A 114697-nucleotide genomic window follows, 5' to 3' on the forward strand; every position below is an offset into this window, starting at 1 on the left:
CAATCTGAAAAAGCCCTGCACTTTCTGAGTGTGGGGCTTTTTTGTTGGCCAGCACCCGCCACCCAGCGTGCAAGCGCTTGCCAGACAATAGTGCCTTTGCGACACACACCCGCATGCACCCGCAATTGCCCTGGCTGGAACCCAATGACCCACTCCCTGCACCGACACTGGCATGGGGAGCAGCCGATCCTGCCCCGGGACTGCTGGCCGCAGGCGGTGCGCTGGATGTGAACAGCCTCTGTGCCGCGTATGCGCAGGGCACCTTTCCCTGGTACGGCCCCGGGCAGCCTATCCTGTGGTGGGCACCCGATCCGCGCATGGTGCTGCCGGTATCAGAGTTTCGACTGCGTCGATCACTGAACAAGAGGCTGCAGGCGTTTCGCAGGCAGGCATGTTGCGAAATCCGCATCGATAGTGCATTCAAGGACGTCATCACCGCCTGCGCCACCAAGGAACGCGAGGGCCAAGCTGGAACCTGGATCGTGCCAGAGATGGTCAATGCCTACACCGATCTACACCTAGCGGGCTATGCCCACAGCGTGGAAACCTGGGTGGACGGTCAACTCGCTGGAGGCCTGTATTGCGTGGCACTGGGCCAAGCTGTGTTCGGGGAATCCATGTTTGCACATATGACCGATGCCTCCAAGATCGCCTTGGCCGCACTGGTATGCCTGTGCCGCCGCAATGGCATCACTCTGATTGACTGCCAGCAGAATACGCAGCACCTCACCTCGCTGGGCGGGCGGGAGATACCTCGGGCCGATTTCCTTGAGAATGTGAACAAAGCGCGACAACAGCCCGCCGTCCCCTGGAGATTTGAGCCCGTATACTGGAACGAGCTGCTGCCACCCAAGACCGATCCGGCATGACGCAACTCAACGACCTTCCGCTGCAGACCCTGCAGTTTTATGCGACAGCCCCCTACCCTTGCAGTTATCTGCCGGACCGGCAGGCGCGATCACAAGTCGCCACGCCCAGCCACCTGATCCAGAGCGATCTTTATTCCGACCTCGTAGCCAAGGGGTTTCGCCGCAGCGGCATGTTCACCTACCGCCCCTATTGCGACGGATGCCAGGCCTGCACCCCGCTGCGGGTCCTTGTCAACGAATTCAAGCCCGATCGCAGCCAAAAACGCGCAGCAATACGCCACGGCCAACTGCAAGCCCGGGTGCTGCGGCTGTGTTTTGTGCCCGAACACTACCAGCTTTATTTGCGCTACCAGAACGGCCGGCATGCGGGCGGCGGCATGGACCATGACAGCATCGACCAGTACACACAATTTCTGCTGCAAAGCCGGGTGAACTCAAGACTGGTGGAGTTTCGCGAGACCGATGCATCAGGCGAACCTGGCGCGCTCAAGATGGTCTCCATTCTCGATGTGCTCGATGACGGCCTGTCTGCCGTGTATACGTTTTACGAACCCGAGCCCCATTGCAGCTACGGCACCTACAACGTCATGTGGCAAATTGCGCAAGCCCATGCCCTGGGCCTACCCCACGTATACCTGGGTTACTGGATTGAAACCAGCCCCAAGATGAACTACAAGGCCCGCTTTCTGCCCCATGAAATCCGCACAGATGGGCTATGGCACCGGGTAACAGACACTGCGCAAACGAGCACCTGAACACACGCTCACATTTCACAAGATAAAATGCAGCGGCCCTTGCACCATAGCCGCTCATGAAAAAAACCGATCCCAGCATCCCTCTCAAACCCAGCGTTCAGGTGCTTGAGCGCATGTTCACACTGATCGATGTTCTGGCTTCTCGTGAAGACGCAATTTCCCTCAAGGAAATCAGCGAGAAAACCGGGCTGCACCCTTCCACTACCCACCGCATCCTCAACGACCTGACCATCGGCCGGTTTGTGGACCGCCCCGAATCAGGCAGCTATAGGCTTGGCATGCGACTGCTGGAGCTAGGCAACCTGGTGAAGGCCCGCCTGAGCGTTCGTGACGCTGCGCTGACCCCCATGCGCAGCCTGCACAAGCTGATCCAGCAGCCCGTGAACCTGAGCATGCGCCAGGGCGATGAAATTGTGTATGTGGAGCGCGCCTACAGTGAGCGGTCGGGCATGCAGGTGGTGCGTGCCATTGGCGGCAGGGCGCCACTGCACCTGACCTCTACAGGAAAGCTCTTCCTCGCACTGGATGACCCCCAGCGCGTTCGCGCCTACGCCACCCGCACAGGTCTTGCAGGCCACACCCGCAACAGCATCACGCAGTTGCCAGTGCTGGAGCGGGAACTGGCCAAGGCCCGGCAATACGGTATTGCCCGCGACAACGAAGAGTTGGAGCTGGGTGTGCGCTGCATGGCCGCCGGCGTATATGACGACCAGGGCAAGCTGGTAGCGGGCCTGTCCATTTCTGCCCCTGCCGACCGGCTGGATGAAGGCTGGCTGCCCAAACTACAAGCAACGGCGAACGAGATTTCGCTGGCTCTGGGCCACACGCCAAGTACCGATGCCAGTCACAACCCAATCACCAGCCAACGTACCGAGTTGCGCTGACGCCCTACATCCACACCCCATTTGCAAACGGCGCCATGGGCGAGGTCGCAGTGGCATATTGAGGTGACGAGGCACAGACGATGCTAGGTGGCAGTGGCATATGTGCGGCAGGCCACTGGCACGGTCTTGCCAGCTTATTGCGCATACCCCTTCAAGGTATGAGATGCCCACTGACCCGATTTAACCAAGACCGTTTACGAGGGCGGACTCGCGCCACAAAACAATAGCGCCTGACAGGACCAGCCTGTCAGGCGCATGTGCGAGAGGTTCTGCGTATCAGCCGTTGTTGCTGCGTGCCGCCTGCAACGGTGCGGCCAGCGAAGGATTGGACTCTACCCAGCGGCGCACCCGTTCGGCATCGCCCAGTCGACTGAATTTGCCTGCAGAGTCCAGGAACACCATGATCAACTTGCGCCCCGCCACCTGGGCTTGCATCACCAAGCAACGGCCCGCCTCTGAGATATAGCCGGTCTTTTGCAGACCGATGTCCCAGGTAGGATTCTTCACCAGACCATTGGTGTTGTTGTACTGAAGCGTCTTGTGACCCACCGCCACTTCGTAGCCGGGCGAAGTGGATAGCTCGCGCAACAAGGGATCTCCGTGCGCCACTCCAACCAGGGTCGCAAGATCGCGGGCACTTGACTGGTTACGGCTAGACAAGCCGGTGGGCTCCACATAGTGGGTATCGTTCATCCCCAGCGACTTGGCCTTGGCGTTCATCTGATTTACGAAGAGCTCCAAGCCACCTGGGTAGGTACGACCCAGCGCATGGGCAGCCCGGTTCTCGCTGGACATCAGCGCCAGATGCAGCATCTCGCCACGCGTCAGCGTGGTACCCACTGTCAGGCGCGACCGGCTACCCTTTTCGGTATCCACATCGTCCTGCGTGATCGTGACTGGCTCGTCCATGGGCAACTTGGCCTGAGAGATCAGCATGCCCGTCATGAGCTTGGTCAGCGACGCGATGGGAAGCACAGCCTGGTCGTTCTTGCGCAGCAATACCTCATGGGTGTCCTGATCCACCACCAGCGCTACGCTGGACTTGAGGTCCAGCGGATCATTGACCTCATGCAAGCCCGCCATCTGACCAAAAGATGGCTTGGCTGGCACAAACGCCACCTTGGTCGGCGCCTTGGCGGTCCGGGCCGCTACACGCGTCGGCTTGATGCTCGCGGCAACCTTACGCGGTGCCACAGCGCGCTTGGCATTGGCTGCGCTGACCTGCTGTTTTTTGGCCCCTTGCTTTTTGACATCTGCCGCATGCACAGAGGGCGAAATGAGGGCGGCGCTCATGAGCGCGAAACCCATCCACTGGAAAAATCGATTCACTGCAGCGTTGCGGCGATGGTGCATCAAAGTGCTCCAAACGGTAAGAATTATTGGGCAGTGTACAGAATCAAAAAAAGTCGCGCAAGATCAATACCTTGCGCGACTTTCCAAGAAAGTGAGTGAATTATAAATTGATCACTCAGCCTTGTGCGGCCACCCGATCGGCTTTACTTTGTAACTTGTTCAAAGCGCTGAGGTAGGCCTTCGCCGATGCCACGACGATGTCTGGATCTGCGCCCACCCCATTCACGACACGCCCGCTGTTCTGCAATCGCACGGTGACCTCACCCTGGCTCTCGGTAGAGCCACTGATGGCATTGACGGAATACAGCACCATTTCGGCGCCACTCTTCACATGCGATTCGATGGCCTTGAGCGAGGCATCGACAGGGCCGTTCCCTTCCGCCTCGCCGCGCACCTCGTGCCCATCCACGGTGAACACGATGCGCGCACGGGGCTGCTCACCAGTCTCGCTTTGCTGGAACAGCGATACGAAGCCGTATTGCTCCTTTTCAGCCGTCACGCTCTCGTCGCTGACCAGTGCCAGGATATCTTCGTCAAAAATCTCGCTCTTGCGGTCAGCAAGCTCCTTGAAGCGCGTGAAAGCGGTGTTGACCTCGGTTTCGCTGTCCAGGCTGACACCCAGTTCCTGCAAGCGCTGCTTGAAGGCGTTGCGACCACTGAGCTTGCCCAGCACGATCTTGTTGGCGCTCCAGCCCACATCTTCTGCACGCATGATTTCGTAGGTGTCGCGCGCCTTGAGCACGCCATCCTGGTGGATACCACTGGCATGCGCAAAAGCGTTGGCCCCCACCACGGCCTTGTTGGGTTGCACCACAAAACCGGTGGTCTGGCTGACCATGCGGCTGGCTGCCACGATGTGCTGCGTATCAATCCCCAGCTCAAGGCCAAAATAGTCGCGACGGGTCTTGACTGCCATCACCACTTCTTCGAGAGAGCAGTTACCGGCGCGCTCACCCAGACCGTTGATGGTGCATTCGACCTGCCGCGCACCACCAATCTTCACACCGGCGAGCGAGTTGGCCACCGCCATGCCCAGGTCGTTGTGGCAATGCACCGACCAGATCGCCTTGTCGCTGTTGGGGATGCGCTCGCGCAGCGTCTTGATGAAGTTGCCATACAGCTCCGGAACGGCATAGCCCACGGTATCGGGTACGTTGATGGTGGTGGCGCCTTCCGCGATCACAGCCTCCAGCACACGGCACAAAAAGTCAGGGTCACTTCGGTAGCCGTCTTCGGGACTGAACTCAATGTCACCTACCAGGTTGCGTGCGAAACGGACCGACTGCTTGGCCTGCTCCAACACCTGGTCAGGTGTCATCCGCAGCTTTTTCTCCATATGCAGCGCCGACGTGGCTATGAAGGTGTGGATACGGGCACTCGCCGCGCCCTTGAGGGCCTCCGCAGCACGTGAAATATCACGGTCATTGGCACGCGACAGGGAACAGATGGTGGACTCTTTGATGGCATTGGCGATGGCCTGAACCGCCTCGAAATCTCCATTGGAGCTGGCCGCGAAACCGGCTTCGATCACATCCACCTTGAGGCGCTCCAGCTGGCGGGCAATGCGCAGCTTCTCGTCCTTGGTCATCGATGCGCCGGGGGACTGCTCGCCATCGCGCAAGGTGGTGTCGAAAATGATCAGTTTGTCAGCCATGTTGTTCTCCTGGTATCAGTGGGTGGGGGCCCGCAACGTAAAAATCTGGCGCCCAAAACAAAAGGCCCGTTGCGGGTGCAAACGGGCCTTTGTGGAAAAGTGTGCGCGTGCGCCTACTGTCTCCGCCCGTGGGGAGGTAGCAGTAGTGCCAGAGCAAACAAGTTCATGCATGGCAATGTAGCACAACTGGCCGGATAACACGGCCATCACTTGTGCAGGCCGCGTTCATCGGGTTCGTCCGTGGAGGTGCTGATGACGCTGCTGTGCTGCCCTTTGGCCTTGCGCCAGGCGTACACGCCGTAACCGCTCAGGCCGTAGAAAACGAACACACCAAACAGCACGATAGGCGGGTGAATGTTGATGACGGCGATGCCCAGCGCAATGAGCACAATGGCAGCAAAAGGCACGCTCTTTTTCATCTGCACATCCTTGAAGCTGTAGAACGGTACGTTGGTCACCATGGTGAGCCCCGCATACAGCGTGAAGGCAAACATGATCCATGTCACCTGGCTCCAGCTCAGCCAGTGGTCTTCACCAGGATGCACGCCCAGCTCAGTCATCAGCCAGATGAACCCAGCCACCAAGGCCGCAGCGGCTGGCGAAGGCAGCCCCTGGAAATAGCGCTTGTCCACAACGCCCGTGTTCACATTGAAACGCGCCAGGCGAAGCGCCGCACATGCACAGTACACAAACGCAGCAATCCAGCCCCAGCGGCCCAGGCCCTGAAGTGACCACTCATAGGCAATCAGGGCAGGCGCAGCACCAAAGGACACCATGTCGGACAACGAATCCATCTGCTCGCCAAACGCACTTTGGGTGTTGGTCATGCGGGCCACTCGCCCGTCGAGGCTGTCGAGCACCATGGCACAGAAGACGCCCACCGCCGCTTGATCAAAACGGCCATTCATGGCCATGACGATGGAATAGAAGCCACCAAACAGGGCTGCCAGAGTGAACAGGTTGGGCAGGATGTAGATGCCTTTGCGCCTTTTGCGCACCATCACACCGGGGTTGTCGGTGGATTCATTGCCGTCATGCATCAAACAAACCTCCAGCGCTCGCAAATGTTGCACAAGCTGCTATTAAATTTATAGTATTGAACCATTTCCCGCAGGAGCGCCGACCGCTACGAGCACAAATGGCGAAGGCCGCAGTGTAGCGCCTGCACACCGGGCCGCCCGCCAATGAAAAAGGCCACCGAAGTGGCCTTTTGACGCTTCAGAAACGAAACATCAGTTGCGGGTCTGGTCGACCAGCTTGTTCTTGGCGATCCAGGGCATCATGGCGCGCAGCTGGCTGCCCACCTTTTCGATGCTGTGGTCGGCCGTGTTGCGGCGGCGGGCCGTCATGCTTGGGTAGTTCAGCCGGCCTTCCTGGATGAACATCTTGGCGTAGTCGCCGTTCTGGATGCGCTTCAAGGCATTGCGCATGGCGGCGCGCGACTGCTCGTTGATCACTTCTGGACCGGTCACGTACTCACCGTACTCGGCGTTGTTCGAGATCGAGTAGTTCATGTTGGCAATGCCGCCTTCGTAGATCAAGTCCACGATGAGCTTGAGCTCGTGCAGGCACTCGAAATAAGCCATTTCAGGGGCGTAACCGGCTTCGACCAGGGTTTCGTAACCCATCTTGATCAGCTCGACCGCACCACCGCACAGCACGGCCTGTTCGCCGAACAGGTCGGTCTCAGTTTCTTCCTTGAAGTTGGTCTCGATGATGCCGGCCTTGCCGCCGCCGTTGGCAGCTGCATAGCTCAGGGCCAGGTCACGGGCCTTACCGGACTTGTCCTGATGCACAGCCACCAGGTGGGGCACGCCGCCGCCCTGGGTGTAGGTGTTGCGCACAGTGTGGCCTGGGGCCTTGGGGGCCACCATCCACACGTCCAGGTCAGCACGGGGCACGACCTGGTTGTAGTGCACGTTGAAGCCGTGGGCAAAGGCCAGCGAGGCGCCTTGCTTGATGTTGGGTTCGACGTTGTTCTTGTACACAGCTGCGATGTCTTCATCGGGCAACAGGATCATGACCACATCAGCGGATTTGACGGCGTCATTGACTTCCAGAACCGTCAGGCCAGCCTTGCCGACCTTGTCCCACGATGCACCACCCTTGCGCAGGCCGACCACAACCTTCACGCCACTGTCGTTCAGGTTTTGTGCGTGGGCGTGGCCTTGGCTGCCGTAGCCGATGATGGCCACGGTCTTGCCCTTGATCAGGCTCAGGTCGGTGTCTTTGTCGTAGAAAACTTTCATGGGTCGCTCCGGTTGAAATGCGTTGTTGGGGTGAAAAATAGAAACAGAGGATTGTCTTACACGCGCAGGATGCGCTCGCCGCGGCCAATGCCGCTGGCACCGGTACGCACCGTTTCCAGAATGGCCGTGCGGTCGATAGCTTGCAGGAAGGCGTCGTTCTTCGACTGGTCGCCCGTCAGCTCGATGGTGTAGCTCTTCTCGGTCACGTCGATGATGCGGCCACGGAAGATATCCGCCATGCGCTTCATCTCCTCGCGCTCCTTGCCCACCGCGCGCACCTTTACCATCATGAGCTCGCGCTCGGTGTAGGCACCTTCAGTGAGGTCCACCACCTTGACCACTTCGATGAGGCGGTTCAGGTGCTTGGTGATCTGCTCGATCACGTCGTCGGAGCCCGTGGTCTGAATGGTCATGCGCGACAGCGATGCATCCTCGGTGGGTGCCACGGTGAGCGACTCGATGTTGTAGCCACGGGCCGAGAACAGGCCCACGACACGGGAAAGAGCTCCAGGCTCGTTTTCCAGCAAGACAGCAATGATGTGTTTCATGATGAAGAGATTCCTCTTTTCGCTGCCCTCCCCCATGCACGGTAATGCATGGGCTTGGCAGGCAATAGATTCGTCGGAAATTGATTGCTATCTTTTCGATAGCATATAGCGCATGAAAACCATGCGCTCGAGGCCGATTTGGCTTATAGGTCTTCCGACCCCAGCAACATTTCGGTGATGCCCTTGCCGGCCTGCACCATCGGGAACACGTTCTCGGTGGGGTCGGTGCGGAAGTCCATGAACACGGTGCGGTCCTTGAGCTTGCGGGCTTCGCGCAGAGCGGGCTCCACATCCTTGGGGTTCTCGATCAGCATACCCACATGACCGTACGCTTCTGCCAGCTTTACGAAGTTGGGCAGCGCATCCATGTAGCTGTGGCTGTAGCGGCCAGAGTACTCTATCTCCTGCCATTGCCGCACCATGCCCAGGTAGCGGTTGTTCAACGAGCAGATCTTGATCGGCGTGTTGTACTGCAGGCAGGTGGACAACTCCTGGATGTTCATCTGCACCGAACCTTCGCCGGTGATACAGAACACCTCGGACTGCGGCTTGGCGAGCTTGATACCCATGGCATAAGGAATGCCCACACCCATAGTCCCCAGGCCACCGGAATTGATCCAACGGCGTGGCTCGTCAAAGCGGTAGTACTGCGCAGCCCACATCTGGTGCTGACCCACGTCGGATGTGATGTATGTGTCCGCATCCTTGGTCATGTTCCACAGCGTCTCGACCACGTACTGGGGCTTGATGACGTCTGGGCTACCCATGCTGTACTTGAGGCAATCACGCTTGCGCCAGCCTTCGATGGTGTCCCACCATGCGGCCAGGGCACCTGCATCAGGGCGCGTGCTGCTCTCGCGGATCATGGAAATCAGCTCGGTGAGCACGTCCTTCACGTCGCCGACGATGGGGATGTCGACCTTCACACGCTTGGAGATGCTCGACGGGTCGATATCAACGTGGATGATCTTGCGGTCGTTCTGGGCAAAGTGCTTGGGGTTGCCGATCACGCGGTCGTCAAAACGCGCGCCCACGGCCAGCAGCACGTCGCAGTTCTGCATCGCGTTGTTGGCTTCGATGGTGCCGTGCATGCCCAGCATGCCCAGGAACTTGCGGTCCGACGCCGGATAGGCGCCCAGGCCCATCAGCGTGTTGGTGACCGGGTAGCCCAGCATGTCGACCAGCGTGCGCAGCTCGTTGGTGGCGTTGCCCAGCAGCACACCGCCACCGGTGTAAATATAGGGGCGTTTGGCCGCAAGCAGCAGCTGCAGCGCCTTGCGGATCTGACCACCATGGCCTTTGCGCACGGGATTGTACGAGCGCATTTCCACGCTCTGGGGGTAGCCGGTGTAAGGCACCTTCTTGAAAGAGACGTCCTTGGGCACATCCACCACCACGGGGCCCGGGCGGCCGGTGCGGGCAATGTGGAAGGCCTTCTTCATCGTCATGGCCAGATCGCGCGGGTCCTTCACGAGGAAGTTGTGCTTGACGATAGGGCGGGTGATGCCGACCGTGTCGCATTCCTGAAAGGCATCCAACCCGATGGCGGGCGTTGGCACCTGGCCGGAGATGATCACCATCGGAATGCTGTCCATGTACGCCGTAGCGATACCGGTGACCGCATTGGTGAGGCCAGGGCCCGAAGTGACCAGTGCCACACCGACTTCACCGGTAGCGCGGGCATAGCCGTCAGCAGCGTGCACGGCGGCCTGCTCGTGACGCACGAGCACGTGCTGGATGGTGTCTTGCTTGTAGAGCGCGTCGTAGATGTACAGAACCGCGCCACCGGGATAGCCCCAGATGTACTGAACATTCTCAGCCTGGAGCGCCTTGATGAGGATCTCAGAACCCATGAGGTCCTGCGAGCCGGAAGCGGGGGAAGTGTTGCCCTGCGAAGCAGCGGCTGCTGAAGAGATTTCAGCCTTGGAGATTTCCATGATCGATCAACCTTTGTGAATTTCTCTGACGAAAAACCTTGGGTGCTCCTCGCACGCGCTCTTGTGAAGCCAGCTTGGAACTTGAGGCCAAGGACATGGGCGGGATGATTGCCGCGCCGGACCGTGACCCGTTTGCCTTTTGAATTGCAAACTCGATTATCGCACTGCAACACACACAAAACGCTCCGCTGCCAAAAAAAACTCCAGCGGGTGCGATAATCAGCGGTTTTACGGCGCCGTTGCGTTGCGAAACTGCAGGCTTTTGCGCCGATCTCCTCCCGGGCTGACCCGTCTTGGCAACCGAACAAGAACTCTCCGATTTCCTCAAAAGCGTAGAAAAGCGCGCATTCAAGCGCTCGGTCTACCACGTTCGCAATGAGGAAGCGGCGCTCGACATCGTGCAAGACAGCATGCTCAAGCTGGCTGAGCATTACGGCGATAAACCGGCGGGCGAGTTGCCCATGCTGTTTCAGCGGATTCTTTCCAACTGCACCCTGGACTGGTTCCGGCGCCAAAAAACCCGCAATGCACTATTTTCGAGCATGAGCGACTTTGAAGGCCCGGGCGAAGATGGCACGGATTTTGATCTGCTCGAAGCGTACTCGGGGACGGAAGACGGCGACAAAGCCGAAAGCGCGGAAGACCTGACCCGCCGGGCCCAGATATTCCAGGGGATTGAAGAAGAAATTGCCGAACTGCCGCCACGTCAACGGGAAGCGTTCCTGATGCGTTATTGGGAGGAAATGGACGTCGCAGAGACGGCTGCCGCCATGGGCTGCTCCGAAGGCAGTGTCAAAACGCACTGCTTTCGTGCCATACAAACCCTCAGCAAGGCACTGAAGGCCAAAGGAATCGAGCCATGAAGAACACTGTACAGACCCCATCGACCCAAGCTGAAGCTGCTGCAGAGCGCTTTGCGCTGCGCGTCACGGCGCGCCTGTCCAGCGGGACTGACGCCCTGCCCTACGACATCTCCGAACGGCTGCGCGCCTCGCGGATGCAGGCATTGGCCAAACGCAAAGTCACCGTACCGGTGCGTCGCACTGCACCCGCTGCAGCAATTGTGGTCAACGCAGGCAGCACCGCCACGCTGGGTCGCGGCGGCGAAGGCGGCAGCTGGTGGAATGCCCTGGTGTCCGCAGTACCGCTGCTGGCGCTGGTCGTGGGCCTGGTGGTCATCAACATCGCTCAGGATGAACGCAGTGCCAACGATGTGGCCGAGGTGGATGCCGCCTTGTTGACAGATGACCTGCCACCCGCCGCCTACTCGGACCCAGGCTTCGTACAATTCCTCAAGACCTCCGCGCAGTCAAACTGACCTGCCTGACTCTGGACTGCATGCACCCAAGCCCCTCCGAAGCACCCTCCACGCTGCCAGCCTTTGCGCTGGCATTGGCGCTTCTGGGCGCGCTCACCGCTGGCGGTTGGCAGGCCTGGGTGCAGATGCGCATGGCTCCCAGCACAGTGCTGCAGGCAGGCGCTGAGGCCGCAGTGGCCCGCCCCAACAATGCCCGCACGGACCTGTCTGGTGTGAACATGCCACCCGCCACCGAGTCGGGACCGGAGTGGGGCACGCTCACCACCCAGCAAAAACTGGCCCTGTATCCGCTGTCGGAACGCTGGGCGCTGATCAGCGAGTCCCAAAAACGTCGTTGGCTGGACCTTGCCATTAACTACCCCAGCCTCTCGGAAGAGGAACAACGCAAGTTCCATGACCGCATCACCGACTGGGCCAGCTTGAGCGCCCAGCAGCGCAACCAGGCGCGGTTGAATTACGCCGTGACCAAACGCCTGGCAGGGGACGACAAGCGGGCGCAGTGGGAAGCCTACCAAGCCCTGTCTGACGAAGAACGCAAGGCGCTGGCCTCCAAGGCTGCCCCCAACCCCCACGGAGCCGCCACAGCCCTGCGCCCTGTCTCGCCCAAGAAGCTGGTTCAGGTACCCGCAGCAACACAAGCCAGCCCTGACCGGCCCAACGCACCCAAGATCCCCCCGGTGGTAGACCACTCGCCCCGCGTTGCGGCTCCGGTGCCTCAGCCGGCCCCCCCTGCAGCGCCAGTATCGGCAGCGCCTGCTGCATCGGTTGGCGCTGTGGAAACTGCGCCCGTGGCGATCCCCAGTGCGGTGCCTGCAGCGCTCCCTCCTCTGAGCGGCAGCGGCACGGAAGGCTCTGGCTCTCCAACGCCACCCCCGGTAACACCCGACACCTCCGGCCTGTATCCTCAGTAGGTTTGCAACCTGCCCCGGCCCGACGGGCCTGACCTGGAATGTCCGTTTCTCCCCCTCCCACCACGCCGCAGCCTGCGGCAAACGCCCCGAGCGACCTCCTTGCGGGTGCTCCCACTCCCAACCTGTGGCGACGCATGGCTTGCTGGCTGTACGAAGGCATGCTGATGTTCGGCGTGGTCTTCATTGCCGGCTACCTGTTCGGCACGCTGAGCCAGACACGCAATGCGATGGACAACCGCCATGCGCTGCAGGCCTTTCTGTTCGTGGTATTCGGCATTTATTTCACCTGGTTCTGGGCCAAAGGACAGACCCTGGCACAGAAAACCTGGCACATCCGCGTGGTGGGCACAGCCGGGCAACCCATCGACCAGCCGCGCGCCTTGCTACGCTATGTCTTGAGCTGGCTGTGGTTTTTACCCCCGCTGGCAGCGATCGCACCGTTTTCCCTGTCGGGCGGAGAGTCGGTCGTGATCGTGCTGGGCTGGGTGGCCATCTGGGCCCTCCTCAGCCGGTTTCACCCCACGCGGCAGTTCTGGCACGACGCGCTGGCCGGCACCCGGCTGGTGCACTACGAAATTCCCAAAAAATAAGCGCATGCAACCCTCCTCCACCCCTTCGGCCGCTCCGGCCAACCCCCAAAAGGCACGCTCGGGCCTCAATCGCATCTGGCATGCGGCCGGCTATTCCATCGAAGGCCTGCGGGCCGGCTGGAACGAGAAGGCCTTCCGGCAGGAGGCCATCGCTGCCATGGTGTTGCTGCCGCTGTCACTGTGGCTGGGCCGCAGTTGGGTCGAGGTCGCGCTGCTCGCGGGCTCCGTAGTCATCGTGATGATTGTGGAGCTGCTGAACACCGGCATTGAAACCGCCATCGACCGCATCGGACCCGAATGGCATGACCTGTCCAAACGCGCCAAGGACATGGGCAGCGCAGCGGTTCTGCTGGCCTTGCTGCTGTGCATTGGCATCTGGGCTGCTGCTCTATTTCAGAGGTTTTTCCATGGCTGAACCCACTTTTTCTGTGTGCGTATATTGCGGATCGCGCCCCGGCGACAACCCCGCCTATGCCCAGGCGGCGCAGGCAGTGGGCCAATGGATCGGCGCCCACAACGGGCAACTGGTGTACGGCGGTGGCCGCAGTGGCCTGATGGGCACGGTGGCCGAGGCCACTCGCCTGGCAGGCGGGCGTGTGGTGGGCGTGATTCCACAAGCGCTGGTGGACAAGGAGCTGGCCAACCGCCAATGTGACGAGCTGCACATCGTGCAGACCATGCACGAACGCAAGGCCATGATGGCCGAGCGCAGCGATGCCTTCCTCGCCCTCCCCGGCGGCATTGGCACGTTTGAAGAGCTGTTTGAGGTGTGGACCTGGCGCCAGCTGGGCTACCACGACAAGCCCCTGGGCTTACTGAATGTGGCGGGCTACTACGATGGCCTGCTGGGCTTCTTGCAGACCAGCGTGGCCAGTGGCTTCATGGGTGAGTGGCAGATGGGCCTGCTGCAAGCATCCACCGATGCAGAGGCCCTGCTGCGCACGCTGGTGCAAGACGCGGGGCCCGACCAAGCGCCCGTCCCGCTGCGCTCGGTGATCTGACTCCCCCCGCACTCCGAAACTGGAGCGGCCCACAAGCCGGGACCGCCGCGCAAGGGCCACCAGGCTGGGTATGCGGCGCTTCTCTTGCTTACGCTGGCGTTGTCTGCCTTTTCTCGAATGGCGCAGCCGTTCGAGAAAAGGGCAAGGTAAGAAACGACTCAGAGGGTTGTCACCTCACACCGCTGCGTCGTCCAGATCGCCTGTGCGAATGCGCACCGTGCGCTCCACGGCGGTCACAAAAATCTTGCCGTCACCGATCTTGCCGGTGCGCGCCACGTTCACGATCGCGTCCACACAGCGGTCCACATCCTCGGATTTGACGACGACCTCGACCTTCACCTTGGGCAAAAAGTCCACCACGTATTCCGCGCCGCGGTACAGCTCGGTGTGGCCCTTCTGGCGGCCAAAACCCTTCACTTCAGTCACCGTGAGGCCGGTCACGCCGCATTCGGCCAGGGCTTCGCGGACTTCTTCGAGCTTGAATGGCTTGATGACGGCGGTGATCATTTTCATGGCGGGTCTCCTGGAGGATGTAAAAAAAATGGGGACTGAAGGCACGGCGCCGAGGCGTCACGCCCGGAATTTGCTGGTGATAGGGTAACGCCAGTCCTTGCCGAAGCTTCGGCGCGTAACACGAATCCCTACCGGCGCCTGGCGGCGTTTGTACTCGTTGAGCTTGATGAGGCGCGTCACACGCTCCACGTCGGCGCGAGCAAAGCCGCTGGCGATGATGGACTCGATGGACTCATCGTTCTCCATGTAGCGGGCCACGATGGCGTCCAGCACCTCATACGGCGGCAGGCTGTCCTGGTCTTTCTGGTCGGGCCGCAGCTCGGCGCTGGGCGGGCGGGTGATGATGCGCTCGGGAATGGGGCTGGCGCAGGTGCCATACGGGTCGTTGGCGTTGCGCCAGCGGGCCAGGTCGAACACCCGGGTCTTGGCCACATCCTTGATCACGGCAAAGCCCCCGGCCATGTCGCCGTACAGCGTGCAGTAGCCGGTGGACATCTCGCTCTTGTTGCCCGTGGTGAGCACGATGGCGCCGAACTTGTTGGACAACGCCATCAGCAGCGTGCCCCGGATGCGCGCCTGCAGGTTTTCCTCGGTGGTGTCTTCGGGCAGTCCGGCGAATTCGGTGGCCAGCGCGGCCTTGAAAGCCTCGAACTGCGGCTTGATCGAAATCTCGTCATAGCGCACGCCCATGCGCGTGGCCATGTCGCGCGCGTCGATCCAGCTGATGTCGGCGGTATAAGGCGACGGCATCATCACCGTGCGGACCTTGTCGGCGCCCAGCGCATCCACGGCAATCGCCAGCACCAGCGCCGAGTCGATGCCGCCCGACAACCCCAGCAGCGCGCCCGGGAAGCCGTTCTTGCCCACATAGTCGCGCACACCCAGCACCAGGGCATCCCACAGGTCGGCCTCCAGCGTGCGCTCGGGGGCAACCTCAGCTGTAATTTTGATAGCACCCTGGGCAGGTTCGACTAGCGCATAGGCCATTTTTTCCACAAAAGCAGGGGCCCGCGCCGCCACCGAGCCGTCGGCTGCCAGTGCAAACGACCGGCCTTCGAACACCACCTCGTCCTGCCCGCCCACCAGGTGCGCGTAGACCAGCGGCAGGCCCGTCTCGACCACACGGGCGCGCATGGTGGCTTCGCGTTCTGTGCCCTTGCCCAGGTGAAAAGGCGACGCGTTGATGACTGCCAGCAACTGCGCACCGGCGGCGGCCGTGTCGCGCGCCGGAGTGGCAAACCAGGCGTCTTCGCAGACCAGCACGCCCACCTTCACGCCCTCCACCTCGAACACGCAGGGCTTGCTGCCCGGCACAAAGTAGCGCCGCTCGTCAAACACCTGGTAGTTGGGCAGCTCGCGCTTGGCGTAGGTCTGCTCGATCTTGCCGTCGCGCACCACGCTGGCGGCATTGAAGCAGACGCTGAAGGCCTGGGCGCCAGGGGCCAACGCCTGCGGGTGGCCCAGCACGATGGCCAGGCCTTTCAACCCCGCAGTCTCGCGGGCCACGGTTTTCACGGCATCATCGCAGGCCGCAATGAAGGCGGGGCGCAGGAACAGGTCTTCGGCCGCGTAGCCGCAGATGGCCAGCTCCGGCGTCAGCAACAGGCGAGCGCCCTGGGCATAGGCCTCGCGGGCTGCCGCAATGATCTTTTGGGCGTTGCCGGGCATGTCGCCCACAACAAAGTTGAGCTGCGCAGTGCAAATGGAGAGCGTCATGGAACTGGAATCGGCCCCTGCGGCCAGGTTGAATACCGCCGTTGCAGGCCCGCAATCAAAGGTGCATCACAGGGGCCTGCATGGCTGAAGCTGCCATTATCGCCCGCGTACTCCCCTCCGTGCTGGACGTGGACACTGACGCCTGGAACCGCCTGCTGGCACAGCAAAGCCACCCCACGCCCTTCATGCGGCATGAATACCTGGCCGCGCTGGAAAGCAGCGGCAGCGCCACGCCGCGCACCGGCTGGACGCCCCGCTTCATGACGCTGTGGGACGGCGACACCCTGGTGGCCGCCTGCCCCCTGTACCTCAAGAGCCATTCGTACGGCGAATATGTGTTTGACTGGGCCTGGGCGAGCGCCTACGAGCAGCACGGCGTGCCCTACTACCCCAAGGCGGTGATCGCCGTGCCTTTCACCCCCGTGCCGGGCAGCCGCCTGCTGGCACGCGATGCCGCCACGCGCGCCCTGCTGGTGCAGGCGGTGTGCCAGTGGTGCGAGCAAGAGAACGTGTCGTCCGTGCACGTGCTGTTTGCCAGCGATGACGATGTGCTGACCAGCGCGCAGCAAGACCTGATGCTGCGGCACACCGTGCAGTTTCACTGGAAGAATGAGCCGCCCATGCCCCCTGCCGCGCAGGGAGCAGCCGCCACCAACGGTGCCCCCCCGCGCTACCAGGACTTTGACCAGTTCCTCGCCAGCCTGTCGCAAGACAAACGCAAGAAGATCCGCCAGGAGCGCCGCCGCGTGGCCGATGCCGGAGTCACCTTCCGCTGGTCACGCGGGGCAGACATCAGCGCGGCAGACTGGGATTTTTTCTACCGCTGCTACGAGCGCACCTACCTGGAGCATGGCAACCCGCCCTACCTCACGCGCGACTTCTTTGCCCGCATGGCGGCGCACATGCCCGAGGCCTGGCTGCTGTTTTTGGGGGAGCGGGAGGGACGGCCTATTGCTACCAGTTTGATAGCTGTTGGCGCATATGCATCGAGCGCACCAGCCCAAAAAGAAACTGAATCAGGCCCCGAATCAGGCTCCGAGCTGGTGGCCTATGGCCGCTACTGGGGCGCGCTGGAGCGCGTGGACTGCCTGCACTTCGAGGCGTGCTACTACCAGCCGCTGCAGTGGTGCATTGCGCATGGGGCCGTGCGGTTTGAAGGAGGCGCCCAGGGCGAACACAAGATGGCCCGCGCCCTGCTGCCCGTGCAGGCCACCAGCACGCACTGGCTCGCGCACCCGGCTTTTGCGGAGGCGGTACAGCGCTTTCTGGACCGCGAGGGCGCGGGGGTGGAGGACTACCTGGAGTCCTTGCACCAGCGCCTTCCGTTCAAACAAGCGTCCTAGGTCTGCGCCTCACCCGTATTGCCTGCACAGCGCATTGGGCGGTGCGTTTCAGCAGCTCAGAACGATTCCCAATCGTCGTCCCCTGCAGCGCTCGTGACCTTGGTGCGGGACGCACTAGCCAATGCAGCGGGCTGCGCTGGCCGGGGCGCAGCAGCCTGGGACGAACCGGCCAGTCGCACCTTCAGCTCCTTGGCCAGCTGGATCACCGCTGTCGAGACCTTTTGCGAAGCCCTGGAGAAGGCGGTGTCGTTGGCCAGCTGCTTTTCTGCATGGTCGTAGGCCCCCTGATTGATCAACCGCGCGACCTTGCCCGCCTCTTCATGGAACTGGCGGTGTGAATCCACCAGACTCACAAAAGACGGCTTGCCACCGTATTTAGAGGCCCCGGCGCCGTGCAGCCATTTGCCCAGTTCGCAGCAATCGTCGCGACTCACGGTGTCAGCGTCCAGGTGTTCCTTTTGGGTGACGGCGGTGCGCAGCTTGGCGCGCCAGTTGGCGTGCGCCTGGATGGCGGTGTCCAGGTTGATGCCCAGCCCAGCGCCCGTGTTGGCACCAGGCGCGGCTCCAATGGCTCGCTGTGCCGGCATGTGTGCATAGGCTGGTGCAGCCCCCACACGCCCCACCGGAGCGAAGGACGCACGCTGCGCGCTGCCGGTTGCCGCCTGGCTTGCCACCGCGCCCTGGGCGCCGAGCTTGAAAAACGCCACCGTGCTCACCAGGTCCTGCGCCTGGTTGTTGAGGCTGCTGGCGGCTGCGGCCATTTCTTCTACGAGGGCCGCGTTCTGCTGGGTGACCTGATCCATCTGCGTCACAGCTTCGCCCACCTGGGCCACGCCCTGGCTTTGTTCGGAGCTGGCGGCGCTGATCTCGCCCATCAGGTCCGTCACACGTTTGATGGCGCCCACCACCTCGGTCATCGTTGCACCCGCCTGATCGACCAGCGTGGTGCCTGCGGTCACGCGTTCCACACTGTCGTTGATCAGGGTCTTGATCTGCTTGGCCGCGTCGGCCGAGCGGCCCGCGAGGCTGCGCACCTCGGAGGCCACCACCGCAAAGCCCCGGCCCTGCTCACCCGCACGCGCCGCTTCGACAGCCGCGTTGAGCGCAAGGATGTTGGTCTGAAAGGCAATACCGTCGATCACACCAATGATGTCGGCGATCTTGCTGCTGCTGTCGTGAATGCCCTTCATGGTGTCCACTACCTGGCTCACCACCTCGCCACCATGCACGGCCACCGACGAGGCGCTCTGCGCAAGCTGGTTGGCCTGGCGCGCGTTGTCGGCGTTCTGGCGCACGGTCGAATTGAGCTGCTCCATCGACGCTGCGGTTTGCTGCAGGGCGCTGGCCTGCTGCTCGGTGCGCGCGCTCAGGTCGTTATTGCCCTGGGCGATCTCAGACGACGCTGTGGCCACGTTCTCGGAGCCCGAACGCACGTGCCCCACGATGCGCGAAAGGTTCTGCTGCATTTCGTCCAGCGAGCGCAGCAGCTGGGCCATCTCATTGCGGGCATCGCCCACGTCGGGAATGTGAACCGACAGGTTGCCGTGGCTGATTTCATCCGCCGCCTGCACGGCACGCTGCACCGGCCCCACGATGGAGCGCGTGGTCCACAGCGCCAACAAGGCACCCAGCACCACCGACACCAACGCGCCCAGCGCCAGCACCCACTGGCTGGTGCCTGCGGCCTGGATGATGCCGCTTTCAAAATCGTCAAGCTGCTTGTGCGTGAGGTCCGTCACGTCGGCCAGCGACTGCAGGTAGGCGGTGGCCAGGGGCTTGAGGTCGCTGTCCACCAGCGCAAACACGTCTTCCCCGGCCTTCTTGCGCTCGAGCAACTTGGCACGCGCGTCCACATAGGCCTTGCGGGTGACTGCCACGCGCTCCATCAGCGCCTTTTCGGTAGGGTCGTCCACCAGTGCCTCCAGCTTCTTTTGCGCCTCACTGGCACGCTGCGACGTGGTGGCCATGTCGGCCGTCAGCGACTGGATATAGCCCGCATCGGTGGCCTTGAGCGACGCCGACGCACGCACCCAGTTCAGGTCGATGGCCGCCTTCCATTCCTGCGCCAGAGCATTGCGCTCCATCTCGACAGTGGCAATGCGATTGCTGGCCTCCTTGAGTACCGCCAGCCGCCAGACGCCGGTGGCGGCAATGGCCGCAGTGATCAACAGGATGAGGCCAAAGGCCAGACTCAGGCGCGCTCCGATTTTGAGGTTGTTCATAGACTCTTTCGTTGGTTTTATAGATTTTTGCCAGCCGTTGACCACTGTTGTCTTGCGTGGCATCGATTCCCGTGCACTGCCAGGTACCGCTGTCAGGTCTGGAATTTCCGAAATTGTATCATTATTTTGATAAATATGATAATTATCATTTCATTCCAAAAACCGGATGTGGAAAACGCGCTTCGCGCCTGCTCAAGTCTTTTTTTTGTACATGCAGGTTGCGCAGACGAAAAAAATCGCGCCATGGCCTCTGCGTGCTGCAGGTCGACGATGGACCTGAAGTACCAAAAATGACAAAGCCGCTCTAAAGCGGCTCTGCACACTGTCAAGCAGTCTAGGCCCCCAAAAGGCGCAAAGCGCTTACAAACGGCGCCCCTTCTTGAGACAGGTCAAAAACTCTCCCAGTCGTCCTCTGCGCCTGCGGCAACCGGCTGGGCCACCTTGGGTGTAGCGCCCGCTGCCTTGGGGGTGGCGGTACCGGTGGCAGGGGCCTTTTTGGCTGCATGGGCGGGGGTGGATGCGGATCGCAGCGCAAAGGTGGCCTTGCCCGCCTCACCGTGGCTGGTCGTCTTGTGCATGCGGGCGGGGGGCACAGGGAGCGGCACGGCGGCCGTGGCGCCGCTGGACGGCGTGACCCGCGCCTGGTCGGCCGAGAGCTTGAACACCGCTACTGCGCTCACCAACGCCTGGGCCTGGTGGCTCAGGCTGCTGGCGGCGGCAGCCATCTCCTCGACCAGCGCTGCGTTCTGCTGGGTGACCTGGTCCATCTGCGTGACCGCCTCGCCTACCTGCGACACACCCGTGCTCTGCTCGCTGCTGGCGGCGCTGATCTCGCCCATGATGTCGGTCACGCGGCGGATGGCGCCCACCACCTCGGTCATGGTGGTGCCCGCCTTGTCCACCAGCTGGGTGCCCTGCTCGACCCGTTCCACACTGGCGGTGATGAGCGACTTGATCTCCTTGGCTGCCTCGGCACTGCGCTGTGCCAGGTTGCGCACCTCGCCCGCCACCACCGCAAAGCCCCGGCCCTGTTCGCCGGCACGGGCGGCCTCCACGGCCGCGTTCAGCGCCAGGATGTTGGTCTGGAAGGCAATGCCGTCGATCACGCTGATGATGTCGGCGATCTTCTTGCTGCTGTCGTTGATGCCCTTCATGGTGGTCACCACTTCGGCCACTACGTCGCCCCCCTGCCCCGCCACCGTGGATGCGCTCATCGCCAGCTGGTTGGCCTGGCGCGCGTTGTCGGCGTTTTGCTTGACGGTGGAACTCAGCTCCTCCATCGACGCAGCGGTTTCCTGCAGCGCACTGGCCTGCTGCTCGGTACGGATGGACAGGTCGTTGTTGCCCGACGCAATCTCGGCACTGGCCGACGCCACACCCTGCGCGTTGCTGCGCACGCCCGACACCACATGCGCCAGGTTGTCGCGCATGGCGGCGAGGCCACCGAGCAATTGGGCTATTTCGTCCTTGCCCCGCGCGTGGATCGCCACGGTCAGGTCGCCCTGCGCTACCGCGTCGGTGATCTGCACCGCATCGCCCAGCGCGCGCGAAATCTGCCGGATCATGGCACCGCCCATCAGCGCCGCCAGCACGATCCCCGCCACCACGGCCGTGACCGCCAGTGCACGAATGGTCTGGTAGCTGGCGGCCGCACTGTCGTACTCGGCCTTGGCACGGTCCAGCTGCACCTGCATCAGCTGGCCCAGCACCTCCTGCAATGGGTCGATGGCGGGGTACATCTCCTTGGCCGCAAACGCAGTCAGGGCTGCCACATCGCCCGACTTGAAGTGCCCCGCCAGTACATCGGTGGCCGCATCTGCCTTGGCCTGCAGCGGCTTGAAGCGCTCGACCAACTGCGTTTCCTCCGGCACCAGCTGGGTGGCCAGATAGGCCTTCCAGTTGGCCTCGATGGCCTTGCGCGCATCGGCCACCGACTGCAGGCCCTGTGCGGGTGTCAGCGTACCGTCACGCACCTTGTGGGCCGTGTCCACCACGTTGACCGCATACATGTCCGCCACCACCTTGATCTGCTTGAGCGGCACCACCCGGTCGTCGTATACCGACTTGAGCCCGGCATTGGAATTGCCCATGCCATACAGCCCCGCCACGCCCACCAGCAACACCAGCAGACACAAGGCCGCAAGCAAACCCGCCAGGCGGGTGGAAATCTTGAACTGGTTCATGACAACACTCCTGAGGGAAACAAGCAAACAGGCTGCGCCCGACTGGCAGCGCACCAGCGGTTGGAAAGGGGCATACGGAGAGCGCGCAGCAGACTCAGGTGCGGCCTGGGCGGCGCCACGGTTGGCGTCGAAGACCACACGGCAGGCGCACAGCAGCTCGCGCTGGTGATGATGGGGCGGCCACCCATGCACGTGCGCGACGCGTTGAAACCTCTGTCCATTGCAGAACTCCTGTGGAGAACGGCGCCAAAAAAGGAATGTCCACCCACCGACGGGCCGCGCGCCGTGGCGGGCCCGCTCAGCATAGCGCTTTCCGTTACGTTTGCGTACAAATCGCCAGCCGACATTGGCGCGCCGCTGCCCACAACGGCAACTCGCCATCACGCACCTGCAGCAAGCATCGCGCCAGCGGGTGGCAGACCCACCCCACGCATGCCTTCAGCCATCACCAACAAAGCGCCCGCCCACAAAAAAGCACGCAGAAGGTAGCCCCCTCTGCGTGCTTTCTTGCTTTGTTTTTGATAGCTGTCAGCGCATTTTCTACCTGCGCTTGCAGCCGTTTTGAGCTGATTTCTTCACTCAGGGGCCTGCGCAGCCCTTCTCAGAAGCTTTCCCAGTCGTCGTCGCTTCCCGCAGCCTTGGGTGCCGGGGCCGGGCTGGGCGCGGCAGGTTTGGCGGCGGGTGAGGCGGCCGGGCTGCTGGTCTTGGGCGCTGCCAGGCTGGCGGCGGGTTTGCTGCCACTCTTGGCGCTGCTGCCCAGGCTGCTGCGTGCCGGGGTTTTGTAGCTGGGCGCTGCAATGGGGGTGCGGGCGGGGGCTGCCGTGTGGCGGTTCTGGCTGTAGCTGCTGTTCGTGCTGCTGGCGTCGAGCTTGAACACGGCCACGGCGTTGACCAGTTCGCCGGCCTGGGCGTTCAGCGCGCTGGCAGCTGCGGCCATTTCCTCCACCAGGGCAGCGTTTTGCTGGGTGGCCTGGTCCATCTGGGTGACGGCTTCTCCCACCTGGCCTACGCCTGCGCTTTGTTCGCTGCTGGCGGCGCTGATCTCTCCCATGATGTCGGTCACTCGCCGGATGGCGCTGACGACTTCGGTCATGGTCGCTCCGGCTTTGTCAACCAGTGCGGTGCCTTGTTCCACGCGTTCCACGCTGGCGGTGATGAGGGCTTTGATTTCCTTGGCGGCTTCTGCGCTGCGTCCTGCCAGACTGCGCACTTCGCCAGCCACCACGGCAAAGCCCCGGCCTTGTTCGCCGGCGCGGGCGGCTTCCACCGCCGCGTTGAGCGCCAGGATGTTGGTCTGGAAGGCGATGCCGTCGATGACGCTGATGATGTCTGCAATCTTGTTGCTGCTGGCGTTGATGCCTTTCATGGTCTCGACCACTTCGGCCACTACGTCTCCGCCTTGTACGGCCACGGTGCTGGCGCTGACGGCCAGCTGGTTGGCGGCACGGGCGTTGTCGGCGTTCTGGCGCACGGTGGAGCCCAGTTCTTCCATCGAGGCTGCCGTTTCTTCCAGCGCCGACGCTTGCTGTTCTGTGCGTGCGCTCAGGTCGTTGTTGCCTGAGGCTATCTGCGCACTCGCCGACGCTACGCCTTCGGCGTTCTGGCGCACCGAGCTGACGGTGTTGACCAGGCTTTGCTGCATGCGCTGCAGGGCGCTGAGCAGGAGGCCTGTTTCGTCCTTGGACTGCACGACGATCTGCCCGCTCAGGTCGCCGCTCGCCACACGGTCAGCCGCTTCCACGGCCCGTGCCAGAGGGCGGGTGATCGAGCGGATGATGGCGATTGCCAGAAAGATGGCGATGGCGATGGCCAGTGCACCCGCGATGAGCACATCGCGCTGCAGGGAATTCGCTTCAGCTTCTGCTCGACGGCCCGCATCTATGGTCACTTGCGCTTGGAATTCCACCTGTTCTTGGATGACGGCCTGATAGGCACGCTGCACAGGACGCAGCTGTTCCTCCAGAAGCTTCAACGCCTCGTCTTTCTGGCCTTGATTGACCAGCGCCAGGTATTGGTCACCCACTTTCAGAAATTCAGCGCGCTGCTTCTCCATGCGCATCAGGATCTCTTTGCCTTTGTCGGAGGTGATCAGGCGTTCCAGGTCTTTGTAGATATCAGACACCTTGGACCTGGCTTCAACCACCCGATCGAGTGAAGCCTTCACTATAGATTCGTTGGAGAAGATCACCAGATTTCGATACTGGATGGCCTGCAAGTTGACGCCATCTGCCAGAGCCCCCAGCCCTTTGGTAACAGGTATGCGGATGTCTATCACGTCCTTAAGCTCAGCGCGCTGGCTGGCGGAACGGACCAGGCTGACCGCCCCAAGCGCGACCAGCAAGAGCACCATGACAGCAAATGCCACAGCCAGCCGGGTTGAAATCTTCAGCTGATTCATCCTTCTTCTCCTCTGTGTTGATGTTGTGTGGGTGGATGGCAGGTTACCCGCGCGCCGCCTTTGTCACCAGCCCTATTTCGTCACTGCTCAGCAACGCCACGATGTCCATCACGATCAGCATGCGCTCGCCCAGGCTGGCAATGCCAGTGACAAAGGCCGGGTCCACATGGCCCTGCCGCTCGAACTGGGGCGTGGGCTTGATGAGGTCGGGCGTGAGCGAGACCACATCGGCCACCGCATCCACCACCGTGCCAATCACGGTGGAGCCGATGTCCAGAATGATGACCACGGTGAAGTCGGTGTAGCTGGCCTCGGGGCACTGCAGCTTCACGCGCAGGTCCAGGATGGGGACGATGCGACCGCGCAGGTCGATCACGCCCTTGATGAAGTCGGGCGATTGCGCCAGGCGCGTGGGCCGCTCGTACGAGCGGATCTCCTGCACGCGCAGGATGTCGATGCCGTACTCCTCCGCCCCCAGGCGAAAGGTCAGGAACTCACGCACGGCTGCGTTAGGGCTTGCAGCCAACGCGCGGGGCTCAGGGTGGTTGGCGGCAGGCGCAGTGGCATCGGCAATGGCAGTCATGGCGCGGGCTTTCAGGCAGTGGAACGGGAGGGGTGCGAACAGCGCCAGGACGCAACGAACGCAAAAGCTATTCAAAGCATAGCAGCGCACGGTTGCAAAATATGACATTCGCGGGCAATCCCCCCCGCAATCTGAAGGGGACTCCCCCGGTCCCGGCGGGGGCAATTGGAGAGCTTGCTCCATTTCGCGCCCCGCCTTGGTGCGCAAAAACTGCTACCGTCGCACCACCCGCGTGCCTTGCCCGGCAGGCGCCCGTTTTGGAACGACGACTTGATGCCTCTCTTCTCCGACCGCAAATCCGCCGCACCCCACCACATGCCACCGCCCAGCCTCCCCTTGCTGGCGCTGGAGCTGCGGGCCCCCTGGGAATTTGGCGCCGTGCTGCCCGCCTGGCCCGTGTTGCAGCGCGCTCCACTGGGGGATGGGCACACGGTCATCGTGTTTCCAGGCCTCACGGCAGGTGACGCCACCACCCTGCCCCTACGCCGCTACCTGGAATCGCGCAACTACAACACGCTCGGCTGGGGCCAGGGCCTGAACCTGGGTCCGCGCGAGGGCGTGCTGGAGAACGCCAAGGCCCAGCTACAGCAAGCGGTGCATGCCAGCGGCAACAAGGTGAGCCTGGTGGGCTGGAGCCTGGGCGGCATCTACGCCCGCGAGCTGGCCAAGGAAATGCCAGACCTGGTGCGCTGCGTGGTGACCCTGGGCACGCCGTTTGCCGGGCCACACACCTCCACCAACGCCTGGCGTATCTACCAGTTCGCCAGTGGCCGCAGCATCGAGCGCGAAACCGAAAACTACAACCTGCCCGAGGCGCCCCCGATGCCCACCACCAGCATCTACTCCCGCACCGACGGCGTGGTGGCATGGCGCGGCAGCATCCAGGCACCCGCCGACCACAACCCGCACACCGAAAACATCGAGGTGGTGGCCAGCCACTTTGGCATCGGCCTGAACCCCAGTGCCTGGTGGGCCGTGGCCGACCGCCTGGGCCAGCCACATGGGCCTGGCGTGGTGTGGCAACCCTTCCAGCGCCCCAAGCTGCCGGGGCTGCATCTGGTGTACCCCAACCCGCACCGCTAACCGGCGCGCTGACCTGCCAGAGCAGCGGCGCATCCGTCCACGCCTTCACAAAGCGCCCACCCACAAAAAAGCACGCAGAAGGTAGCCCCCTCTGCGTGCTTTCTTGCTTTGTTTTTGATAGCTGTCAGCGCATTTTCTACCTGCGCTTGCAGCCGTTTTGAGCTGATTTCTTCACTCAGGGGCCTGCGCAGCCCTTCTCAGAAGCTTTCCCAGTCGTCGTCGCTTCCCGCAGCCTTGGGTGCCGGGGCCGGGCTGGGCGCGGCAGGTTTGGCGGCGGGTGAGGCGGCCGGGCTGCTGGTCTTGGGCGCTGCCAGGCTGGCGGCGGGTTTGCTGCCACTCTTGGCGCTGCTGCCCAGGCTGCTGCGTGCCGGGGTTTTGTAGCTGGGCGCTGCAATGGGGGTGCGGGCGGGGGCTGCCGTGTGGCGGTTCTGGCTGTAGCTGCTGTTCGTGCTGCTGGCGTCGAGCTTGAACACGGCCACGGCGTTGACCAGTTCGCCGGCCTGGGCGTTCAGCGCGCTGGCAGCTGCGGCCATTTCCTCCACCAGGGCAGCGTTTTGCTGGGTGGCCTGGTCCATCTGGGTGACGGCTTCTCCCACCTGGCCTACGCCTGCGCTTTGTTCGCTGCTGGCGGCGCTGATCTCTCCCATGATGTCGGTCACTCGCCGGATGGCGCTGACGACTTCGGTCATGGTCGCTCCGGCTTTGTCAACCAGTGCGGTGCCTTGTTCCACGCGTTCCACGCTGGCGGTGATGAGGGCTTTGATTTCCTTGGCGGCTTCTGCGCTGCGTCCTGCCAGACTGCGCACTTCGCCAGCCACCACGGCAAAGCCCCGGCCTTGTTCGCCGGCGCGGGCGGCTTCCACCGCCGCGTTGAGCGCCAGGATGTTGGTCTGGAAGGCGATGCCGTCGATGACGCTGATGATGTCTGCAATCTTGTTGCTGCTGGCGTTGATGCCTTTCATGGTCTCGACCACTTCGGCCACTACGTCTCCGCCTTGTACGGCCACGGTGCTGGCGCTGACGGCCAGCTGGTTGGCGGCACGGGCGTTGTCGGCGTTCTGGCGCACGGTGGAGCCCAGTTCTTCCATCGAGGCTGCCGTTTCTTCCAGCGCCGACGCTTGCTGTTCTGTGCGTGCGCTCAGGTCGTTGTTGCCTGAGGCTATCTGTGCACTCGCCGACGCTACGCCTTCGGCGTTGCTGCGCACGCCCGACACCACACGCGCCAGATTGGCCCGCATGTCGCCCAGCGCATTCAGCAGCTGGCCCATTTCATCCTTGCCACCGGGGGGCACTTCGGTCGCGAGGTCGCCATCGGCAATCGCGCGGGCGGCCAACACGGCGTGGTGAGCGGGGCGTGTAACAGCGCGGGTAATGGCCACGCCCAGCACGGCCGCCAACGCCACGCACAGCGCGAGGGTGCCCAGCACCCAGATGCGTGCCGCATTGAACACTGTCATCGCTTCCTCATTGGCCTGCAATGCAGCGTCCGCATTGATCTTTTGCAGCTCGCCCAGAGTCTCGGCGGTGGCCACAAAGGCCGACTCCGATTCGCCCGCATACAGCATGCTCAACGCGTCAGCCGTGAGCTCCATGGTCTCGGCAGTGCTGAAGTCCACACCCTTGGCAATGTCCGCCAGCTTGTCCTGCAACGCCACATAGGCCGCCTTGCGCGTCTTGTAGGACTGGAAAACCTCGCGCTCCTTGGGCATGTCGATAAGCGGCTCGTAGATCGCCTCCACACGGGTCAGGTCCTTGTGGCGCGCTGCGACCTGCTCGGCAAAGGCCTTGACCTCGGCCGCGCTGCGCGCCGTGACCATGCCCGCCTCCGCACGGCGCATGCGGTTGAGCAGCACGCGCAGCTCGCCCGTTTGCGTGACGCTGGGCAGCAGGTTGGTGGCGATCTCCTCGGCGTTGGAGTGGATGCGGGACATCTGCACCAGCGCAATGGCGCCGAGCAAGGCGGTCAGCAGCACCACCGCCAGGAAACCCGCCGCCAGCTTCACGCCGATGCGCAGATCAGAAATTTTCATGAATCACCTCAAAGTACCTCGTGACACCGGGACCACCCCGAGTGTGTAACCAAATGCAGTCTATCAGCGGGCCTGACCGCACATTGCGCGGCTTTTCCCTACCCCACCGGGGCACAGCCCACAAAAAAGCACGCCATCCCAAGCGGATGGCGTGCTTTCATTTTGATAGCAGCTGGTGCAAACAACACCAGCGCTTCCGGCCTATCAGGCCTGCGACTTCTTGTAGCTATCGATGCCGTCGGTGATTTCCTTCTTGGCGGCGTCGATGCCTTCCCAGCCCAGCACCTTGACCCACTTGCCCTTTTCCAGGTCCTTGTAGTGCTCGAAGAAGTGGGCGATCGCGTTGCGGCGCATGGCGTTCACATCGTCGATGGTCTTCCAGTGGTCGTACATGGGCAGGATCTTGGAGGTGGGCACAGCAATCACCTTGCCATCCACACCCGCCTCGTCTTCCATCATCAGGATGCCCAGGGGGCGACAGGGCACGACCACGCCGGGGAACAGCGGGTAAGGCGTGATCACCAGCACATCGACCGGGTCGCCGTCGCCCGACAGCGTCTGCGGCACGTACCCGTAGTTAGTGGGGTAGTGCATGGCGGTGGTCATGAAACGGTCCACAAAAATGGCGCCCGATTCCTTGTCCACTTCGTACTTGATCGGATCGGCGTTCATCGGGATCTCGATGACGACATTGAAGCTGTCAGGGACGTTCTTGCCAGGGGGGACGTTGTTGAGGGACATGTCTTTGGATAGTGGTTTGTTGACGATAACCCGCGAGGCGTTCGGCGCTGATGCAGCGCAATGAAGCGTCGGGATTAACCCTGATTTTAGGCGCACGCCCCTTTCTGCCCGCTTGCAAACCGGCGTTTGCCTGTAAATTGGGCCTGTTGGCCAATCGGCTCCTGCGCGAAACGCATGGGTAGCACGAGGAAGCAACGCAGCGGGGAAGCCACCGATGCGTTGGTCCCCCTCCGTGCAACACACCAAGGAGAATTGAATGGCTGCAAGTTCAGCACTGACATCCCCTCTCATCCTCGCCCTCGTTTGCGGGCTCATCGCGGTGGCCTACGGCGTATGGGCCCGGGGCTGGATCCTTTCCAAAGACCCGGGCAACGCCCGCATGCAGGAGATTGCCGCAGCCATCCAGGCCGGCGCCGCCGCCTACCTCGCCCGCCAGTACAAGACCATTGCCATCGTGGGCGTGGTGCTGGCGGTGCTCATTGGCGTGTTTCTGGACGGCACCACGGCGATTGGTTTTGTGGTGGGCGCCGTGCTCTCTGGCGCCTGCGGCTTCATCGGCATGAATGTGTCGGTGCGCGCCAATGTGCGCACCGCCCAGGCAGCCACCCACGGCATTGGCCCGGCGCTGGATGTGGCGTTTCGTGGCGGTGCCATCACCGGCATGCTGGTGGTGGGCTTGGGTCTGCTCGGTGTCACGGGCTTTTACTGGTTCCTGGCGGGCAACGGTAACCACACGCCCACCACCCATCTGGCCACGCTGCTCAACCCGCTGATCGGCTTTGCATTTGGCTCGTCGCTGATCTCGATCTTTGCGCGCCTCGGTGGCGGCATCTTCACCAAGGGCGCCGATGTGGGTGCCGACCTGGTGGGCAAGGTGGAGGCCGGTATCCCTGAGGACGACCCGCGCAACCCGGCCGTGATTGCCGACAACGTGGGCGACAACGTGGGCGACTGCGCAGGCATGGCGGCCGACCTGTTCGAGACCTATGCGGTGACGCTGATCGCCACCATGGTGCTGGGCGCCCTGATGGTGGCCACGGCCCAGGTCAATGCGGTGGTGTACCCGCTGGCGCTGGGAGCGGTGTCCATCGTCGCATCCATCATTGGCTGCTTCTTCGTCAAGGCAACGCCCGGCATGAAGAACGTGATGCCCGCACTGTACAAGGGTCTGGCGATCGCGGGCGTGCTGTCGCTCATCGCCTTCTATTTCGTCACGCTGTGGATCATGCCGGACAACGCTGTCACGGCCACGGGCACCCAGCTGCGGCTGTTTGGCGCCTGCGCCACCGGCCTCGTGCTGACGGCCGCGCTGGTCTGGATCACCGAGTTCTACACCGGCACGCAGTACTCGCCCGTGCAGCACATTGCCCAGGCGTCCACCACCGGCCACGGCACCAACATCATTGCGGGCCTGGGCGTGTCGATGCGTTCCACGGCATGGCCCGTGGTGTTTGTGTGCACGGCCATCATCGTGTCCTACGGTCTGGCTGGCCTGTACGGCATTGCGGTGGCAGCCACGTCGATGCTGAGCATGGCGGGCATTGTGGTGGCGCTGGATGCGTATGGCCCCATCACCGACAACGCGGGCGGCATTGCTGAAATGGCCGAGCTGCCCAGCAGCGTGCGCGACATCACCGACCCGCTGGACGCCGTGGGCAACACCACCAAGGCCGTGACCAAGGGCTACGCCATCGGCTCGGCAGGCCTGGCTGCACTGGTGCTGTTTGCCGATTACACCCACAAGCTGGAGAGCTACGGCAAGGCCATCAGCTTCGACCTGTCGGACCCGCTGGTCATCGTCGGCCTGTTCATCGGTGGGCTGATCCCCTACCTGTTCGGCGCCATGGCCATGGAGGCCGTGGGCCGCGCGGCCGGCGCGGTGGTGGTGGAGGTGCGCCGCCAGTTCCGCGACATCCCAGGCATCATGGAAGGCACGGCCAAGCCCGAATACGGCAAGGCCGTGGACATGCTGACCACCGCCGCCATCAAGGAGATGGTGATCCCCAGCCTGCTGCCCGTGGTGGTGCCCATCGTGGTGGGCCTGGCCCTGGGGCCCAAGGCGCTGGGCGGTTTGCTGATGGGCACCATCGTCACCGGCCTCTTCGTGGCCATCAGCATGTGCACCGGCGGCGGTGCCTGGGACAACGCCAAGAAGTACATCGAAGACGGCCACCACGGCGGCAAGGGCAGCGAGGCGCACAAGGCCGCGGTAACCGGCGACACCGTGGGCGACCCCTACAAGGACACGGCCGGCCCGGCCATCAACCCGCTGATCAAGATCATCAACATCGTGGCGCTGCTCATCGTGCCCCTGGTGGTCAAGTTCCACGGCGGGTGAACCCGCCCCACCATCGTCAAAAAGGGGCCTCTGGCCCCTTTTTGACGCGTAACATCGCATCCAATACAGCTGCCACTGGTACCGCGCTCCACTGAAGATGTCCTTGACACACACCACCCTGCCCGCCGCGAACCCGACCGACAGCTCCGCTGCGCCCCAGCAGCGCATCGTCCAGATCGCGCTGGCCCAGGCCCGGCCTGTGGTGGAGCGCGTCATCGAGGCCACGCGCGTGTCCCTGCAGGCGCGCCTGGACAGTGCCCGCACCCCCGGCGAGCACCATGCGATGCAGGAGGCACGGCAGCAACTGGTGCGGCTGGCATCGGTGATGGCAGAGCGCTATACCGACGCACTGCGCAAGGCGCTGGACCAGGACACCGCACAGGGCGAAGACAAGCCCACACGGTCCCTGTTCACCGTGCACTTTGACGACCTTGAGCTGATGGACGAGGCGCAGATCAACGACAGCGTGGAGCGCGCCCGTGCACGGCAGGTACTGATCTCTGCGGTGGAGGGGCCGCTGGCTGACTTGGACGCGCTGGTGTGCGCGGCCCAGGGGCTGTCCCGGGTGCAGCCTGAGCACAACCCGCTGCGCCCCGACGTCTTCTTGCAGGCTCTGCAATCCGTGGTGTCGCAGATGCAGGTCACGCCCCAGGTGCGCCACGACTGGGTGGGGTTGATGGCCCAGGCATTGGGCACCGAACTACGCAGCCTGTACCTGGCGCAAATCGACCAGCTCAAGCAAAGTGGTGTGAAGCCTGTGGGCTATGCCATGCGGCAGGCCACGGGTGAAGTGGTCTATGTGGCGCCGGCCGACGCCGGGGCGTCCCCCGGTTTTGCAGCCGACAACGACTTGTGCGTGTCCTCCACCAGCACGGGCGATCCGTTGCTAACGCTGGACCGCCTGCGCCGCCTGCTGCTGGGCGAGTTCAACGAGGCACATGCACCTGCGGGCATGCACGCCGTATCCGACGCCCCCCAGGAATCGTTCGCCGACCGGTTCGCACGCGAGTTTGAGCACCCGGCGGAGCGCCTGCCGCAGATAGACCCACCGGCCACGGATTTCGCGATAACGGTGCCTGCAGCCTTCGAGGCGCTGCAGGAGATGAACCAGGTCGGCCAGATGATGGAGCGCCTGGGCACACCGCGTGCGCCAGCAGGCAGCGGCACAGACGGCACCCCTGCAGCCGCGCAGCGGCAGCAGGTGCAGGGCCTGGGCCAGACCTTGAGCATGGAGGTGGTGGCGCTGATGGTGGACAACATCGCGCGCGACACCCGGCTGCTGTGGCCGGTGCAGCAGTTCATCCGCGCGCTGGAGCCTGCGCTGATGCAGCTGGCACTGGCCGATCCCCGCTTTTTCAGCCACAAGGAGCATGCCGCGCGCCGCCTGCTACAGGACATCACCGACCGCAGCCAGGCCTTCAACAGCCCCGAAGCCCCCGGCTTCCAGAGCTTCATGCGGTCACTCATGCACATTGCCGGGCCGCTGGCCACCGCCACCATCGACAGCGCCGATGACTTTGAGCAAGTCCTGCAGCAGCTGCACGCCAAATGGGACGAGAAGGACCAGGCTCTCAAGCAGGAGCGTTTGCGTGCCATAGAGGCCCTGCAGCATGCAGAGCAGCGCCACCTGCTGGCTGCGCAGATATCGCGCGAGATTTGGCTGCTGCCCGACATCGGCAAGGTGCCAGACGCCATATCGCGCTTTTTGCTGGGCGCTTGGGCCCAGGTCATGGCCGAGGCGCGCCTGTCGGACAAGTCGGGGACGACCGACCCTGGCCGCTACCAGGAACTGGTGGACGCCCTGATCTGGAGCGTGCAGCCCGAGCTGACGCGCGCCAACACGGGCCAGCTGGCCCGCCTGCTGCCCAAGCTGCTGGCCAAACTGCGCGAAGGCCTGGCGTCCATCGACTATCCCGCCGACCGCACGGAGGCTGTTTTTGAGCTGTTGATGCAACTGCACCAGCAGGCCTTCAAACCGGGGCCCAGGGTGGCTGCGCCAGCCCCTGCAGCCGCAGCGACTTTTGCGCCCCGCGCTGCGGAGCCGCAACAACCAGCCCCCCTTGAAGAGGACGACCCCTGGGTTGCGCCCTCCGAAGCGAGGGAGTCCGGCTATATCGATATCTCGCAATCGCCCGAGAGCGAAGACACAGGCACGGCCCCCGAGGCTGCCCCCAGCAGCGCTGCGCCCCTGCCGCCGCCCGCCTCCACCATCACGGTGGGCACCTGGGTCAATCTGCAGGTGGCGGGCCAGTGGGAGCGCACACAGCTGTCCTGGATCGGCTCGCACGGCAACCTGTTCCTGTTTACCAGCGCCGCTGGTCGTACTCAGTCAATGACCCTGCGGCTGCTGGACCGGCTGCTGCAGCAAGGTGCCTTGCAGGTGCTGGCCGAGCACACCGTAGTGGACAACGCCCTGGATGCAGTGGCTCAGGTAGCGATGCACAACAGCGTGGAAAGCAGGCGCTGACGGCACACAGCCTGCACAACAGGAGTAGTCAAACACCGCTGACGGTGATAACCTGTTTCCATCACTCCAAGGCTTTGCAGGATTCAGGGGAATTTGTCAGGGCCTTAGCCCGCTTTGGCGGGCTTTTTTACGGGTGTCGCGCGAGCCACAGTGGCTCAACCAGAACTTGCGGCAGGCAGTGTGAGCGACGCGCGCAAACCGCCAAGGCCCGCAGGCTCCAGATCCAGCCGCCCCCCATACAACGCCGCCAGGTCCTGCACGATGGCCAGGCCCAGGCCCGTGCCGGGCACTGTTTCGTCTAGGCGCACGCCGCGTTCCAGCGCTTGCGCACGTTGCGCGGCATCAATACCGGGGCCGTCGTCCTCTACAGTGACCACCAGCTGGCGCTGCGTGGCATCCACTTCGGGGGACAGCTCCTGCGCCTGCAGCCGTACCGCAGACCGGGCCCATTTGCAGGCGTTGTCCAGCAGGTTGCCCAGCATTTCCTGCAGGTCCTGCGCCTCACCCGCAAAAAACAGCGGTACCTGCGGCGGCGCGATGCTGATGTCCAGCACCCGGTCCGCATGCACCTTGTTCATCACGCGCACCAGGCCTTCCAGCGCCGGCTGCAGCGCAGTGCGCTGCCCAGGCAAGTGCGCAGAAGCGGCCACCCGCGACCGCGCCAGGTGCCAGTCGATGTGCCTGCGCGCCACCAAAACCTGCTCGCGCACCAGCGCCGCCAGCTCCTGGCCATCGGTGGGCGGCCGCGCGCGGGCCGCGTTCTCCAGCACCGCAAGGGGTGTCTTGAGCGCATGCGCCAGGTTGCCCGCCTGGGTGCGTGCGCGCTCCACCACTTCGCCGTGGCGGCGCAGCACGGCGTTGAAGTCGTCGACCAGCGGCTGCACTTCAGCAGGGAAGCTGCCTTGCAATTGCGAAGCCCGCGCTTCTTGCACATCTTGCACCGCACGCTGCAGCGCCTCCAGGGGCTTGAGCCCCACCGCCACCTGCGCCCAGGCAGCGGCGGCCAGCAGCACCAACAGCACCGCGAGCGACAGCGCCAGCCCCCCCGTGAACCGCGCAGTGGCCGCCTGCGTGGCCTGCAGGTCGGCGGCCACAATCAGGCGCCAGCGCGCCGCATTCACGCCCTCGGCCCGCACCGTGCGCTCCAGCACCAGCAAAGGCGCACCCTGCGGGCCCACCACCTCGTGCACATGCACGGCGCCATCGGCCAACGCATCCACCTGTAGCGCCAGGCTGGTGTCCCACAACGAGCGCGAGCGCAGCACACCGGCCCGCCCCCGCCCGTCAGGCGCCATGGCGTCCACCTGCCAATACAGGCCCGAGTAAGGCTTGAGCCAGCGCGGGTCAGACAACGCCTCGGCAGCGATCACCGGCTGCCCCTGGGCATCGAACTCCAGCCGCGCGGTGATCTGGTCCAGCTGCAGCTGCAGCGCTGCTTGAAACTGCTGCTGCACATGCTCGCGAAACAACCCGCTCAACACCAGCCCGGCCAGCACCATGGCCACAGCCACCCCTGCCAGCGTCAAGGCCAGCAGCCGCAGTCGCAAGGACCGGGACCAGTGCAAGGGCGCGGCAGGCGGCAGGCCTTGCCGGTTCATGGCGGCACCAGGCGGTAGCCCATGCCACGCACGGTTTCGATGCGGGCTGAAGCCGACGAGGAGGGTGCGAGGGACGACAGCTTCTTGCGCAGACGCCCCACAAACACCTCAATGGTGTTGGAGTCGCGGTCAAAGTCCTGCGCATAGATGTGTTCGGTCAGCTCGGCGCGAGACACCAGCACGCCGGGCCGGTGCATGAGGTAGTCAAGCACCTTGTACTCATGCGCCGTGAGCGCCACCGGCTGGCCCGCACAGGTGACGCGGCCACTGCGGGTGTCCAGCGACCAGTCGCCACACTGCAGCACGGCCGACGCTTGCCCGCTGGCGCGGCGGATCAATGCGCGAAGTCGCGCCAGCAGTTCTTCGAGGTGAAAAGGCTTGGTCAGGTAATCGTCGGCACCGGCATCGATGCCAGCGACCTTTTCGTGCCAGTTGTCGCGCGCGGTGAGGATCAGCACCGGCATGTTGCGCCCCTCGGCCCGCCAGCGCTTGAGCACCGTGAGCCCGTCCACCACCGGCAGGCCCAGGTCCAGCACCACGGCATCCACCGCCTCTGTCTCGCCCAGAAACTGCGCGTCGCGCCCGTTGTCGGCCTCGTCCACGGTGTAACCCGCGCCCTGCAGCGCGGTGCGCAACTGGGCGCGCAACAGCGTGTCGTCTTCTACCAGCAGGATGCGCATGGGGGGCTTGATCGGAAGGGTGTCAGCGATTGTCTTGGCGTCGTTGCAGATCTTCGCGCGATTCGCGTGGCTGTACGCGCAGCACCTCGGCCGTTCGCGCATCGAGCTTGACCTTGGTCAACTGCCCTGCAGGCGTCAGCAGCTTGATCTCGTAAATCCAGCGATCGCGCTCCGGCTCCAGCTCCACTTCGAGCACCTGGCCCGGTACCTCGCGCATCAGACGCTCCAGCACCGTGGGCAGTGGCAACACCTGGCCCCCCTGCACCGCCTGCCGCGCGCGGTCGTGGTCGTCCTTGCCGCTGGCCCCGGCGGGTGGCACGGCCAGCGCTGCAGCGCACAGCACACAGGCAGCCAGGCGCCAGCGCTGGGTATGGAGGCCCGCAGCAACAGGGAGGAAGGAGAAAAACATGAGCGCATTGTCCCGCGCGATATCTGAACAGCCGATGAACAACCCTTTCACGCGCCGTTCAGGTGGGGATTTCAACAATGACTGCACAAGCGATGAAACCCACAAGGACCACAGCATGACTTCCCTTCGCACCCTGACTCTGGCGGCGCTCTGTGCACTTGCAGCCACCAGCATCAGCCACGCTGCTGACACCACCGCCGCCCAACAGCTCGCCCACTGGAGCGCTCAGGCCGGGAGCCCAGGCAACGCCGACAAAGGCAAGGTGTTCTTCACCACGCGCCATGGCGGCGAATGGTCTTGCGCATCCTGCCACGGCACGCCGCCCACCGCGCAGGGCAAACATGCCAGCACCGGCAAGTCGATCGCGCCCCTGGCTCCGGCCTTCAACCCCAAGGCCTTCACCGACACCGCCAAGGTGGACAAGTGGTTCCGCCGCAACTGTAACGACGTGCTGAGCCGCGAATGCACGGCCGTCGAGAAGGCGGATGTGCTGGCTTACCTCAACGCGCTCAAGCCCTGAGACCCACACCATGAAAAAACCTGCCCCCCTCCGCCCAGCAGCCCTGGCCGCCGCTGTGTGCGTGCTGACCCTGCTGTCGCTCTCCAGCGCCCATGCAGACGGCGGGCGCGCCATGCCCCGCAACGTGCCCAGCGCCTACACCCAGGAGTGCGCCGCTTGCCACACCGCCTACCCGCCCGGCCTGCTGCCCGCAGCATCGTGGAACCGCGTAATGACGGGCCTGGACAAGCACTACGGCACCGACGCTTCGCTGGACGCGGCCACCGTGCGCCAGCTCAACCAGTGGCTGCAGGCCCACGCAGGCACCTACAAGCGCGTGAACGAGGAGCCCCCTGAGGACCGCATTACCCGCTCGGCCTGGTTTGAACGCAAGCACCGAAAGATCGAACCCGCCACCTGGAAGCTCGCCAGCGTGAAAAGCGCTGCCAACTGCGCGGCCTGCCACACAGGCGCAGACCAGGGACAGTTTGACGAACACAACCTGCGCATGCCGGCGGGGCTCGATGCCCGATCGCGCCGTGCGTGGAACGACTGACCGCTACAGACAGAAACCTTTGGCGTCCCCATAAGGAGAAAACGATGAACAACACCCCTTCCATAAACCCTGTCAGCACCACGGCGCAGCCAGCCCCTGCCAGTGCCCCCAGCCGCCGGGTGACCGATGCGCCCACGCGCATGTTTCACTGGCTGTTTGCACTGTGCTTTGTGGGCGCCTACGCCACGGCTGATAGCGAGCACTGGCGGCTGCTGCATGTCACGCTGGGCTACACCATGGCGGGGCTGCTGGGCTTTCGCTTGCTGTACGGCATCTTCGGGCCGCGCACCTCGGGCCTGGGCCTGCTGTGGCGCAAGCTGGCGGGGACACCCGCATGGCTGCGTGCCCTGCCCCAGGCCTCGTCGGTCATGCAGATCAACTGGCGCCAGGGCCAGAACCTACTGATGGCGCTGGCCATCGTTTTGCTGCTGGCGCTGGTGGTGCCTCTCACGCTCAGCGGCTATGCCACGTACAACGACTGGGGCGCTGCGCTGGGTGGCAACTGGATGGGCGAAGCGATGGAAGAAGTGCATGAGTTCTTCGGCAACGCCCTGCTGTTTGTGGTGTTGGCCCACATTGCGCTGATTGCAGGCCTGAGCGTGCTACGCCGCAAGAACCAGGCACTGCCGATGCTCACCGGCCGCGTAGAGGGCAAAGGGCCTGACCTGGTCCCGAAGAATCGCACCTGGCTCGCCGCCCTGCTGCTGATCGCAGCCCTGGCATTTGGTGCCTGGCAGTGGCAACAGTCGCCCAGCGGCTGGGTTTCCAGCAGCACATCGACCGAACGCCAACGGCACCACGATGACGATTGAGACATAGCCACCGAAAAGAAAGGAAACACCCCATGAAAATCTACATGTGTGCCGTTTGCGGCTGGATCTACGACGAGGCTGCTGGCCTGCCCGACCACGGGATCGCACCCGGCACCCTCTGGGCCAATGTGCCCGCCGACTGGCGCTGCCCCGAATGCAATGTCGGCAAGGCAGACTTTGTGATGTGCGAAGTGTGATGAAGGCAGATGGAGTGCGGCGCACTGCGCTCCGTCAGGGATGCAGACACCAGCGCGCGGTATAACCGTTACACCGTTGCGACCCTAATTGCAACGCAAGCCTCACGTCCCACATGCCCACTACCGACTCCCCCACCGGCCTCGACCCGGCCCTAGCCGCCCAGCGCCTGCGCGAAGAAGGCCCCAACGAACTGGGTATCAGCCAGCGCCGCACGCTGCGCGACATGGCCTGGGACGTGGTGACCGAGCCCATGTTCCTGCTGTTGCTGGGCGCAGGCGCCATCTACCTCGCCATGGGTGACGCGCACGAGGCGCTGATCCTGCTCGGCTTTGTGGTCATCATCATGGCGATCACGGTGCTGCAGGAGCGCCGCACCGACAACGCGCTGAATGCCCTTCGCGACCTCTCCAGCCCCCGCGCCCTGGCATTGCGCGGCGGCACCCTGGTGCGCATTGCAGGCCGCGATGTGGTGCGCGAAGACCTGCTGATGATTGCCGAAGGCGACCGCATCCCGGCCGACGGCACGCTGCTGCAGGCGCACGAGCTGGCCGCCAACGAGTCGATGCTGACCGGCGAATCCGAGCCCGTGGCCAAACAACCTGCCGACAAGGTGTTTGCGGGCACGCTGGTGGCCAGCGGCCAGGGTCTGCTGCAGGTGACTGCCGTGGGGCGCCACACCGAGCTGGGCCGCATAGGCCAGTCGCTCGACACCATTGCACTGCAGGCGTCGCCGCTGCGCGAAGAGATGGCACGGCTCACGCACAAGCTGGTGCTCATTGGCCTGTCGCTGTGTGTGCTGCTGGTGGCGCTGTTCTGGGCGCTGCGCGGCGACTGGTTGCAGGCTGTGCTGGCGGGCATTACGCTGGCCATGGGCATCTTGCCGCAAGAACTGCCCGTGATCATGATCATCTTCCTGGCACTGGCCGCGCGGCGGCTGGCGGCGCAGCAGGTGCTCACGCGGCGGCTCAACGCCATCGAGACGCTGGGCCAGACCACTGTGCTGTGCGTGGACAAGACCGGCACCCTCACCCAAAACCGCATGGCGGTTGCGGCGCTCTGCATTGCAGGCCAGGAGCTCGATGTGCAGAACCTGCCAGCCGCAGCGGATGGCAGCGCGCTACCCGATGCCTTCCACGAACTGCTCGAATACGCCGTGCTGGCCAGCGAGATCGAACCGCACGACCCCATGGAGCAGGCCTTCCACCGCATGGCGGCGGACCACCTGGTGGACACCGAGCACCTGCACCCCGCATGGTCGCTGGCGCGCGAATACGAGCTGTCGCCCCAGCTACTGGCCATGAGCCACCTGTGGCGCGACGGCACCTCGGCGCACGACACCGTGGCCACCAAGGGTGCGCCCGAAGCCGTGGCCGACCTGTGCCACCTGCCCGACGCAGAACGCGCCGCTGTCAGCGCCCAGGCCGCGCGCCTGGCCGACCGCGGCCTGCGGGTGCTGGGCGTGGCCAAGGCACGGCACCACACACAAGACACCTGGCCCGACGCCCAGCACGACTTTGACTTTGAATGGCTGGGCCTGGTGGCCCTGGCCGACCCACTGCGCCCCGAGGTGCCCCAGGCCGTTGCACAGTGCCGCCAGGCGGGCATTCGCGTGGTGATGATCACAGGCGACCACCCGCGCACCGCGCGCGCCATTGCAGCCCAGACGGGCATCGCCAACGACCGCGTGATCACCGGCGACGAGCTGGCCCACATGCCACCGCAGGTGCTGGCCGACCAGGTCCGGCAGGTCAGCGTGTTTGCGCGCATCAAGCCACACCAGAAGCTGGCGCTGGTGGAAGCCCTCAAGGCCCAGGGCGAGGTGGTGGCCATGACCGGTGACGGCGTGAACGACGCCCCCGCCCTCAAGGCCGCTCACATCGGTATCGCCATGGGACAGCGCGGCACCGACGTGGCGCGCGAGGCTGCAGCCCTGGTGTTGCTGCACGACGATTTCGCAGCCATCGTGTTGGCGATTCACCGGGGGCGGCAGACCTTTGCCAACCTGCGCCAGGCCATGGTCTACACGCTGGCGGTGCACGTGCCCATCATTGGGCTGGCGCTGCTGCCGGTGCTGTTCGGGCTGCCGCTGGTGCTGGCGCCGCTGCACATCGCGTTTCTGGAGCTGGTCATCGACCCGGCCTGCTCCATCGTGTTCGAGGCCGAAGAAGGTGCTGCCGACCTCATGCAGCAGCCGCCGCGCGCGGCCGACGAACCCCTGCTGTCCGCCCGCCACATCCTGCTGAGCGTTCTGCAGGGCAGCGTGGTGACCGCTGCCGTGGTGGGCCTGTATGCCTGGCTGCTGAGCCAGCCCGCACATGCCGCCACCGCCAGCACGGCCGCGTTTGTGGTGCTGGTGGCAGCCAACGCCGCGCTCATCCTGCCCAGCCGCAGCAGCCAGACGGTGTGGCGCAGCCTGTGGAAGGGACTCACCCCGGTCAGCCTGTGGGTGGCGGGCGGCACGCTGGCCGCGCTGACGGCCATCACCACCGTGCCGTGGCTGGCCAACGCCTTCAGGTTTGTGCCGCTATCGCCCCTGCACTGGTTCATGGCCGTGCTGGCCGGGCTGCTGCTCACGGTAGTGTTTACGGCCAACAAGCGGTGGCTGCAGCCAGCCACACTGGCGCGCCATACTTCTCTCGCCTAATCCCCCCCGCCCTACACCATGCCCATCGTTCTCGAATCCATCGACCACGTCGTGCTCACCGTCGCCAGCATCGACAAAACCATTGCGTTTTATGAGCGTGTGCTGGGCATGACCGCGCGGGAGTTCAAGCCCCAGCGGTACGCGCTGCACTTCGGCATGCAAAAGATCAACCTGCACGAAGTGGGCACGGTGGTGGACCCCAATGTGCGCCACGCGACGGCGGGCTCCGGCGACCTGTGCTTTCTCACCCAGATGCCACTCGACGACGTCATCGCCCACCTGCAGGCCGAAGGCGTCCCCATCGTGCAAGGCCCGGTGGGCGCAACGGGCGCCCGCCACCGGCTGCGCTCGGTCTACATCTACGACCCGGACGACAACCTGATCGAGATTGCCAACGAGGTGTGAGGCGCTGGCTGCACCTATCGCGGTACGGTCTCCCACACAACGATCAGAACTCGGCCGAGATCGCCGCCCGCAACAAAGTTGCCGCGGGCTCCACCAGCTCTTGCAGCTGCCCGGCCCGGTCCTGCTCGATGGAGTGCAGCACCATCTCGTTGATCCCCCCCACCACGGCCATGGCCATCATCGGCTGCAGGGGCGTCTTACGTTTGCGCTCACCAGGGCGGTTGTTCACCACGTCCAGCATCAGGTCGGCCAGTTGCTGGTTGGCGCGGCGGCGCGCGGCCAGACCCGTGGGGCCCAGGCCCAGGATGTCGATGAACAAGGTGCGCAGCAGCACAGGGTTGCGTGCCAGCACCCCAAAGTAAGCAGCCATGGCCTGCTCCACCTGGGCCTCCCAAGCGCTGTGCGGATCGATGGCAGTGCGCAGCACCGCAATCGCGTTGCCGCTGGCCGCCTCATACAGTGCGGTCAGGCAGTCGGCCTTATCGGCAAAGTTTTCATAGAAGGTGCGGCGCGACACACTGGCTTCGCGCACGATGTCGGCAATGGTGGTGTCTGCGTAGCCCTTGGAGGCCACGGCGCGCGCCATGCCTTCCAGCAGGCGGGCGCGATGTTCGGTGCCCGCGGTGGGCGCAACGGCTGAAGCGGTGACTTCACTCATGGAGGCAGATCGTGAGACAGAAAAATCGACGAGGTACTTGACAGTACCACAGTGGCGCTGCATCATACAAATCCATCGGTACTGCAAAGTACCAAACCTATGCACCCACGGTGCGGCATCACCCCGCACCAGGAGCCTTCCCATGACCGAACTCGTTGTCCGCCGGCTGCTGATCGACTTGGAGACCCCCTTTGCGCGCCATTGGTGTGGTGGCGACGCGTTTCGCTCGGCACTTTTCAATGCGCTGTCGATGAGCTTTCCGGTGGGCGAGCAGTTCTTCATCGATGCGGTGCGTGACGGCCACAAGGCCCTGCCCCCAGAGAAGCACGCGCAGTTTGCCGATGAGGTACGCGGCTTCATCGGGCAGGAGGCCACCCATCGCCGCATCCACGCGCTGTTCAATGGTCACCTCGACCAACAGGGCCTGGTCAACGCATGGGCCCCGCGCGCGCAAGAGCGCATGAAGCTTTTTGCCAACGCTGACCCACGCCACCCATTGGCCGTGACAGCCGCCAACGAGCACTTCACCGCCCTGCTGGCCGAATGGCTGCTGGCCCACCCCCAGGTGCTGCAGGGTGCCGAGCTTCGCCTGGCCACGATGTGGCAATGGCACTGTGCCGAAGAGTCCGAGCACAAGAACACGGCCTTCGACCTTTACCAGGCCTTGGGCGGCAACCACGAGTGGCGCATCACCTGGTTCCGCCGCATCACGGTGGTGTTCCTCGGCGATGTGCTGCGCCAGACGGTGCTGAACCTGCGCCGCGATGGCTCGCTGTGGAAATGGAGCACGTGGACCAGCGCGGCACGCACGTTGTTCGGCAAGGGCGGCCTAGTGCGCGAGACCTGGCGCCCCTGGCGCGAGTACCTGCGCCCCGACTTTCACCCCAGCCAGCACGGCACCGACTTGTCGGCACGCTGGCTGGCAGAGCACAGCAACGCCTACACCCCGGTGGGTGCGCGCTGACAACCACGACCTGACACCATGACCCATCCCACCACGCCCCGGCACACAGGCCGGGCAGGCGCGGCTTTGCTCTGCCTGTTTGCATCTACCCCCCTGGCCCTGCTGCCCCTGCAGGCCCACGCCGCCCCTTTGGCGTTTGACGCAGCGCTGCAGCAGCTGCACCAGCGCTCCGACCAGCTGGCCGCATCGCGCAGCGCCGTCGAAAGCGCCCAGTTGCGCCGCGACGCCATGCAGCGCCTGGGCGGCCCGGTGGTCAACCTGAGCGGCGCCGCCTATACCTATAACGCCAACCTGGACGTGGACCTGAACCCGCTGAACCGCGCCCTGCCCGGCGTACTGTCGCAGCTGCCACCCCAGCTGGCGGGCTCGCTGGCCCAGTTGCCGCATCTGCCGTCCAGCTACACGCTCAACCGCAGCAAGAGCGACACCACAGCCTCGGTCTCTGCCATCTGGCCGATCTACATGGGGGGCGCCAGCAATGCGGCCCGGGGCCTGCTGGATGCCCAGGCGCGAGAAGCCCAGGCCGACGCCGCCAAAACCGGCCATGAGGCCACCACCCTACTGGTGCAGCGCTACTTTGGCGCCCAGCTGGCGCAGCGCGCTGCCCTGCTGCGCGAATCGGCCCTGGCCACCATCGAGCAGCACGACGCCGCCGCACAGAAGATGCTGGACGCCGGCGTGATCGCACGCGTCGAACGCCTGCAGGCCCGCTCCGCGCTGGAAGAGGCCCGCCGCAACGCGCGCAAGGCCCGCGACGATGCCGAGCTGGCGGCCACCGCGCTAACGCGCACCCTCAAGGCGACTGACCCTGTCACACCCACCAGCCCCCTGTTTGTGCTGAGCCAGCCGGTCGAGCCCCTGCCCCACTTCATCGACACCGCCTTGGCCCACCACCCCGGACTGGACAAGGTGGCCGCCAAGAAAGAGCAAGCCACGCAACTGCATGCCGCACAGGAGGCACTGCGCAAGCCCCAGGTGTTTGCGTTTGGCCAGCGCCAGCTCAAGACCGGCCGCGATGCCGACTGGGTGGCCGGCGTGGGCGTGCGCTGGACGCTGTGGGACTCCATCGACCGCAACGCACTGGCCGAATCGTCCAACCGCCAGATCGAGCAGGCTGAGCGCACCGGCGCGCAGGCGCAGAACGACATTGCACTGCTGGTGGAAAAACGCTGGCTGGCCCTGGAGCAGGCACGCCGCGCCTACTTTGCGCTGCAGCCGGGGCTGGAGCTGGCCGACGAAGTGCTGCGCCTGCGCATCTCGGGACTGAAGGCGGGCACCAGCACCACGCTGGATCTGATCGACGCGCAGACAAACCAGGCCAAGGCCCAGACCGAACGCGCCCAGGCCGCCCACGACTACGTGAAGGCGCTGGCCGATCTGCTGGAGGCCTGCGGCCTGTCGGAAGACTTTGGCAAATACATGGCGCGCGCTGATGCGCTGAAAGTGGAGTGAAGAGCATGAGCAAGAAAACAGCAGCCGTTGGCGCAGCAGCCTTCGTGGCCGTAGCAGGCTTTGTGGGCTTTGGCCTGTGGAAAGCCTCACAGCCTGCACCCGAAGTCTTTCAGGGCCAGATCGAAGCGCAAGAGGCCGACATTGCCCCCAAGGTCACCGCGCGCATCGCGCAGATCCTGGTGAAGGAAGGCGACCAGATCACCGTGGGCGCACCGCTGATCCGCATGGACAGCCCCGAGGTCACCGCAAAGCTGGCCCAGGCCACGGCAGCGCAAGAGGCTGCCCAGGCCGTGGCCGACAAGGCCCAGCACGGCGCGCGCCCGCAAGAGATTGAAATGGCCCGCCTTAACTGGCAGCGCGCCGTGGCCGCTGCCGACCTGGCCGAATCGTCCTTCAAGCGCGTCGACGGCCTGGCCCGCGAGGGCCTGGTGGCGGCGCAAAAACGCGACGAGGCCGAGGCCAACTTCAAGGCCTCGCGGGATCAGGCGCTGGCCACCAAGGCGCAGTACGACCTGGCCCGCGCCGGTGCCCGCAGCGAAGACCGATCCGCCGCCAGCGCCCAAGCGCGCCAGGTGGCCGGAGTGGTGGCCGAGGTGCAGGCAGCCAAGGCCGAGACGGAACTCAAAAGCCCCGTGGCAGGCGAAGTGGCCAAGGTGCTGGCCCGCACGGGCGAGCTGTCGCCCCAGGGTGTGGCCGTGGTCACGGTGGTGGACCTGAAAGACCAGTGGGTGGTGCTGAACGTGCGCGAAGACCGCCTGCAACGCTTTGCCATCGGCAACGAGTTCGACGCCACGCTGCCAGCGCTGGGCAACAAGGTGGTCAAGTTCAAGGTCTATCACACGGCTGCACTGCCCGACTTTGCCACCTGGCGCGCCACGCGCGCAGGCCAGGGCTTTGACGCGCGTACGTTCGAAGTGCGCGCGCGCCCGGCAGCCCCTATCGAAGGCGCACGCCCTGGCATGACGGTGCTGGTGCAGTGACATGCGCCTGATGCACAGCGATTTGAGTCAAAAGTGCCGGTAGCGCCAGTGCAATATGCGCAAACAGCTATGAATTCGATAGCAAACAGCCTTCGCCGCGAAGCCCGCCGCCTGGCGGCCGACCCTTGGGACCTGGCCATGGTCACCTGGGTGCCGCTGCTGGGCGTGGCACTGCTGTGGTGGATCTTCTCGGCCGGCCTGCCGCGCCACTTGGCCGTGGGCGTGGTCGATGACGATCACTCCAGCCTGTCGCGCCAGCTAGTGCGCATGTTGGATGCCACGCCGGGCGTGCAAATCACCCAGCACTTCACCAACACGACCGAGGCTGAGCACGCGCTACGCGCGGTGGACGTGTATGCGGTGGTCACCATCCCCCGCGACTTTGCGCGCACCGTGAAGGAAGGCCGTGCCGCACAGGTCACGCTGCTGCACAACGCGCAGATGTCCACCCACTCGGGCCTGCTGCAGCGCGATGTGCGCGCTGCCGTGGGCACCTTGTCGGCTGGTATCGAGATGGCCGCGCGCAACAAGCGCGGCGAAAGCGCCCAGGCCGTGCATGTGAGCATGGAACCTATCCACACGCAGATAGTGGCGCTGTTCAATGTGTCGAGCAACTACGAGCAGTTTCTGGGCGCGGCGCTGATCCCTGCCCTGTTGCACATCCTGGCCATGACGGCCGGCGCCTGGGCGGTGGGCCGCGAGCTGCGCGACCGCACGCTGGGAGAGTGGCTGGGCGCAGGGGGCTGGGCGCGCACTGCAGGCGCACTGGTCGGCAAGCTGGCCCTGCCCTGGGCATCTCTCACGCTGGTGGGCCTGCTGGCGCTGGTGGGCATCACCTGGGGCCGGGGCTGGCACCCGCCGGGCAACCTGTGGTGGGTGGTGGCGGCGCTGGCGCTGCTGATGGCTGTATCGGTGATGGCAGGCGCCGCGCTGGCGGGCATCACGCGGTCGCTGCGCACCGCGCTGTCGGGTGCGGGCTTTTTTGCGGCACCGGCGTTTGCGTTCAGCGGCGTGGCGTTTCCGCTGGCGGGCATGCCCGCCAGTGCCCACGCCTGGGCCGAGGCCATGCCGTTCACCCACTACATCCGCCTGCAGATCGAGCAGCTGCAAATGGGTGCTCCACTGGCCACCAGCGTCTGGACCATGGTGGCGCTGATCATCGCCACCGCCGTGCTGTGGTTGGTGGGTGCCGCTGCCCTAACCCTGAGCCACCGGCGCTCCGACACGTGGGGGGGCCGCTGATGAACACACCGATGAAACCCATGCCGGCGGTGTCACCGCCACACCAGGGCCTGCTGCGGGCCTGGCTGCAAGCGCTGGCCACTGTGGTGCGCGACAAGGGCGTGCTGCTGCTTTTGGTAGGAGCGCCCGTGCTCTACGGTTTTTTCTACCCCTGGTTCTATGCCGACGAGGTGCTGACCCGCGTGCCTGTCGCCGTGGTGGACAGGGACCACACCAGCCTGTCGCGCCAGATCACCCGCTTTGCAGACGCCGACCCCCGCATAGAAGTGCGTTTTGTCGCCGCCAGCGGGCGCGAGGCGCAGGAGGCCCTGTGGCGCGGAGAGATCGAAGGCTACGCGGTGATCCCTGCCGGGCTCAAGCGCAGCGTGGTGCGCGGCGAGAACGCAGTGGTCAGCATCGAGGCCAACGGGGCCTACGCATTGCTGAACAAGGCCGTGCAATACGGTTTTGCCGAGGCCGTAGGCACGGTGTCTGCGGGGGTCGAGATCCGCAAGCTGCAGGCCAGCGGTCAAAGCGCCCCCCAGGCCCGCGCCAGCCGCGCGCCGGTGCAACTGCAGATGGTGGCGCTGTTCAACCCCACCGAAGGCTACGGCAGCTTTGTGGTGCCCGCGGTGGCGCTGCTGATCCTGCAGCAGACCTTGCTGATGGGCGCTGCGATGCTCACCGGCACCTGGGTGGAAAGCGGTCAGCACCGCGCCCGCGCAACTACCTGGCTGGGCCGCCTGCTGGCGCTGAGCACACTGGGCTGGGCCAGCGGCCTCTTCTACTTTGGCTGGATCTTTGTGCTGCACGACTACCCGCGCGGCGGCAACCCGCTGGGCGCGCTGGCGCTGCTGGCCTGCTACATCCCGGCCATAGCGGCGTTGGGGGCGCTGCTGGGCCTGTGGTTTGGCAACCGTGAACGCGCGCTGCAGGTGCTGCTGTTCACCACGCTGCCCATCGCGTTCGTCGCAGGCTTCTCGTGGCCGGTGGAGGCCCTGCCCGAGCCGCTGCAGTGGCTGCGCTGGCTGCTGCCCAGCACCTCGGGCGTGCAGGCGTCACTGCGGCTGAACCAGCTGGGCGCGCCGCTGTCCGCCGCGCTGCCTTACCTGTGTGCATTGGTGGCGCTGGGTGCGGTGTGCGCAGGGGCTGTACTGGCCCTCGCGAGGCCGTCAAGCCCTAGCGCTCAAGCAGCAAACGCGGCGGAGCGCGAGCGCAGAGCTTACTGAGGGTGGGCAGCAGCCTGTTGCCCGGTACGCAAGCGCACCGGGCCGCTGCGCTCTTCCACCGCTGCCTGCACTTCCTTGCGCACGCCCAGTGCAAACGCCCACTCGGCCACCACAAACAGCGGGCCCACGATGAGGCCCACCAGGTCGTCCACAAACGCGGGCTTGCGACCTTCGTAATAGTGGCCCACGAACTGGATCACCCAGCCCACTGCAAACAGGCCGATGCCCGTGGCGAGCCAGACGGCCAGGGTCTGTGCGGCCACCCATTGCCCGCCCACCAGCATGGCGGCCAGCAGCGCGGCCATGGCCAGGCCAAAACGCATGTCCAGCCGGAAGTAGAAAACACTTGCCGCCAGCGCTGCCAGCAGCGCCGGGCTTAGCGGCAGCGCACCCACCATCCAGGTCGGGCGCGACAGCAGGATGACGACGGCGAACATGATCATGGGCACGCCCACAAAATGGGTGTGGATGTTGCGCGGGTCGCGGTGGTAGTCGGCGTATTGGGAGAGGTGGTCGATCAGGGTTTTCATGGGTGTCTCCAGCATGTGTTTTGCGCAGCATCAATACTCGCGCTCAGGTCGCGCCAGCGTCTGTCGTGCAGACGACAAAAGCCGCCGTGCCCTCCTGCCCCGTTCAATCGCATCCCATGTCCACCCCTTCCGCCTACCTGCCTGTCCTCCAGTCTGGCCGCTGGTTTGCCCACCTGCCGCCCGACTTTGCCCAGCCGCTGATTGCCATGGCGCAGTTGCGCCATCTGCCGACGGGCGAGGTGCTGTTCCGGCGCGGCGATGCGCCCTGTGGCCTGTATGCGGTGGTGCGCGGCGCAGTCAGCATCTCGGGCACCGGGGGGCGGGCCGACGAGGCGCGTGCGGCGCTGCTGATCCGCCTGGAGCCGCCGCACTGGTTTGGCGAGATCTCGGTGTTTGACAACTCGGCCCGCACCCACGATGCGCAGGCCACCGAACCCACCACCCTGGTGCACATCCCACACGAGCGGCTGCAGCACTGGCTGCAGGCCCATCCGCAGCACTGGCATGCGCTGGCCTTGCTGATGACCGACAAGCTGCGCTCGGCCTTCGTGGCGATGGAAGAGCTGGCCCTGCTGCCCGCGCCCCAGCGCCTGGCGCGGCGCCTGGTGATGATGGCCGAGGGCTACGGCCAGTGGACGGCCGAGGGGCAGTCGCGCCGCGTGATCGAGATCTCGCAAGAGCAACTGTCGCTGATGCTGGCGATCTCGCGTCAGACCACCAACCAGATCCTCAAGGACCTGGAATCGCGCCACCTGGTGCGCGTGCAGCGCGGCGAGGTGGAGATTCTGGACCTGGCCGGCCTGCGGGGTGCCTGCGCCTGATTACTATCAAATCAATAGCAACCAAGGCGCATTGCACTAGCGCATCGGCGTGTTTTTACACAAATACTAAGCACACATTCCATTTCCGGGCAAAATGGCGGCCATGCAACTGAACTACATCGCCAACGCCTCGGTGCCCTCGTCCTCGGGCCGCACGATCCCCGTGATCGACCCGTCCGACGGCCAGCCCTTCGACGAGATCCAGCGCAGCAACGCCGACGACATCGACGCGGCGGTGCATGCAGCCCGCCAGTGCTACCACGCTGTGTGGCAGAAGCTGGCCCCGGTGGAGCGCGGCCGCCTGCTCCAAAAGCTCTCGGCCAAGATCCTGGAGCATGCGGACGAGTTGACGGCGCTAGAGCAGCGCGACTGCGGCAAGCCCACCAAGCAGGCACGCGCCGACGCCATTGCGCTGGCCCGCTACTTCGAGTTCTACGCAGGTGCGTGCGACAAGTTCCACGGCGAGACCATCCCCTACCCCGACGGCTACAGCGTGCTGACCTGGCGCGAGCCCCACGGCGTCACGGGCCATGTCATCCCCTGGAACTACCCCATGCAGATCTTTGGCCGCAGCGTGGGCGGCGCCCTGGCGGCGGGCAATGTGTGCGTGGTCAAGCCGGCCGAAGACGCCTGCCTCTCGCTGATCCGCGTGGCGCAGCTGGCAGCCGAGGTGGGGTTCCCAGCCGGAGCTTTGAATATCGTCACCGGCTACGGCCACGAGGTGGGCGACGCGCTGGCGCGCCACCCCGGCATCGACCACATCAGCTTCACCGGCAGCCCCAAGATCGGCACGCTGATCCAGCAGGTGGCTGCCGAGCGCCACTGCCCCGTGACGCTGGAGCTGGGCGGCAAGAGCCCGCAGATCATCTTTGCCGACGCCGACCTGGACGCCGCCATCCCCGTGGTCATCAACGCCATCGTGCAGAACGCGGGGCAGACCTGCTCGGCGGGCTCGCGCGTGCTGATCGACTCGCTGATTTATGAACCCCTGCTGGAGCGCCTGGGCAAGGCGTTTGAAAAGCTGCGCGTCGGCCCCGCTGCCATGGACCTGGACGTGGGCCCGCTGATCCGCCAGACGCAGCAGCAACGCGTGTGGGACTTTCTGTCGGACGCGCAAGTGGCCGGAATCCCCATGGTGGCCCAGGGCGTGGTGGTGGACGACGCGCCCGAGACTGGCTACTACCAGGCCCCCACCCTGCTGCGCGATGTGCCCGTGGGCCATCGACTGGCACAGGAAGAAGTCTTCGGCCCCGTGCTGTCGGCCATGGCCTTCCAGGACGAGGACCACGCGGTCGAGCTGGCCAACGCCACGCAATTCGGCCTGGTGGCCGGCATCTGGACGCGTGACGGTGCGCGCCAGTTCCGCATGGCCAAGCGTGTGCACAGCGGCCAGGTGTTCATCAACAACTACGGCGCGGCCGGCGGTGTGGAGCTGCCGTTTGGCGGCGTCAAATCCAGCGGCTACGGGCGCGAAAAGGGCTTTGAGGCGCTGTACGGCTTCACCACCTTGAAGACCGTTGCCATCAAGTACGGTTGAAGAGGCATTGCAGGGTGTCCCGCCCGCGCGCGACGGCACGGGCAGGCCCCGCTAACCTCGGCTGCTTCTGTACGACGATTTTTCTTCCCCATGCCCCTGAGCCCCCCCGCCCCCCGCACCCTGAAGCATGTCCGCCGGGTGAACTACCAGGGCTTTGAACGCGACGATGGCCTGTGGGACATCGAAGGCGAGCTGCATGACAGCAAGGCCTACGACGCCCCCTCGCACCGCGACCCGACGCGCACGCGCCTGGCGGGCGAAGCCATCCACCACATGTGGCTGCGCGTGACCGTGAACCGCCAGCTGGTGGTGCAGGCGGTGGATGTGTCCATGGATTCACACCCGCTCAAGGGCTGCACCGAGGCCCAGGCAGCGCTGCAGCGCATGGTGGGCTGCAGCATGGCACGCGGCTGGCGCCAGGCCATCCAGAAGCACCTGGGCGGCGTGGAAAGCTGCACGCACCTGCGCGAACTGCTGTTCAACCTGGCCACGGCGGCGTTCCAGTCAGTGCCTGCCGTGTTTGCCGCCAGCCACCCCGACGAGCCGCCACGCCATCTGGGCCAGTGCACGGGGTGGGACTTCAACGGCAACGGCGTGAAGGAATTCTTCCCCCAGTTCTATGGCCGGGAGCCCAAGGCACCCGCCCCGGCAGCCCCTACGGCCCCTGCCACTGAAATTTCAGCCCCATCGGGCGCTAGCGCTAGTTGAATATGCGCTGGTAGCTATCAATTTTGATATATCACCACAACCCATCGGAGACACCCATGCGTGTGCAGAACAAATCCATCATCGTCACCGGCGCTGGCAACGGCATTGGCGAAGGCATCGCCAAGCGCCTGGCCGCTGAAGGCGGCAAGGTCATCGTCAACGACATCAACGAGGTGGGAGGCCAGCGTGTGGTGGCCGAGATCACGGCCGCCGGCGGCACCGCCGCGTTCTTCAAGGCCGACGTGACGAAGTCCGCCGAAGTGAAGGCGATGGTCGACGAAGCCGTGCGCCTGTACGGCCGCCTGGACGTGGTGGTGAACAACGCAGGCTGGACGCACCGCAACCGCCCCATGCTCGAAGTGAGCGAGGACGAGTTCGACAAGGTCTATGCCATCAACATGAAGAGCATCTACCTGAGCGCCATCCACGCCGTGCCCGCACTGCGCCAGGCGGGTGGCGGCAGCATCATCAACATCGCCTCCACCGCCGGGCTGCGCCCCCGCCCAGGCCTGACCTGGTACAACGGCTCCAAGGGCGCCGTCATCATCACGAGCAAGTCCATGGCCGCTGAGCTGGGTCCCGACAACATCCGCGTGAACTGCATCAACCCCGTGTTCAACCCCGACACCGGCCTGGCCGCCGAGTTTGCGGGCGGCCCGGTGGACGATGCGCGCCGCGCCAAGTTCCTGGCCACCATTCCGCTGGGGCGCTTCTCCACCGCACTGGACGTGGCCAACGCCGCGCTGTACCTGGCGAGCGACGAGGCGTCGTTCATCAGCGGCGTGTGCATCGAGGTGGATGGCGGGCGCTGCGTTTAATCAGGCAAGAGGCGTCCCGGCATGCTCTGAAGCAGCCACCACGCCCCTTTTTGAGCGGCCCAATCCGCACTGGGGCAGTGCGGATTGATTTGACGGTGCTGGCCCTGCTGCCTATAGTGCCGCCGATGTTTGCGAGCCAGCCCCACACCACAGCCGCCAGCGCCACCGCGCCGCTGCGCCGTGGCGCGCGGTCGCAGGCCACGCTCCAGGCGGGTGACTGCGCTCTCTGCACCCTCGCTGCAGATTCCTGAGCCCGGCGACATCCCCTCCCCTCCGCATTCTTTTCGCGCACCTCCTGTCGCCGGGCCCCACGCCCAGCGCCAGCTTGCGCCTTGGCAACCGCCGGGGCGCGGACGTCAGGAGTGTCCATGTCCCCGTTCCCTTCGGGCGAGATTTCGCTCGCCCCGTGCGCCCTTGCGCACAGACTGCCCGCCGATGAGGCCATCGCCAACGCGTCTGCCGCCACCGACATCACCCGCCACTTCATCCGCGCCAAGCGGCCCTGTGCCGACGGTTACCGCTGGTACCTGCGCCGCCAGGAGGGCGCCAGCAACTACCAGGCGCTACTGGACGACCTGGTGCGCGAGGGCCGCGTGGAAGACGCGTGCTGGATGCTGGACCAGTTCGGCCCCACCAACGATGTGCTGGAGGTGGACCACCTGGAGGCAGACGCGCAGGTGTTTGCGGGCAGCGTGTGCTGCCGGGGCCATGCCGACGTAGAGGGTGTGCTGCGCACCGGCCGCAGTCTGAGCGTGCTGGGCGGTCTGCGGGTCGGCGGTGCGCTGCGCGTGGGCGAAGACCTGCGCGTGGCGGGCGCTGTGCGCTGCGAGGGCAGCGCGCGGCTGCACGGCGATGCGCGCGTGGGCTGGTCCCTCACGGTGGCGCAGCGGCTGCAGTGCACAGGCAGCCTGCGTGTGGGCGGCGAGCTGGACTGCGGCGCTGCCGCCCACGTCGGCGGCCACTGCCGGGTGGCCCAGGATCTGCGGGTGGCGGGCGACCTGGGCTGCGACGGCGGCATCAAGGTGGGCGGGCATCTGCAAGCCGATGCCGCCGTGCAGGCAACCCGGGGCGTGTGGGCCATGGGCGATGTGGACTGCAAGGGCCACCTGCAGGTGGGCTGGGGTGTGCGGGCCGGTGGTCACATCCACTCCGGAGGGGCCATCCGCGCGGGCGAAAGCCTGTGGGCGGGCGAAACCATTGCAGCGGGCGAGGCCTATGGTGTGTATGCAGGCCTGGTCGTGCCATTGCCCGACTGGCACCACAGCGCCCAGGTGTGCGCCCGCGAACAGCCAGCGCGCCTGCTGAGCGGCTGCTGGACCGGGGGCACGGGGAGCACGCCATGATGGCCAGCGCACTTTGCCTGCCTGGCCATGCCACCACCACCGAAACCACCAAGGCATCGACCAGCCCAGGCCTGCCCGGCCGCTGGGCACAGTGGCTGACCGAACTGCGCATCGACGTGGACCTGTCGGGCCGCGACATCCAGCGCGAGTTCGATGCGCTGTACGACCGCATTCGCACCAACCACCGCACGCGCGATGCGATGCAGCCGCTGCCCCTGCATCTGCGCGGGCTGGTGTTCCGCCTGCGCGAGGCCGATGGCGAATATTTTGTGTACGCCATCGACCCGCTGTGCAACCGCATCGTGGCCTACACCGTGTTCAACCGGCTGGTGGAGGTGGACCGGCGTACCGACCGCCACCTGCGCGCGCCGCACACCAAGGTTGCGCACGGCTACCGGCGCATGGGCATTGCCACCGCCATCTACCGCTGGTGGCTGGACTCTGGCCGCAGCCTCATGACCGGCGCACGCCAGTCAGCCGGCGCGCACGGCCTGTGGATGGCCCTGGCGCGCGACTACGAGTTGGCAGCGGTCCGAATCGGCGCGCACAAGCGCGTGCAGCACTTGCCGCTGCCCCCGCCGCCGGGATTTTTCGACGCGCTGGGCACGCGGCTGGTGCTGGTGGGGCGCGATTGCCGTTTGGCGGACTTCACGCAGCCTGCCGCCTGTGGCGGCCACTGACCGGATGCGCCCGCCCAGCCGTGCGGTGCGGCTCAGCCCAGCACCTCGCGCAGGGCGCCCTCGTAGAGACTGGTGAGCTTGTCCATCACGCCCAGCAGGCGTTCGCTGGTGGTCGCCACGGCACTGAGCACTGCCTCATCGGCCGGGCGGCGCAGGGCCGAGTCGAAGAACAGCCACTGCGAGTCCGCCAGCTCCAGCTCGCTGCGGATGGCGGGAGTGGACACCGGCGCCGCTTTCAGCGTCTGCAGCGCCTGCCGGAAGTCGGCGGCGTCGGCCACCAGCTGCGCCTGCACCACCTTCGACTCCACCTTGGCCGCATTCAGAAAATAGTTCTTGGCCAGGCGCTGCGACAGCATGCGCTGGCGGCCCGCCAGGTTGACCAAGCGGGCGCTGGGGGCCTGTGCCATCTTCTCGATGGACTCGGTCACGGTCTGCGCAACCAGCAGCGTGCGGTCCGCCTGCTCGGACGCCGCAACGACCAGTGCGGTCTGGGTGGCCGGCGCCGCCGTCAACTGGTTGAGCAGGGCAAACTGCTTTTGCACATCGGCCAGTTGGCGCCCCACATCGGCGGGCCATTGCCCTGACTGCATGCCCCGGGCCAGCTCGTTGCTGCCGGACTGCACCATCTTGCGTGCCAGCCCCATCACGTCCACCGCAGCGCCCGGCAGCACCTGCAGGTACTGCTGGCAATAGGCCTTGGCCATGCGTTGCGACAGTGCACGGAACCAGCCCGCATAGTTGATGGCCCCCGACAACCCCATCTGTGCCTGGGCCCCATTGGCCCAGGTGGGCAGCAGGATGCCCGCCGCCACCCATTGCACCGCCACACGGCGCTGGCATGGCATGGCGTCGGCGGAAAACCTGTTCAATACCTCGCGAACTGGCATGGGACCCCCTTGAAATCGGCTGCACATATTGTTGCAACGCAGCATTTCGACACCCTGCGCCATATCAAACATCCCCCATCCGCTAGTCCCACACACGCGGAGACGCAGAACCCACCATCAGGGTCATTGGCAAGCAGGCCCACTGATGCGCACCAAACCTGACACACTGCGCCGTTCAGGAGACAAACATGTTGATACAACTGACCTATGCCAGCCGCACGTCCCGCGTGCTCGGCCCCGCGGACATCAAGGACATCTTGAGCGCGTCGCAGCGCAACAATGCCCGCGCGGGCATCACCGGTGCGCTGTGCCTGAACAATGGCATCTTCCTGCAGCAACTCGAAGGCGATCGTGCTGCGGTCAACGCGCTGTACCACCGCCTGCTCAAGGACACGCGCCACAAGGACACGGCTGTGCTGGACTTTGGCGAGATCCCTCACCGCCGGTTTACCAGCTGGTCCATGGGGCTTCTGGGCTCGGTGGACGCCAACCGGCAGCTTTTCCTGAAATACTCCAGCACCGCCGATTTCGACCCGTTCAGCATGAACACCTTGATGCTGCGCAGCTTCTTTGACGAGATCCTGCAGAACGTGCGTTGGCTGGAGTGAGAAAATGCGGGGCATGTGCCCTCCCGTCCTGCTGAACGAGCCCACCCATGTCTGAACGCGTGATTCCGCTGGTCGATGAGCGCCTGGCCGCGCTGGCAGCGACTGTGCCAGCGCAGCTGGCGAGCCCCACGGGTCAACTCACTGACACCCGGGACCGCCCGCTGCGCGACCTGCGCATCAGCGTGACGGACCGCTGCAACTTCCGCTGCAACTACTGCATGCCCAAGGAAGTGTTCGACAAGGACTACCCCTACCTGCCGCACGGGGCGCTGCTGAGCTTTGAAGAAATCACGCGGCTGGCGCGGCTGTTTCTGGCGCACGGCGTGCGCAAGATCCGCCTGACGGGTGGCGAGCCCCTGCTGCGCAAGAACCTCGAAGACCTGGTGGCGCAACTGGCCCAGTTGCGCACCGTGGATGGCGTGGCGCCCGACCTCACGCTCACCACCAACGGGTCGTTGCTAGCGCGCAAGGCAAGAGCCTTGAAGGACGCAGGCCTGAACCGCGTGACGGTGAGCCTGGATGGCCTGGACGACACGATCTTTCGCCGCATGAACGATGTGGACTTTCCGGTGGCGGATGTGCTGGCCGGCATCGAGGCCGCGCATGCGGCAGGCCTGTCGCACATCAAGGTCAACATGGTGGTCAAGCGCGGCACCAACGACCACGAGATATTGCCGATGGCGCGGCACTTTCGGGGCACCGGCACCACGCTGCGCTTCATCGAATACATGGACGTGGGCGCCACCAACGGCTGGCGCATGGACGAGGTGCTGCCCTCGGCCGAACTCATCGAACGCCTGCGTGCCGAGCTGCCGCTGGTGCAGCTGGACCCGAGCAGCCCCGGCGAAACCGCCGAGCGCTGGGGCTACGCCAATGCCCAGGGCCAGCACGACCCCGCACTGGGCGAAGTGGGAGTGATCAGCAGCGTGACCCAGGCCTTCTGCCACGACTGCAACCGCGCGCGCCTGTCCACCGAAGGCAAGCTCTACCTGTGCCTGTTTGCCAGCCAGGGCTACGACCTGCGCAGCCTGCTGCGCGGCGGCGCGAACGATGCAGAGATTGCCGCGGCCATCGCGCCCATCTGGCAACAGCGCAACGACCGCTACTCCGAGTTGCGCAGCAGCCTGCCCGCTGACACCGGCCAGGGTGCGCGCCGCGTTGAGATGAGCTACATCGGGGGCTAGCAACTCTTTTGAAAAAGCGTTGTGCTTATGGGCAGCGCCGTCTTTCTAGCAAACTACCCATTCCCCACAGGATTTCAATTGATCAATCAGCAAGACATCACCGGCCTGGTCCTCGCAGGGGGCCGCGGCTCCCGTATGGGCGGGGTGGACAAAGGCCTGCAGAACTTTCGCGGCCTGCCGCTGGCCTTGCACACGCTGATGCGGCTACAGATGCAGACCGGCGCCACCATGGTCAATGCCAACCGCAATCTGGCGGCCTACGAGGCCTTTGGCACGCCGGTGTGGCCTGACGTGCTGAGCGACTACGCCGGGCCCCTGGCAGGCTTTCTGACCGGGCTGGAGCGCTGCGAAACCCCCTGGCTGCTGACAGTGCCCTGCGACACCCCGCTGTTTCCGCTGGACCTGGCCCAGCGCCTGGCGGCAGCGGCAGACGCTGAGGGCGCCGACATTGCCATGGCGGCGGCCCCCGAAGACGACGGCAAGGGCCAGGTCACCGTGCGCCCGCAGCCGGTGTTCTGCCTGCTGCGCGTGGACCTGCTGGAAAGCCTGGTCGCCTTCACCCAGGCCGGTGGCCGCAAGATCGACGCGTGGACAGGCCAGCACCGCTGCGCCATCGTGCCGTTCGACCAGCCGGGCGATGACCCCCAGGCCTTTTTCAACGCCAACACGCTGGCTGAGCTGCACGCGCTGGAAAACAGCAGCGCGCCCCAGGCCTGACCCACGCGCCAACCCCATGAACAGTCGCCCCCCGGTGGACGCTGGCGCGGTGCAGATCCGCCCCCTGGTCGCCGTAGACGCGGTGGCGTACAAGGCCCTGCGCGACGAGGCCCTGCGCACGGCGCCAGATGCGTTCACCTCGGACTACGAATCTTCCGTGGGCCGCAATGCCAGCGAGTACGTGGCGCGTTTTGGCGCGCTGGAGTCCGGCCAGTTCTTCCTGGGCGCCTTTGACACAGCGGGCCAGCTGCTCGGCTGCCTGGGCTGCGAGCGCGAGCAACGCACCAAGCAGCGCCACTGCGCCGTGGTGGTGGGCATGATGGTGGCGCCTGCTGCGCAGCGCCGGGGCGTTGGGCGGCAGCTCGTGGATGCCTGCGTGCAGGCCGCCAGCCAGGTGCCTGGGCTGACCCAGCTGGTGCTCACCGTCACCGCGTCCAACCAGCACGTGGTGCGCCTGTACGAGCAGGCCGGCTTCCGCGCCTGGGGCCTGCTGCCCAACGCCATCGTGGTGGATGGCGTGGGCTACGACAAGCTGCACATGGTGCGGCTGCTCTCCCACTGACTTCAAGCGAATCCCACCCATGAAAACCATTGCCCAGATAGCCGCCGAGCTGCAAGGCTACGACCCGCAGGCGCTGAGCGCCGCCGATGTGAACCAGTTTCTGGACCGGCTGGTTGAGCCCGTCACCGCCACCGAAGTGCTGCCGCTGTTCAGCGCGCTGGGCCGCGTGCTGGCGCAGGATGTGATCTCGCCCGTCAGCGTGCCGCCCCACGACAACTCGGCCATGGACGGCTACGCTTTTGCGGGCGCGCAACTGGTGCCTGGGCAGCCGCTCACCCTGCGCGTGGTGGGCACCGCCCTTGCGGGCAAGGCCTGGGCAGGCACGGTGGCTGCGGGCGAATGCGTGAAGATCATGACCGGCGCCATCATGCCCGCCGGGCTGGACACTGTGGTGCCGCAGGAGTTCACCACCGCCGCTGCCGACGGCCAGATCACCATCGCAGCCGATGTGCTGCGCGCCGGAGACAACCGCCGCTTCAAGGGCGAAGACATCATGCAAGGCCGCGTGGCCCTGGCCCGTGGCGAGCTGCTGACGCCCGCCGCCCTGGGCCTGGTGGCCAGCCTGGGCCTGCCCAGCGTCACGGTGTACCGTCGACTGCGGGTGGCGTACTTCTCCACCGGCGATGAGATCCTGAGCCTGGGCGAGGCTCCCCGTGAAGGCGCCGTGTATGACAGCAACCGCTACACCGTGTTCGGCCTGCTCACGCGCATGGGGCTGGAGGTGATTGACCTGGGCGTGGTGCGCGACGAACCTGCACTGCTCGAAGCTGCCTTTCTCCAGGCGGCCCAGCAGGCCGACGCCATCATCACCAGCGGAGGCGTGAGTGTGGGCGAGGCCGACCACACCCGCACCATGATGAAAAAGCTGGGCGACGTGGCCTTCTGGCGCATCGCCATGCGCCCCGGCCGCCCCATGGCCGTGGGGCGCATCGGCAACGCAGAAAATCAAGCCGTTTCGGCCTCAAGCGCCAGTGCATCATGCTCTAACAGCTATCAAAATGATATCAATACAGCCCCCGGTGGCGCAGTGCTCTTCGGGCTGCCCGGCAACCCCGTGGCGGTAATGGTGACCTTTCTCGCCTTTGTGCGCCCCGCCCTGCTGCGCATGATGGGCAGCACCCGCGCGGCGCCCCCGCTGCTGCGCGCCATCAGCACCGAGCCCATGCGCAAGAAGCCCGGCCGCACCGAATACCAGCGTGGCCTGGTCACCACCGCGGCCGACGGCACGCTGCAGGTGCGCACCACCGGCAACCAGGGCTCGGGCGTGCTCAGCTCCATGGTGCAGGCCAATGGGCTCATCGTGCTGCACCACGGGCAAGGCAATGTGGCGGTGGGCGATGCGGTGGACGTGATGGTGTTTGAGGGAGTGATCTGACACGGCAATGCGCCGCCAGCCAGTGCATGCCATCGGCCGCCAAGGTAACCTGAAACCAGCCTCTCGCCCTGTTCACAAACCGCGAATCACGCAATGCCCTACGCCGCCCAACACCTTGCACAACCCCCATCCCGAGACGATGTGGACCGCCTGCCCGGCGCCACGGTGGTCGAGTTCGGTACCCCCTGGTGCGGCCACTGCCAGCGCGCCCAGCAACTGATCGAAACCGCCCTGAAAGACCGCGCGGACATTGCCCACGTCAAGGTGGAAGACGGCCCTGGCCGGCGCCTGGGCCGCACGTTCGGCGTGAAGCTGTGGCCGACACTGGTCTTTATGAAAGACGGCAAGGAAGTGGCGCGCCTGGTACGCCCGCAGAGCGGCCAGGAATTGCAGAACGCGGTGCAGGCGGTGCTGGCCTAAGCCACCCGCGCTGCAACCCGCTGGACCCAGACCGTCCTCACGCTGGCACCGCACAACAGAAAGCAGAAAGGCCCCTGCCGGGCCCTTTCTTGTCTTGCTTTGCTTCTGCTGTTTTGGCAGCTCACTTTGCACTCCCACTGAAGGCTACTTGGCCACATAGTCGTGCGGGTGCACTGGGTGGGCTGGCTGATCCACGGCCACCGCTGTGTTGGCCCCCGGCACCGCCTTGCGGGCAAACAGCGTGTACATGGTGGGCACCACAAAAATGGTGAGCAGCGTGCCCAGCGACATGCCACCCACAATCACCCAGCCGATCTGGGTGCGCGTTTCGGCGCCAGCGCCCGTGGCCAAAGCCAGGGGAATGGCGCCCAGCACCATGGCCCCCGTGGTCATCAGGATGGGGCGCAGTCGCTGGGCCGAGGCCTTGACCAGCGCGTCCACCATCTCCATGCCCTCTTCGCGCAGCTGGTTGGTGAACTCCACGATCAGGATGCCGTGTTTGGTGATCAGGCCCACCAGCGTGATCAGCCCGATCTGCGAATAGACGTTGAGCGAGCCGCCGCTCCACTTGAGCGCCAGCAGCGCACCGATCATCGACAGCGGCACCGACACCATGATGACCAGCGGGTCGATGAAGCTTTCGAACTGCGCGGCAAGCACCAGGAAGATGAACACCAGCGCCAGCACAAACACCACGCCCAGCGCGCCTTGCGAGTTCTTGAACTCCCGCGAGGTGTCGTTCAGGTCGGTGGTGTAGCCGGGCTTGAGCACCTTGGCCGCCGTCTCGTTCATGAAGGTGATGGCCTGGCCCAGCGAGTAGTCGGACGACAGGTTGGCCGTGATGGTGGCCGAGCGGCGCTGACCAAAGTGGTTCAGCTCGCGCGGGCTCACGCTTTCGCGCACGTTGACCAGGCTGGTCAGCGGGATCATCGCGTCGTTGCGGCCGCGCACATAGATGGTGTCGATGTTCTCGGGCGTGGTGCGGCCCCGCGCCTCGGTCTGCACGATCACGTCGTACTGCTCGGCATCGCGTTTGTAACGTGTGACGGTGCGGCCGCCCAGCATAGTCTCGATGGCCTTGGCCACCACTTCCACGCTCACGCCCAGGTCGGCGGCGCGTTCACGGTTGACCTCGATGCGCAGCTCTGGCTTGTTCAGGCGCAGGTCCACGTCAGGGGACACGATGCCGGGGTTCTGCGCAATCTCGGCCATGAAGGCAGCCACCACCTTGCTCAGGTTTTCGTAGCTGTCCGAGGTCTGGATCACGTAGGTGAGTGGCCGCGAGCGAAAGCCCTGGCCCAACGATGGCGGCGTGATCAGGAAGGCATTCACGCCGGGCAGGCCCGCCACCTTGGGCTGCAGCTCCTTGGCCAGGGCCAGCGTGGTGCGGTCGCGCTTTTCCCAGTCGACGGTACGGTAGATCACGCTGCCTTGCGCCACCGTGGGGTTGCCGATGTTGGCGAACACGCGGTCGAATTCGGGGTAGGTGTTGCCGATCTTTTCCAGCTCCAGTGCATAGCGGTTGGTGTAGTCCAGCGTGGCACCGTCGGGCGCGGTCACACTGGCCAAAATGGTGCCCCGGTCTTCCAGCGGCGACAGCTCCTGCCGCATGCTGGGGAACACCAGCACCAGCGCCGCGCCGCTCAGGGCCATAACGCCCAGCACGATCCAGCGGGCCTGGAACAGCGCACCCCGCACGCCACTGCGCCCCGCGCCCGCACCACCCCAGCGGGCCGTGACGATCCAGCGCAGCAGGCGGCCATAGGCATCCGAGAGTGCGGTGAGCCAACGCTCCATGGAGCGGTCAAACCAATTGGGATTCGGGTTGTGCTTGAGCAGCAGCGAACACATCATGGGCGAGAGCGTCAACGCCACAAAGCCCGACACCACCACGGCCCCGGCCAGCGCCAGCGCAAACTCCACGAACAAGCGCCCCGTGCGGCCGGGTGTGAATGCGAGTGGCGCATACACCGCCACCAGCGTGAGCGTCATGGCAACGATGGCAAAGCCGATTTCGCGTGCGCCCTTGATGGCTGCAGAAAACGGGTCGAGCCCCTCTTCGATGTGGCGGTAGATGTTCTCCAGCATCACGATGGCGTCGTCCACCACCAGGCCAATGGCCAGCACCAGCGCCAGCAGCGTGAGCGTGTTGATCGAAAAGCCGGCCAGCGACATCAGCGCAAAACTGCCCACCAGGCTGACCGGGATGGTGATGATGGGAATGATGGACGCACGGAACGTGCGCAAGAACACAAAGATCACCAGGGCGACCAGCACCACGGCCTCGATGATGGTGGAGTACACGCTCTTGATGGAGCGGTCGATGAACAGCGAGTTGTCGTTGGCAATGTCGATGCCGATGTCTGGCGGCAGGTCGGCCTTGAGCAAGGGGATCATGGCGCGCACGCCTTTGGACAGCTCCAGCGGGTTGGCCGTGGCCTGGCGGATCACACCCACCGAGATCGCATCGCGGCCATTGAGCCGCACGCGGCTGCGGTCGCTGGCAGGGCCTTCTTCAACCCGGGCCACATCACGCACGCGCACTGAAAACCCGTTGACCGTGCGGATCACGATGTCGGAAAACTGCGCCGGGGTTTTCAGGTCGGTCTGGGACGTCACGCTGAACTCGCGCTGCTGCGATTCAATGCGGCCTGCCGGCAGTTCCAGGTTGTTGCGGCGGATGGCATCTTCCACGTCCTGCGTGGTCAAGCGATAGCCGGCCATGCGCTCGGGGTCCAGCCACACGCGCATGGCGTATTTGCGCTCGCCATAAATCGGCACATCCGCCACACCGGTCACCGTCTGCAACCGGGGCTTGACGATGCGGTTGATCAGGTCATTGATCTCCAGCGGGCTGCGTGTATCGCTGCTGAAGGCGAGCCACAGCACGGGCGATGCATCGGCCTCTACCTTGGCAATCACGGGCTCATCCACCGCGAGCGGCAGGCGGTTGCGCACACGGGCGGTGCGGTCGCGCACTTCAGCGGCGGCGTTGTCAGCGTCCTTCTCCAGGCGAAAGCGCACGCTGATCTGGCTTTGCTCGGCCCGGCTGATGGAGGTGATCACATCCACGGCGTCGATACCGGCGATGGAGTCTTCGAGCGGCTTGGTCACCTGCGATTCGATGACCTCGGCCGACGCGCCCGCATACCGCACGCTGACGGTGACCACGGGTTCGTCGATCTTGGGGTATTCGCGCACCGACAGGCGCGTGAAGCTCACCGCGCCAATCAACAGCACCAGCAGTGACAGCACGGTGGCAAATACCGGCCGGCGGATGGAGATTTCAGCGAGTTGCATGGCAGTCCAGAGGCATCAGAGGGTGACGACAGGCAGTCCGTCAGACGGGAGGGCGGCTGCCAGTGGGCGTGGACCGGCTGGAGGTTCCGGCCAGCTGGCAAGGGTTGGGGCCGGGCAGCGGATCGGTTTCGCTGCGAGCCGCCATCACGCGGGCCCCCGAGGGGGCGGCAACAGGAGATGGAGATGCCGATGCCGCAGAGGTGCTCGGCGCAGGCGCAGGCGCATCAGCCACTGGTGCTGCCTTTTGGCCCGCCCCGGTCGCAGCACCTGAAGCGCCCGAAGCCGGCCGCGTTGCTGCGGCCGCCGCACCACCGTTGCCCTGCTTGCCCAGCTCCACCACGCGCACCTCTGTGCCGTCCTTGCGGATGCGCTGCTGGCCCGCCGTGACCACCAGGTCGCCGGTGCCCAAACCATCGACCACCTCCACCCACCCAGGCGAACGGGCGCCCAGCTTGACCGGTGTGCGGCGCGTCACCTTGCTGCCTGGCTCCTTGCCTTCCACCACCTTGAGCACATAGGGGCTGGTGCCGTCGGGCACGATGGCTTCCTCGGGCACCACGCGCGCGTCGCTGCGTTCGGAAAACACGGTCGTCACCCGCGCGAACATGCCGGGGCGCAGCTGCAGGCGGCGGTTGTCGATGCAGCCACGCACCGCGATGGCCCGCCCATCCGCATCGATCTGCGGGCTGATGGCCTGCACCACGGCGGCGTAACGCGCGCCTGGCAATGCATCAAACGCTATCTGCGCGGCCTGCCCCGGGCGCACCTTGCTCTGCAGCCGCTCGGGCAGACGGAAGTCCACATAGACCGCATCAAGGTCTTCGATATTGACGATATCGGCCCCGTCCTTGAGGTAGTCGCCCACGCTCACGCCCCGGATACCCGCAATGCCATCGAACGGGGCCACGATCTTCAGACGCTGGGCCGTTGCCTGGGCCAGCGCCAACTTGGCCTGGGCCACCTCCAGGTTGGCGGCACTCTCGTCCACCGAACGCTGGCTGATGAAGCTCTGGGCCACCAGCTCCTGGTTGCGTTTGTGGTTGGCCTGGGCGATGGACAGCTCGGCCTGGCTTTGCTGGATCTGCGCACGGGGCAGCTGGTCGTCAAACTGCACCAGCACCTGCCCGCGCTGCACGCGCTGGCCGTCACGGAAGTTGAGCTGGGTGATGCGCCCGCCCACTTCGGGCCGAAGCATCACGCTCTGGCGCGACCGCAGGCTGCCCACGGCTTCAGCATCGTCGCGCAGCGCCATCTGCCGCACGGTCACTGCCTCTACGGCCACAGGGCGGCCAGCACCAGCGGGTGCACCACCGCCAGCCGGTGTGCCAGCGCCTGCCCCCGCCTCGGCACGCTGCTGCGGCTGTGCGGGTTTCTGGAGCCACCAGGCAGCGCCCGATGCGGCAGCCATGCCGATGACAGCGAAAACGATGTACTTGTACTTGTTCTTGGACGCCATGGGTCAGTCAATCCAGTGAGGTGGGATGCGCAGTCACACAATGTAACAGTGGGTGTATGCAGCCGCAGCCACCCTCAGCAATATCCCCGGGGCATGCGCCGCTGGAGGTTGCAGGCTGTACCTGGCGCGGGCGCAAAAAAAGCCTCCAAAGAGGCTTGCACGGGAGGAGTTGTCGACGATGGACTACCTGCGGCCCAGGGCCTGGTCCACGCCCCGGTTGGCCAGCGCGTCGGCCCGCTCGTTGCCTGGGTCGCCAGAATGCCCCTTCACCCAGCGCCATTCAATGCGGTGACCGCCGGTGCTGACCAGCGCATCCAGCCGCTGCCACAGCTCCACGTTCTTGACCGGCTGCTTGGAGGCCGTGCGCCAGCCCTTGGCCTTCCAGCCGTGAATCCACTCCGTGATGCCCTTGCGCACGTACTCGCTGTCCAGATACAGCGTCACGGCACAGGGGCGCTTGAGGGCCGACAACGCCTCAATCACCGCCATCAGCTCCATGCGGTTGTTGGTGGTGCCCAGTTCGCCGCCGAACAGCTCTTTTTCGGTCGCACCGGAGCGCAGCAATACGCCCCACCCGCCGGGGCCCGGATTGCCCTTGCAGGCGCCATCGGTGTAAATCTCTACCTGGTTCAAACTCTGTTCCTGACAATGTGGTGAATGGTTGCTGGGCGGGGCATGGCCCCCCATGGCAACCACAAAAAACTGTGCTCAAGGCTTGTGCCGGGCCGCAGTGGGCGCAGTCCGCGAAGCACTCACCCCGCGCTGGGACGCCCGGTTGGCGATGGGCACGGTGCCCGCAGCGCGCTGGCGGTGGGAGCGCCAGGCGGGCTCCAGCAAACGCATGCCATGCACCCGTTTGACAGCAACCAGGAAATACGCGGCACCCAGAATGGGCCACCACTTCTCACCCAAAGGGTCCATCCAGCCAAAACGCTCCAGCCACTGCGGGCTGCGCACCGCTGGACGATAACAGCCAAACCGGGCCGATTCGACCTCGAAGTTCAAAAGCCGCAGCCAATCGCGCAGGCGGCGATAGCCGATGAACTCCCCCACGTCGGGCAGGTACAGCGTGCCCCGCCCCAGGCGCTGATACAGGCGTGCACGCCGCTGCCGCAGGCCCCACAGGCTGGTGGGGTTCAGGCCGCTGATGACCACACGCCCTTCGGGTACCAGCACCCGCTCCACCTCGCGCAGCGCAGCATGTGGGTCGATGCTCAACTCCAGTGTGTGAGGCAACACCAGCAGGTCCAGACTGGCAGCAGAGAAAGGCAGAGCCACAGGCTCGGTGAGCAGATCCACCGCGCGGCGCTGCAGCGGGCCGTCGTCACCACCAGCCTCCACAAAGGCGATGGAACCCTCCACGGCCTCTTGCCCCATGGCGAGCCACTGATGCGGCATGCGGTTGGCGCGCAGGCCGTCCAGCAACGGCATGCCGAGCTGAATGCTGTGGTAGCCAAAGATATCCGCCACCGCCTCGTCAAAGCGCGCCTGCTCCCATGCGAGCAGATAACGGCCGGGGGGGGAGTCGAACCAGTGGTGCAAACCTATAATTTGATCGCTCATGAACTTGCTACCGCTGCCCGCCTTTACCGACAACTACATCTGGATGCTGCACGACGGCCACCAGGCCATCGTGGTGGACCCGGGAGAAGCCGCGCCGGTGGAGCAGGCCTTGCACCGTTGCGGCCTGTCATTGCAGGCCATTCTAGTCACGCACCACCATGCCGATCATGTCGGCGGAGTCGATGCACTGCGCCACGCCACCGGTGCACAGGTGTATGGTCCAGCGCGGGAGCGCATGCCCGAGCCGCTGTTGCGACTGGAGCAAGGCGACACCGTCACCACGCTGGGGCTGCAGTTCCAGGTCATCGACGTGCCAGGGCACACGGCGGGCCACATTGCCTACTACTGCCCCGAGATGGACGGTGCACCCCTGCTGTTTTGCGGCGATACGCTGTTCTCGGGCGGCTGTGGCCGGCTGTTTGAAGGCACACCCGCGCAAATGCTCGACTCGCTGGACCGGCTGGCCGCACTGCCTGGCAACACCCGCGTGTGCTGCACCCACGAGTACACACTGTCCAACCTGAAGTTTGCGCGGGCCGTGGAACCTGGCAACGCCGCCCTGCTCCACTACAGCAGCCAATGCGAAGCCTTGCGGGCGCAGAACCAGCCCACACTGCCGTCGCACATGGCGCTGGAGCGAGACATCAACCCCTTTCTGCGCGTACGTCGGAGCCCGGTGGCACAAGCCGCCCAGGGCTACGACGCGCAGGTGCCCCTTGACGACGCCGTAGCGGTGCTGGCCGCGCTGCGTCAATGGAAAAACGAGTTCCGATGAAAATTTTGCACATTGCCTGCCTGGCTGGCCTTTTGTGGCTGACAGGCTGCGCCACCACGGGTTCGGCGCCGGACCAAGGATCCGCAGGCGGCAACACTACCAGCACGAAGAGCACGGCGACGCCCCACACACCCGTCATCCCTAACGGCCCGCTCAAACCCATCACCGCAGCGCGGGCCGCGAGTGGCGAGGTAGCGTCGTTGTCGGCCCCCGCCGACTTGTGGGACCGCATACGGCGCGGCTTTGCCATGCCTGACCTGCAGCATGAGCTGGTGCAGGACCGGGAGCAGTGGTACGCCACACGCCCCGACTACATGCAGCGCATGACAGAGCGGTCCAGCAAGTACTTGTTCCACATCGTTGAAGAGCTGGAACGCCGAGGCATGCCGACCGAGCTCGCGCTGCTGCCCTACATCGAAAGCGCGTTCAACCCCCAGGCAGTATCGAGCGCCAAGGCCGCGGGCATGTGGCAGTTCATGCCCGCCACGGGCAACTATTTCGACCTCAAGCAAAACGCCTTCCGCGACGACCGCCGGGATGTGCTCGCGTCAACCCGCGCGGCGCTGGACTACCTGCAAAAGCTCTATGGCATGTTTGGCGACTGGCATCTGGCCCTGGCCGCCTACAACTGGGGTGAAGGCAGCGTGAGCCGTGCCATTGCGCGCAACCAGAAGCTGGGCCTGGGCACCACCTACACCGACCTGAACATGCCTGCGGAAACCCGCATGTATGTGCCCAAGCTGCAGGCGGTCAAGAACATCGTGGCCAACCCCGATGCCTTCCGCACAGAGCTGCCCCTGATCGAGAACCACCCCTACTTTCAGACCGTGGACATCACACACGACATCGATGTGTCGCTGGTGGCCACGCTGGCGGGTATTCGCGAGGAGGATTTCCGGGCGCTCAACCCGTCGTACAAGCGACCCGTGATTCTGGCCGCAGGCACACCGCAGATTTTGCTGCCCTGGGACAACGCCAAGGTGTTCCAGCGCAACCTGGAGGCCAAGCGCGAAGGGCAGTACGCAAGCTGGACCGTGTGGTCTGTACCCACCACCATGACTGTGGCCGAGGCAGCACAACGTGCAGGCATGAGCGAGGCGGATCTGCGCAGCATGAACAACATCCCGCCGCGCATGCTCATCAAGGCGGGCTCGGCGCTGATGGTGCCCCGCTCCACCACCACACGGCAAGACGTGTCGTCCCACCTGGCCGACAACGGTCAACTGAGCCTCACCCCCGAGATCGTCACCCGCCGTACCACAGTGCGCGCCGGCAAGGGAGACACGGTGGCCAGCATTGCACGGCGCTACAAGCTGGCGGCGGCCAACGTGGCGGACTGGAACGAGGTACGGGCGAATGCCGCGTTCAAGGTGGGCCAGCAGATCGTGGTGTACCTGCCGGTGCGCCAGAGTCAGGCGCGCAGCGGTGGCAGCAGTGCCCGCGCATCGGCCGCCACCTCGGGCAAACGCCAGGCTCCAGCGCCTGCGCGGCGTGGCGGATCCCCCTCCAAGGTCAAGCGCCGCTGAGCCGCAGACGCCTCAGCAAAGCCACCTGGGCCTGGCGAGCCCGGCATTGCTTGGCCGGTCGCTGGGCCCATGCATCAGAACCGGAGCGTGTGCATGCCCAGCAACCCCAGGATGCCCATGATGATGAGATAAAGCGCCACGATGGTGCTGAGCAAACGCGGCATGACCAGGATGAGGATGCCTGCGATCAGGGAGACGAGCGGACCGATGCTAAGGCTCAGCGACATGGTGGATATTCCTTGAAAAATGGAACGAGGATGGCGCAGCAGAACCGCTGCACGCGTGGTCTGCGCGATGCATATCGCGCAGTGTGATTGCGGTGCTATCGCAGGCGCCCGACACTGTAGTCGATGCCAGAGCCCTTGGAGCCTGCCGCCACAGCGGCTTATCAGACGCTGTACTTTTGGCGGGCCTTGCGCACGAAGTCGCTGGTGGAGGTGCGAGCTAGTTCGACCTTGGCCTCGGCCAGTTCGGGCAGCACACGCGACAGCACCCGCAGTGCGGTGGCCGGTCCTTCGTCCGGCATCAGGCCGTTGGTGGAGTACGTCTCGCGCACCCGGCTGAACGCCGCCAGATACAGCCCCCGGTCACCCATCAGGTAGGCGGCAGGCACCGCCTTCACCAGATCTGCCGGGGCTGCCGTCTGCAGCCACTTGAGCGCATGCACGACGCCATTGACCAGCGCCTGGGCCTGCGCTGGCTGCTTCTGGATGAAGGCCTGCGGGGCATACAGGCAACTGGCGGGCATGGTTCCATTGAACATGTCCTGCGCCGCCTTGAGCGAACGCAGGTCCCCCACAATGCGGGTGTCCGCCTTCTGCTCCAGCAAGGTCATGATGGGATCGGCATGGCACAGTGCATGCACCTGGCCGGAACGCAGCGCGTTCATGGCATTGGTGCCCGAGCCCACCCCCACAAAACCCACATCACGCAACGACACGCCCGCACGCATCAGCATCAGACTGGCCGCCAGATGGGTGGATGAGCCCACCGACGACACACCCACCTTGCGCCCCGCCAGGTCACCCAGGTCCTTGTACGCAGGCACCGACCGCAGTGACACACCGAGCGCCAACTGCGGGGCCCGCCCCTGCAGCACCAGCGCACGGTACGCGTGGCCGCGCACCTGGGCGCGTAGCACATGCTCGAACGCACCGGAGCATACATCGGCCACACCGTCCTGCACCGCCTGCCAGGCCAGCGCTCCCGCCGAATAATCCCGTACCACCACGTCGAGGCCTTCCAGACGGAAATACCCCAACGCATCGGCCAGCGCCAGAGGCAGGTGGTACAGGACACCTTGCCCGCCCACAGCTACGGTCACGCGCCCCAGTGCAGCGCCATCGGTCTGCGCATGCACCCGGATGGCAGGCGCCCACACCGCAGCCGCCGACAAGGCGGATACGGCGCCGAAGGCGCGGCGAGTGAGTGAAGGCAGAGGCATGAAATCAGGAAAAAAGACAATGCTGCATTGCAACAATCGTGCCGCAGCGCAGGCGAAACCGCATCAGGGTGAATCCCTGCGGGTTACTACGTACCGCGATAGGCAGGCTTCAGCTGCAGCACACCGCAAGACGGGTGGCACGCACCCGGCGCTGTCAACGGTAACCGATGAACAGGATGGCGATGTTGACCAGAAAGCCACCCGCCCAGACTGCGCTGCGTGCCATCGGCATGTCAGCCACGTACATCATCACGTAGAAGATGCGCAGGAAGACATACAACAACGCCAGCAGGTCCAGCAGCGTCTGCCCCGCGCCCAGCAGGTGCGCAATGATGACCGCACCAATGAAAAACGGCAGCGCTTCGAAGCTGTTGGCCTGCGCTGCGTTGGCGCGCCCGCGCCAGTCGGACTGCCGCGAGAGCCAGCCGCGCGGGTCGTGGTTGTCAAAACCGCCTTCTTTGCGGGACTTGCCAAAGTTGCCACTTTTGGCCAACCAGGCACAAGCGATGGGCAGCAGTGCGGCGAACAGCACGCACCAGTAGGCCACGGTGAACCGCGCGACGTGCAGGGTGGTATTCATTTTGGATGCTTTTGAGAGCACCAGCGCAGCAAATACAAGCACTGGTAGCTATTAAATTGAGAGTATTTTAGCCGCAGACGTTGTCCAGGAAACGGGCTGGCAGCGGCCTCTGCGTCACCGGCGATCCACCAGCGCATGCGCAATCGTGCCCAGGTCCACATACTCCAGCTCGCTGCCCACAGGCACGCCGCGCGCGAGCCGCGTGACGTGCAACCCACGGCTCTTGAGTGCCTCGCTGATCACATGCGCCGTCGCCTCCCCCTCGGCATTGAAGTTGGTGGCCAGAATCACCTCCTGGACGGTGCCATCCGTGGCGCGCTCCATGAGCTTGTGCAGGCCGATCTCCTTGGGACCGACACCATCGAGCGGACTGAGCCGCCCCATCAACACAAAGTACAGCCCCTTGAAGGCGCCGGTGCGCTCCAGCGCCGACTGGTCAGCCGGCGTCTCGACCACACACAGCCGCGTGGCATCGCGGTCAGGGTCTAGACAGGTGCTGCACACTTCCGCCTCGGTGAACGTATGGCAACGCGCACAGTGGTGCACGGTGCCCACCGCCTCCGAGAGCGCCCGCGACAGCGCCAGCGCCCCTTCGCGATCATGCTGCAGCAAATGAAACGCCATGCGCTGCGCAGACTTCACCCCAACCCCCGGCAGCCGACGCAGCGCCTGGATCAAAACATCGAGGGAGTTGGTGGTGGACATGGAAAGGCTGGAGATAAGGCGCGTAAGGTCGTACGAAGCAGTGGAGCGAGGCTCAACAGGCCAAGCCCAAACGGATGCGGGAAAACAACGGGAATTTACCCCTGCCTTTACACCCACCCTCAAGGGCGTAGCGAGCGGGATCAGCTGCTAGGCGGACGGAGCACAGCCACCGGAACGTACTTGAAGTACGTGAGGATGGCGAGCACCGCCCAACGACGTAGATGACCCGCTCGGTAGCCAACCCTCAGAAAGGGAATTTCATACCGCCGGGGAGGCCAGGCATACCTTGCGTCAGCTTGCCCATCTTCTCCGAAGAAGTCTCCTCCGCCTTTCGCACCGCCGCATTGAACGCAGCCGCCACCAGATCTTCCAGCATGTCCTTGTCTTCGGCCAGCAGGCTCGGGTCGATGGTGATGCGCTTGACATCGTGCTTGCAGGTCATGACCACCTTCACCAGACCCGCGCCCGATTCACCCTCCACCTCGATGAAAGCCAGTTCGTCCTGAGCCTTCTTGAGGTTGTCCTGCATCGCCTGGGCTTGCTTCATGAGGCCGGCGAGTTGTCCTTTGTTGAACATGGTGTGGTTTCCTTTGCTTTCTTTCTGGTTGATCGATTCCCACGTGGGGACTGAAATTCAGTATCCGAAATTCACGGTATTGTGCTTTGCGCCGTTAGCGGCCATCGAAACTGCCGCTGCCCAGACCAGTGCTCCCGCGCAAGGGCCGCCCCGCCGCGCTGGGAGCGTTCCCCTCCCGCGAAGCGAGAGAGGGGGAAGGCGCCGAAGGCGACTCAGGGGGTGTTTCATCTCACGCGGGTTTGATGCTGCCCGGCACGATTCTCGCGCCGTAGTCACGCATCAGCGATTGCACGAAGGGGTCGTTGTGCACGATTTCTTCCGCGCGGCGTTGGCGCTCGGCGGCGGCGGCGGCGTTGCGACGGGCAGGGCTGTCGATGACCACGCCCACTTCCACGCTGATCTGGGTCGCATGGCCCGCAGCTTCAAGGGCCGCACGCAGGCGCTCGCGCGCCGTGGGCTGGTTGAGCGATTCGCGCTCGACGCGCAACAGCCAGTGACCGCCGTCGCGCGCCACCAGCTGCGACTGCAGGGCCAGTTCGCGCACCAGCGCCGTGATAGCCTCTGCTGCCACCAGTTGCTGCACCGTGGCATGCCAGACGTCCCCCTCTTCGGTGGGGGTGTAGCGGGCAGATACCGGGGTCGGGGCAGACAGTGGAAGCGGCTGCAACCGCTCGCCGGGCTCGGGGGACTCACGCACCGGGATTGCTACATATTCAGGAGCATTGTGTGCTTTGAATGATTGCGCTACACCGGGATTTTGCTCAAACCTCTCGGTGGTGCGTACCGGCAACGCCGTGGCAGCGGGCGCAGCCGCAGTGGTCACAGTACCGGGCTCGTCAGAACCTGGCCATGGGGGTGGCTCAGTCTCGTTGAACGACTCTGATGGATGGTCTCCGGCGCCAGAAGATGCGGTGCCTGCAGCCACTGCTGGAACTGGGGCCGTGACTGCAGGCGCTGGGGCCGCAGACGGAACTTGCGGGGCAGAAATTACCGCAGCCGCTACACGCCCGGGCACTGCCGAAGCACCTGCAGAGATGGTGCCTGAAGTGGGCGTTTCAGCCCGCGTCAGAGTTTTTTTTTCAGCCGGTCCGCCAACCCCACCCTGGGGCTTAAAGGCCAGCAGGCGCAGCAGCACCATGGTCAGAGCCGCATACTCATCCGGCGCCAGGCCCAATTCGCCGCGCCCGTGCAGGCACAGACTGTAGAGCAACTGCGTTTCATCGGCGGGCATCAGTGCAGACAGGCGGGCTGTCTCGGCTGCCTCGGGGTCATCGGCATCCACGGCCCCCGCCATCTGCGGCACGGCCTGGAACACGGCCATGCGCTGCAGCACGGCACTCATCTCTTCGAGCGTGGAGGCGGCAGACAGCCCGTTCATGCGCAGCGTGTCCGAGGTCTCCACCACGGTCTTCCCGTCACCCAGGGCGAGCGCTTCGATGAGCCGGAACACGTAGGAGCGGTCCACCGCACCCAGCATCTGGCGCACACCGGCTTCCTGCAGCTGACCGCTGCCAAACGCAATGGCCTGGTCGGTGAGCGAGAGCGCATCGCGCATGGAGCCCCGCGCAGCGCGCGACAGCAAACGCAGCGCCTGCGGCTCGGCAGGCACGTTCTCATTGGCCAGTACGCGGGTCAGGTGTTCCAGCACCGTTTCGGGGGCCATGGGACGCAAGTTGAACTGAAGACAGCGGCTCAGCACCGTGACCGGCACCTTCTGCGGGTCGGTCGTGGCCAGTACAAACTTGAGGTATTCGGGCGGTTCTTCCAGCGTCTTGAGCATGGCGTTGAACGCCGTGTTGGTCAGCATGTGCACTTCGTCGATCATGAAGACCTTGAAGCGCCCCTGCACCGGCTTGTAGACCGCCTGCTCCAGCAGGCTCTGCACTTCGTCCACGCCCCGGTTGGAGGCCGCGTCCAGCTCGGTGTAGTCCACAAAGCGGCCGCTGTCGATGTCAGTGCAGGCCTGGCACACGCCGCAGGGCGTAGCTGTGATGCCGCCATTGCCGTCCGCACCCTGGCAGTTGAGCGACTTGGCCAGGATGCGCGACACCGTGGTCTTGCCCACGCCGCGCGTACCGGTAAAAAGGTAGGCGTGGTGCAGGCGCTGCTGGGTCAGCGCATTCGACAAGGCCTGGACCACGTGTTCCTGCCCCACCATCTCGGTGAAATTGCGGGGACGGTACTTGCGGGCGAGCACGAGGTAGGACATGCGGTCGATTCTACGGGCTGGGCCATGCGCCCCTGGCGCCGCCAGGGCAAACAAAACAGCCACTGAAAAATCAGGGCCTTCATCCGACGTACAATCGGCGGTGACGGGCCTCCTCGCATGGTGAAGCGGCCAACCGGGTCAGGTGGGGAACCAAGCAGCCCTAACTGTGGAGTCAGTGCCGGGGGTAAGGCTCGTCAACTTCTTCTTTTTTGCGCAGTCGCGCAAAAACTCTCCCCTCTAGAATTCCGTAGCGCGCCGGGCGCCTCACGCTCACTCAAGCCCCTGCGGATTGCCCCAGCCAGCGCAGCGCCCCCTCCCCCGCCATACGGCCGCTGGCCATGCTGGCGGTCAGCAGATAGCCCCCGGTGGGTGCCTCCCAATCCAGCATTTCGCCCGCGCAGAACACGCCTGGCAAGGCTGTGGCCATGAGGTGCACGTCCAGTGCCTCAAAAGCCACGCCACCCGCCGTGCTGATGGCTTCGTCCAGCGGCCGCGCGGCCACCACGGTGATGGGCAATGCCTTGATCGCATGGGCCAGTGCCACAGGGTCGTTCATGCCGTCCTTGCCCAGGTGCTCGTACAGGATGCCGGCCTTGATGCCGTCCAGGCCCAGGCGGCTCTTGAGGTGGCTGGAAAGCGACCGGGAGCCGCGAGGGTGGCGCACCTCCACCAGAACGCGCTCAGGCGCATGGTCAGGTAACAGGTCGAGGTGGAAGGTGGCATGGCCGTGGGCTTGCACTTCGTCGCGCAACAGATGCGACGCGGCGTAAACAAGGCTGCCTTCGACTCCCGTGGCCGTGACCACAAACTCGCCCCGACGGCTGAAGCTGTGGCCCTGGCTGTCGGTGAAGTTGAGCACCACGGTCTTGAAAGGCTGGCCCACAAAACGCTCGGCAAAATGCGGCGTCCAGCCCACGGTCGGTGCAGGCGTGCGTCCCAACAACTCCTGCAAAAAGGCGCGTCGCGTTTCGCCCGCTGGTGCGTCGGCACGCAGCACGTCAAAACCGCAGTTGGACGGGCGCAGCGGGGCCACGGCCACGCCCCGCTGCGCCAGCAGAGGCACCCATGCACCATCAGACCCCAGGCGCGCCCAACTGCCGCCGCCCAGCGCCAGCACAACGGCCTTGGCCGCCACCCGCACCTCGCCAGCCTGTGCAGCCAAGCGCAGAGCGCCATCCTCGGCCCAACCCAGCCAGCGGTGGCGCATGTGGAACAGCACGCCCTGCCCGCGCAAGCGCTGCAGCCAGGCGCGCAGCAGCGGCGCGGCCTTCATGTCGGCAGGAAACACACGGCCCGAAGTGCCCACAAAGGTCTCCACCCCCAGCCCCTGCGCCCAAGCGCGCAGCTCGGGGCCGCCAAAAGCCTGAATCAGAGGCTCAATCTGTGATTCGCGCCCGGCATAGCGACTTACAAAAGGCGCGTGCGGCTCGGAATGCGTGAGGTTGAGCCCGCCCTTGCCCGCGAGCAGAAACTTGCGTCCCACCGAAGGCATGGCGTCAAACAGGTGCACGGCCACCCCCGCCTGAGCCAACACCTCTGCGGCCATCAGGCCGGCGGGGCCACCGCCGATGATGGCCACGTCGCACTGCAAAGCCTCCGCAGACGAGGCGGATGCGGGGCGGGTATCGGAAGGAGGAAGGGTGTGGGACACAGGAGGGCCTTGCTAAATAAGGGGCGTTGCGCTGCGGGGGGCTGGAGCAGCCGTTCAGAACAGAGAACCCTGCGGAGAATCCGCAGGCCCCGGCGGGGCGGGTGGGCGCTCGGGCTTTGCTGGAGCGACCGGCGCAACGGGGGCGAGAGTATGCCCCACCGCAGGCGAGTGGGCCGCCGATGCCCCTGCTGCGCCCGGCGCATCGGCGACCATCACCAACCGCCCATCGCCCGTAAGGAACGCGGCGTACACCGCCTCGCCCGGCATCAGTGCCTGGACAGCTTCGCGGTAGCGCTGCAACTGGGCCACCAGCGCCTGCTGGCGCTGGGGTTGTGTGGCACTTTTGTAGTCCAGCACCCACCAGCCCGCCACTGCGTCGTTGGAATGGGCCGCGCGGCGCAACACCAGCCGGTCGATGCGCAGGCTCTGGCCCTGGTAGTGCAACGGCGCTTCATTGATGGCGGTCTGCACCAGTGCAGGGTCCCACGCCCAGGCACCCTCGCCCGCCAGAATGGCCTGCGCCATGCGGGCGGCCAACTGTGCGGCAGCGGGGGCGATGTCGTGGTCCAGGGCCAGGCGGGCAATGCGCGCGGTGGGCCAACCCTGGACGCGCAAGTCGGCCAACGGGGCACCGGTTACACCTGCCTGCTCCAGCAGCTGGTGCATGGCATCGCCCTGGCGCGACAGGGGGGTGGATTCTCCGTCGCCAGGCATGGCCACGGGGGCGTCGCCTTGCGGTCCCGCAACGGGGGGGACGCGCGCGCTTTGCAGCGCCTCGGGCAGCGCAGGCAGGCTGGGAATGGTGAAGGTCTGCGCAGGCGCTGCATCCCCCACCTCCCGCGCTATCGGGGCCAAGGCTTGTGTGTCTACCTCGGTCACCAACGGTGCCAAGCGGCTCCACCAGCTACCAGGGGCCGAGTTGCCAGGCTGCACCGAGGACAGCACCAGGCAGTGCTTGGCACGCGTCATTGCCACGTAAAGCATGTTCAGCTCCTCGCGGCTGCGGGCCTGCTGCTCGGCGGCGAGGGCATCCACCGCGCTGGGTGGCGGGTTCGATTCGCTGGCCAAAAAGACGAAGGCCGACGGCACGGCCTGCTCGCCAGGCCAGTCCACCAGCACGCCCATGGTCTCGGCCTTTTGCGGACGGGTGTCGGTGTCGAGCAGCAGCACACAGTCGGCCTCCAGCCCCTTGGCGCCGTGCACGGTGAGCAGGCGGATGGCCTGCGCATCAGCCCGGCCGGGTGCGCGTACACCGCCCTTCTTCATGGCCCGCACAAAGGCATAGGGCGTGAGATAGCGACCACCGTCATGCTGCAGCGATGCCGCCAGCAGCGCGCGCAGATTGGCCTGCACCGACTGGCGCTGGGTCACGGGTGCTGCGGCAGCAAAGCGGGCCAGCACGTCACCGTGTTCATAAATGGCGTGCAGCGCGTCGTGCGGCGGCAAACTGCCCACCCACGCCTGGTATTGAATCAAAACAGCTCCAAGCGCTTTATATTCATGCGCAAGCAGCTCACTTTTCAATAGCAAATCAAACCAGCTACTGCCTGCATGTTCCGGCTGACGGCGCAGGACAGCCAGGGCCACCAGGGCGTCGTCGCGCAGTCCAAACAGGGGCGACTTGAGCGCGCGCGCCAGCGACAGGTCGTGCGTCGGCGAGACCAGTGCATCGAGCAGCGCCACCATGTCCTGCACCTCAGGCGCGTCGAAGAGGTCGGCCTTTTCGGGCTGCACGCAAGGCAGGTGCAGGGCGCGCAGGGCCTCTTGCATGCTGGCCAGGCGGTCGCGCTTGCGGGCCAGCACCAGCACCTCTTTGGGCGGCGTGCCACTGGCGATCTGCGCGGCCACCCAGGCGGCGGCCTGGGTGCATTCGCGCATGCGCTGGGTCTCTTCGGCTTCGTGGCGGGGTTCGGTCAGGCTGTCGCGCCAGGCCAGGGGGTCTCGCGCTGTACTGCCTCCATCGCCCGCATCGTCGTCATCGGTGATGGCGGGCAGACGCAGCAGCTGGCCGGGGTGTTTGGATTCGGTGGTGTGGTCGCGGAATCCGCTGGTTTCGTGCTGCGCCTGAGCCTGGCCCATGACGGCGTTGACGGCGCCGATCACGCCCTGCGCATTGCGGCGTGTGTGGTCGCAACTCAAAAGGTCGCCGCCCAGCCCATCTCGCACAAAGGCCTGTGCGGCGATGAACACCTGCGGCTCGGCGCGACGAAAGCGGTAGATGCTCTGCTTGGGGTCGCCCACGATGAACACGCTGGGCGCGGCCGATCCGCCTCCTGATCCGGCATAGCCCGACAGCCATGCGTGCAGCGCCTGCCACTGCAGCGGGTTGGTGTCCTGAAACTCATCGACCAGCAGGTGGCGGATGCGTGCATCCAGCCGCTCCTGCACCCAGCCTGAGAGCACCGGGTCAGCCAGCATGACCAGAGCCGTGCGCTCCACATCGTTCATGTCCACCCAGCCGTGCTGCTGCTTGACCGCTACAAACTGCGCGATCAGGCAGCGCGCCAGCCGGGCCATGCGCTGCTGGTGTAACCAGGCCTCGTGCTGGCGGCGCGCGGTGAGCAGGCGCTGCAGCTCGGGCTCGGCCTCTTGAGCGGCGGGGAACTTCTCCAGGTTCTTGGACAGGCGGTCTTCCTTGGCGACGAACATCGCACGGCGCAATTGGTCCAGGCGCTGGTTCAGGTCAGTGCAGCCCAGCGCGTCGATGATGGCGTCGGCCGCCTTTTGCGGGGTCTTGTTCGCCTCGCCCCCCAGGGCGCTGGCACGGCTGCGCCAACGTTGAAGGGAGGCCTCGGTCTGCAAGGCCTCGGCAGGTTCTACATACGCAGCCAGTTCGGGGTACGCCTGCTGGAACGGCGGCACGGACGCATCGACCACGCCAGCCTCGTCGGCCAGGTCAAACTCCACACGCTTGGCCAGCGCCGCTGCCAGGGCCTTGTGCGTTTGCGAGCGGCCATGGCGGGCCACCACGGCTTCGTAGTCAGCACGCAGACTGGCGCTGTCGGCCACGGTCTGCAAGAACGGCGGCCACACCTCGCGCACCGCCTCGGCGTCGTCTTCGAGTAGCTCGAAGTGCGCGGGCAAGCCTTGCTGTTGCAGCAGCGCCAGCGGGGCCGTGCCCAGCAGCGCGGCAAACCAGCTGTGGAAGGTACGGATCTGCACTGGGCGACCTGCCCCAAGCAGTTGGCGATATAGATTTTGTAGCGCCTCGCGCTTTTCCAGAGCGCCCTGGGGGCTGATTCCTCTTGCAATCAGCTCTGCCGTCAGCGCCTCCAACGGTTTGTGGCTGAACTCCTCCAACCACTCCTGCAAGCGCTGGCGCATTTCGCCTGCGGCTTTTTTGGTGAAGGTGATGGCCAGGATCTCGTGTGGCGCACAGCCATCGAGCAGCGCACGCAGCATGCGCGAGACCAGCATCCAGGTCTTGCCCGCACCCGCGCAGGCCTCCACCGCCACGCTGCGTGCGGGGTCGCAGGCGATGGCGTAGAAGGCCTCGCGCGATACGGGACGGCCGTTGTGTTCGTAGGCGGCCTGGGTGGGTTGTGGAATGCTGACGGTCATGGCGTCTCTTGCGCGGGCAACGCCTGTTCAGCGTCGGCCCAGTAGTCTTTGCGGCACAGGCCGCGCACGGCGCAGAACTCGCACACCGATCCCTCGCCCAGCGCGGGCAGCGGCGCACCGGCGGCGATGCGGGCCATGTCGTGCTGGATGCCTTCGATGAGCACATCGCGCAGGTGCACCACCTCGTCTTGTTCGTGCAACTGTGTCTCGCCGCGCTCGCCTACGTTGACATAAGCCGCGCGCAGGGTGTCGTGGCTCAACAAGGCCGCGTAAAAAGCAAGTTGGGTGTCCTCCGCTCCAGCCTTGATGCGCTGGCGGGTCACGCTGTCGCTTTCGGTCTTGTAGTCAATCACCAGTACCGCAGGCTCGCCGGTGGACGAGACCCCATCGATGCGGTCGATGGTGCCGACCAGCTCCAGGTCGCCCAGCGGCTGGCGGGCCTTGACCTCGGCCTGGCGGAAGGTGGCGCCCTGTTGCTCATGCCCTGCCAGCCATTGCAGGTAGCCGTCGCGCAGTTGCGTCCAGCCTGCGGCAAAGGGCAGAAAGTCGCCGTCTTGCAGGCGCTGCTCGCGGGTGACGGCCTCGGCGGCGGCGTCCATGCGGGTGCGGCGCTCGTCCAGGCCATCGGCCGGTTCCGCCAGCAAGGCTTCATGAAAGTGCTGCAGTACCGCGTGCAGCCAGGTGCCAAAGTCGCGCTTGTCCACTTCGGCATCCAGTTCGTCGGCCTCGCGCAGGCCCAGCTGGCGCTGTGCAAAGAAGCGGTACGGACAATGGCGCAGATCGGAATACGCGGTAGATGACAGGTGCGTCACCGGCAGCGCCTGGCCAACGGGCAAGGGGCGCTGCGTGGGGGTGGCGGCCACATCGCGCGCACCGCGCTCGTCGGCTCCTGGCATGGCGGTGCCATCCAGTTGCAGAGCCAGCACCAGCGCGCTGGCCAGAAGGGGCTCGCCGCCCTCGTCACCGGTGCGCCACAGCACATCCACTACCGGCGTGCGCAGGGCATGGGTCCAGGCGGCACGCTGGGCGGTCTCCAGCGACTGGCGCGTGGGCAGGCCCCAGGCCTCGCGCTGCGCTTGGGACCATTCGCCCACGGGCTCGGGGGCAGGTTGCAGGCGCTTTTCGTCACAGCCCGGTAGCACGGCGGCGGCGAAAGGGCGGCCCAGCAGTTGCGGCATGGGCAACACCACCACAGGGGCTCCGGCCGCCTGCGCGGCCACGTAGCGCCCGGCCTCCAGCACGTCTTTGGCCCAACGGGTGAATTCGGCCAGTGTCATGCGGCGACCCACACTGTCGCCCCAGCCGTCCAGTTCTGACTGCTGGCCGTCTTGCAGGCGCAGGGCGCCCAGCACGCGCATGCCGGCCGGGTCGGCCTGCAGGCCTTGCCACTGGCCCGCTTGCTCCAGCACGGCGCGCAGGGTTGGCAGCCACTGCGCCAGCGGGCGCGAAGTGCGCAGGGATTCGCGCCAGGCCTCCACCGTGGCCACGGTGCGGGCAAGGTGGGGCTGTGCACTCAAATCCCGGGCGGCAGCGGCGCTCCAGTACTGCACCACGCCCTTGCGCAGCCATTGCTCCAGGCGGTTGACCTCGCCAGACATCAGCGCGGGGGTGTGTTTGACCCAGTCCAGCACCTCGTTGGAGGAGGCATTCCACGCTGCGGCCTGCAGTACAGCCATGACCCGTGAAGCGGCGCGCGTGGTGGACAGAATCCAGCCGCTTTCATCGCGAACCAAGACGCCACTGCTGTCCAGGTGGGCCAGCACACGGCGGATCAGTGCACGGTCCGTGGCCGCCAGGGCCACGGGCACCCGCCCCTGCTCGACGTGGCGCAGCACACAGGCCGCAGCGCGATGGGCCTCGTCTTCGGCGTCCGTTGCGACGCGCAGGGCCCACTGCGGCGGCGAATCGGCATCGTCGACCGGTGCGGGCAGCGCAATGCACAAACCTTGCTCACCCCAATGCGCCTGCAGGGCACGGGTCAGCACGTCAGACTGAAACCCCTCCAGTACCACCAGCGCATCCACCGCCCCGCGAACGCCAGGCTCAAACAGCACGTCGGTCGCATAACGAGATGCGAGTGCCCATTCCAGTGCCAGGCGCGCCACCAGAGCCTCGTAATGCAGAGCGGAGCCTTCCTCGGCCGTGGCCAGCAGCTTGCGGGCCTCGTCACCCCAGGCAGCGCGCAGCGCCGGGGGCACGGCGGCAACCACCGGGGCCAATTGGGCTGCGGCCTCCTGCAGTGGCGTGGCCAGCATTTCGCGCTGCGCGCCCTGCCCCACACGATCGAGCAGCGTGCGGGCCGTGAGCGTGTCGCGCGCCATATCGCCCGCCAGATCGTCGCCCGTGGGCTCAAATGCTTGCAACTGGCGAGCCCAGTTGCGGGTGGTTTCAAAACGTGGTGCAAAGCCCTGCGGAAACTGCTGAGCCCAATGGCGCTGGGCCCAGGGCATGAGCTGGGCGTAGGGCACCAGCACCACCGTGCGCGCCAAATGGGCGCCATGGGCTTGGGCATGCGCAGCCACCTGGGCCAGTGCGCGTTGCCACAGGGCGGTGCTTGCGGCCGCAAATCCACTGGTTTGATCGCTTTTCGCTATGACTGTCATAGCGTCGCAAGACCCGGCCACACCGGTGAACGTGGGATTGGTTTCTGTCACAATGCCCAGACTTTAAACGTACACCGGTCGCAACCCGCCCAAAATCAAGGAATTCCGCCATGGCCAGCGAACTCATCAAACATGTCTCCGACGCCAGCTTTGAAGCCGACGTGCTCCAACCCGGCTCCGCCGTGCTTGTGGACTACTGGGCTGAATGGTGCGGCCCCTGCAAGATGATTGCCCCCATCCTGGACGAAGTCGCAGGCACCTACCAGGGCAAGCTGCAGATCGCAAAGATGAACGTGGACGAAAACCGCGAGATCCCCGCAAAGTTCGGCATTCGCGGTATCCCCACGCTGATGCTGTTCAAGGATGGCCAACTGGCAGCCACCAAGGTCGGAGCGATGAGCAAGGCCCAGTTGACCGCCTTCATCGACCAACAACTGGCCTGACCCATTACCCCAAGCCCCTCGGTACCCATGCCGCTGGGGCTTTTTTGTTGAGCGATAGACCTTCGGGAAAACAGCTAGCTGGCAGCTGCGCAAGCCCACAACTTGCGACCCTGAGTCCCCCGTATTTTTTCCTGTCATAATTCCTACAGATCACCGGGCTGCATGCATTGGCAGCCGGACCAAGATCCCTGGCGAGCCGAACCTGCAAACAGCAGCCCATTCGGCATCAGCCCACCTCCCCCAAGATTCATACCAGCTCCGCCAAGGAGTCAATCCATGCACTTAAACGAACTCAAGGCACTGCATGTGTCTGAAGTCCTGAAGCAGGCCGAAGAACTCGAAATCGAAAACACGGGCCGCATGCGCAAGCAGGAGTTGATGTTTGCCATCATCAAGAAGCGCGCCAAGGCGGGTGAACAGGTGTTTGCAGACGGCGTGCTGGAAATCCTGCCCGACGGCTTCGGCTTTCTGCGCAGCCCCGACACGAGCTTCACGGCCAGCACGGACGACATCTACATCAGCCCCAGCCAGGTGCGTCGCTTCAACCTGCACACCGGCGACATGATTGAAGGCGAGGTGCGTACGCCCAAGGATGGCGAGCGCTACTTTGCGCTGACCAAGCTCGACAAGGTCAACGACGGCCCGCCAGAGCAGAACAAGCACAAGGTGATGTTTGAGAACCTGACGCCCCTGTTCCCCAAGGAGCAGATGCGCCTGGAGCGCGACGTCAAGAGCGAAGAGAACATCACCGGCCGCATCATCGACATCATCGCGCCCATCGGCCGTGGCCAGCGCGCCCTGATCGTGGCCCCGCCCAAGAGTGGCAAGACGGTGATGATGCAGCACATCGCCCATGCCATCACGGCCAACAACCCCGACGTACACCTGATGGTGCTGCTGGTGGACGAGCGCCCTGAAGAAGTGACCGAAATGCAGCGCACGGTCAAGGGCGAAATCATCGCCTCGACCTTCGACGAGCCCGCCGCCCGCCATGTGCACGTCGCCGAGATGGTGATCGAGCGCGCCAAGCGCCTCGTCGAACTGAAGAAGGACGTGGTGATCCTGCTCGACTCCATCACCCGCCTGGCCCGCGCCTACAACAACGTTGTGCCCTCGAGCGGCAAGGTGCTGTCAGGCGGTGTGGACGCCGCCGCGCTGCAGCGCCCCAAGCGCTTCTTTGGAGCCGCCCGCAAGGTTGAAGAAGGTGGCTCGCTCACCATCATCGCCACGGCGCTGGTTGATACGGGCAGCCGCATGGACGAAGTGATCTTTGAAGAATTCAAGGGCACGGGCAACTGCGAAATCCACCTGAACCGCCGCCTGTACGAAAAGCGCGTTTTCCCCGCCATCGAACTGAACAAGAGCGGCACCCGCCGCGAAGAACTGCTGCTGGCCCCCGAGATCCTGCAAAAGACGCGCATCCTGCGCCAGTTCATGTACAACATGGACGAGATCGAGTCCATGGAATTGATGATCAAGAACATGAAGGCCACAAAAACCAATGTGGACTTCTTCGACATGATGCGGCGCGGGGGCTGATTCCCAGCCTGTGCAATAATAGAGGGCTTTTTCGTGCGGAAAGTACATCGGACTGGCCGGTGCGGCTCCCGCAGTTGACTCAAAGGAAGATCATGAAAGAAGGCATTCACCCCAACTACCGCGAAGTTCTGTTCGTGGACCTGTCCAACGGTTTCAAGTTCGTGACGCGCTCGTGCGTGAACACCAAGGAAACCGAAACCCACGAAGGCAAGGAATACCCGCTGTTCAAGCTGGATACCTCTTCTGAATCGCACCCTTTCTACACCGGCACGCAAAAGTCCGTGGACAACATGGGTGGCCGCGTGGAGCGCTTCCGCAACCGTTTTGGCAAGACCGCAGCGAAGTAATTCGCCCCTGCGTTTCCGCCAAAAAGGCAGCCCGGGCAACCGGGCTGCCTTTTTTCATGGGTTTTGCCTTTATTCTCGGTGGCTCCTCTGCCCTGCCGCCCACTGTCGCGTGACTCCACCCACCCCCGCCATCGTTACCCAGAACGCTGTCAGCCCACTGCCCCGCTGGGCGCTGCTGCTGCTGTGCATTGCCTATGTGGTGCCAGGCTTCGTTGGCCGTGACCCTTGGAAGAATGCAGACGTCACCGCTTTTGGCTACATGTTGGAGCTGGCCCAAGGACGCACTCCTTGGCTCAGCCCGTTGCTCGGTGGCATGCCCCCTGAAACCGAAGGGCTGCTCCCTTACTGGCTAGGGGCCTGGGCTGTGCAGATGGCGCCTGCCTGGCTGTCGGCGGAGATGGCAGCGCGCATGCCGTTCCTTGCCCTCTTTGTCATCACGCTGGTTGCCACCTGGTATGGCGTGTACTACCTGGCCCGCAGCCCCGGCGCCCAACCGGTAGCGTTTGCCTTTGGCGGCGAGGCCCCCCCCCTCGACTACGCACGCGCCATTGCCGATGGAGCCTTGCTGGCACTGATCGCCTGCCTGGGCCTGGCACAGCTGTCGCACGAAGTGACGAGCTATCTGGCGCAGCTCAGTTGCACCGCTCTGCTGTTTTTTGCGGTGGCGGCCATGCCACACCGTACCGTGGCGCCTGCGGTGGCACTGGTGCTGGGCATGGCTGGGCTTACGCTGTCCGGAGCCCCTGCCCTGACGGCCATGCTGGGCGTGGGCGGCATGGTGCTGATGGTCTTCGCGCCCGCTGGCCACACTGACCACCGCTGGCGCTGGGCCGCCATGCTGGCTGCCGCCACACTGGCGGTAGCCGCTGTGGCACAGGGTCTGGACCTGTGGCGCTGGCGCGTAGTGGGGTTCGATGGTGGCGGCAAGGACTGGCTGAGCCTGGCGCGCCTGCTGCTGTGGTTTGGCTGGCCGGCCTGGCCGCTGGCGCTGTGGACCGTGTGGCGCTGGCGCCAGCAAATTTTCAGCCGTCCCGGCCAACGGCATCTACTGCTGCCCCTGTGGTTCACCCTGGTGTCGATTGGCGCGACCATCACCACCCAGCCGGCCGACCGGGCCTTGCTGCTGGGCCTGCCCGCGATGGCTGCGCTGGCGGCATTCGCCTTGCCCACGCTGCGTCGCAGTGTGGGGGCCCTGATTGACTGGTTCACGCTGCTGTTTTTTACTGTATCGGCCCTCGCGATCTGGGTGATCTGGATTGCCATGCAGACCGGCGTACCTGCCAAGCCCGCTGCCAACGTGGCCAAGCTGGCGCCGGGATTTGTGCCGCAGTTTTCGGTGCTGGCGTTGCTGGTGGCCGTGGCGGCCACCTTGGGCTGGTGCGGCCTGGTATGGTGGCGCGCGTCTCGCAACCGCGCACCCATCTGGAAGAGCCTGGTGCTGCCTGCTGGCGGTGCTGCCCTGGGCTGGCTTTTGCTGATGACCCTGTGGCTGCCCCTGCTGGACTACGCACGCAGCTATGGTCCGCAGGTGCGCAGTGTGGCGGCAGCCCTGGGGCCGGAGCCCGGGTGCATTCAGACCGTGGGGCTGAACCGCGCCCAGGTGGCGGCACTGCAGTTCCATGGACAGCTGTCGCTGCGGCGCGCAGGACTGCAGGATGAATGCCAGTGGCTGCTGGTAGATAGCGTGTCCTGGCCGGCGTCAGAGCGCATGGTCCGTGCAGAGCTGTGGGAGCCTTGGGCCACCCTCCCCCGCCCAACCGACAAGAACGAGAACCTGCTGCTGTTCCACCGCGCGGCCCCGGCACGCTGATGTCGGAGCTGTCCACCATTACCCGGCACGCCATGACCGTGCTGGCGGGGCAATTGGCCGTCATGGCATTCGGGGTGACGGACACCATCGTGGCGGGGCGCTACAGCGAATTGTCGCTGGCCGCGCTGTCTGTGGGGTCGGCCATCTTCATCAGCGTCTACGTTGCGCTGATTGGCGTGCTCCAGGCGTTGCTCCCCGTGTGGGCCGAGCAGCGTGGCGCACAACAACCCGAGGCCGTGGGCCGATCACTGCGACAGGCCTTGTACCTGTGCGCTGCTGCTTCAGTGGTGGGCATGGCGGTGCTGCTTTCCCCAGGCGCGCTGCTGCGCTGGACGGAGGTACCGCCTGCGCTCCGCCCCCAGGTCGAAAACTACCTGGCGGTGTTGGCACTGGCACTCCCACCCGCCCTGCTGTTCCGGATCTACAGCACCCTCAACCAGGCCCTGGGCCATCCGCGCCTGGTGACTTGGCTGCAAGTGGGCTCGCTGTTCATCAAGCTGCCGCTGTCGGTGTGGTTCACCTTTGGCGGCGGCGGCCTTCCCGCTCAGGGTGTGGTGGGCTGCGCCTGGGCCACGCTGGTCGTCAACTGCAGCATGCTGGCCTTGGCCGTGTGGCTGCTGCGCACGCAGGATATCTACACCCCCCTGGACCTGTGGCGCCGCATGGAGCCACCCCACTGGCCCACCATTGCGGGATTTGCAAGGCTGGGCATTCCGGCCGGCCTGGCCGTGATGGTGGAGGTGACCTCCTTCACCCTGATGGCCTTGTTCATCGCGCGTCAGGGCACCACCTCGGCGGCCGCCCACCAGATCGCCGCCAACATGGCTGCCGTGCTCTACATGGTGCCGCTGTCGCTGTCCATCGCCACCAGCGCGCGGGTGAGCTACTGGCTGGGCGCACAGCAGCCCCAGCGAGCCCGCCAAGTGGTTTTGATGGGTTTTTCGCTCGCTGCGCTAGTGGGTATTGCCTTGGCAGCTATTCTATTGATAGCAAGACACTCGATCAGCCAGATCTACACCGACAACGCCAGCGTGGCAGCCGTGGCCGGCACGGTGCTGGTCTGGGTGGCGGCATACCACGCCGCCGATGCGGTGCAGACGCTGTGCGTGTATGTGCTGCGCTGCTACCGCATCACGCTGGCGCCACTGGCGGTGTACTGCGCGCTGCTATGGGGTGCCGGCCTGGCAGGCGGCTACTGGCTGGCTTATGGAGGCAGCGGGCCTTGGTCGGGTGTGGCTTCGCCCACCCCCTTCTGGGCAGCTAGCGCGGCGGCGCTCGCCGTGACCGCGCTGCTTTTGTTGCCATGCTCTGGCGCGCCATCAGCCCGGCAGAGCAAAGCCACGCAAACGGTTGGCCGGGAAGGTGACTGAAAACACCGAGCCCTTGCCCAGGGTGCTGCTGATGTCCAGCCTGGCGCCATGGCGCTGCAGCACATGCTTGACGATGGCCAGGCCCAGGCCTGTGCCCCCGGTTTCGCGTGAACGGCTGCGGTCCACGCGGTAAAACCGTTCCGTCAGGCGAGGAATGTGTTCGGGCGCAATGCCGGGGCCAGTATCGTGCACAGAGAAAACAGCGCTGCCGTCATCCTTGCGCAGCCACTGCACATCGATGGAGCCCCCTCCGGGGGTGTAGCGCACAGCGTTGTTGACGAGGTTGGACAGGGCACTCTGCAGCTCGGCAGGCACGCCAGCAATCTCCCCCTCGGCACGCAACAGGTCGGCAGCCGGAAAACGGATCGCATGGGGGCGTTGCTGGTTCTGGGTGAGCAGCACCGACAGGGCGCGGCCCTCGTCTTCACAGCGCTGCATCAACGACTGCACTGGCGTCCAATCGGCCATGCCAGGCAGCGGACTACCCTCCAGGCGCGACAGCGTCAGCAAGTCCTGCACGACGCTTTGCATGCGCTGCGCCTGCTGCGCCATCATGCCCAGGTAGCGCGAGCGCTCGTCGGCGCTCAGTGGCAAAGTCTGCAATGTCTCGACGAAACCGGTCAGCACCGTGAGCGGAGTCCGAATTTCGTGCGACACATTGGCTACAAAGTCGCGCCGCATGGCGTCGGCCTGCTCCAGCGCCGTGACATCGCGCGACAGCAGCAGCGTGCGCCCGTCGCCATAGGGGTGCAGGTGCACCGAAATGCGCACGGGTCGCGATGGCGTGCTCAGGCGCCCCTCCAGCACCACATCGCTGGTGAAGTCCTTGGCGGCGAAGTAAGCCGTGAATTCGGGGTTGCGCAGCAGGTTGCCAATGGACTGCATGACGTCGCGCTGCGCATCAAAGCCAAACTGGTTGGCAGCCATCTGGTTGCACCACTCGATGCGGCCCTGGGCATCGAGCAGCACCACGCCATTGGGTGATGCCTGCAGGGCAGCCAGGATCTCCTGCAACCGGTCCTGGCTATCCCGTATCTGCGCCTCCTGCTTGCGCAGCAGACGCCGCGCGCGGTCCGCCGCCTCGCCCCAGATGCCGCGCATGGAAGGCACCGACGCCAGCTCACCAGTGCGCAGCCAGCGCAGCACCCTCACGCCACGCAGCAGGTCCCAGACGAACCACGCCCAGGCAGCAATGGCCGCACCCAGTGCAGCGCCCCAAGGCCCACCTTGCCACCACCCCAGGCCACCACCCGCCAATTGCCACAGCAGGAAAAACGAAATACGCCACAGCATGCGGATTGCAAAGCCTTCTCAGAAACGCCAGGGGCGCGACTCGCGCGCCCATTGATCCATCACATTCATCAATCGCCGCCGACAACGCCTGCCAGCCCGGGGCAGCCCGAGGTACCGCACCACAGCACCATCGCAGGCAGCAGCGAGCCTACTCCATCAGGCTGACAGCGGCACCTGCGGCTGGGCGGTGAGCCGGTAGCCCGCACCGCGCACGGTTTCCACCATCACCGACGCCGCACCCAGAGCCTCGCGCAGCCGCTTGACATGCACGTCCACCGTGCGTTCTTCGATGAAAACATGGTCGCCCCACACCTTGTCGAGCAGCTGCGACCGGGTGTGCACACGCTCGGCATGCTTCATCAAGAAATGCAGCAGCTTGAACTCGGTAGGCCCCACCTTCAGGGGCTGGCTCTGGAAGGTGACCCGATAGGTCGCGGCGTCCAGCACCAGCTCGCCAATGGTCACGCTGTCACTCACCTGCTCGGGCGCGCGGCGGCGCAGCACGGCACGGATGCGGGCCAGAAGCTCCTGCGTGGAAAAGGGCTTGGTGATGTAGTCGTCGGCACCAGCGTCCAGCCCGGCCACCTTGTCCGGCTCGTCGCCGCGGGCGGTGAGCATCAGGATGGGGATAGGCTTGGTACGGCTGTCCGCACGCCACTTGCGCGCCAGCGACAGGCCGCTTTGCCCTGGCAACATCCAATCCAGCAGGATCACGTCGGGCAGCACAGCATCCAGCTCGCGCTGCGCGCTGTCGCCGTCTTCCGCCCAGAAGGGCTGGAAACCGTTGTGTCGCAGGTTGACCGCAATCAGCTCGGCAATCGCGGGTTCGTCCTCGACGATGAGGACACGGGGAAGCTTTCTCATGGTGAATCCAGCGCCCCGTACTTACAGCACTGCGGACTCGATCTCGTCGAGGGCCGTATGACGCACGTCCTTGCCCTTGACCAGATAGATGATGAGTTCGGCCACATTCTTGGAATGGTCGCCAATGCGCTCGATGGCCTTCGCCAGGAACAACAGGTCCAGGCTGGGGGAGATGGTGCGAGGGTCTTCCATCATGTAGGTAATGAGCTTGCGCACGAAGCCATCGAACTCCTTGTCGATGAGATCGTCCTCCTTGAGGATCGCCACCGCCGCCTTGACGTCGAGCCGTGCAAATGCATCCAGCGTCTTGCGCAGCTGGCCCGAGGCCAGCTCGGCTGCCACACGCAGGTCGCTTGACGGCAACGAACGCGGGGCACCGCCTTCAATGATGGAGCGCACCATGCGCGCCATCTTGTTGGCCTCATCGCCCATACGCTCCAGATTGGCCGTGGCCTTGGAGAAAGCCAGCAGAAGGCGCAGATCGCGCGCTGTGGGCTGGCGCCGGGCGATGATGGAGGACAGCTCCTGGTCGATCTCGACCTCCATCGCGTTGATGCGGGTCTCCATCGAGGCCACCGTCTCCACGGCCTCCAGGCTGAACTGGGACAGCGCATACACCGCCTGGCGGATCTGCGACTCCACCAGACCGCCCATTTCCATGACGCGGGCAGAGACGCTGTTGAGTTCGCTGTCGAACTGGGACGAAAGATGTTTATCGGGCATCTGCTGTCTCCTTAGCCGAAACGGCCGGTGATGTAGTCTTCGGTTTCCTTGCGCTCGGGCTTGAAGAAGATCTGCTCGGTAGCACCGAACTCGATCATCTCGCCCAGGTACATGTAGGCGGTGTAGTCACTGCAGCGGGCGGCCTGCTGCATGTTGTGCGTCACGATGGCGATGGTGTAGTCGTGCTTGAGCTCGTCGATCAGCTCTTCAATCTTGGCGGTGGACAGCGGGTCCAGCGCCGAAGTGGGCTCGTCGAGCAGCAGCACCGAGGGCTTCACGGCCACGCTGCGCGCGATGCACAGGCGCTGCTGCTGGCCACCAGAGAGCGACAGTCCACTCTGGTGCAGCTTGTCCTTCACCTCGGTCCAGAGCGCAGCCTTGGACAGCGCCCACTCCACGCGGTCGTCCATCTCGCTCTTGCTCAGCGTTTCATACAGCTTCACGCCAAAGGCAATGTTGTCGTAGATGGACATGGGAAACGGTGTGGGCTTCTGGAACACCATGCCGATGCGGGCACGCAGCAGGTTGATGTCCTGCTTGGGGTCCAGGATGTCCTGGCCATAAAAGCTGATGGAGCCCTCGGCACGCTGGCCGGGATACAGGCTGTACATGCGGTTGAGCGTGCGCAGCAGCGTGGACTTGCCGCAGCCCGAGGGGCCGATGAAGGCGGTGACCTTGTGCTCGGCGATGTCCAGGCTCACGTTGCGCAGGCCCTGAAACTTGCCGTAGAAAAAGCTCAGGTTACGCAGCTCCAGCGCGTTCTTGCTGGCGGTGGCGGTAGCAGTGGCGTTCATTGTCAATTCCTGAAAATGGAGGCAGTCTTGTCGGTGGCTTCAGCAGGGGCAGCTGGTGGGATCACAGGCGGTTCTTTTCGCGCAGGAAGACCCGCGCCACGACGTTGAGGATCAGCACCGACAGCGTGATGAGCAGCGCACCGCCCCAAGCCAGGCGCACCCAGTTCTCATAGGGGCTCAGGGCGAACTGGAAGATCACGACCGGCAGGTTGGCCATGGGCGCGTTCATGTTGGTGCTGAAGAACTGGTTGTTGAGTGCGGTGAACAGCAGGGGCGCTGTCTCGCCACTGATACGGGCCACGGCCAGCAACAGGCCGGTCATCACGCCGCTGCGTGCAGCGCGCAAGGTGACCATGGTCGAGACCTTCCAGCGCGGAGCACCCAGTGCAAAGGCCGCTTCGCGCAGGCTGCCAGGCACCAGGCGCAACATGTTCTCGGTGGTGCGCACCACCACAGGCACTGCGATGAGCGACAGCGCCAGGCTGCCCGCCCAGCCCGAGAAGTTGCCCACGGTGGCCACCGCGATGGCATATACGAACAGGCCCAGCACGATGGAGGGAGCGGACAGCATGATGTCCGTCACAAAACGGGTCAGCTCGGCGGTCTTGCTCTGGTCCCCATATTCGGCCAGGTACACCCCCGCCAGCACGCCGATGGGCGTGGACACCAGCACGGAGAAACCCACCATCAGCAGGCTCCCCACGATGGCGTTGGCAAGGCCCCCGCCATCGGAGCCAGGTGCAGGGGTGGACTGCGTGAACATGTTCCAGTCCAGTGCGGCAAAGCCGTTGGACAGCAGCACGCTCAGGATCCAGAGCAGCACAAACAGACCCAGTGCCATGGCACCCAATGACAGGGTCAGGCCAATGGCGTTGGAGCGCTGGCGCTTTTTGTAGAGTTGTTGATTGAATTCCATGGGGCTTGTCTCTGAAGAGGGACGGGAGCTGGGCTGCGGGGCTTACAGGCCCTTGGCCTTCTCGGCACGCAGCAGCATGATCTTGGCGGCCGACAGCACCACAAACGTGATCACGAACAGCAGGAAGCCCAGCGCAAACAGCGTGGACAGATGGAAGTCCGCAGCTTCGCCGAACTCGTTGGCCAGCGTGGACGCGATGGAAGTGCCGGGCGAGAACAGCGACGCGGGCATGCGGTTGGCGTTTCCGATCACAAAAGTGACGGCCATGGTCTCTCCCAGGGCCCGACCCAGGCCCAGCATCACCCCGCCAATCACACCCTTCTGGGTATAGGGCAGCACCACGCGGCGCACCACCTCCCAGGTCGTACAACCCAAGCCGTAAGCGGACTCGCGCAGGATGGGTGGAACGATCTCGAACACATCGCGCATCACAGCAGCCACAAAGGGCAACACCATGAAAGCCAGCACGATACCCGCCGCCAGAATGCCGAAGCCGTTGGTACTGCCGCCGAACAAAAAGCCGATCAGCGGCATGGAGCCAAGCAGCTTCTGCACAGGCACCTGGAAGTGGTCTGCGAACAATGGCGCAAACACGAACAGGCCGAACATGCCGTAAATGATGGACGGCACAGCCGCCAACAACTCCACCGCGGTGCCCAGCGGACGACGCAGCCACACTGGGCAGGTTTCCGTCAGGAAAAGCGCAATACCAAACGCGAGCGGCACGGCAATCAGCAGTGCAATGCCCGCGCTGGCGAGGGTACCGACGATGGCAATCGCCGCACCGAATTCTTCATTGATGATGTCCCATTCAGCACGCCAGATGAACTGGATGCCGAACTTGTGAAAAGCCGGCCACGCGTAGATGAACAGCGAGACGATGATGCCCAGCAGCGCCACCAGCACCAGCAGCGACAGGCTCTGGGTCAGCCGGTGGAAAACGATGTCCTGCAGCCGCTGCCGCTTGGCAATCGACACCATGGACGGTGTGGGGGCGTCCGTCGTCTTGACGGACACGGGTTGCGAACTCATGGTGGTTCCCACGCTCATGTTGACTCCCATCTGGCTTCTGGAGACCCCACAAACCAGTGCCCATCGGCCAGACCAGCCGGCCGATGGGCACTATTCTGGGGCAAACCGCTTTACTTCTTGATTTGCGACCAGACCTTGGAACGGATCTGCGCCGTCAGGGCGTCAGGCAGCGGCACGTAGTCCAGATCAGCCGCCATGGTCTTGCCGTTCTTGAAGGCCCAGTCAAAGAACTTCAGAACTTCGGCCGACTGGGCCTTGTCTGCAGGGTCCGCATACATAAGGATGAAGGATGCCGTGCTCACGGGCCAGCTGTTGGCGCCCTTGGCGTTCACCATCGAAATACCCATGCCAGGCACGCTGAACCAGTCGGCGCTCGCAGCAGCCGCCGCAAAAGTGGCGTCGTCGGGAGCCACATACTTGCCATCGGCGTTTTGCAGCTGCAAGAACGTCATGTTGTTCTTCTTGACATAGGCGTACTCCACGTAGCCCAGAGCGCCCTTCACGCGGGTGACGTTGGCGGCCACACCTTCGTTGCCCTTACCACCCACCGAAGACTGGGCAGGCCACTTCACCGCAGCACCCTTGCCCACCGTGTCAGCCCATTCCTTGCTGACGGCGCTCAAATAATCCGTCCAGTTGAACGTGGTGCCCGAGCCATCGGCGCGGTGCACGATGGTGATGTTCTGGTCGGGCAGCGTCTTGCCAGGGTTCAGGGCTGCCAGCTTGGCATCGTTCCACTTGGTGATCTTGCCCAGGTACATTTCAGCCAGCACGGTGCCGGTCACGCGCAGTTCGCCCGGCTTGAAGCCATCCAGATTCACCACGGGCACGGTGCCACCGATGATGGCGGGAAACTGCACCATGCCGTCCTTTTCCAGTTCAGCGCCCGACAAAGGGGCATCGGTAGCGCCAAAAGCCACGGTCTTGGCGCGGATCTGGCGGATACCACCGGAGGAACCGATGGACTGGTAGTTCAGGCCCACGCCGGTTTCCTTTTTGTAGGCTTCAGCCCACTTGGCATACATCGGAAAGGGGAACGTAGCGCCGGCGCCGGTGATGTCCGCCGCAAATGCGTTGCCCACTGCCAGGGCGGCCAGTGCTACTGCGACGGTTTTGAGAAATACGCGTTTCATGAGGTACCTTTCGGCAGGGGTTAACAGGAACACAGCGAACTCTAGAGGTCTATCATGACAATTCAGTGACACAAAAGGACCGGTCCCAGGCTATTGCGACAACCGCCATGACGCCGAATGGATGGTGTCATGGATATGTCACACGATCCCATCACACTAGCCCCATAGCCCAACCACCTGCCCGCCCGGCCCCCAGCGGCCTGCGCCTCAGATGGGGTCACGCGCATCGCGGTACGATGCCGCACGAAGCTTCCACCACACACACATGCAGAACGGCACACGCCTCGCCGCAGTCGACCTCGGCTCCAACAGTTTTCGCCTGGAAATCGGGCGCTATGAGTTCGGGCACGTCCAGCGGGTGGAATACCTCAAGGAAACCGTGCGCCAGGGCAACGGGCTGGATGAAGACCGGAACCTGACTCGAGATGCCATGGAGCGCGGCTGGGCTTGCCTCGCGCGTTTTGGTGAGCGCCTGGCGGGTTTTCCCCGCGCCCAGGTGCGTGCAGTGGCCACGCAGACACTGCGCGAAGCACGCAACCGCGAAGAATTCCTGTCGCGCGGCAGTGAGATGCTGGGCTATCCCATTGACGTGGTGTCCGGTCCTGAAGAGGCTCGGTTGATTTATCAGGGCGTGGCCCGATTGCTGCCCCAGTCGGACGAGCGCCGCCTGGTGGTGGATATCGGAGGACGGTCCACTGAATTGATCCTTGGACAGCAGTTCACACCCCATGCTGTGGCCTCTTTCCGGGTCGGCAGCGTCGCGTGGTCACAGCGCTACTTTGCCAAGGGAGAGTTCTCTGCGCAGGCGTTCCTGGCGGCGGAAATCGCAGCCAAGGCGGTACTGGACGAAGCGCTGGAGACTTTTCGCCCCGACGCGTGGGACGTGGCTTACGGATCGTCTGGCACGGCAGGCGCTGTGGGCGACATTCTGGCTGCCGCTGGAGGCCCGCAGGGTCTGATCACCCGCGATGGGCTGAACTGGTTGCAGGAGCGTTTGATGCGCGCGCAAAGTGCAGACCGTCTGCGCATGGACGGGCTCAAGGAAGAGCGCCGCGCGGTCATTGGCGGTGGCATCAGTGTGCTGCGCGCTGTGTTTGACCTGCTGGACATCCGCGAGATGCAGGTTGCGCAAGGGGCACTGCGCCAGGGCGCCTTGTACGATCTTCTGGATCGGGAGCAACCCGGAACCGACCTGCGCACCACCACCGTCCAGGGATTAATGCAACGGTTTGGCGTGGACATGGAGCATGCAGACCGCGTGGCGCGCACCGCCTGTGCATTGTTTGACCAGGCTGCCCCACCCGGGAGCGAACGTGCCAGCCGCAAGCTGGACTGGGCCGCCCGGCTGCATGAGATTGGCTGCCGCATTTCGCACAGCGACTACCACCGACACGGCGCCTACATTCTCGACAACACCGATGCCGCTGGCTTTGCTGTGCCGGAACTCCACCGTCTGGGAGTGCTGGTGCAAGGGCAGCGAGGCAAGGTGCGCAAGTTGGGTGTGGAACTCGACGACTCCATTTTTGTGCTGCAGCTTTTATGCTTGCGCTTGGCTGTGGCCCTGTGCCATGCGCGCCGGGAGCCCGATACCAAGGGCCTGTCGCTGCGTCTTGACAGGCAGCAATTTCAAGCCAGCGCCCGGCCCGGCTGGGCCCAGGCATACCCGCAGTCCGCCCACCTTCTGCGCGAAGAAGTACAAGCCTGGCAGAAGACCCCTTGGGAGCTGACTGTTGACATGCCTTGAGGAGAGCAAGAAAACGATATAAACTGTTTATATCGTTTATCAAATCTCTACCATGACCACTGCCCCCACTACCCCCAGTACCGTTGTTGTGCCCGCCGCACCTGCAGCCCCGACCACAAAAGCAGCCAAGCCGACCAAGCCAGCATCAGCCGTCAAGGCCCCCAAGGCAGTCAAACCAGCCAAAAAGGCCGTGGCAAAAAAGGCCTCTACCCCCAAGCCAGCTGTGGCGACCAAGCCAGTCGAGGCAGCAAAGCCAGGCAAGGCCAATGAGCCCAAAGCCAAAAAGCCCAAGTTGGTGCGTGACAGCTTCACCATCCCCAAGGACGAATACGCGGTGCTCGGCACCTTGAAAGACCGCGCCACGGCACTTGCCCATCCCGTCAAGAAAAGTGAGCTGCTGCGTGCGGGGCTCAAGGTGTTGGCGGGGCTGTCAGACAGCGCGTTGCACAGCGCCTTGCAAGCTGTGCCCTCCATCAAGACCGGTCGCCCCAAAGCCGATGTGGCAGAAGCCATGCCAAAAGCCGCAGCTAAGACAGCGGACAAGGCCAGCGGCAAAACAGGACGCAAGTGAAGTAGGCCCCAAGGCACCGCACGCCTTGGGCGAGGATCCTCACAAGTCCGCTGGCATTTGTGGGTGAATCAAAGAAACTCCGGTGACTGCACTGCCATCAGCACGGTCTGGCTGTGGTCCCAGCGCTGGCGCTGGCGCAGCCACCACACGGAGCCCTTGCGCACAGGGCACTCGGGGGCCTGGAGTTGCAGCAACTGGGCAACGGTCTGGCCTAGCATGGGCTGGTGCCCCACCACCAGTACCGCGCCCTTAGCGTGCGGCCATTGCACAAGCTCCAGCAAATCCTGTGGTGTTCCGCCTGGCAACAACTCGGCACGCATCTTGAATTTGCGTCCCAAGGCATGGGCAGTCTGCTCAGTTCGCCGTGCTGGACTTGCCATCACCCTGAGGCCTTCCGGCAGTTGACGATCAAGCCAGGCGGCCATGCGCGCCGCCTGCTTCTCACCCCGGCTGGTAAGAGGGCGGGCAAGGTCATCGCCGCCATCTCCGGCCTCTTCCGCTTCGGCATGACGCCAAAGAATCAAATCCATCATGCGGCCCCTGGCTCCTCGCGGCCGAGGGCAGGCCGCGGCCCATAGCGCACCATCAACGCGTTCTGCGCACCACGACCGTCCACAGGGTGCGCAGCGCGGTCATAAGTGCCGCCGGCGTTCAACGTCCAGGCGTCCCGGTCATCACACAGGTAGGCCACCAAACATTCGTCGATGATCTGCTGGCGCAACGTGGCGTCGATGACCGGCCACGCCAGCTCCACGCGGCGCATCATGTTGCGGTTCATCCAGTCGGCACTCGACAGATAGAGGTCTTCCTCGTCGCCCGCGCGGAAATAGAAAACACGCGTGTGCTCCAGGAACCGGCCAATCACCGAGCGCACCCGGATGTTGTCAGTCACTCCAGGCACCTGCGCGGCCAGCATGCAGGCCCCGCGCACAATCAGATCGATGCGCGCGCCACGCTGCCCGGCGAGGATCAACGCTCGCATCAGCCCCTCGTCGGTCAGGGCATTCATCTTGGCCACAATCCGTGCGTCTTCTCCACGGCTTGCCGCCTGCCCCACGCGCTCGATTTTTTCGATCATGCGGCGGTGCAGATGGAACGGTGCAAGCATGAGCTTGCGTAGCTTGGGCGGCCGGTTCTGGCTGGCGAGGTGATTGAAAACACCATCCATGTCGGCGGTGGTCTCTTCATCTGCGGTGAGGTAACTCAGGTCGGTATACAGCTTGGCCGTGCGCACGTTGTAGTTGCCGGTGGACAGGTGACCGTAGCGGCGCAACTGCCGCCCTTCGCGACGTGTGACAAGCAGCATTTTGGCGTGGGTCTTGAGGCCCACCACGCCGTAGACCACCTGCGCACCAATCGACTCCAGCGCCTCAGCCCAATTGATGTTGGCCTCTTCGTCAAAGCGTGCTTTCAGCTCCACCACCGCCATCACCTCCTTGCCCCGGCGTACCGCCTCGCTGAGCAGGTCCATGAGTTCGGAGTCGGAGCCTGTGCGGTAGATGGTCTGTTTGATGACCAGCACCTGCGGGTCGTTCACGGCCTCCCGCAAGAACGCGAGCAAACCATCAAAGCTCTCGAAAGGCTGGTGGATCAACACGTCGCGCTGGCGCAGCTGATCCATGATGGACACCCCCGGCTGAAGCTGCCTCGGCCATGCGGAGCTCCAAGGCGGAAACAGCAACGAGGGATCGTTCACCAAGTCCACCAGCTGATTCAGGCGCACGAGGTTCACAGGACCATGTACACGGTACAAGGCCGCGCTGGGCAGATCAAATTGCTCTAGCAAAAAGTCGTATAGGAAGCGGGAGCAACCTGCAGAGACTTCCAGCCGAACAGCCTGTCCGTAGTGGCGGTGCTGCAGGCCCTGCCGCAAGGCAGTGCGCAGGTTGCGCACATCCTCTTCGTCCAGTGCCAGATCGGAATGGCGCGTGACACGAAACTGCGAAAACTCCGTCACCTCCCGACCAGGAAAGAGGTCTTCCAGGTGGGCCCGCACGATGCTCGACAAGCTGACGAACAATGCCCCATCGGGCGCTACCTTCTTCGGCATGCGGATCAAACGGGGCAAGGCGCGCGGCACCTTCACGATCGCGATTTCGTTCTCGCGCCCAAAGGCATCGTGTCCCTTGAGGCGCACAATAAAGTTCAGCGACTTGTTGGCCACCTGGGGAAACGGATGGGCAGGGTCTAGCCCCACCGGAATCAACAAGGGGCGGACCTCGCGCACAAAATACTCGTGTACCCAGCGCCTCTGCTCTGCGGACCGGTCGCCGTGCGCAACGATACGGATGCCATGTTGTGCAAATGCGGGGACCAGCGCTTCGTTGTATAGGGTGTATTGCCGCTCCACCAGGTCGTGCACCTGGGAGGATAGGGCCTCAAAAGATGCTGCGGTGTAGAGGCCCTTGGTCTCACCCTTCTTAGCCGCCGTGATGTGCGCTGCCGCACGCACTTCAAAAAACTCATCAAGGTTGGACGACACGATGCACAGATAGCGCAGCCGCTCCAGCAGCGGAACATCCGTGCGGACCGCCCAATCGAACACGCGTTCGTTGAATGCCAGGATGCTGTGGTCCCGGTCCAGAAACATGTGGGGCGTAACGCCAGCAGCAACCCCTCCCGACGAAAGATCATTGTCATGTGACAAGGTGTGCGAGGAATATCCCACAGCATCGGTGTGCTCGGGCTGCAGAGGGACAGAATCAACAGGAGGCAGGGGCGGCATGGATACGCGGGTGCAGCAATTGCAGGATCGCTGCAGTATTTAACGCCCAGATGACAACTGCGTGACAGACTTTGTGACAGACACAAAAACTCCCTGTTCGCTGGAGCGGGCTGGTACCAGATACTGCTGAAACAATCTTGCTGCATGGGCCCAGGTGAACTCCAGCGCCCTGCTGCGGGCCTCGGTGCGCGGAATGGCTAAAGCCTGCTGCGCGGCGACCAGCAGGCTGTCATGCAATACACCACCCACAGGTGCCTTCCCGTCTCCAGCCCCCAGCACCTCACGGGGGCCGTCTTCAGGAAAGGCAGCGACCGGTGTGCCACAAGCCATCGCCTCCAGCATTACCAGCCCGAAGGTCTCTGAGCGGCTGGGAAACACAAATACATCGGCCGAGGCGTAGACCTGTGCCAGCGCCTCCCGGTCCAGGATGCCGAGCCAGCGCACCTGAGGGTACTTGGCTTTCAGCCGCGCTTCCAGCGGACCTACACCGCACACCACTTTGGTTCCCGGCATGTCTATCTGCAAAAAGGCATCAATGTTCTTTTCATATGAAAGGCGGCCTACGTACAGCGCTACAGGATGAGCCAACACGCCAGTGAGCGGACTCTGGCATACCTCGCCGTGAAAGCGAAACGCCTGGGTGTCCACACCGTGCGTCCACAAACGCAGTTGACGAAAGCCTCGCTGCTCCAGCATCTGCAAGACGCCCTGTGTAGGCACCATTACCCCTGACGAGGGGCGGTGAAAATGCCTGAAAAGTGCATAGCCCCAACCCAGCGGTATGCGCAGGGCAGCCTGAAGAATCTCGGGGAACCGCGTATGAAAGGCTGTGGTGAAGGCCAAACCACGCTTGAGACAGTAACGACGCCCGGCCCACCCCAAAGGCCCTTCGGTGGCCAAATGAACGGCATCGGGCTGCAGGGCATCCAACTTGTGAGCGAGTAATTTGTAGGGTCGCACTGCCAGATCAATGCCCGCATAACCAGGGCACGGACGGGTAGCAAACTGGCCTGGATGCAGCACATGCACGTCATGCCCGACATCCTCCAGCTCCCGCACCAGCTCCACCAACGTGGTCACCACGCCATTGACCTGTGGTAGCCATGCATCGGTCAGCAAAGCGATCTTCATGCGGACACCTGTGTGGTCTGGCTCGACAGATTGGCCGCAGGCATAGCTGGCCATTGCAACAGCTCCAGTCGACCATCGAGATGCTCGACAAGTGCCGTGTGGCTCTCCACCCAGTCACCATCGTTGCAATACAAGGTGCCGCCAATCTCGCGCATCTCGGCGCGGTGGATATGTCCGCAGACCACTCCATCATGCCCACGGCGACGGGCCTCTGCGGCCACCGCCACCTCAAAGTCGGTGACGTAGTTAAGCGCCTTTTTCACCTTGCCTTTCAGGTATGCGGACAGCGACCAATACGGCAGTCCCATGCGTGCCCTGAGCGTGTTGAGATGGCGATTCAGCCTGAGCGTGAACTCATACAGGTTGTCACCGACATAGGCGAGCCATTTGGCGCACTGGATCACGCCATCAAAGTGGTCACCGTGCGTGACCCACAGGCTGCGCCCATCAGCAGTGGTATGCACTGCATCAGACACCACCTCGATACCACCAAAAGAATGCCCCACAAATGCCCTGGCAAACTCGTCGTGGTTACCAGGAACAAACACTACGCGGCACCCCTTGCGCGCACGCCGCAACAGCTTTTGCACAACATCGTTGTGGGCTTGCGGCCAGAACCACCGGCGACGCAACTGCCACCCATCCACGATGTCACCCACCAGGTACAGATGGTCGCTGGGATGGTGCTTCAGAAAATCCAGCAGCGCTACAGCCTGACAACCCGGTGTGCCGAGATGCAGATCCGAAATGAACACCGCGCGATATCGCTGTTGGCCGGCGAGCGATGCATGCGCGTCGGGCTCTGCATCCTGCGGCACCAGGGACTCGTTCAACCAGGGGCCCAGGGCGTCGAACGCGGCACGCACCGGTCAAGCTCCCAGAAAATGCTTGCGATAGCGGGGATGCAGGTCCGCCAGCCGCATCAGCATGGGCAGGTCGGCTGTATTGAAGTCCGGATCCCAAGCAGGCGCCCCCAGCACGCGGGCTCCCAGTCGCAGGTAGCCCTTGATCAGGGCGGGGGGGTCCACTGCAATGGAGCCATCCAGATGCTCCACAGGCAGCGGCAGGCGTGGCAGCACGTGGTATTCGATCGGTGCCAGGTGGGTCTTGCGCACTTGCTGCCAGATGCTGGCAGCAGCGTCGCCGCTGACCACCCCATTGTGGAGCATCGGAATGCTCGCGCAGCCAATCATCGTGTCGAGTTCGTTGCGTACCATGAAGTCCGCCAACGCACTCCACAGAGCCATGATCACGCCGCCGTGGCGGTGATCGGGGTGCACGCAGCTACGGCCCAACTCCACCATGCGCGGGCGCAGCGTGCGCAAGCGCGTCAGGTCGAACTCGGTATCGCTGTACGTTCCGCCCACCCGCTTGGCCTGCGCGGGCGTCAGCACCCGGTAAGTCCCAATGACTTGCTGACTGTGGGCATCGCGCACCAGAAGGTGCTCGCAATAGTCGTCAAACAGGTCCACATCATGGCCAGGAATGGGGGTCGTCAATCGAGCGCCCATCTCTGCCGCGAACACCTCAAACCGCAGGCGTTGCGCCTCACGGACTTCGTCTACATGCCTCGCCCAAGTCACCTCGATAGCGCCACGCGCCGGGGCAACATGCGCCGCGCCCGGCACAACGCCAGGACGCTGAACAATACCGGTGCCAGCCGCCTCAGGCGATGTGGACAACTGCATCAAAGTGGGCAGGTCGTTCATGGACAACGTCTCCTTCGGTAAGAACGGGCATAGCTTGAATTTCCTAGAGGAGCGGCAATCCGCTTTCCTGGCCGGGAGTGTGAAAGCCGCGCATGACACCCCCATGTCTCCGTTATGTCAAAGCCATGACACACCGCCGTGACCATTGACACAGGCCCCGCCAACGACCTGCATAATTGATTGAGGAACTCCACCGTGTCTTCACCCGCCCTGCCCCCCACCCGCAGCCCCATCGCAGTCTTTGTGGCAGTGTTTGTGCTGGCAGCAGCCTGTGCTGGGGCAGTGGTCTGGACGCTGGAACGCCAGGAACGTGCGCAGCAGCGCATCCAGGCGGCCGATGTGGCGGGCGATCATGTGCAGGCGCTGCAACGTGCCATCGAGTTGGCCCTATCGGCCAACAACACCCTGGTGGCACTGGTGCGCCAAGGCCACGGCAACGTACCCCAGTTCGAGGAAATTGGCATGCAGATGCTGCCGTTCTATCCGGGTATCGCGGCCATGGGTCTGTCCCCTGGAGGGGTGGTGCAGCAGGTCGTACCGCGCAAGGGCAACGAGAATTCGATTGGTTTTGACCAGCTCAACGATCCCCGCCAAGGGGCGGAGTCCGCGCGCGCACGCGAATCCGGCCTGCTGACACTGGCGGGCCCTATGGAGTTGGTGCAGGGCGGCCTGGGGGTCGTGGGGCGCCAACCGGTGTACCTGGAAGACGACCTGGGGCGCCGGAACTTCTGGGGGTTCACTTACGTCACCATCCGCCTGCCCGAGGTGCTGGCCACAGCCCGGCTACCCCAGCTCACGGAACGGGGTTTCCACTATCGACTGTGGCGTGTTCGCCCCGACAACAAACAGGAGCAGACGATTGCGACGTCTGACCCTCCGCCCACGAGCGACGCCGTAGGACGATCGCTGATCCTGCCCAATGGCCAGTGGACGCTCAGTCTGGCCCCTGCCAAGGGGTGGGGTGCGCCGGACGTGCTGGCCCTGCGCTGTGCAGTGGGTTTGCTGTTTGCGTTGTTGATGGGCTACCTCGCGCGCTTGCTGGTCGAATTGAAGGCGCACGAGCGCGGCCTTGCTACACAGGTGGCCCAGCGCACCTCCGAAATCCAGGCCACGCAGCAGCAGCTGAGCGCGACCATCGACGCCATTCCCGATCCGTTGTTTGAATTCGATCAGGATGGCCGTTATTGCAGCGTACATAGTCCCCGCGCCGAGTTGCTCATGGGCCCTGCTGACCAGTTGATCGGCCGCCATGTCACAGACGTGCTGCCCGCACTGGCCGCACTGACTGTGATGGATGTGCTCCATGAAGCACATTCCCAGGGCTGGTCCACCGGACGGCAAATCATGCTGGATCTGCCCGGCCTGGGGCCCACCTGGTTCGAACTTTCTGCGGCCCGCAAGACAGGCTCAGCGGGGGGGAAACCCCGCTTCATTCTGCTGTCCCGTGACATCTCTGAACGCAAGCGCTCACAAGAACAACTGCAGCTGACAGCCCAGGTATTTGACCAGAGCGGCGAGGCCATCGTGATCGCCGATGCAGCCCACACCATCGTGCGCATCAATCGGGCATTCAGCCGTATCACTGGCTACACAGAGGCGGAGGCCGTAGGGCAGTCGATGCGCCTGCTCACGGTGGCCGAGTCCACCCGCGACTTCAACGCTGACTCGGTGTACGCCCACCTGACTCAGCAGGGGCACTGGGAGGGTGAGGCCTGGGGCCGCCGCAAGGATGGATCGACCTACCCACAGTGGCTGTCCGTGAGCAGTGTGCGCGACGGCAACGGCAGTACCACCCACTCCATTACTTTGTTCCGCGACATCACGCTTCAGCGCGAGGCGCAAGACCGCATCCAGCGGCTCGCGCATTTCGACCCCCTCACGGACCTGCCCAACCGCGCGCTCCTGGCCGAGCGTGCCCAGCGCCACATTGAACAAGAGCAAGCGCGGGGCGGAACACTGGCCCTGCTGTTCCTGGACCTGGACCATTTCAAGAACGTGAACGACTCCCTGGGGCACCGTATTGGCGACATCCTGCTGGTGGCCGTCGCGCGACGGCTGGAGTCGCTGCTGGGCCCGCAGGACACCGTATCGCGCCTGGGGGGTGATGAATTTTTGTTGCTACTGCCTGCTGCCTCGGCCGTGCAAGCGGCCGACGTAGCCAACCGGTTGCTGATCGCCGTGGCACAGCCGTTTCAGGTCGAGCCTTACGAACTCACAACCACACTGTCCGTGGGCATAGCCATGTATCCCGCGGACGGAGATTCGTTCGACACCCTGTACCAGCGAGCCGATGCCGCCATGTACCGCGCCAAGCAAAGCGGGCGCAACCGCTTTGGCTTTTTCACTGCAGACCTGGAAGCTCGTACAGCCCGGGCCTTGCAGATCGAAAACGCACTACGCCGGGCGCTGGAACGCAATCAGTTCGAGCTGCACTACCAACCCCAGGTATCACTTACCACGCGCCAGGTGGTCGGAGCCGAGGCGCTGCTGCGCTGGAGCCACCCCGAACTGGGCATGGTGTCCCCGGCAGAGTTCATCCCCGTGGCAGAGAGCAGCGGCATGATCGTCGCAATTGGCGAGTGGGTTCTGAATACCGCCGTGCATGACACCAAGCGCTGGCTGGACCTGCAATTGCCACTGCGGGCTGTGTCTGTCAACCTGTCGGCGGTCCAGTTCCGTCACCCACAGTTGCCTGAGATGGTGACGCGCTGCCTGCAACAGGCTGGACTGCCCGCGCGCCGGCTGGAGCTGGAACTGACCGAGGGCGCTGCAGTGGACGACCCCGCTGCGGCACTGGCCATGATGGACCAATTGCATGACCGGGGCGTGCGGCTGTCGATGGATGACTTTGGCACGGGATATTCGTCGTTGAGCTACCTCAAGCGCTTCCAGATCTACAAGCTCAAGATCGACCAGTCGTTTGTGCGCGACCTTGACGATGATGCCAACGACCGGGCCATCGTCAGCGCAATCATCCGCATGGCACAGGCACTGGGCATGCAAACCACTGCTGAAGGGGTGGAGACCGATGGCCAGCTGGAGTTTCTGCGCGCGCAGGGCTGCGACGAAGGGCAGGGTTACCTGTTCAGCCGCCCTCTGGCGGCCGATGCATTTGAAGCCTACCTGCGGGAACACCTGGCCCGCTGACAACTCGGGTTGAACGCATCAGGCGCCTTGTCGCTCAGGCGCGTTGAAGGTTGAAGAGCTGGAATGGAGGCTGTCGTACGGCAGAACATGTGGCACCGCACTTGAGGCATACCCTCAAACGGCTTGTAAGCTGCCGCTGCTACACTTTGGCACAATTTTTTTGAGGCCATCTGGCCCTGCCGCCTGTTCTGGTCTTATGTATTCGCTGTTCAGCACTCCGCCCTCGCAGCGCGCCGGAGTGCCTCCTGACACCCCACTGCAACGCACCCTGCGTGAACAACAGACCCTCCTGGATAGCGCGGGAGTGGGTATCGTGTTCCTGCGCCAGCGCAGCGTGGTGCGCTGCAACCAGCGATATGCCGAAATTTTTGGCTATGGCAGCCCTGCCCGCTTGGTAGGACTCAATACCGAGGCCTTCTACCCAGACCGCGATGCCTTTCGGGATCTGGGGCGCACCGCCTATCCCGTGCTGGCGCAGGGGCAGTCATTTCGCATCGAACGTCAGCTGCGCCGCCGTGATGGCACGCTGTTCTGGGGCAGCCTCACAGGAAGGCTCATCAATCCACACGACATCGGTGAGGGCTCGATCTGGATCGTGGACGACATCGATGAGCAAAAGCGTGCCCAGGCCGCACTGAATGCCGCTGTGCGCGAAAAACAATTGCTGTTTGACAGTGCCATGGTCGGCATCGTGTTCCTGCGCGACCGGTATTTGACCCGCTGCAACCACCACTTTGAGCAGATGCTGGGCTTCGAGCCGGGTGAACTCATGGGCAGTTCATCGCGCCGCTGGTACGCCAGCGACGCAGCCTGGCAAGAAGTGGGCCGCCGCTGCTACCCGTCGCTGGTGGCAGGACAGTCGTACGAGGGCGAGGTGGAGCTATGCCGCAAGGACGGTACCCCCGTGATCTGCGAAGTCCGCAGCAAATGCATCGATCCGGCGGACCCTGCCCAGGGCACCATCTGGATCACCATGGACATCACCGACCGCAAACGCGCACAGGCGGTGTTGGCCCAGGCCCATGAGGAGCTGGAGCGGCAGGTGCAAGACCGCACGCGCGAGCTGCGCGAGACGGTGGAAAACCTGCACCGTGAAATCAATGACCGCAAGGCCGACCAGGAGCGTATCTACTGGCTGGCTCACTACGATGCGCTGACTGGCCTGCCCAACCGGGCCCTGCTCGCGGAACGTGCGCAGCAGGCCATTCAGGTGGCCCAGGAGAACCAGACACCGCTGGCCGTCATTTTCTTGGACCTGGATCACTTCAAGCACGTCAACGACTCTCTGGGTCACCGGGTAGGCGATGTGCTGCTGGTCGAGATTGCCAAACGCCTGCGCGCTGTGGTGCGCGACAAGGACACGGTGTCTCGCCTGGGAGGGGATGAGTTCATCCTGCTTCTGCGGGGCGCTGATGCGCGGGGCGCAGCCCGGGTCGCCAGCAAGTTGCAGGAGGCATCGCGTCAGCCGTACCAGATCGACCATCACGAGCTCACCATGGCCCCGTCGATGGGCATTGCGCTGTTCCCCCAGGACGGGCACGACTTCGACACGCTGACCCAATCGGCCGATGTGGCCATGTACCGTGCCAAGCTGGATGGGCGTAATACCTTTCGCTTCTTCACCCCCGAGATGCAGGCTCAGTCGGTGCGTGCCTTGCAGCTCGAAAACGCATTGCGCCGCGCCCTGGAGCGCGAGCAGTTTCACCTGCACTACCAGCCTCAGATGCACCTGGCCACGGGCACTGTACGCAGTGTGGAAGCCCTGCTGCGCTGGCAACACCCCCAGCTGGGTGCAATTTCTCCGGGAGAGTTCATTCCCATCGCGGAAGACAGCGGGCAGATTCTGCAAATCGGCGAGTGGGTGCTGCGCACAGCACTGGCCCAGCTCAAGACATGGCGCAGCTGCGGATTTCCCGAACTCACAATGGCGGTCAACCTCTCGGCCATCCAGTTTCGCCAGCCACAACTGCCAGAGCTGGTAAGTCGGGTGCTGGCGGAGTCAGACCTGCCCCCTGATTCGCTGGAACTGGAGCTGACGGAGGGCGTGGCCGTAGATGACCCCCATGCGGCAGTTGCCACCATGGACCAGTTGCATGCACGTGGGGTGCGAATGTCGATGGACGACTTCGGCACGGGCTACTCGTCACTCAGCCAGCTCAAACGATTCCAGATCTTCAAGTTGAAAATCGATCAATCCTTTGTGCGCGACCTGGGCAACGACAGCAACGACCGCGCCATTGTCAGCGCCATCATCCGCATGGCGCAGGCGCTGGGCATGCGGACCACGGCGGAGGGGGTGGAAACCGAGAGTCAGCTGGCCTTTTTGCACGAACAAGGTTGCGACGAAGCGCAGGGCTACCACTTCAGCACGCCGCTGCCAGCAGAACAGCTGGAACGCTTCATGCGGCAACACACAACGGCGCACTAAGGGGCTGCGGGGCCACTCATGGCGAGGCAGGGACCGCTGCGTCGCCAAGCCCCCAGAATTCAACCCGCGCGGGCGGCGTCAGCCAAGCGCTGCGCGCAAGAGCTGGCCAATTGCGCGTCGCGCGCCTCCACCATCACCCGCAGCAGAGGCTCGGTGCCACTGGCGCGGATCAGTACGCGGCCCGAGGAGCCCAACTGCTGCTCAACCGCGTGCGTGGCCTCTGCCAGTACGCGGTTGGCCTTCCAGTCCTGCCCTGGCGCCAGACGGACGTTGAGCAAGACCTGCGGGTAGAGCGTGATGTCTGCCAACAGCTGAGCCAGCGTGCGGCCACTGCGCACACAAGCCTGCAGCACCTGCAGGGCACTGACCAGACCGTCGCCGGTGGTGTGTCGGTCCAGGGCCAGCAGATGCCCGGACCCCTCCCCGCCCAACACCCAGTGGTGGCGCGCCAGTTCTTCCAGTACGTACCGGTCACCGACCTTGGCGCGTACAAACTTCACTCCCTTGGCCTGCAGCGCCACCTCTACCGCCATGTTGGTCATCAGCGTGCCCACCACGCCAGGCACGTGCTCGTCACGGCCCATGCGGTCTGCGGCCATCAGGTACAGCAGCTCGTCACCGTTGTACAGCCGCCCCGTGGCGTCCACAATCTGCAACCGGTCTGCATCGCCATCCAGCGCAATGCCGTAGTCGGCACGGTTGGCACGGACAGCGCGTACCAAGGCGTCGGGGTGTGTGGCCCCCACTTCGTGGTTGATGTTGAGACCATCGGGTGCACAGCCAATCGACAGCACCTCTGCACCCAGCTCGTGAAACACCTTGGGCGCCACCTGGTACGCAGCACCGTGGGCGGCATCCACCACGATCTTCAGGCCCTTGAGCGTCAGGTCCTGGGGAAAGGTGCTCTTGCAAAACTCGATGTAACGCCCGGCTGCATCGTCCAGGCGTCGCGCCTTGCCCAGGCTGGCCGAATCGACCCAGACAGGTGGCTCGGACAGTGCGGCCTCCACCGCCAACTCCCAGGCGTCTGACAGCTTGGTGCCTTGTGCACTGAAGAACTTGATGCCATTGTCAGGGTAGGCGTTATGGCTGGCACTGATGACCACGCCCAGACTGGCGCGCTGGGCGCGGGTCAGGTAAGCGACGCCGGGCGTGGGCAACGGCCCCAGCAGCACCACATCCACCCCTGCCGAGTTGAAGCCAGACTCCAGCGCGCTTTCGAGCATGTAGCCCGAGATGCGCGTGTCCTTGCCGATCAGCACCGTGGGCCGCTCCTCCGTGCGGCGCAACACGCGACCCACGGCATGGGCAAGGCGCAGCACAAAATCCGGTGTGATGGGCGGCTGCCCCACAGTGCCGCGGATGCCGTCGGTTCCAAAGTATTGGCGTGTCATGTTCTGGCGTCTCCTCGTACGGATCTCAGTATGTTGTTGTCAAAGGCGAGGACTTGGCGCCCCACTACCTGCTCTCGAATCACTGGCCCCTCAGCCAGATCGCTGCATCGCAGACCACACTGCCAGTGCCGCCACCGTCTCGCGTACATCGTGCACGCGCACTACCGACGCGCCCCGCTCCACCGCGAGCAAAGCGGCGGCCACACTGGGTACCATGCGTTGGCTCACCTCCAGCCCTGTGATCGTGCCCAGCGATGACTTGCGCGACCATCCCGCCAGCAGCGGGTAGCCAGCTGCCAATAGCTCGGACTGTCGTGCCAGCAACGCAAAGTTCTGTTCCACCGTTTTGCCGAAACCAATGCCCGCATCCAGCAGGATACGAGCCTTTTCGACCCCAAGCGCTAGTAGATTATGCGCCTGCAGCTGCAAAAATGATAGCACCTGAGGCACCACATCACCCCCCATAGGCGCCTGTTGCATGGTCTGCGGGTCGCGGTGCATATGCATCAGGCACACACCACACTGCGGGTACGCAGCCACCACTGCCGCAGCTCCTGGCTGCCGCAGGGCCCAGATGTCGTTGACGATGTCAGCCCCCAGATCCAGCACAGCGCGCATGACCTCCGGCTTGTAGGTGTCCACCGAAATCGGGACATCCAGCGCCACAGCCTCACGCACCAAGGGAACGACACGAGACAGCTCCTCATCCAGCGGCACAGCAGGGCTGCCCGGGCGAGTGGACTCACCACCGATATCCAAAATATCCGCGCCCTCTTTCAACAGCTGTTCGCAATGCCGTAGCGCAGCAGCCGTGGAGCCATGGCGCCCACCGTCGGAGAAAGAATCAGGAGTGACGTTGACGATGCCCATGACCTGGGGACGGACCAAGTCAATTGCGAAGCGAGAGGTTTGCCAGATCATGCCGATCACACCCGTGCAGATTTCGAAATAGCGGCTCGACAAAGCATTCCGCAAGAAAAAACGATGGCCCCCATGAAAAACGGGGCACAAGGCCCCGTTCAAACGGCTGGACCGCGAGCCCGGTCAGGCTGCCGTCGGTGCAGTGTCCGTGGCTACAGCTGGAGTGCCGCCACTGGAGTTATCACCACCAGAGGGCGGGGTGCGTGGCGTCCAGTCCTTGGGAGGACGGGGTTCCTTGCCCGCCATGATGTCGTCCAATTGCTCGGTATCAATGGTTTCCCATTCGAGCAAGGCCTTAGCCATGGCGTGCATCTTGTCGCTGTTCTCTTCGATCAACCGGCGTGCCAGGTTGTACTGCTCGTCAATGATGCGGCGCACTTCCATGTCCACCTTTTCCATGGTCTGTTCGCTCATGGTGGTGGTCTTGGTGACCGAGCGGCCCAGGAACACTTCGCCTTCGTTCTCGGCATAGACCATGGGTCCCAGCGCATCCGTCATGCCGTAGCGAGTGACCATGTCACGGGCGATGTGCGTAGCCCGCTCGAAGTCATTGCTGGCACCCGTGGTCATCTGGTTCATGAACACTTCTTCGGCGATCCGGCCGCCGAACAGCATGCTGATCTGGTTGAGCATGTATTCGCGGTCATAGCTGTAGCGGTCCTGCGCGGGCAGGCTCATCGTCACACCCAGCGCACGGCCGCGGGGAATGATGGTGACCTTGTGCACGGGGTCGCACTTGGGCAGCAGCTTGCCGATCAGCGCGTGACCAGACTCGTGGTAAGCCGTGTTGCGGCGCTCTTCCTCGGGCATGACCATGCTCTTGCGTTCAGGGCCCATGAGGATCTTGTCCTTGGCCTTCTCGAAGTCCTGCATCTCGACGGTGCGCGCATTGCGGCGGGCAGCCATCAGGGCAGCTTCATTACACAGGTTGGCCAGATCTGCACCGCTCATACCGGGTGTGCCACGAGCGATGATGCCAGGGGCCACATCCTGACCGATCGGGATCTTGCGCATATGCACGTTCAGGATCTGCTCGCGGCCGCGGATGTCGGGCAGCGTCACATACACCTGGCGGTCAAAACGGCCAGGGCGCAGCAGGGCGGCGTCCAGGATGTCAGGGCGGTTGGTGGCAGCCACCACGATGACGCCCAGGTTGGTTTCAAAGCCGTCCATCTCGACCAGCATCTGGTTCAGAGTCTGTTCGCGCTCGTCGTTACCACCGCCCAGGCCAGCGCCACGCTGGCGGCCCACCGCGTCGATTTCATCGATGAAGATAATGCACGGGGCGTTCTTTTTGGCGTTGTCGAACATGTCGCGCACACGGGCCGCGCCCACGCCGACAAACATTTCCACAAAATCGGAGCCCGAGATGCTGAAGAACGGCACCTTCGCCTCGCCCGCAATGGACTTGGCGAGCAGCGTCTTGCCGGTGCCGGGAGGGCCCACCAGCAAAAGGCCACGAGGAATCCGGCCGCCGAGCTTCTGGAATTTTTGCGGGTCTTTCAGGAAGTCCACCACTTCCTTGACCTCTTCCTTGGCTTCGTCGCACCCGGCCACGTCCGCGAACGTGACTTGGTTGTTGTTCTCATCGAGCATGCGCGCCTTGCTCTTACCGAAACTGAAGGCGCCGCCCTTGCCGCCACCCTGCATCTGGCGCATGAAATACACCCACACTCCGATCAGCAGCAGCATGGGGCCCCAGCTGACCAGAAGTGTCATGAGCAAGGAGCCTTCTTCGCGGGGCTTCACGTCAAATTTGACGTTGTGGTTCAGCAGGTCACCGACTAGGCCACGGTCCAGCACCGAAGCATTCGTGCGGATCTTGCGATCGTCGGTGGTGACGGCCACAATCTCACCGCCGCTCAGCCCTTCGGGAATGGTGGCGCTTTTGATGCGGTTATTGCGGACTTCGTCCAGAAACTCGGAATACCCTACGTGGCCTGCGCTGGCGCCGCTGCGGGTGTCAAACTGCTTGAACACCGTGAACAGCACCATGGCGATGACCAGCCATACGGCAATTTTTGAAAACCACTGATTGTTCAAGCGGGGCTCCAGTTGCGGGGAACAGAAAACGGACACACTGCCGTCATGGCACGCATGTGCGGCCCATTTTAGGTCTTTCAAGCCACGAGGCCAGACCTATTCCCCCTCACGCCCATGGAATCAGCACGGACTTTGCGGTCGTAGATCACGGATTCTTGACCTGAGGCAAGCCTGGACAGGCTACTTTTTGAGACCCATGCCCACCAGGAACGTTTCGGACGACTTGTCGCGCGAAGCCTTGGGCTTCAAGGGTTTGACGACCTTGAAGGTCTGCTTGAACAGGGTGACCAGATCGCTGTATCCACTGCCATGGAACAGCTTGACCACCAGGGCCCCCTCCGGTTTCAAATGGTTGCACGCAAAATCCACGGCCAACTCCACCAGATGCGCAATCCGTGCCGCATCGGCCGACTCGATGCCAGACAGGTTAGGCGCCATGTCAGACACCACCACGTCCACCACCCGCCCGTCGAGCGCCTGCTCCAGTCGCTCCAGCACCTCGGGCTCGCGAAAGTCACCGTTCAAGTACGTAACGCCTTCAACAGGCTCCATGGGCAGGATGTCCAGCGCAATGATCACCCCGTTGAGCTGCCCCGCCGCAGCGCCTGCGGGCGACATGCGCCTGCGCAGATATTGGCTCCACGCACCAGGTGTGGAACCCAGATCGACCACCGTATGGCCCGGCTTGATGAGGCCCAGTTGCTCATCAATCTCCTTGAGCTTGTAGGCGGCACGGGCACGGTAGCCTTCCTTTTGTGCCAATTTGACATAGGTGTCGTTCACGTGGTCGTTGAGCCACGCCTTGTTCACCTTCTTGCTCTGGGTTTTGACTTTCATATAGCGGTATTGTCTCTCGACAATCGCTGCAGCTGGTGACTTGAAAGCCTGGCCGCGCACGGGAGGTAGAGTCACTCCACCACGGGCCGCAGACATAATACGGGTATGCCCCAAATTCAACTGACTCCTGCCGAGCGCCGGGAACAACGCGCCAATGCCCACCACCTGGACCCCGTGGTCCTGATCGGTGGCGATGGCCTCACCCCCGCCGTCAAGAAGGAAATCGACGCCGCCCTCAACGCCCATGGCCTGATCAAGGTACGTGTTTTCAACGATGACCGCGTGGCACGCGAGCTGATGTACCAGGAGCTCACCGCTGAACTCAACGCTGCGCCCATTCAGCACATCGGCAAGCTGCTGGTGCTGTGGCGGCCCCAGCCTGTCAAAGAGCGTACCGTCGATGAAGACCGTATGCCCGGCCCACGTGACGTCAAGGTGCTCAAGTACAGCAAACGTGGTGGACAGCGCCCCGAAATCAAGCAGTTGCGCGTGCTCGGCAACCAGCGCCTCACCTCAGGCGGCCAGATCAAGCGCGCCAAGCCCAAGCAAAAATCCATCAAGAAGCGCCAGGCAGACTGATGACCGCTGAAGCAGTATCTGCAACCGTTGCAGCACCTGCCGGCATGGCGCCCACTCGCCACATACTCTGCATGAAATGGGGCACGAAATACGGCCCTGAATACGTCAACCGGCTGTATGCCATGGTGCGCCGACATCTGAGCGGGGACTTCCGTTTTATCTGCCTCACCGATGACAGCACCGGTATCCGCAGCGAAGTGCAATGCCTGCCCATCCCCGCACTGGATCTGCCGCCAGGCATTCCCGAGCGGGGCTGGACCAAGCTGGCCACCTTCAGCGCAGACTTGCATGGCCTGCGGGGCACCGCGCTGTTTCTGGACGTGGATGTGGTCATCACCGGCAGCCTGGATGATTTTTTCACCCAGCATGGCGAGTTCCTGATCATCCATGACTACAAGCGCCCATGGCGCATCACGGGAAACTCGTCGGTCTACCGCTTCGAACTCGGCGCCCACCCTGATGTTCTGGCGTATTTTCGCGAACATTTCTCCGAGATCCGCGCGCAGTTTCGTAACGAACAGGCCTATCTGTCCGACTTCTTGCACAAACAGGGCAAGTTGCAATACTGGCCCGCGGCATGGTGCCCCAGTTTCAAGTACCACGGGATACCGCCGTGGCCTACCAATTACTGGCGCGCACCGTTCGTGCCTGACGGCGCACGCATCGTGATTTTTCATGGGGAATGCAACCCCCCAGACGCGCTGGCAGGCAGGCGCAACCGCCGTTTCCGTTATATCCGCCCAGCCACCTGGGTGGCGGAGCACTGGCACGAATAGGCGCGGAGGCAGGCTGGCCGGTCACTCAGGACGCGACGTTCAGCCTGTAGCAGGTCCGCCGCTGAATCGATCACCTGACATTCAATCGCTGGCGGACGTATCTTCCTCTACCGCGTGGGCTCCTGGCCGAAGCGTTTGCCAGAACACTGCCAAGGCGCAGCCCCATTGCAATGCGTACATCACCGTGCCCACGCTGTGCCACAGGCGAAGGTCCTGACGGGCCACAATGCGGGGCGCCACACCAAACTGGTTGAGCAACGCCAGCAGCAGGCCACCCAAGACGAACAGCATGGCAGC

99 protein-coding genes and 1 other RNA gene (1 of these 100 only partly in view) are annotated in these 114697 nt (G+C 64.4%); 50 read left to right on the forward strand and 50 right to left on the reverse strand.

Annotated elements, in window-relative coordinates:
- The first annotated feature begins 113 nt into the window (after positions 1-113).
- Genes aat through AC1Q64_RS01615 form a run of 3 tightly spaced genes read left to right on the forward strand, consistent with a single transcriptional unit; the run spans position 114 to position 2508 of the window.
- A complete protein-coding gene (gene aat, locus AC1Q64_RS01605) occupies positions 114-869 on the forward strand; it encodes a leucyl/phenylalanyl-tRNA--protein transferase (RefSeq protein ID WP_291436929.1) in 756 nt (251 codons plus the stop codon).
- Positions 866-1624 carry an arginyltransferase gene (locus AC1Q64_RS01610; RefSeq protein ID WP_291436928.1) on the forward strand — a complete coding sequence of 253 codons (759 nt, stop codon included), beginning with the start codon at positions 866-868 and terminating at the stop codon, positions 1622-1624. The genes aat and AC1Q64_RS01610 overlap by 4 nt, the downstream gene beginning before the upstream one ends.
- Before the next feature lie 56 nt (positions 1625-1680).
- Positions 1681-2508 carry an IclR family transcriptional regulator gene (locus AC1Q64_RS01615; protein ID WP_291436927.1) on the forward strand — a complete coding sequence of 276 codons (828 nt, stop codon included), beginning with the start codon at positions 1681-1683 and terminating at the stop codon, positions 2506-2508.
- 276 nt (positions 2509-2784) lie between these two features.
- On the opposite strand, the gene pbpG is transcribed toward AC1Q64_RS01615, so the two are convergent.
- The 6 genes from pbpG to AC1Q64_RS01645 form a co-directional block, all read right to left on the reverse strand.
- Positions 2785-3861, reverse strand: a complete 1077-nt coding sequence (gene pbpG / locus AC1Q64_RS01620) for a D-alanyl-D-alanine endopeptidase (RefSeq protein ID WP_291436926.1) — start codon at positions 3859-3861, stop codon at positions 2785-2787.
- Between the two features lie 115 nt (positions 3862-3976).
- Positions 3977-5515: a 2-isopropylmalate synthase gene (locus AC1Q64_RS01625; RefSeq protein WP_121943206.1), complete on the reverse strand. Its 1539-nt coding sequence runs from the start codon at positions 5513-5515 to the stop codon at positions 3977-3979.
- A 206-nt stretch (positions 5516-5721) separates the two neighbouring features.
- Positions 5722-6555: a CDP-diacylglycerol--serine O-phosphatidyltransferase gene (pssA, locus tag AC1Q64_RS01630; RefSeq protein ID WP_291436925.1), complete on the reverse strand. Its 834-nt coding sequence runs from the start codon at positions 6553-6555 to the stop codon at positions 5722-5724.
- A 192-nt stretch (positions 6556-6747) separates the two neighbouring features.
- On the reverse strand, positions 6748-7764 hold the full coding sequence (gene ilvC / locus AC1Q64_RS01635) for a ketol-acid reductoisomerase (RefSeq protein WP_492250221.1): 1017 nt from the start codon (positions 7762-7764) through the stop codon (positions 6748-6750).
- Positions 7765-7820: 56 nt separating this feature from the next.
- Positions 7821-8312, reverse strand: coding sequence for an acetolactate synthase small subunit (ilvN, locus tag AC1Q64_RS01640; RefSeq protein ID WP_015013659.1), 492 nt, complete (start codon positions 8310-8312; stop codon positions 7821-7823).
- A 143-nt stretch (positions 8313-8455) separates the two neighbouring features.
- Positions 8456-10249 (reverse strand): acetolactate synthase 3 catalytic subunit, encoded by a 1794-nt coding sequence (locus AC1Q64_RS01645; protein WP_291438040.1) that lies wholly within the window; start codon positions 10247-10249, stop codon positions 8456-8458.
- Between the two features lie 293 nt (positions 10250-10542).
- Between AC1Q64_RS01645 and AC1Q64_RS01650 the strand changes: the two genes are divergently transcribed.
- The 6 genes from AC1Q64_RS01650 to AC1Q64_RS01675 are packed head-to-tail and all read left to right on the forward strand — an operon-like array spanning position 10543 to position 14069.
- Positions 10543-11112, forward strand: coding sequence for an RNA polymerase sigma factor (locus AC1Q64_RS01650; RefSeq protein ID WP_056067354.1), 570 nt, complete (start codon positions 10543-10545; stop codon positions 11110-11112).
- On the forward strand, positions 11109-11567 hold the full coding sequence (locus AC1Q64_RS01655) for a DUF3619 family protein (protein ID WP_291438041.1): 459 nt from the start codon (positions 11109-11111) through the stop codon (positions 11565-11567). Before AC1Q64_RS01650 ends, AC1Q64_RS01655 begins: the two co-directional genes overlap by 4 nt.
- Positions 11568-11587: 20 nt before the next feature.
- Positions 11588-12478 carry a DUF3106 domain-containing protein gene (locus AC1Q64_RS01660; RefSeq protein WP_492250222.1) on the forward strand — a complete coding sequence of 297 codons (891 nt, stop codon included), beginning with the start codon at positions 11588-11590 and terminating at the stop codon, positions 12476-12478.
- A gap of 38 nt (positions 12479-12516) precedes the next feature.
- Positions 12517-13068, forward strand: coding sequence for an RDD family protein (locus AC1Q64_RS01665; RefSeq protein WP_492250223.1), 552 nt, complete (start codon positions 12517-12519; stop codon positions 13066-13068).
- Between the two features lie 4 nt (positions 13069-13072).
- Entirely contained in the window at positions 13073-13483 is a 411-nt protein-coding gene (locus AC1Q64_RS01670) for a diacylglycerol kinase (protein WP_492250224.1), read from the forward strand.
- The gene (locus AC1Q64_RS01675) at positions 13476-14069 is read left to right on the forward strand and encodes an LOG family protein (protein WP_492250225.1); all 594 of its coding nucleotides are present in this window, start codon (positions 13476-13478) and stop codon (positions 14067-14069) included. Before AC1Q64_RS01670 ends, AC1Q64_RS01675 begins: the two co-directional genes overlap by 8 nt.
- Before the next feature lie 174 nt (positions 14070-14243).
- Here AC1Q64_RS01675 and AC1Q64_RS01680 read toward each other — a convergent pair whose 3' ends face one another.
- Together AC1Q64_RS01680 and AC1Q64_RS01685 are read right to left on the reverse strand one after the other, a co-directional pair.
- Positions 14244-14582, reverse strand: a complete 339-nt coding sequence (locus AC1Q64_RS01680) for a P-II family nitrogen regulator (RefSeq protein ID WP_015013651.1) — start codon at positions 14580-14582, stop codon at positions 14244-14246.
- Between the two features lie 57 nt (positions 14583-14639).
- Positions 14640-16298: an NAD+ synthase gene (locus tag AC1Q64_RS01685; RefSeq protein WP_492250226.1), complete on the reverse strand. Its 1659-nt coding sequence runs from the start codon at positions 16296-16298 to the stop codon at positions 14640-14642.
- A gap of 80 nt (positions 16299-16378) precedes the next feature.
- On the opposite strand from AC1Q64_RS01685, the gene AC1Q64_RS01690 reads away from it, so the two are divergent.
- Positions 16379-17641 (forward strand): GNAT family N-acetyltransferase, encoded by a 1263-nt coding sequence (locus AC1Q64_RS01690; protein WP_492250227.1) that lies wholly within the window; start codon positions 16379-16381, stop codon positions 17639-17641.
- A 56-nt stretch (positions 17642-17697) separates the two neighbouring features.
- On the opposite strand, the gene AC1Q64_RS01695 is transcribed toward AC1Q64_RS01690, so the two are convergent.
- The 4 genes from AC1Q64_RS01695 to AC1Q64_RS01710 all read right to left on the reverse strand — a co-directional run bounded on the left by AC1Q64_RS01695 (position 17698) and on the right by AC1Q64_RS01710 (position 25027).
- Positions 17698-19863, reverse strand: a complete 2166-nt coding sequence (locus AC1Q64_RS01695; protein WP_492250228.1) for a methyl-accepting chemotaxis protein — start codon at positions 19861-19863, stop codon at positions 17698-17700.
- A gap of 389 nt (positions 19864-20252) precedes the next feature.
- Positions 20253-22046: a methyl-accepting chemotaxis protein gene (locus tag AC1Q64_RS01700; RefSeq protein WP_492250229.1), complete on the reverse strand. Its 1794-nt coding sequence runs from the start codon at positions 22044-22046 to the stop codon at positions 20253-20255.
- Between the two features lie 601 nt (positions 22047-22647).
- Positions 22648-24444 carry a methyl-accepting chemotaxis protein gene (locus tag AC1Q64_RS01705; protein ID WP_492250230.1) on the reverse strand — a complete coding sequence of 599 codons (1797 nt, stop codon included), beginning with the start codon at positions 24442-24444 and terminating at the stop codon, positions 22648-22650.
- A gap of 43 nt (positions 24445-24487) precedes the next feature.
- Positions 24488-25027, reverse strand: coding sequence for a chemotaxis protein CheW (locus tag AC1Q64_RS01710; protein ID WP_492250231.1), 540 nt, complete (start codon positions 25025-25027; stop codon positions 24488-24490).
- A 273-nt stretch (positions 25028-25300) separates the two neighbouring features.
- On the opposite strand from AC1Q64_RS01710, the gene AC1Q64_RS01715 reads away from it, so the two are divergent.
- The gene (locus AC1Q64_RS01715; RefSeq protein WP_492250232.1) at positions 25301-26110 is read left to right on the forward strand and encodes an esterase/lipase family protein; all 810 of its coding nucleotides are present in this window, start codon (positions 25301-25303) and stop codon (positions 26108-26110) included.
- A 197-nt stretch (positions 26111-26307) separates the two neighbouring features.
- Here the strand turns inward: AC1Q64_RS01715 and AC1Q64_RS01720 are convergent, their stop codons facing one another.
- On the reverse strand, positions 26308-28140 hold the full coding sequence (locus tag AC1Q64_RS01720; protein WP_492250233.1) for a methyl-accepting chemotaxis protein: 1833 nt from the start codon (positions 28138-28140) through the stop codon (positions 26308-26310).
- Positions 28141-28344: 204 nt separating this feature from the next.
- The gene (gene ppa / locus AC1Q64_RS01725) at positions 28345-28881 is read right to left on the reverse strand and encodes an inorganic diphosphatase (RefSeq protein WP_056067328.1); all 537 of its coding nucleotides are present in this window, start codon (positions 28879-28881) and stop codon (positions 28345-28347) included.
- A 256-nt stretch (positions 28882-29137) separates the two neighbouring features.
- Here ppa and AC1Q64_RS01730 point away from each other — a divergent pair, with 256 nt between their 5' ends.
- Together AC1Q64_RS01730 and AC1Q64_RS01735 are read left to right on the forward strand one after the other, a co-directional pair.
- Positions 29138-31219, forward strand: coding sequence for a sodium-translocating pyrophosphatase (locus tag AC1Q64_RS01730; RefSeq protein ID WP_492250234.1), 2082 nt, complete (start codon positions 29138-29140; stop codon positions 31217-31219).
- 97 nt (positions 31220-31316) lie between these two features.
- Positions 31317-33686, forward strand: a complete 2370-nt coding sequence (locus AC1Q64_RS01735; protein ID WP_492250235.1) for a DUF1631 family protein — start codon at positions 31317-31319, stop codon at positions 33684-33686.
- A 155-nt stretch (positions 33687-33841) separates the two neighbouring features.
- Here AC1Q64_RS01735 and AC1Q64_RS01740 read toward each other — a convergent pair whose 3' ends face one another.
- Genes AC1Q64_RS01740 through AC1Q64_RS01750 form a run of 3 tightly spaced genes read right to left on the reverse strand, consistent with a single transcriptional unit; the run spans position 33842 to position 36373 of the window.
- Positions 33842-35284, reverse strand: a complete 1443-nt coding sequence (locus tag AC1Q64_RS01740) for a sensor histidine kinase (RefSeq protein ID WP_492250236.1) — start codon at positions 35282-35284, stop codon at positions 33842-33844.
- The gene (locus tag AC1Q64_RS01745; RefSeq protein ID WP_291438180.1) at positions 35281-35964 is read right to left on the reverse strand and encodes a response regulator; all 684 of its coding nucleotides are present in this window, start codon (positions 35962-35964) and stop codon (positions 35281-35283) included. Before AC1Q64_RS01745 ends, AC1Q64_RS01740 begins: the two co-directional genes overlap by 4 nt.
- 22 nt (positions 35965-35986) lie before the next feature.
- Positions 35987-36373: a PepSY domain-containing protein gene (locus AC1Q64_RS01750; protein WP_492250237.1), complete on the reverse strand. Its 387-nt coding sequence runs from the start codon at positions 36371-36373 to the stop codon at positions 35987-35989.
- Positions 36374-36488: 115 nt separating this feature from the next.
- Between AC1Q64_RS01750 and AC1Q64_RS01755 the strand changes: the two genes are divergently transcribed.
- The 6 genes from AC1Q64_RS01755 to AC1Q64_RS01780 all read left to right on the forward strand — a co-directional run bounded on the left by AC1Q64_RS01755 (position 36489) and on the right by AC1Q64_RS01780 (position 41487).
- Entirely contained in the window at positions 36489-36893 is a 405-nt protein-coding gene (locus AC1Q64_RS01755; protein WP_291438178.1) for a DUF1924 domain-containing protein, read from the forward strand.
- A 10-nt stretch (positions 36894-36903) separates the two neighbouring features.
- Complete coding sequence (locus AC1Q64_RS01760; protein ID WP_492250238.1) at positions 36904-37428, forward strand: diheme cytochrome c; 525 nt, start codon at positions 36904-36906, stop codon at positions 37426-37428.
- 44 nt (positions 37429-37472) lie between these two features.
- On the forward strand, positions 37473-38240 hold the full coding sequence (locus AC1Q64_RS01765; RefSeq protein WP_492250239.1) for a cytochrome b/b6 domain-containing protein: 768 nt from the start codon (positions 37473-37475) through the stop codon (positions 38238-38240).
- A gap of 32 nt (positions 38241-38272) precedes the next feature.
- A complete protein-coding gene (locus AC1Q64_RS01770; RefSeq protein WP_492250240.1) occupies positions 38273-38437 on the forward strand; it encodes a rubredoxin in 165 nt (54 codons plus the stop codon).
- Positions 38438-38550: 113 nt separating this feature from the next.
- Positions 38551-41082, forward strand: coding sequence for a cation-translocating P-type ATPase (locus AC1Q64_RS01775; protein ID WP_492250241.1), 2532 nt, complete (start codon positions 38551-38553; stop codon positions 41080-41082).
- 18 nt (positions 41083-41100) lie between these two features.
- Entirely contained in the window at positions 41101-41487 is a 387-nt protein-coding gene (locus AC1Q64_RS01780; protein WP_492250242.1) for a VOC family protein, read from the forward strand.
- A gap of 43 nt (positions 41488-41530) precedes the next feature.
- Here the strand turns inward: AC1Q64_RS01780 and AC1Q64_RS01785 are convergent, their stop codons facing one another.
- Positions 41531-42145 carry a TetR/AcrR family transcriptional regulator gene (locus tag AC1Q64_RS01785; protein WP_291438173.1) on the reverse strand — a complete coding sequence of 205 codons (615 nt, stop codon included), beginning with the start codon at positions 42143-42145 and terminating at the stop codon, positions 41531-41533.
- Between the two features lie 142 nt (positions 42146-42287).
- Between AC1Q64_RS01785 and AC1Q64_RS01790 the strand changes: the two genes are divergently transcribed.
- The 5 genes from AC1Q64_RS01790 (at position 42288) to AC1Q64_RS01810 (ending at position 47991) form a co-directional block, all read left to right on the forward strand.
- Positions 42288-43109: a metal-dependent hydrolase gene (locus AC1Q64_RS01790; RefSeq protein ID WP_291438172.1), complete on the forward strand. Its 822-nt coding sequence runs from the start codon at positions 42288-42290 to the stop codon at positions 43107-43109.
- Between the two features lie 18 nt (positions 43110-43127).
- The gene (locus tag AC1Q64_RS01795) at positions 43128-44561 is read left to right on the forward strand and encodes a TolC family protein (RefSeq protein ID WP_492250243.1); all 1434 of its coding nucleotides are present in this window, start codon (positions 43128-43130) and stop codon (positions 44559-44561) included.
- A gap of 5 nt (positions 44562-44566) precedes the next feature.
- Positions 44567-45541, forward strand: a complete 975-nt coding sequence (locus AC1Q64_RS01800) for an HlyD family secretion protein (RefSeq protein ID WP_492250244.1) — start codon at positions 44567-44569, stop codon at positions 45539-45541.
- A gap of 69 nt (positions 45542-45610) precedes the next feature.
- Positions 45611-46783 carry an ABC transporter permease gene (locus AC1Q64_RS01805; RefSeq protein ID WP_492250245.1) on the forward strand — a complete coding sequence of 391 codons (1173 nt, stop codon included), beginning with the start codon at positions 45611-45613 and terminating at the stop codon, positions 46781-46783.
- Positions 46784-46794: 11 nt separating this feature from the next.
- Positions 46795-47991, forward strand: coding sequence for an ABC transporter permease (locus tag AC1Q64_RS01810; protein WP_492250246.1), 1197 nt, complete (start codon positions 46795-46797; stop codon positions 47989-47991).
- Here the strand turns inward: AC1Q64_RS01810 and AC1Q64_RS01815 are convergent.
- Positions 47985-48521 carry an Mpo1 family 2-hydroxy fatty acid dioxygenase gene (locus tag AC1Q64_RS01815; protein ID WP_492250247.1) on the reverse strand — a complete coding sequence of 179 codons (537 nt, stop codon included), beginning with the start codon at positions 48519-48521 and terminating at the stop codon, positions 47985-47987. The two genes, AC1Q64_RS01810 and AC1Q64_RS01815, sit on opposite strands and share 7 nt — an antisense overlap.
- A 116-nt stretch (positions 48522-48637) precedes the next feature.
- Here AC1Q64_RS01815 and AC1Q64_RS01820 point away from each other — a divergent pair, with 116 nt between their 5' ends.
- The 6 genes from AC1Q64_RS01820 to AC1Q64_RS01845 all read left to right on the forward strand — a co-directional run bounded on the left by AC1Q64_RS01820 (position 48638) and on the right by AC1Q64_RS01845 (position 54428).
- The gene (locus tag AC1Q64_RS01820) at positions 48638-49342 is read left to right on the forward strand and encodes a Crp/Fnr family transcriptional regulator (protein WP_492250248.1); all 705 of its coding nucleotides are present in this window, start codon (positions 48638-48640) and stop codon (positions 49340-49342) included.
- A 103-nt stretch (positions 49343-49445) separates the two neighbouring features.
- A complete protein-coding gene (locus AC1Q64_RS01825; protein WP_116750350.1) occupies positions 49446-50879 on the forward strand; it encodes an aldehyde dehydrogenase family protein in 1434 nt (477 codons plus the stop codon).
- A gap of 90 nt (positions 50880-50969) precedes the next feature.
- Positions 50970-51587: a DUF2889 domain-containing protein gene (locus AC1Q64_RS01830; protein ID WP_492250249.1), complete on the forward strand. Its 618-nt coding sequence runs from the start codon at positions 50970-50972 to the stop codon at positions 51585-51587.
- A gap of 56 nt (positions 51588-51643) precedes the next feature.
- Positions 51644-52405 carry an SDR family oxidoreductase gene (locus AC1Q64_RS01835; RefSeq protein ID WP_492250250.1) on the forward strand — a complete coding sequence of 254 codons (762 nt, stop codon included), beginning with the start codon at positions 51644-51646 and terminating at the stop codon, positions 52403-52405.
- Between the two features lie 368 nt (positions 52406-52773).
- Positions 52774-53748 (forward strand): hypothetical protein, encoded by a 975-nt coding sequence (locus AC1Q64_RS01840; protein ID WP_492250251.1) that lies wholly within the window; start codon positions 52774-52776, stop codon positions 53746-53748.
- The gene (locus tag AC1Q64_RS01845) at positions 53745-54428 is read left to right on the forward strand and encodes a hypothetical protein (RefSeq protein WP_492250252.1); all 684 of its coding nucleotides are present in this window, start codon (positions 53745-53747) and stop codon (positions 54426-54428) included. Before AC1Q64_RS01840 ends, AC1Q64_RS01845 begins: the two co-directional genes overlap by 4 nt.
- 32 nt (positions 54429-54460) lie before the next feature.
- On the opposite strand, the gene AC1Q64_RS01850 is transcribed toward AC1Q64_RS01845, so the two are convergent.
- On the reverse strand, positions 54461-55315 hold the full coding sequence (locus AC1Q64_RS01850; protein ID WP_492250253.1) for a type IV pili methyl-accepting chemotaxis transducer N-terminal domain-containing protein: 855 nt from the start codon (positions 55313-55315) through the stop codon (positions 54461-54463).
- Positions 55316-55503: 188 nt separating this feature from the next.
- On the opposite strand from AC1Q64_RS01850, the gene AC1Q64_RS01855 reads away from it, so the two are divergent.
- The 6 genes from AC1Q64_RS01855 (at position 55504) to AC1Q64_RS01880 (ending at position 60181) form a co-directional block, all read left to right on the forward strand.
- Positions 55504-55923, forward strand: coding sequence for a BLUF domain-containing protein (locus AC1Q64_RS01855; protein WP_492250254.1), 420 nt, complete (start codon positions 55504-55506; stop codon positions 55921-55923).
- A 47-nt stretch (positions 55924-55970) separates the two neighbouring features.
- Positions 55971-57107: a GTP 3',8-cyclase MoaA gene (gene moaA / locus AC1Q64_RS01860; RefSeq protein ID WP_492250255.1), complete on the forward strand. Its 1137-nt coding sequence runs from the start codon at positions 55971-55973 to the stop codon at positions 57105-57107.
- 78 nt (positions 57108-57185) lie between these two features.
- Positions 57186-57824: a molybdenum cofactor guanylyltransferase MobA gene (gene mobA / locus AC1Q64_RS01865; RefSeq protein ID WP_492250256.1), complete on the forward strand. Its 639-nt coding sequence runs from the start codon at positions 57186-57188 to the stop codon at positions 57822-57824.
- A gap of 16 nt (positions 57825-57840) precedes the next feature.
- Complete coding sequence (locus AC1Q64_RS01870; RefSeq protein WP_492250257.1) at positions 57841-58386, forward strand: GNAT family N-acetyltransferase; 546 nt, start codon at positions 57841-57843, stop codon at positions 58384-58386.
- Between the two features lie 19 nt (positions 58387-58405).
- A complete protein-coding gene (gene moeA, locus AC1Q64_RS01875) occupies positions 58406-59761 on the forward strand; it encodes a molybdopterin molybdotransferase MoeA (protein ID WP_492250258.1) in 1356 nt (451 codons plus the stop codon).
- A gap of 93 nt (positions 59762-59854) precedes the next feature.
- Complete coding sequence (locus AC1Q64_RS01880) at positions 59855-60181, forward strand: thioredoxin family protein (protein WP_492250259.1); 327 nt, start codon at positions 59855-59857, stop codon at positions 60179-60181.
- 144 nt (positions 60182-60325) lie between these two features.
- Here AC1Q64_RS01880 and AC1Q64_RS01885 read toward each other — a convergent pair whose 3' ends face one another.
- From AC1Q64_RS01885 to AC1Q64_RS01900, 4 genes are all read right to left on the reverse strand, one after another.
- On the reverse strand, positions 60326-63481 hold the full coding sequence (locus tag AC1Q64_RS01885; RefSeq protein ID WP_492250260.1) for an efflux RND transporter permease subunit: 3156 nt from the start codon (positions 63479-63481) through the stop codon (positions 60326-60328).
- A gap of 40 nt (positions 63482-63521) precedes the next feature.
- Positions 63522-64937 (reverse strand): efflux RND transporter periplasmic adaptor subunit, encoded by a 1416-nt coding sequence (locus AC1Q64_RS01890; protein WP_492250261.1) that lies wholly within the window; start codon positions 64935-64937, stop codon positions 63522-63524.
- A gap of 183 nt (positions 64938-65120) precedes the next feature.
- Complete coding sequence (rnhA, locus tag AC1Q64_RS01895; RefSeq protein ID WP_015013609.1) at positions 65121-65570, reverse strand: ribonuclease HI; 450 nt, start codon at positions 65568-65570, stop codon at positions 65121-65123.
- Between the two features lie 75 nt (positions 65571-65645).
- Positions 65646-66500: a class I SAM-dependent methyltransferase gene (locus AC1Q64_RS01900; RefSeq protein WP_492250262.1), complete on the reverse strand. Its 855-nt coding sequence runs from the start codon at positions 66498-66500 to the stop codon at positions 65646-65648.
- Between AC1Q64_RS01900 and gloB the strand changes: the two genes are divergently transcribed.
- A complete protein-coding gene (gene gloB, locus AC1Q64_RS01905) occupies positions 66499-67275 on the forward strand; it encodes a hydroxyacylglutathione hydrolase (RefSeq protein ID WP_291433091.1) in 777 nt (258 codons plus the stop codon). The genes AC1Q64_RS01900 and gloB overlap by 2 nt on opposite strands.
- Positions 67272-68801: a transglycosylase SLT domain-containing protein gene (locus AC1Q64_RS01910; RefSeq protein WP_492250263.1), complete on the forward strand. Its 1530-nt coding sequence runs from the start codon at positions 67272-67274 to the stop codon at positions 68799-68801. Before gloB ends, AC1Q64_RS01910 begins: the two co-directional genes overlap by 4 nt.
- A gap of 74 nt (positions 68802-68875) precedes the next feature.
- Here AC1Q64_RS01910 and AC1Q64_RS01915 read toward each other — a convergent pair whose 3' ends face one another.
- From AC1Q64_RS01915 to dnaX, 6 genes are all read right to left on the reverse strand, one after another.
- Positions 68876-69028: a DUF3096 domain-containing protein gene (locus tag AC1Q64_RS01915; protein ID WP_015013605.1), complete on the reverse strand. Its 153-nt coding sequence runs from the start codon at positions 69026-69028 to the stop codon at positions 68876-68878.
- A 161-nt stretch (positions 69029-69189) separates the two neighbouring features.
- A complete protein-coding gene (locus AC1Q64_RS01920) occupies positions 69190-70245 on the reverse strand; it encodes an ABC transporter substrate-binding protein (protein WP_492250264.1) in 1056 nt (351 codons plus the stop codon).
- 154 nt (positions 70246-70399) lie between these two features.
- Complete coding sequence (locus tag AC1Q64_RS01925; RefSeq protein WP_291433098.1) at positions 70400-70825, reverse strand: MAPEG family protein; 426 nt, start codon at positions 70823-70825, stop codon at positions 70400-70402.
- A 114-nt stretch (positions 70826-70939) separates the two neighbouring features.
- Positions 70940-71530 (reverse strand): recombination mediator RecR, encoded by a 591-nt coding sequence (recR, locus tag AC1Q64_RS01930; RefSeq protein ID WP_056067274.1) that lies wholly within the window; start codon positions 71528-71530, stop codon positions 70940-70942.
- A 244-nt stretch (positions 71531-71774) separates the two neighbouring features.
- A complete protein-coding gene (locus tag AC1Q64_RS01935) occupies positions 71775-72107 on the reverse strand; it encodes a YbaB/EbfC family nucleoid-associated protein (protein ID WP_055398201.1) in 333 nt (110 codons plus the stop codon).
- Positions 72108-72336: 229 nt separating this feature from the next.
- The gene (dnaX, locus tag AC1Q64_RS01940) at positions 72337-74316 is read right to left on the reverse strand and encodes a DNA polymerase III subunit gamma/tau (protein ID WP_492250265.1); all 1980 of its coding nucleotides are present in this window, start codon (positions 74314-74316) and stop codon (positions 72337-72339) included.
- Positions 74317-74418: 102 nt separating this feature from the next.
- Here dnaX and ffs point away from each other — a divergent pair.
- An RNA gene (ffs, locus tag AC1Q64_RS01945) (signal recognition particle sRNA small type) lies at positions 74419-74515 on the forward strand.
- Between the two features lie 75 nt (positions 74516-74590).
- Here ffs and AC1Q64_RS01950 read toward each other — a convergent pair.
- The 3 genes from AC1Q64_RS01950 to AC1Q64_RS01960 form a co-directional block, all read right to left on the reverse strand.
- On the reverse strand, positions 74591-75907 hold the full coding sequence (locus AC1Q64_RS01950) for a TIGR03862 family flavoprotein (RefSeq protein WP_492250325.1): 1317 nt from the start codon (positions 75905-75907) through the stop codon (positions 74591-74593).
- A gap of 114 nt (positions 75908-76021) precedes the next feature.
- Positions 76022-79528, reverse strand: a complete 3507-nt coding sequence (locus AC1Q64_RS01955) for a UvrD-helicase domain-containing protein (RefSeq protein WP_492250266.1) — start codon at positions 79526-79528, stop codon at positions 76022-76024.
- The gene (locus tag AC1Q64_RS01960; RefSeq protein ID WP_291433108.1) at positions 79525-82131 is read right to left on the reverse strand and encodes a PD-(D/E)XK nuclease family protein; all 2607 of its coding nucleotides are present in this window, start codon (positions 82129-82131) and stop codon (positions 79525-79527) included. Before AC1Q64_RS01960 ends, AC1Q64_RS01955 begins: the two co-directional genes overlap by 4 nt.
- A 110-nt stretch (positions 82132-82241) precedes the next feature.
- Between AC1Q64_RS01960 and trxA the strand changes: the two genes are divergently transcribed.
- The 5 genes from trxA to AC1Q64_RS01985 all read left to right on the forward strand — a co-directional run bounded on the left by trxA (position 82242) and on the right by AC1Q64_RS01985 (position 87640).
- Complete coding sequence (trxA, locus tag AC1Q64_RS01965; RefSeq protein ID WP_008906761.1) at positions 82242-82574, forward strand: thioredoxin TrxA; 333 nt, start codon at positions 82242-82244, stop codon at positions 82572-82574.
- A gap of 276 nt (positions 82575-82850) precedes the next feature.
- Positions 82851-84113, forward strand: a complete 1263-nt coding sequence (gene rho, locus AC1Q64_RS01970) for a transcription termination factor Rho (protein ID WP_056067265.1) — start codon at positions 82851-82853, stop codon at positions 84111-84113.
- A gap of 92 nt (positions 84114-84205) precedes the next feature.
- Complete coding sequence (locus tag AC1Q64_RS01975; protein WP_015013594.1) at positions 84206-84460, forward strand: type B 50S ribosomal protein L31; 255 nt, start codon at positions 84206-84208, stop codon at positions 84458-84460.
- 109 nt (positions 84461-84569) lie between these two features.
- Positions 84570-86270 (forward strand): hypothetical protein, encoded by a 1701-nt coding sequence (locus tag AC1Q64_RS01980; protein ID WP_492250267.1) that lies wholly within the window; start codon positions 84570-84572, stop codon positions 86268-86270.
- Entirely contained in the window at positions 86270-87640 is a 1371-nt protein-coding gene (locus tag AC1Q64_RS01985; RefSeq protein WP_492250268.1) for an MATE family efflux transporter, read from the forward strand. The genes AC1Q64_RS01980 and AC1Q64_RS01985 overlap by 1 nt, the downstream gene beginning before the upstream one ends.
- On the opposite strand, the gene phoR is transcribed toward AC1Q64_RS01985, so the two are convergent.
- The 7 genes from phoR to pstS all read right to left on the reverse strand — a co-directional run bounded on the left by phoR (position 87590) and on the right by pstS (position 94395).
- Complete coding sequence (phoR, locus tag AC1Q64_RS01990; protein WP_492250269.1) at positions 87590-88933, reverse strand: phosphate regulon sensor histidine kinase PhoR; 1344 nt, start codon at positions 88931-88933, stop codon at positions 87590-87592. The two genes, AC1Q64_RS01985 and phoR, sit on opposite strands and share 51 nt — an antisense overlap.
- Before the next feature lie 156 nt (positions 88934-89089).
- The gene (gene phoB / locus AC1Q64_RS01995) at positions 89090-89797 is read right to left on the reverse strand and encodes a phosphate regulon transcriptional regulator PhoB (RefSeq protein ID WP_492250270.1); all 708 of its coding nucleotides are present in this window, start codon (positions 89795-89797) and stop codon (positions 89090-89092) included.
- 21 nt (positions 89798-89818) lie between these two features.
- Entirely contained in the window at positions 89819-90520 is a 702-nt protein-coding gene (gene phoU, locus AC1Q64_RS02000) for a phosphate signaling complex protein PhoU (protein WP_010457902.1), read from the reverse strand.
- A gap of 11 nt (positions 90521-90531) precedes the next feature.
- Positions 90532-91314 carry a phosphate ABC transporter ATP-binding protein PstB gene (gene pstB, locus AC1Q64_RS02005; protein ID WP_015013589.1) on the reverse strand — a complete coding sequence of 261 codons (783 nt, stop codon included), beginning with the start codon at positions 91312-91314 and terminating at the stop codon, positions 90532-90534.
- A gap of 61 nt (positions 91315-91375) precedes the next feature.
- Positions 91376-92230 (reverse strand): phosphate ABC transporter permease PstA, encoded by an 855-nt coding sequence (gene pstA, locus AC1Q64_RS02010; protein ID WP_291433135.1) that lies wholly within the window; start codon positions 92228-92230, stop codon positions 91376-91378.
- A gap of 42 nt (positions 92231-92272) precedes the next feature.
- A complete protein-coding gene (gene pstC / locus AC1Q64_RS02015) occupies positions 92273-93292 on the reverse strand; it encodes a phosphate ABC transporter permease subunit PstC (RefSeq protein WP_492250271.1) in 1020 nt (339 codons plus the stop codon).
- Positions 93293-93372: 80 nt separating this feature from the next.
- Complete coding sequence (pstS, locus tag AC1Q64_RS02020; protein WP_291433138.1) at positions 93373-94395, reverse strand: phosphate ABC transporter substrate-binding protein PstS; 1023 nt, start codon at positions 94393-94395, stop codon at positions 93373-93375.
- A gap of 265 nt (positions 94396-94660) precedes the next feature.
- On the opposite strand from pstS, the gene AC1Q64_RS02025 reads away from it, so the two are divergent.
- Both AC1Q64_RS02025 and AC1Q64_RS02030 read left to right on the forward strand, forming a co-directional pair.
- Entirely contained in the window at positions 94661-96139 is a 1479-nt protein-coding gene (locus AC1Q64_RS02025; RefSeq protein ID WP_291433139.1) for a Ppx/GppA phosphatase family protein, read from the forward strand.
- 52 nt (positions 96140-96191) lie between these two features.
- Positions 96192-96710 carry a hypothetical protein gene (locus AC1Q64_RS02030; RefSeq protein WP_492250272.1) on the forward strand — a complete coding sequence of 173 codons (519 nt, stop codon included), beginning with the start codon at positions 96192-96194 and terminating at the stop codon, positions 96708-96710.
- 68 nt (positions 96711-96778) lie between these two features.
- On the opposite strand, the gene AC1Q64_RS02035 is transcribed toward AC1Q64_RS02030, so the two are convergent.
- The 5 genes from AC1Q64_RS02035 to AC1Q64_RS02055 form a co-directional block, all read right to left on the reverse strand.
- The gene (locus AC1Q64_RS02035) at positions 96779-97243 is read right to left on the reverse strand and encodes a SixA phosphatase family protein (RefSeq protein WP_291433141.1); all 465 of its coding nucleotides are present in this window, start codon (positions 97241-97243) and stop codon (positions 96779-96781) included.
- On the reverse strand, positions 97240-99300 hold the full coding sequence (gene ppk1 / locus AC1Q64_RS02040; protein WP_492250326.1) for a polyphosphate kinase 1: 2061 nt from the start codon (positions 99298-99300) through the stop codon (positions 97240-97242). Before ppk1 ends, AC1Q64_RS02035 begins: the two co-directional genes overlap by 4 nt.
- A 174-nt stretch (positions 99301-99474) precedes the next feature.
- Positions 99475-100566 carry a glycosyltransferase family 4 protein gene (locus tag AC1Q64_RS02045; protein WP_291433143.1) on the reverse strand — a complete coding sequence of 364 codons (1092 nt, stop codon included), beginning with the start codon at positions 100564-100566 and terminating at the stop codon, positions 99475-99477.
- Entirely contained in the window at positions 100563-101432 is an 870-nt protein-coding gene (locus tag AC1Q64_RS02050) for a UDP-2,3-diacylglucosamine diphosphatase (RefSeq protein ID WP_291433144.1), read from the reverse strand. Before AC1Q64_RS02050 ends, AC1Q64_RS02045 begins: the two co-directional genes overlap by 4 nt.
- Positions 101433-101435: 3 nt before the next feature.
- Positions 101436-102275, reverse strand: coding sequence for a GNAT family N-acetyltransferase (locus AC1Q64_RS02055; RefSeq protein WP_492250273.1), 840 nt, complete (start codon positions 102273-102275; stop codon positions 101436-101438).
- 195 nt (positions 102276-102470) lie between these two features.
- Between AC1Q64_RS02055 and AC1Q64_RS02060 the strand changes: the two genes are divergently transcribed.
- Together AC1Q64_RS02060 and AC1Q64_RS02065 are read left to right on the forward strand one after the other, a co-directional pair.
- Complete coding sequence (locus AC1Q64_RS02060) at positions 102471-105422, forward strand: bifunctional diguanylate cyclase/phosphodiesterase (protein WP_492250274.1); 2952 nt, start codon at positions 102471-102473, stop codon at positions 105420-105422.
- A gap of 196 nt (positions 105423-105618) precedes the next feature.
- Entirely contained in the window at positions 105619-107850 is a 2232-nt protein-coding gene (locus tag AC1Q64_RS02065) for a bifunctional diguanylate cyclase/phosphodiesterase (protein ID WP_291433148.1), read from the forward strand.
- A gap of 59 nt (positions 107851-107909) precedes the next feature.
- Here the strand turns inward: AC1Q64_RS02065 and glmM are convergent, their stop codons facing one another.
- From glmM to AC1Q64_RS02085, 4 genes are all read right to left on the reverse strand, one after another.
- A complete protein-coding gene (gene glmM / locus AC1Q64_RS02070) occupies positions 107910-109244 on the reverse strand; it encodes a phosphoglucosamine mutase (RefSeq protein WP_492250275.1) in 1335 nt (444 codons plus the stop codon).
- Between the two features lie 90 nt (positions 109245-109334).
- The gene (gene folP, locus AC1Q64_RS02075; protein WP_492250276.1) at positions 109335-110165 is read right to left on the reverse strand and encodes a dihydropteroate synthase; all 831 of its coding nucleotides are present in this window, start codon (positions 110163-110165) and stop codon (positions 109335-109337) included.
- 123 nt (positions 110166-110288) lie between these two features.
- On the reverse strand, positions 110289-112208 hold the full coding sequence (gene ftsH, locus AC1Q64_RS02080) for an ATP-dependent zinc metalloprotease FtsH (protein ID WP_056067227.1): 1920 nt from the start codon (positions 112206-112208) through the stop codon (positions 110289-110291).
- A gap of 180 nt (positions 112209-112388) precedes the next feature.
- Positions 112389-113045, reverse strand: coding sequence for an RlmE family RNA methyltransferase (locus AC1Q64_RS02085; RefSeq protein WP_291433151.1), 657 nt, complete (start codon positions 113043-113045; stop codon positions 112389-112391).
- 105 nt (positions 113046-113150) lie between these two features.
- Here AC1Q64_RS02085 and AC1Q64_RS02090 point away from each other — a divergent pair, with 105 nt between their 5' ends.
- Both AC1Q64_RS02090 and AC1Q64_RS02095 read left to right on the forward strand, forming a co-directional pair.
- Positions 113151-113624 (forward strand): YhbY family RNA-binding protein, encoded by a 474-nt coding sequence (locus AC1Q64_RS02090; RefSeq protein ID WP_056637897.1) that lies wholly within the window; start codon positions 113151-113153, stop codon positions 113622-113624.
- A gap of 44 nt (positions 113625-113668) precedes the next feature.
- Positions 113669-114400 carry a glycosyltransferase gene (locus tag AC1Q64_RS02095; protein WP_492250277.1) on the forward strand — a complete coding sequence of 244 codons (732 nt, stop codon included), beginning with the start codon at positions 113669-113671 and terminating at the stop codon, positions 114398-114400.
- Between the two features lie 81 nt (positions 114401-114481).
- Here the strand turns inward: AC1Q64_RS02095 and AC1Q64_RS02100 are convergent, their stop codons facing one another.
- A protein-coding gene (locus tag AC1Q64_RS02100) for a DUF4149 domain-containing protein (protein ID WP_291433153.1) crosses the window boundary here: on the reverse strand, positions 114482-114697 show its 3' end. It continues 252 nt past the right edge of the window; the window shows 216 of its 468 coding nt (coding positions 253-468); the start codon falls outside the window, past its right edge — the gene reads right to left on this strand; it ends in the stop codon at positions 114482-114484.

The sequence above is a fragment of the Acidovorax sp. GW835-FHT14G06 genome (assembly GCF_058793595.1).

Excerpts from the sequence above, each read along its gene's own strand:
- aat (WP_291436929.1), top strand. The coding sequence starts at position 114 with ATGCACCCGCAATTGCCCTGGCTGGAACCCAATGACCCACTCCCTGCA.
- AC1Q64_RS01610 (WP_291436928.1), top strand. The coding sequence starts at position 866 with ATGACGCAACTCAACGACCTTCCGCTGCAGACCCTGCAGTTTTATGCG.
- AC1Q64_RS01615 (WP_291436927.1), top strand. The coding sequence starts at position 1,681 with ATGAAAAAAACCGATCCCAGCATCCCTCTCAAACCCAGCGTTCAGGTG.
- pbpG (WP_291436926.1), bottom strand. The coding sequence starts at position 3,861 with ATGCACCATCGCCGCAACGCTGCAGTGAATCGATTTTTCCAGTGGATG.
- AC1Q64_RS01625 (WP_121943206.1), bottom strand. The coding sequence starts at position 5,515 with ATGGCTGACAAACTGATCATTTTCGACACCACCTTGCGCGATGGCGAG.
- pssA (WP_291436925.1), bottom strand. The coding sequence starts at position 6,555 with ATGCATGACGGCAATGAATCCACCGACAACCCCGGTGTGATGGTGCGC.
- ilvC (WP_492250221.1), bottom strand. The coding sequence starts at position 7,764 with ATGAAAGTTTTCTACGACAAAGACACCGACCTGAGCCTGATCAAGGGC.
- ilvN (WP_015013659.1), bottom strand. The coding sequence starts at position 8,312 with ATGAAACACATCATTGCTGTCTTGCTGGAAAACGAGCCTGGAGCTCTT.
- AC1Q64_RS01645 (WP_291438040.1), bottom strand. The coding sequence starts at position 10,249 with ATGGAAATCTCCAAGGCTGAAATCTCTTCAGCAGCCGCTGCTTCGCAG.
- AC1Q64_RS01655 (WP_291438041.1), top strand. The coding sequence starts at position 11,109 with ATGAAGAACACTGTACAGACCCCATCGACCCAAGCTGAAGCTGCTGCA.
- AC1Q64_RS01660 (WP_492250222.1), top strand. The coding sequence starts at position 11,588 with ATGCACCCAAGCCCCTCCGAAGCACCCTCCACGCTGCCAGCCTTTGCG.
- AC1Q64_RS01665 (WP_492250223.1), top strand. The coding sequence starts at position 12,517 with ATGTCCGTTTCTCCCCCTCCCACCACGCCGCAGCCTGCGGCAAACGCC.
- AC1Q64_RS01670 (WP_492250224.1), top strand. The coding sequence starts at position 13,073 with ATGCAACCCTCCTCCACCCCTTCGGCCGCTCCGGCCAACCCCCAAAAG.
- AC1Q64_RS01675 (WP_492250225.1), top strand. The coding sequence starts at position 13,476 with ATGGCTGAACCCACTTTTTCTGTGTGCGTATATTGCGGATCGCGCCCC.
- AC1Q64_RS01680 (WP_015013651.1), bottom strand. The coding sequence starts at position 14,582 with ATGAAAATGATCACCGCCGTCATCAAGCCATTCAAGCTCGAAGAAGTC.
- AC1Q64_RS01685 (WP_492250226.1), bottom strand. The coding sequence starts at position 16,298 with ATGACGCTCTCCATTTGCACTGCGCAGCTCAACTTTGTTGTGGGCGAC.
- AC1Q64_RS01690 (WP_492250227.1), top strand. The coding sequence starts at position 16,379 with ATGGCTGAAGCTGCCATTATCGCCCGCGTACTCCCCTCCGTGCTGGAC.
- AC1Q64_RS01695 (WP_492250228.1), bottom strand. The coding sequence starts at position 19,863 with ATGAACAACCTCAAAATCGGAGCGCGCCTGAGTCTGGCCTTTGGCCTC.
- AC1Q64_RS01700 (WP_492250229.1), bottom strand. The coding sequence starts at position 22,046 with ATGAACCAGTTCAAGATTTCCACCCGCCTGGCGGGTTTGCTTGCGGCC.
- AC1Q64_RS01705 (WP_492250230.1), bottom strand. The coding sequence starts at position 24,444 with ATGAATCAGCTGAAGATTTCAACCCGGCTGGCTGTGGCATTTGCTGTC.
- AC1Q64_RS01710 (WP_492250231.1), bottom strand. The coding sequence starts at position 25,027 with ATGACTGCCATTGCCGATGCCACTGCGCCTGCCGCCAACCACCCTGAG.
- AC1Q64_RS01715 (WP_492250232.1), top strand. The coding sequence starts at position 25,301 with ATGCCTCTCTTCTCCGACCGCAAATCCGCCGCACCCCACCACATGCCA.
- AC1Q64_RS01720 (WP_492250233.1), bottom strand. The coding sequence starts at position 28,140 with ATGAAAATTTCTGATCTGCGCATCGGCGTGAAGCTGGCGGCGGGTTTC.
- ppa (WP_056067328.1), bottom strand. The coding sequence starts at position 28,881 with ATGTCCCTCAACAACGTCCCCCCTGGCAAGAACGTCCCTGACAGCTTC.
- AC1Q64_RS01730 (WP_492250234.1), top strand. The coding sequence starts at position 29,138 with ATGGCTGCAAGTTCAGCACTGACATCCCCTCTCATCCTCGCCCTCGTT.
- AC1Q64_RS01735 (WP_492250235.1), top strand. The coding sequence starts at position 31,317 with ATGTCCTTGACACACACCACCCTGCCCGCCGCGAACCCGACCGACAGC.
- AC1Q64_RS01740 (WP_492250236.1), bottom strand. The coding sequence starts at position 35,284 with ATGAACCGGCAAGGCCTGCCGCCTGCCGCGCCCTTGCACTGGTCCCGG.
- AC1Q64_RS01745 (WP_291438180.1), bottom strand. The coding sequence starts at position 35,964 with ATGCGCATCCTGCTGGTAGAAGACGACACGCTGTTGCGCGCCCAGTTG.
- AC1Q64_RS01750 (WP_492250237.1), bottom strand. The coding sequence starts at position 36,373 with ATGTTTTTCTCCTTCCTCCCTGTTGCTGCGGGCCTCCATACCCAGCGC.
- AC1Q64_RS01755 (WP_291438178.1), top strand. The coding sequence starts at position 36,489 with ATGACTTCCCTTCGCACCCTGACTCTGGCGGCGCTCTGTGCACTTGCA.
- AC1Q64_RS01760 (WP_492250238.1), top strand. The coding sequence starts at position 36,904 with ATGAAAAAACCTGCCCCCCTCCGCCCAGCAGCCCTGGCCGCCGCTGTG.
- AC1Q64_RS01765 (WP_492250239.1), top strand. The coding sequence starts at position 37,473 with ATGAACAACACCCCTTCCATAAACCCTGTCAGCACCACGGCGCAGCCA.
- AC1Q64_RS01770 (WP_492250240.1), top strand. The coding sequence starts at position 38,273 with ATGAAAATCTACATGTGTGCCGTTTGCGGCTGGATCTACGACGAGGCT.
- AC1Q64_RS01775 (WP_492250241.1), top strand. The coding sequence starts at position 38,551 with ATGCCCACTACCGACTCCCCCACCGGCCTCGACCCGGCCCTAGCCGCC.
- AC1Q64_RS01780 (WP_492250242.1), top strand. The coding sequence starts at position 41,101 with ATGCCCATCGTTCTCGAATCCATCGACCACGTCGTGCTCACCGTCGCC.
- AC1Q64_RS01785 (WP_291438173.1), bottom strand. The coding sequence starts at position 42,145 with ATGAGTGAAGTCACCGCTTCAGCCGTTGCGCCCACCGCGGGCACCGAA.
- AC1Q64_RS01790 (WP_291438172.1), top strand. The coding sequence starts at position 42,288 with ATGACCGAACTCGTTGTCCGCCGGCTGCTGATCGACTTGGAGACCCCC.
- AC1Q64_RS01795 (WP_492250243.1), top strand. The coding sequence starts at position 43,128 with ATGACCCATCCCACCACGCCCCGGCACACAGGCCGGGCAGGCGCGGCT.
- AC1Q64_RS01800 (WP_492250244.1), top strand. The coding sequence starts at position 44,567 with ATGAGCAAGAAAACAGCAGCCGTTGGCGCAGCAGCCTTCGTGGCCGTA.
- AC1Q64_RS01805 (WP_492250245.1), top strand. The coding sequence starts at position 45,611 with ATGAATTCGATAGCAAACAGCCTTCGCCGCGAAGCCCGCCGCCTGGCG.
- AC1Q64_RS01810 (WP_492250246.1), top strand. The coding sequence starts at position 46,795 with ATGAAACCCATGCCGGCGGTGTCACCGCCACACCAGGGCCTGCTGCGG.
- AC1Q64_RS01815 (WP_492250247.1), bottom strand. The coding sequence starts at position 48,521 with ATGAAAACCCTGATCGACCACCTCTCCCAATACGCCGACTACCACCGC.
- AC1Q64_RS01820 (WP_492250248.1), top strand. The coding sequence starts at position 48,638 with ATGTCCACCCCTTCCGCCTACCTGCCTGTCCTCCAGTCTGGCCGCTGG.
- AC1Q64_RS01825 (WP_116750350.1), top strand. The coding sequence starts at position 49,446 with ATGCAACTGAACTACATCGCCAACGCCTCGGTGCCCTCGTCCTCGGGC.
- AC1Q64_RS01830 (WP_492250249.1), top strand. The coding sequence starts at position 50,970 with ATGCCCCTGAGCCCCCCCGCCCCCCGCACCCTGAAGCATGTCCGCCGG.
- AC1Q64_RS01835 (WP_492250250.1), top strand. The coding sequence starts at position 51,644 with ATGCGTGTGCAGAACAAATCCATCATCGTCACCGGCGCTGGCAACGGC.
- AC1Q64_RS01840 (WP_492250251.1), top strand. The coding sequence starts at position 52,774 with ATGTCCCCGTTCCCTTCGGGCGAGATTTCGCTCGCCCCGTGCGCCCTT.
- AC1Q64_RS01845 (WP_492250252.1), top strand. The coding sequence starts at position 53,745 with ATGATGGCCAGCGCACTTTGCCTGCCTGGCCATGCCACCACCACCGAA.
- AC1Q64_RS01850 (WP_492250253.1), bottom strand. The coding sequence starts at position 55,315 with ATGCCAGTTCGCGAGGTATTGAACAGGTTTTCCGCCGACGCCATGCCA.
- AC1Q64_RS01855 (WP_492250254.1), top strand. The coding sequence starts at position 55,504 with ATGTTGATACAACTGACCTATGCCAGCCGCACGTCCCGCGTGCTCGGC.
- moaA (WP_492250255.1), top strand. The coding sequence starts at position 55,971 with ATGTCTGAACGCGTGATTCCGCTGGTCGATGAGCGCCTGGCCGCGCTG.
- AC1Q64_RS01870 (WP_492250257.1), top strand. The coding sequence starts at position 57,841 with ATGAACAGTCGCCCCCCGGTGGACGCTGGCGCGGTGCAGATCCGCCCC.
- moeA (WP_492250258.1), top strand. The coding sequence starts at position 58,406 with ATGAAAACCATTGCCCAGATAGCCGCCGAGCTGCAAGGCTACGACCCG.
- AC1Q64_RS01880 (WP_492250259.1), top strand. The coding sequence starts at position 59,855 with ATGCCCTACGCCGCCCAACACCTTGCACAACCCCCATCCCGAGACGAT.
- AC1Q64_RS01885 (WP_492250260.1), bottom strand. The coding sequence starts at position 63,481 with ATGCAACTCGCTGAAATCTCCATCCGCCGGCCGGTATTTGCCACCGTG.
- AC1Q64_RS01890 (WP_492250261.1), bottom strand. The coding sequence starts at position 64,937 with ATGGCGTCCAAGAACAAGTACAAGTACATCGTTTTCGCTGTCATCGGC.
- gloB (WP_291433091.1), top strand. The coding sequence starts at position 66,499 with ATGAACTTGCTACCGCTGCCCGCCTTTACCGACAACTACATCTGGATG.
- AC1Q64_RS01900 (WP_492250262.1), bottom strand. The coding sequence starts at position 66,500 with ATGAGCGATCAAATTATAGGTTTGCACCACTGGTTCGACTCCCCCCCC.
- AC1Q64_RS01910 (WP_492250263.1), top strand. The coding sequence starts at position 67,272 with ATGAAAATTTTGCACATTGCCTGCCTGGCTGGCCTTTTGTGGCTGACA.
- AC1Q64_RS01915 (WP_015013605.1), bottom strand. The coding sequence starts at position 69,028 with ATGTCGCTGAGCCTTAGCATCGGTCCGCTCGTCTCCCTGATCGCAGGC.
- AC1Q64_RS01920 (WP_492250264.1), bottom strand. The coding sequence starts at position 70,245 with ATGCCTCTGCCTTCACTCACTCGCCGCGCCTTCGGCGCCGTATCCGCC.
- AC1Q64_RS01925 (WP_291433098.1), bottom strand. The coding sequence starts at position 70,825 with ATGAATACCACCCTGCACGTCGCGCGGTTCACCGTGGCCTACTGGTGC.
- recR (WP_056067274.1), bottom strand. The coding sequence starts at position 71,530 with ATGTCCACCACCAACTCCCTCGATGTTTTGATCCAGGCGCTGCGTCGG.
- AC1Q64_RS01935 (WP_055398201.1), bottom strand. The coding sequence starts at position 72,107 with ATGTTCAACAAAGGACAACTCGCCGGCCTCATGAAGCAAGCCCAGGCG.
- dnaX (WP_492250265.1), bottom strand. The coding sequence starts at position 74,316 with ATGTCCTACCTCGTGCTCGCCCGCAAGTACCGTCCCCGCAATTTCACC.
- AC1Q64_RS01955 (WP_492250266.1), bottom strand. The coding sequence starts at position 79,528 with ATGACCGTCAGCATTCCACAACCCACCCAGGCCGCCTACGAACACAAC.
- AC1Q64_RS01960 (WP_291433108.1), bottom strand. The coding sequence starts at position 82,131 with ATGACAGTCATAGCGAAAAGCGATCAAACCAGTGGATTTGCGGCCGCA.
- trxA (WP_008906761.1), top strand. The coding sequence starts at position 82,242 with ATGGCCAGCGAACTCATCAAACATGTCTCCGACGCCAGCTTTGAAGCC.
- rho (WP_056067265.1), top strand. The coding sequence starts at position 82,851 with ATGCACTTAAACGAACTCAAGGCACTGCATGTGTCTGAAGTCCTGAAG.
- AC1Q64_RS01975 (WP_015013594.1), top strand. The coding sequence starts at position 84,206 with ATGAAAGAAGGCATTCACCCCAACTACCGCGAAGTTCTGTTCGTGGAC.
- AC1Q64_RS01985 (WP_492250268.1), top strand. The coding sequence starts at position 86,270 with ATGTCGGAGCTGTCCACCATTACCCGGCACGCCATGACCGTGCTGGCG.
- phoR (WP_492250269.1), bottom strand. The coding sequence starts at position 88,933 with ATGCTGTGGCGTATTTCGTTTTTCCTGCTGTGGCAATTGGCGGGTGGT.
- phoB (WP_492250270.1), bottom strand. The coding sequence starts at position 89,797 with ATGAGAAAGCTTCCCCGTGTCCTCATCGTCGAGGACGAACCCGCGATT.
- phoU (WP_010457902.1), bottom strand. The coding sequence starts at position 90,520 with ATGCCCGATAAACATCTTTCGTCCCAGTTCGACAGCGAACTCAACAGC.
- pstB (WP_015013589.1), bottom strand. The coding sequence starts at position 91,314 with ATGAACGCCACTGCTACCGCCACCGCCAGCAAGAACGCGCTGGAGCTG.
- pstA (WP_291433135.1), bottom strand. The coding sequence starts at position 92,230 with ATGGAATTCAATCAACAACTCTACAAAAAGCGCCAGCGCTCCAACGCC.
- pstC (WP_492250271.1), bottom strand. The coding sequence starts at position 93,292 with ATGGGAGTCAACATGAGCGTGGGAACCACCATGAGTTCGCAACCCGTG.
- pstS (WP_291433138.1), bottom strand. The coding sequence starts at position 94,395 with ATGAAACGCGTATTTCTCAAAACCGTCGCAGTAGCACTGGCCGCCCTG.
- AC1Q64_RS02025 (WP_291433139.1), top strand. The coding sequence starts at position 94,661 with ATGCAGAACGGCACACGCCTCGCCGCAGTCGACCTCGGCTCCAACAGT.
- AC1Q64_RS02030 (WP_492250272.1), top strand. The coding sequence starts at position 96,192 with ATGACCACTGCCCCCACTACCCCCAGTACCGTTGTTGTGCCCGCCGCA.
- AC1Q64_RS02035 (WP_291433141.1), bottom strand. The coding sequence starts at position 97,243 with ATGATGGATTTGATTCTTTGGCGTCATGCCGAAGCGGAAGAGGCCGGA.
- ppk1 (WP_492250326.1), bottom strand. The coding sequence starts at position 99,300 with ATGTTTCTGGACCGGGACCACAGCATCCTGGCATTCAACGAACGCGTG.
- AC1Q64_RS02045 (WP_291433143.1), bottom strand. The coding sequence starts at position 100,566 with ATGAAGATCGCTTTGCTGACCGATGCATGGCTACCACAGGTCAATGGC.
- AC1Q64_RS02055 (WP_492250273.1), bottom strand. The coding sequence starts at position 102,275 with ATGAACGACCTGCCCACTTTGATGCAGTTGTCCACATCGCCTGAGGCG.
- AC1Q64_RS02065 (WP_291433148.1), top strand. The coding sequence starts at position 105,619 with ATGTATTCGCTGTTCAGCACTCCGCCCTCGCAGCGCGCCGGAGTGCCT.
- glmM (WP_492250275.1), bottom strand. The coding sequence starts at position 109,244 with ATGACACGCCAATACTTTGGAACCGACGGCATCCGCGGCACTGTGGGG.
- folP (WP_492250276.1), bottom strand. The coding sequence starts at position 110,165 with ATGATCTGGCAAACCTCTCGCTTCGCAATTGACTTGGTCCGTCCCCAG.
- AC1Q64_RS02085 (WP_291433151.1), bottom strand. The coding sequence starts at position 113,045 with ATGAAAGTCAAAACCCAGAGCAAGAAGGTGAACAAGGCGTGGCTCAAC.
- AC1Q64_RS02090 (WP_056637897.1), top strand. The coding sequence starts at position 113,151 with ATGCCCCAAATTCAACTGACTCCTGCCGAGCGCCGGGAACAACGCGCC.
- AC1Q64_RS02095 (WP_492250277.1), top strand. The coding sequence starts at position 113,669 with ATGGCGCCCACTCGCCACATACTCTGCATGAAATGGGGCACGAAATAC.